Here is an 84144-nt window from a genome sequence, read left to right on the forward strand (position 1 = left end):
AATTGCGGGTGTCGGCCCCCATCCTTTCCAAAATCCGGCATGGGGCATTGCCCGTCAGCGCCGCCATACTCATACGCATGCACGAGGTGAGCGGGCTGAGTATTCATGAACTGCGGGCATGCATGGGCGATCATCGCGCCAATTTCGGCATGCTCGACGACGAGAACAGCCAGTAAGAGGTTTGCCGCCCGGCATTCCTGGCGTCCCCGACTCTTTGTCCATCCATGCGCCTCAACCCAAGGAAAATTTCCGTGAAAACCCTCAGTTCCCCTGTGCGTAGCGAATTTCATGCCCTGCGCGTGCTGACCTTGACGCCTGATTCGGACAAGGGGGGGACGCGATGGCTGGGCACGATGCTGGGCGCCATCGATATCGCGAATGTGAAAAGTATCAACTCCCTGCGCTTGATTCCCTCGCTCTTGCGCGAAGGGGAGGTCGACGTGATCGTCGCGGATGTCGAACACGGTGGCCTGATGGTGCCGACCTTGCTCCAGACGCTGGATGCGGCCAGTCCGCTGGCGCGTTTTCCGCATGTGCTGTGGGTAGGCCAGCCAACGCTGCTCAATTTACTGCATGGGCAAGCTGCGGCGACGCTGGAAAAGCCGGCGGTGCCCCGCATCGGCGGCCTGTCCGTGACGGCGTTATTGGCGCATGCCCGCCTGGCGCATCGCGCAGGCATCAATGTCGGCATGGTCTACGGTGGCGGCAATGCCGCGTTTGCCGAGGCCTTGCGCGCCTTGCTGCTGGTCCCGCCGATCAAGCGGCAGGTATCCTGTTGCGTGCCACCCGATGGCCCGACGGAAGCCGACGTGATCGAGGCGTTGACGACAGGCAAGAATCTGCGCGTGATGCTGCAGCCGCAGTACGATTTGCGTACCCGGCGCATCATCGGCGCCGAGGCGCTGCTGCGCTGGAATCATCCCGGCGTTGGCGAAGTGCCTCCATCGGTGCTGATTCCGATGGTTAATCGCCTTGGCCTGCACCTGCTGTTGTTCAGCTTTATCGAGACGCGCGTGATCGACGTCCTGCTGGTGCTCAAGAGCCGCCAGGTGACGTTGCCCATCGCGCTGAATGCCTCCGCCGAAACGGTGTGTACGCCGGGTCTCGCGCAGCGGCTGGCTGAAAAAATGCAGCGGGCGGGCGTGCCGCCGCAGTTGCTGAAAATTGAATTGACTGGCGATCTGCCGGTCGCCGATGAGCTGCTGCTGTCCGCCTCGCTCAATATGCTGCGGGCGAAAGGGTTTCCCGTCTCGCTCGATGATTTTGGGCAAGGCTCATCGACCCTGAATCTGCTGGCCAGGATGTCCTTTGACGAGGTCAAGATCGACGGGGCGTTTGTGCGCGACATGAAAACCAGCGCTTCCGCGCAGGCCGTGATCGCCGCGACGGTCAATCTGGCACGGCTGATGAATCTGAAAGTGGTGGCGGAAGGTATCGAGGAATCGTCTTGCATCGAGGCACTGTGCCAGCTTGGCTGTCCCACGGGTCAGGGCTATGCCTTGGCGCGCCCGATGGAACTGCGGGACTTCTTCGACAGTGTCAGCAATAAATAATACGTGCCTTCTGGCAATGCAATAAAGGTAATTTTATTGCGGCTTGTGTCTGAAGCAGGAGGAATCGAAGCTTTTTTGTTGCACAGGAGCACCTATGTTAATAAACTGCATTTCGTATGGCGGCCGTGGCGCAAATAGGAGTAATCTCATCAAAAGAAACTTTTTTCATACAGCGTCTGGTCCTTCTCCATGCCGATGAAACGCTTACGAATTGCCTTGCTCGACGATCATGCCGTGGTGCGGCATGGTCTCGTGGCCCGCCTCACGGCGGAACAGGATATTGACGTCGTGGGCGCCTACAGTACCAGCCGCGAGCTGATGGCGGGCCTGCTCCTGAAGCCGGCTGACGTACTTTTGCTCGACTATGCGCTGGGGCCGGACGAACTCGATGGCGTCTCCCTGATCCGCGCGCTGCGGGCCAAATTTCCCGATTGCCCCATCCTGGTGTTGTCCACGCATCATGAGCCGGCCACGGTGGCGCTGGCCTTGCGCGTCGGCGCCCGTGGATTCGTCGGCAAGGGCGAGGACATGGCGGAGCTGGTCAAGGCATTGCGCAAGGTGGTGTCGGGCGCCGTGTACCTGAGCGCCGAGATGTCTTACCGGGTGGCGGAGGCCACCACCACCTTTGATGCGCGAGAAGGCGATGACGGCGCGGATGCGCTGCTGCTGGGGGCGGCGCTGTCGGCGCGCGAGCTCGAGGTGATCCGTTGCTACCTGGCGGGCATGACGGTGACGGAAATCGCCGAGAAATTCAAGCGCAGCATCAAGACCATCAGCTCGCAAAAGACCACCGCCTTCCGCAAACTGGGTGTGACGTCGAACAATGAACTGTTCAAGATCCGGCATACCATAGGGGACGCATGAGGCGCTGGCGTGCCAGCATCGTTGCGTTCCTGCTGGCTGCCTGTTGCACGGCGCTGCAGGGGCAGGAAAGGGTCTATCCGCTCAGCGCCGCCGAGCAGGCCTGGGTGCGCGCGCATCCTGTGCTGAAACTGGGCTTGCTGCAGAACCGTGCACCTTTCGAATCCATCCAGCGCGGCGCGACCGGGGTTGGCATCGGCCCGGAATACATCAAGGTCATTGAGCGGCATAGCAACCTGACCTTTGACATCGTGACCGTGGCCGATACGGACAGCGGCCTTGCCTCGCTGCGCGACAGACGCGTTGACTGTCTTCCCGCGGTGCGCAGCATCGGCACGCCGCCGCAGGTGCCCGGCATCAGCTACAGCTTGCCGTACCTGTCGACGGCAGCCATCGCCGCCACGCGTGAACGGGATGAGTCCCGTACCGATGGCATTGCATTCGATGGCAAGACAGTGGCGCTGCCAGCCGCGGAAGCTGGCCTGTTCGGCCCGTTCCTGCGCCAGCGCTACGGCGGCATGCGCATCGTCGTCAGCCCCACCATGCGTCAGGCGCTGGCGCTGCTGTCGAAGGGCGGCGCCGACGTCGCCATCGGCAGCAAGGCGCAGTTATTGCCGGGTTTAATGCGCGAGGAAGGTGCCGGCCTGCATTTTACGGAACTTCCCGTAGCCATGACGTCCGACGTGCGCATGGCGCTGCGCGATAGCGACCCCTTGCTGGAATCGATCGTGAATAAATCGCTGGCCGCGATGACCCCGGCCCAGATCCGGCTGGTACGCCAGGATTGGCTGGGGGCACCAGACGACGATCACTCGGGCATGCTGTTCGCGGTGGACCACTTTGGCGAGCATGTGGGCATTGCCGCCGCCTTGCTGCTGATCCTGGCGGGCCTGGCGTATCAGGCCTACAGCGCACACCGGCGTGCCTTGCGCAATGAACGCAGGGCGGCCATGTTCCTGGCCGTGATGAGCCATGAAATCCGCTCGCCCATGAATGCTGTGCTGGCGTCGGTGGAATTGCTGCGTTCCACGCCCATCAATGCCGAGCAGCGTCACTTTGTCGACCTGGCCAGCAACGGCGGGAACATCCTGCTGCGTTTGCTTGACGACGTGCTCGACGTCTCCAAGCTGGAGGCGGGGCAACTCACGCTCAGCCTGGATGCCGTCGATGTCGTGGCCCTGGCCAGCGACGTGGCGGCCTTGCAGCAGTTGCGGGCGCGCGAGAAGGGCATTACGCTCGCGGTGGCGGTGCCCATGGCGGTGCCGCGGCTGATGCTGGATGAGGCCAGGCTGCTGCAGGTGCTGCACAACCTGGTCTCGAACGCCATCAAATTTACGGCAACAGGCGGCGTCGAGATTCAGATTGCCATGCTGGAAGACGGGCAGGGGCCGGCGCGGCTGGAAATTGCCGTCGCCGATACGGGTATCGGCATAGCCGCCGCTGTGCAAGCGACCCTCTTCCGGCCGTATGTGCAGGTGGAGGGCACCTATAAGCGCTCGGGTGGTACCGGCCTGGGCCTGGTCATTTGCCGCGAACTGGTGAATCTGATGCAGGGCACGATCACCATCGACAGCGAAATGGGCAGGGGAACGCGCATGGTGATTTCCCTGCCTGCGGAAATGGCATCCGGGGCCGCTCCGGCGGTCGATGTGGCCGCTGCCAGGCCTGCTCCGGTGGGCGGCATGGCGGCGCAGCGCCTGTCCATTCTGGTGGTCGAGGATGTGCCGGCCAACCAGGCCGTATTGCGGGCCCAGCTCGCCAGCCTCGGCTGCGATGCGGATATTGCCGAGAATGGCGCCCAGGCATTGGCCAGTTTCAGCCTGCGCGAATATGACCTGGTACTGATGGATTGCGATCTGCCTGATATCGACGGCTACCGCGTGACAGTTGAATGGCGGCGGCGCGAAGCGGACCTGGAACAGGCGCGCTGCCCGGTCATCGCAATTTCCGCATCGACGGGAACGGAGCATGCCGAACGCTGCTTTGAGGCTGGCATGGATGGCATATTGAGCAAGCCGATCCGATTGGCGAAACTGCAGGATATCGTCGAACTGTGGTGCGACGTGACCTTGGAACTGCGTGCGCCGCCGCTGGAGACGTTGACGGTATTTGATCTGCCGCAAGTGCGCGCCGCGTTCGCCAACGATATGGGCGAGTTGCTGCAGGCCATGGTCATGCAGGAAAGGGATGCCGCCCTGCGCGCCGCGCACCGCCTGCATGGCGCGGCCCTGGCCATGCAATGGACAGAGATGGCGCAGCCGGCAGGGAAACTGGAGAGCCTGTTGCGCGACGCCGCAGCGCTGACCGACGCGCGTTGCAGCCCGCTCCTGCAGGCCCTGGTGGCCGCCTGGCGCACCCGTGGCCAGCATTGATTTCAATCGAAAGGAGCATCATGTCGCGAGGTATCAACAAGAATAAGAAAGAGGCAATGGGGATGTTGGCGTTGATGTTGCCTACTACCTTGCTGTTCCTGCTGCTGTCCGGCATGGATCCGACGACGTTGCCGTTGGCATCCCGGCCCTTGCCACTCGGCCTGCCTGCGACGCTCGGCAATTTTCCGATAGCCGCCGCGATCCTTTACATCAGCATGGGGTTGACGGGGCTGGTGCTGGCACTGCTGCCGGCAACCCTGTCGCGCAAGAAAACCTTGCTGTCCGGATTCCTGCTGCTGGCGGCGGCGGCGTTAATGGGCCTGTTTTCCCGCTCGCCCTTTGAGTTATGCTGCTGGAGTTTGCTGGGCGGCATCGGATGCACCATGAATATATGTGCCTGGATCAGCATAGGGGTCGCGCATTTTCCGCGCCACTGCGCGATGGTGGTGGGGCTCATGAACTGCCTTGCCGTGGCCAGTCATATAGTCGCTACCAAACTCGTCGCCATTCGCCAGGCCTTCAACGAGCAGGGGAAACTGCCCCTGTTACCGGCCCTGGCCGGCGTGCTCATCCTGATCCTTCTGTATATCCTGATCTGGCATCTCTTTCAGCAAGTCAGCGCCGCCGGTGAGCGAGGCTTCATCCGTCCCGAGGCCAGAAGTCCTGTGGGGGCGGTCTGGTCCCGCGGCCCGCTGCTGCTGTTTTTGGCTGCCATCTGCCTGCCATTGAGTACGGGCAATTTTGATTACCTGTATAGCGCTTACCTGCGCGAGACACTGGGATTGCCCATCAGGACGGCACAAATGGCGATGGGCATTGCCGTGATTTCAACCTTGCTGTCGCCGCTGGGTGGCTGGCTGGGGGACCGCTATGGCGCCATGAAAACACTGTTGCTGACGCTTCCCGTCACGGCTGCTGTCGGCGGCCTGATATTTCTGGGATGGCGTATGCCCTTGAGTATCCTCATGTTGCTGGTGTTTCTGGTGGGCCTGGGCCTGAGCGCGGTGTTCTATGTCAACATCCTGGCGGCCCTGATCCAGTCGGTGTCACCCATGCAGAACATGCGGGCGGCGGGCTTGTTCTATGTCGCGTTCAACCTGGGCATTCCTTTCGCGGATGTGCTTTTCACCCATCTGAAAGAGATGGTCGGCTGGACGTCGCTGGTGTTATTGCAGCTGGTCTGCCCCTTGATACTGGCCACCATGCTGGTCTGGCTGGCGCAGAGATGCCTGACGCCTGGCGATCAGGCGGTGCTGCCAGGCTGACCGGCCAGCAGCCTTTCACCTCGCCTGCAAGCGCCGTCTTGCAGGCGCTCCCCACAGTTTTCATCCCCGCACTGCCTCCCCATTCGCTCCAGTCACGCCGCAATGCCAGCTTGCCATGCAGGCAGCCTGCCTCCTGCGCATGTCGTCGCCGAGGCGCATAAAAGCGCCGTTTGTCCGGCGGCGCGGATTTTTAAGACCATTCTCATATCGACAAGTATCGCTGCTCTGTACAGTACGAATCTGCATCAACAGCCGCGTTTCCACATTAATTGGTGCGCATCTACCTTTATCTTTCAGGAGTAGTCTCAATGAAATCCCAAGCCCGTATCTTCGCCGTTCTGCTGGCCGCCGCTGCAACCCAATCCGCTTTCGCTTCCGACGGCACGATCAATTTCACCGGCGAACTGGTTGACTCGACTTGTGTCGTCACCGTCAATGGACAGTTTGCTTCTTCGGCTGCCACCGTCGTCACCTTGCCGAAGGTTTCGGCCGCCGTGCTGAAAACGGTGAAGCAAACTGCAGGCCAGACCGGTTTCAATATCCAGTTGAGCGCGTGTACCGGCAGCTCGACGACGGCCGCCGCGTATTTTGAAGCGGGCCCGGGCGTCAATCCGCTGACCAACAACCTGTTCAGCAAAGGCGGCGCCAAGAATGTTGAACTGCAATTGATCGATGCCACTAACAACAAGGAGATCAAGGCTGGCGATTACAGCCAGGAAAAAACCACCAGCCACATCCAGAAAAATGCCGTTGGCTCCACGGTTTTGCCGTATGTCGTGCAATACATTGCCACTGGTGAAGCCACCGCCGGCACCGTGATCGGCACCGTGACGTATTCGATCAATTATCAGTAATCACACCACCACGCAAGCGTGTCACCGTCCGAAGGGCGGGGCGAGCTTGCGGCATTCATTGGGGAATCTGCGCATGTCTCGTCATTATTCACTGCAACGTCCGTTCTTGTTGAGCCTGGCCTTGCTGTTTTGTTCTTCGTCCATGGCCAGCGTGGTGATTACCGGCACGCGCCAGGTATATCCGGCCAAGCAGAAAGAGATTACCGTCAAGCTCATTAACGACGGCGGCCAGCCGGCGCTGGTGCAGGCGTGGCTCGACAGCGGCGATGTCGCCTCGACACCGGCGACCGCCAAAGCACCCTTCGTGCTGACGCCGCCGCTGGCGCGCATCGATCCGGGCAAAGGCCAGAGCCTGCGCCTGATGTTTACCGGCGCTGCCTTGCCATCGAATAAGGAATCCGTGTTCTGGCTGAACGTGCTGGAAATTCCGCCCAAGGTAAAGGAGTCCGGTGAGAATACCCTGCAGATGGCGTTCCGTTCGCGCATCAAGGTGTTTTATCGCCACGAGGGACTGGCCGGCTCTCCTGACGAGGCTATCGAACAGGTGCAATGGCGTGTTGTTTCCGCCGCTAATGGGCAAGGTTACGCCCTGGAAGCTTACAACCCATCCGCTTTCCACGTTTCCCTGGTGGCCCTGACCCTGGTGGCGGGCGCCGAGCGCAACGACAGCGAAGACGGGATGGTCGCGCCGGGCGAAAAAAAGCAGTTTTCCCTGCCAACCTTGAAGACCTTGCCGGCCGCCGGCGCGCAAGTGGAATTTAATGCGATCAATGATTACGGTACCCAGGTACCGACCCGGCGCGTCCTGTCGGCGCCGGCCGCACGGCTCGCGCCTTGAGGTACGGTATGAGCCATACCCGCTTTCAGATCCGCTATCGTCCGCAACGCAGCAATCGCCTGGCCGTCCATGCCCTTGCGCACACGGTGGTCAAGGCACTGGCAGTGGGTTCTTGCGTGCTGGCCATACCGCCCGCCCGCGCCGATGAAGTCGATTTCAATGGCGCGTTTTTGCCCGAAGGCTCACGCAGCCTGGATCTGGCCGTGTATCAAAAGGGCAATCCGGTGTTGCCTGGTACTTACCGTGCCGATATCGCCCTCAATGGCCAGTTGAAAAACCGCCAGGATATCCAGATTCACGCCAATGACGACGGCAGCAATCCCGTCGTGTGCGTGTCGCGCAAGCTGCTGGAATTGCTTGGCGTCGACATGGCGCGCCTGTCGCCGGAAGCGATAACCTTGCTGGACGCGGGCAACTGTGCCGAGCTGGGCAAGCTGATCGAGAATGCGACGGCCAGGTTCGTGCCCGAGAGTCAGCAGGTCGACATCAGCATTCCGCAGATTTCGCTGCGGCGCGATGCGCGCGGCTATGTCAGCCCGGAACTGTGGGACAGCGGCGTCACGTCTGGCATGCTGGGCTACAATTTCAACAGCAATCACAGCAGGAGCGGCGATGCCGCCTTCAATTCGGCCTACCTGGGCCTCGACGGTGGCTTCAATCTGGGCGCCTGGCGCCTGCGGCACAAAGGGGCGCTGAGCTGGCAGCAAGCGGGCGGCAGCCGCTATCAGGTGCTCGATACCTATGTGCGGCGCGATATTACCTCGCTGAAAAGCCAGCTGACCTTGGGCGATTCCAATACCAGCGGCGAGATTTTCGATACCCAGTCCTTCCGCGGGGTGCAGTTGGCCAGCGATGACCGCATGTTGCCGAACTCGCTGCGCGGCTACGCGCCTGTCGTGCGCGGCATCGCCCGCACCAGCGCCCGCGTGACGATACGCCAGGCGGGCAATATTTTGCTGGAAACGACGGTGGCGCCGGGCGCCTTCGTCATCGATGACCTGTACGCTACCGGTTATGGCGGCGACCTGAACGTGACCGTGTCCGAAGCCGATGGCAGCGAGCAGCGCTTCGTGGTGCCATATGCGGCCGTGACGCAGCTGCTGCGCCCGGGAACGGTGCGTTTCGGCGCGACGGCTGGCGTGACGCGCAACAATTACCTGAGCGAGCAGGCGCGTTTCCTGCAGGGCAGCGTGCAATACGGTTTGAGCAACAGCATGACGGGCTACGGCGGCGCGCAAGCCAGCGCGGACTACCTGGCGCTGCTGGGCGGCATGGCGTTTGCCACGCCGATCGGCGCCATGTCGGTCGATGTGAGCCATGCGCAGACGGACCTGGCCGCCAGCAAGGCCAAGGGCCAGAGCATGCGCCTGTCGTACAACAAGAATATCCTGAGCACCGGCAGTAATTTTTCGATGGCCGCCTACCGTTTTTCCACCAGGGGCTACCTGGATTTCGCCAACGCCATGCAGGTGCTCGACGCCGAGAAAAAGGGCTATGCCTCCAGCATGCTGGACCGTCCTCGCAACCGGCTGTCGCTGACGGCCGACCAGAGCCTGGGCGAGTGGGGCAACCTCAGCATCAGCGGCTATGCACAAAACTATTGGAACCGGACCGGGCAGGATTTGCAATACCAGCTCAGTTATAACAAGCGGGTGGGGCGCATCAGCTATGGCATCAGCGCCAACCGCGGCAGAATATCCTCCGGCGGCATGGAAAACCGCTTGCTGTTTTCCATGAGCATGCCGCTGGGCAGCAGCACCAGCGTGGACGTGCCGCAAATGGCGGCCCAGCTGTCGCGCAATGCCGATGGCCGCTACAGCCAGCTGGCCACCGTCAGCGGCACTGCCGGTGATGAACGCCAGTACGGCTATGGGGCTTCGGTCAGCCGCGACGGCGCCAGCGGCACCAGCAGCGGCACGCTGAATGGCCAGTACACGGGAGCGCGGGCGTTTGTCGGCGGTTCGCTGGGGCGCGGCAAGGACTATACCAGTGCTTCGTTGAATATGAGCGGCAGCGTGGTGGCCCATCCTGGCGGCGTGACCCTGTCGCCGCACCGCGGCGAAACCGTGGCCGTGGTGCATGCGCCTGGCGCCGCCGGCGCCAAGGTGGCCGGTTATCCCGGCCTCAGGCTCGATGCCAGCGGCAATGCGGTCGTGCCGTACTTGCGTCCGTATGAGTTGAATGAAGTGGCGATTGATCCCATGGGTTCGTCGATGGATGTGGAACTGCGCGAAACGAGCCAGCAGGTGGCGCCGCGCGACGGCGCCGTGGTGTTCCTCAAGTATGGCACCAGCACGGGCCGCGCGATCCTGTTCCATGTGCGCCTGGCCGGCGGCGGCGTGCTGCCGTTTGGCGCCACGGTCAAGGATGAGCAAGGCCAGGCCGTGGGCATGGTGGGCCAGGATGGCCAGCTGTACGCGCGCCTGCAGGAAAATAACCGGCAATTATCGATTTCCTGGGGCGGCAAGGCGCATGAGCGCTGCAGCATGCCTATCGCCGCCTCGCTGCTGCAGGGCGAGGGGGGCAAGCTGCGGCAAGCCGATGCCGTGTGCGTGCCGGAATTGATCAATGCCAAGGCGGTCCCCGGCGATGAACGCCGCGCCGAGCTGCTTGGCGGCACGCATACGCTCGAGATCTTCGTCAATGGCCAGCGCATGGAACGACGCGAGGTGGCGTTCCTGCCGGTGGCCGGAGAAAGCCGTCCCTCGCCTTGCATGAGCACCGTGGATTTGCAGGAGTATGGCGTGCAGCTGTCCAAAGAGCAGTTGCTGCTGCCATGCCAGCAGGTGCTGGCATCGATTCCCGGCGCCAGCTGGAGCCATGCAGCTGCGGTCCAGCGCCTCGACCTGCAAGTGCCGGCGGCATTGCTGGCGGCACGCGCGCCACGCCAGGGCGCGCAACTGGCCGCTGCAAGCATCATGCAGAAGAGAAAGCCATAAAGTCGCGCAATGGTGGCATCTTGCCGCCATGCCGGCAAGATGCCATGCAAAAAAAACGGCGTGCCAGTGATGGCGCGCCGTTTTTGCGTGATGAGCGGCCATGCCGCGCGTCAGCAATCAGTGCCGGGGACGCGAGAGTGCCCGTAGTTCGCCGATGCTCAGGCCCGATGCCTCGTGCATGCGTATCAGCATGTCCGTATCGACTGCGGTGCTGCCTTTTCTCAGCTTGCTGATCGCGAAGGGCGGAACGCCCAGCTCGCGCGCCAGGCAGGCGTCGTTGCGCAGTCCCATGTACGAGAGCAGGCGTTCGACCAGCGCCACGCCATCATGCGTGTGGACGGCTGTCGCGGCACCCATGGCATCGGTGGTCAAGGTCAGCGGTAATTGCTTCATGTCGGTCATGTCACATTGCCTTCATTGCCATTGCCACAGGCTTTGTCAGTTGATGCTGGATAAATTCTTCGCGCTCCATCGGGCGTGCCAGCGCATAGCCCTGGCCGACGCGGCAGCCGATGCCCAGCAACGCTGCCAGCACGGATTCGCTTTCGATGCCTTCGGCCACCAGTTTGAGGTTGAGCCTTTGTGCCAGTGAAACGAGGGTGGCGACGATCGCATGCGCATGGCTATTGGTTTCCATGTCGCGAATGAAGGCGCCGTCGATCTTGACTTCATCGAAAGGCATCTTGAACAGGACGTTGAAGGTGGCGGACCCGGCGCCGAAATCGTCGAGCGACAGGGGGAATCCCTTCGCCCGCAAGGTGTTGAGGCAGCCCGACAGGCGCAGTTCGTCGAGGACCGGCAAGTCTTCGGTGACTTCGACTTTCAGCAGCCGCGTCGGCAGGCAGGCATCCCACATCCTTGTGGTAAGCATATCTGCCATGCCGGGCGTGCACACGGTATCGATCGAGGCGTTGACGGCAACTGGCACGTCGGCACCTTGACGGCGCAAGTGCTGCAGCACTGCGATGACTTCCTTGACAACCAGGTCGAACAGCGGCAGATGCAGACCGAGCCGGTTGACCATGGGAATGAGTACCGTCGGCGGTACGCTGCCATGACGTGGATGGTGCCAGCGCAGCAGTGCTTCTGCGCTGACAACGCGCCGGCTGTGCAGGTCATACTGGGGCTGGTAGACGACACGCAGCCCTTCGCCCGAGTGCAGGGCATCGATGACGTCCGCGTCGCTGGGCACTTGCGCGGATTTTGTGCGTTCCTGCGGCCCATTGCCGGGCATGGCGAAGGGGAGCACCGGCAGGCGCTGCCTCACCGTGATGGATGGAAGGGCATATACGGCAGCGCTCATGGCGATTTTCCCGACAGTTTAAGATGGGGAAAGTATAGGAAGTTCATCATCCACGGAAAATCGGACTATTCTGAAAATCGGCGCAGCTTCAGAGACCGAAGGCGCAGCGCATGAAGTCGCCCCGCAGCGCGTTGATCCACATGGCCGTGCCGGTGAAACCCAGGTGGCACCAGACGTCGTCCTGCGGCCCGCTGCCTGCCGCCGGATGCCAGAACAGGCCGCGCGACGGGTTCAGGGCGCCGGTCCGCGCCCGCCACGCCTTGGCCGATGCCGCACACGGCCCAGGCCGCCCCAGGGAAAATGCGCCCCTGCACGCCGGCCTCTGCCAGCGCCGCCAGTTGCTCTGTACTGCTGCTTTGTTATCCGCATGATGACTGCCCTGTGCCAGCATGCTCCGTCACTTCCTCGCCCAGCCAGCGCGCTACCGACTGCGCCACCCATTCGCCTTCGTCCAGAGGCAAGTCGTGTCCGGCGTCGCCGTGGATCAGGCAATCGGCTTGCCAGGCGCGCGCCAGCCGCTGCGAGCAGCGGTGGTCGACCAGTTGGTCTTGTGCGCCGGCCATCACCAGCACGGGCATGGCGGGACGGCTGGCGGGAGCGCGGTAGCGGGCGGCCGACAGCAGCTGGCGCAGCGCGTTGCGCCGGCTGACGGGGTATTCCTGCTGGAAACTGAGCCAGCCGGCCAGCAGCGCGGGGTTGCCGCCCGCATGCCGACGGCTCGTCAGGCGCAAGATCAGCGCTTCCTGGCTGGCTGCGTCGCCGGCCAGCAGCTGGCGCAGCAGGGCGCCGTAGTTTTGCCAGCGCAGGCGCCGGTAAAACGGGCTGTATGGCCGCATGCTGGTGTTGATGAGTACGCAGCGGGCGATTTCCTGCGGGTAGCGGCTGGCCCATTCGACGGCCACCATGCCGCCCAGCGACAGGGCCAGCAGGCGGTAGGGCGGGGCGATGCCGCGCGCCAGCAAGTCCTGGCGGCAGCTTTCCACCATGGCGGCCACGCGGGTGGCGCTGTCCTGCGCGTGGCGCGTGCCATTGCCGGGCAGGTCGGGCGTGACGATGCGGGCGCCGGGCAGGGCGCGCGCCAGCGTGGCGGGAAAGGTGCCCCAGTGGCGCTGTTCGCGCATCAAGCCGCGCAATAAAATCCAGGTGGGCGGGTTCATGCTTCGTACCATTGCGCCAGGGCGCGCCGGCGCTGCGCCTTGCGCAGCAAGCCTTCCGGCATCCAGCGGCCGTGGCTGCTGGCGGCGCGCATGAGGAAATCGAACCACACCAGGTGCCGGCGCAGCACGCGCTGCAGGCGGTGCGCGGCCGTGGGATTGAAGATGCTGACCCGGTTGAACAGCTGGCGCGGATTTTTCTTGACCCACAGCCAGGAGCCCATTTCCAGGGTCAGCGGCAGGAACACGCGGCCCGTGTAGCTGGTGCCGTTCAAATACAGATAATCCCACAGGTCGCCATGCGTGCGGTATTGCCGGCTTTGCGGCTCGAACACGTAGTTGTGGTTGGGGTAGCTCTGGCTGAACAGCTCTTCCAGCGCGCCGATCTCGGCCAGGTGTGCTATCGGCACCTTGGTGTGGGCGTGGGGAAACCAGATGCGGTCGCGCAAGCCGAAGCCGGAATGGCAATCGAGGGCGATGCTGAACTGGCGCGACAGCAATTCGCGCTCGACGAGGTCGCACACGGCCCGGCTTTCCTGCTCCATCGCGCCATCCGCCGCGCCCCGGAACCAGGGCAGGCGGGCGCTGTAGCGCTGGCCGCCGAGCATGAACGGCACTTTTTCGCGCGCGCTCAAGGGCGCGTTGCGCATCAGGTCCACGCCGCGCGGATTGCAGCGCGTGGCTTGCCACATGCCGCCCGGATTGACCAGCGGCATGAAGACGAGGCGCATGCTTTCCAGCTGCTGGTGCAGGGTGGCATCCCAGCGCAGGCGGGCGACCAGGCTTTCCAGGAAAGACAGGATGACTTGCGTGCCGATGCGTTCGAGGCCGTGGATGCCGCCAAACAAGCCCAGCACGGGCACGTCGGGACTCGGATTGCCCAGGGCGATGCTGTACACGGGGAATTCGCGCCCATCCATGGCGATGCTGCAGGGCGCGGCCACTTCCAGGTGGCTGCCGCCCTCGTCGATGAGGCGCTTCAGCATGGCCAGTTCGGGCAGGTTCTTTTCGATCATCAGGCGTCTGAAAGGGAAAGTGACAGCCAGTGTAGCTGAAATCATTGCCGCGCCGGCTGTCCCGCATGGCGAAATTTATTGGTGACAGGCATGTCACGAAGCCGTCATGTTTGCTGTGTAGCCTGTTGCAGTTGACGCAAGGATTGTTAATGTTGAACACCCCCAGGCGTCCTGCTTTACTTCTCACACGATAGCGACACGATAGCGATATGACAGGCAGCCCGGCATCCGTCCATGTGCTTGCGCTGGCGGGATACCTGGTTTTGCTGGGTTTCCTGGCCGCGGTGGGGCCCGTGCGGGCGCAGCCGGCCGACGGCCCCGTGCTGCAGTTCGATATCGCCGCGCAAAACCTGGGCGACGCGCTCGACCTGTACAGCCGCCGCACGGGCATCGCCGTGCTGATGGACCAGCGCTACGCGCAGCGCCAGTCGGCCGCCGTGCGCGGCGCGCATGCGGCCGGTGCGGCCCTGCAGGTCTTGCTGGAGGGCACGGGCCTGCAATCGCGCCTGTCCGACGCGCAAGCCGTCATCGTGTATGCCCCGGCCGCGGCTTCAGCGCTGGCCGCAGCGGACTTGCCGCCGGCCGCCGTCGTGGCCGCCGCCGACATCCCGGGCGCCGCGCAGGGCGGCGGCGACCACCTGGCCTATGTCAGCCGCCTGCAGCACGTGCTGCTGGGTCTGCTGTGCCGCGCGGCGCAGACGCGTCCCGGCGGCTACCGGCTGGCGCTGCAGCTGTATCTGAACCGTGCCGGCGTGGTGGACCGCGTCCACCTGCTCGACAGCACGGGCTTGCGCGCGCGCGACACGGCGATTGCGCGCGTGGTGCTGGGCATGCGCGTGGGCGCCGCGCCGCTGCCCACGATGCCGCAGCCCGTTTCCATCCTGCTGCTGCCGCAAGGGCCGGGCAGCGAAGTCGATTGCGCCCCCGGCGCGCCGGGTAGAAACGCGCCATGAGCCTGCCCGACCTGCGCACCAGGCTCAAAGGCCACCTCAGTTCGCGCTACGCCGTGCTGCGCTGGCGCCTGGAAAGGGTCGTCGGCTGCAAGCACCATGCGGCCGATGCGCTGCAGGAAACCTGGCTGCGCCTCGAAGCGATGGTGGCGCCGGGCCCGGCCGCCGCGCCCGTCCACAATCCCGACGCCTACCTGCTGCGCATGGCGGCCAATATCGCCACCGATGCCTACCGCCGCGACCGCATCATCGTCACCGAGCGCGAACGCGACGAGCTGATGCACATGGCCGATGAACCCGGCGACGACATCAGCGACCCGGCGCGCATCGTCTCGGCGCGGCTCGACGTGCAGGCGCTCGACGTGGCGCTGGCGGGCCTGTCGCCGCGCCGCCGCGCCATCCTGACGGCGGCGCGCATCGACGGCATGCTGAATGCGGACATCGCCGAGCGCTTCGGCATTTCCGTGGCGATGGTGAAGAAAGAATTGCAGGCCGCCATGCAACACTGTAAAACGTGCATGGCCGACGCCGAGGCCGTCCAGCGCAGCGATGTGTCGGGCCGCCGTAAATATTGATGAATCTCATGACTGCTCCTGACCGCGATCCACGCGACACTTTCGATACCGCCGACGGCGATGCCGACATCGGCCAGCAAGCCGCCGCCTGGTGGGCGCGGCTGCGTTCCGACGATTTCACGCAAGCCGATGCCGACGCCTTGCGCGCCTGGTGCGCGCTCAGCCCCGCGCATGCGCGCGCCTGGCGCGAACTGGGGCAAGTGTGGCAGGCGCTGGCCCCCGCGTTGGACCGTGCCGCCGATGCCGCGCCGCAGCGGGCGAACGTGCTGGCGTTCCCGGCGCGCCCCGGGCGCCGGGCCTTCCTTGGCGGCGCGCTGGCGGCCGGCGTGGCCGTGCTGGCCCTGCGTCCGCCGCTGGGCGCCTGGCCGTCGCTGCAGGAATTGAATGCCGACTACCGCACGGGCACGGGCGAACAGCGGCAACTGGCCGTGTCGCGGCAGATGACGGTGCAGATGAATACGCAGACGCGCATCGATGTGCGGGCGCCCGAGTCCATCGAACTGCTGGGCGGCGAGGCGGAAATCCTCGCCAGCGGCGCGCGCCAGCCCGTCACGGTGCTGGCGGGAGCGGGGCGCCTGCTGGCGCAGTCGGCCCGCTTCAATGTGCGTCACACGGACGACGCCGTCTGCGTCACCTGCCTGGCGGGCGCCGTGGACGTCGTCTGGCAGCAGCGGCGCGTGACCCTGGACGCGGGGCAGCAACTGGCGTACGACGAGCGGGGCGTGCAGGCCGCTACGGCCGCAGCAAAGGGCGAGGCCAGCGCGTGGCGCACGGGCGCGCTGTCGTTCGTCGGCAAGCCGCTGGCCCACGTGGTCGATGAAATCAACCGCTACCGGCCCGGTCGCGTGCTGCTGCGCAATCCCGAACTGGGCCGCCGCCTCGTGCGCATGCGATTTTCCATCGGGCAAACTGATGGCGCGCTGGCGATGATACGCGACCTGTACGGCGCGCAAATGACCAGCTTGCCAGGCGGCATCGTCCTGCTCAGCTGATTCCGGGTTTTCCTTTGACGGGCTTATTTGAAAATATTTAATAATATTTTTCAGAAAACATTATCCCTTCCGTCATCGAGCTACGTCATGGAGGCATGGACGCCTGCGCTACCGCCAGGCTCCGTTCCCTACTCTCTAGCCAGGAAACCATTGCCATGACCAAGTTTCACACTGCCCAGCGCCCCGTCCCAAACGTCGACACGGGCGCGCAGCGTAGCTCCACGCTGGGCAGCCGCTTGCGGCTCACGCCGCTCGCTTACGCGCTGACCACCATGCTGATGGCGGGCGCCTTCACCACGCCGGCGCGCGCGCAGCAGGCGTTCAGCGGCGACTGGTTCGCGGCCAAGGGCGCGGCGCAGAATACGGCGGCCAGCTCGGGCCGCCTGCCGAATGGCCAGCCGCTGCCCCTGGGCAGCCGCCCGGAGGGCCAGCAACAGCAGGCGAACCAGCAGTTGCAGCGCTCGCTCAACAACCTGAACCTGGCCGCGCGCGCCATCGCCGCGCAGCAAGCGGCCCAGGCGCAGGCGCGCCAGGCCGTTGCCGGCGGCGCCAGCGTGCCGAACGGCCTGGCGCAGGGCGGCTTGCAGGTCGACACCAACAGCCTGACGGCCGGCTGGCTCAACGCCCAGGGTCCCGTGCAGACGGTGGCGAACGGCAAGACGGCCGTGGTGGTGCAGCAGACGGCGGACAAGGCCATTCTGAACTGGGAAACGTTTAATGTGGGTAAGGACACGACCCTGACGTTCCAGCAGCAAAAGGACTGGGCCGTGCTGAACCGCGTCAACGACCCGCAAGCGCGACCCAGCCAGATCCAGGGCCAGATCAAGGCCGATGGCACGCTGCTGCTGGTCAACCGCAACGGCATCGTGTTTAGCGGCACGAGCCAGGTCGACACGCGCAGCCTGGTGGCGGCCGCGGCCCGCATCGGCGATGCGCAATTCCAGAAAAACGGCATCTACAGCGCCGGCACGGCCGGCGCCACGACGTTTACGGACGCGGCCGGCAAGGTGCAGGTGCAGGCGGGCGCGCGCCTGGCCAGCAATGCACCCAAGGGCAGCACGGAGGGCGGCGGTTATGTGATGCTGCTGGGCAAGGAAGTCCACAACGGGGGCGAGATCAGCACGCCCAAGGGCCAGGCCCTGCTGGCCGCCGGCGACAGTTTTATCATCAAAAAAGGCGTGGGCACGGACGGCAATCCGCTGTCGACCACGCGCGGCAGCGAAGTCACGCCGCAGTTTGCGGCCGGCAGCACGGCAGGCAAGGTCGTCAACACGGGCCTGATCCAGGCGCGCGAAGGCGACGTCACGCTGGCCGGGCGCACGGTGCAGCAGGACGGCGTGCTGCTGGCGTCCACCACCACGGCCACGCGCGGCACGATACACCTCAATGCCCTGGGCAGCGACGCCGCCGTCAGCGTGGGCCGCGGCGCCACCACGGCCATCGTCATCGAGGATGACGGCAAGACGACGGCGCTCGACAGCCAGCGCGACGCCATGCGCGGCCCGGCCGTGACGGGCACGGAAAACATCGTTGCCGTGAACGACCGCCGCGACCAGTCGCGCATCGAGATCGGCAGCGCCGGCACGGTGGAGTTCATGGGCGACTCGCTGACCCTGGCCACGGGCGGCCAGATCGCCGTCAACGCCGCCAGCCGCAGCCTGCTGCGCGACGGCGCCCAGCTCGACGTTTCCGGCGCCGTCGGCGTGAAGGTGGCCATGGAAGCGAACAATGTCGAGATCAATGTGCAGGGCAACGAGCAGCGCGACGCGCCCGTCAACCGCGATGGCAAGGCCTTGCTCAACAGCAGTATCTGGGTCGACCGCCGCAAGCTGGTGTTTGTACCGAAGGGCACGAACGGCTACGACAGCGACCGCTGGTACACGGCCGGCGGCTTGCTGGAAGTGGCCGGCTACCTGGGCACGCAGGGCCATTCCGTCAGCGAATGGATGGCGCAGGGCGGCACGGTCAGCTTCGGCGGCAAGGATGTCGTCACGCAGCTTGGCTCCGCCATCAACCTGTCGGGCGGCACGCTGGACGTGCAGACGGGCGCGCTGCGCCAGACCTGGCTCAAGGGCGCGGACGGCAAGCTGTATGAAGCGGGCAGCGCGCCGGCCGACCTGGCGTATGCGGGCGTGTACAAGGGTTACGAGGAAGAGCACGCGCGCTGGGGCAAGGATGCCAGCGCGTTTTACGCCAGTCCCCTGATCGCCGCGCAAAAACGCCTGGAAAACGGCTACACGGTGGGCCGCGACGCGGGCAAGCTGGTGGTTGCGACGGGTTCTGCCGTACTGGAAGGGGGCATCGCGGGCGAGGTCTTCCAGGGCGAGCGCCAGACGCAGGCGCCGCAGGCCCTGCTCGACGGCTACCAGCAGTCGCAGTTCGCCGCCGCGCAGCGGGGGCAGCTGATCGTCGGCCAGTACCAGCCGATGTTCGACAAGCGCACGGGCGTGCTGCAGCATGCGCTGTCGGCCGTCATGGACGAGGTGCGCCTGACGCGCGTGCAGGACGGCATCGCCGCCGGCCTCGACGTGACAGGCGTGCTGGCGCCCGAGCGCCAGGGCAAGCTGCTGCTCGACACCAGCTTGCTCAATGAACAACATCTGGGCGCCATCCGCCTCGCCGCGAAAGGCGCGATCACGGTCGACAGCGCGCTGCAGGTGGCCGATGGCGGCAATATCACCCTGTATGGCAAGGACGTGGCGATCAACGCCAGCCTGCGCAGCCATGGCGGCAGCATCATGGCCGGCAATGTGCTGAACCAGGTCGGCGCGCTGGGCATGGTCGATACGGTCGTGAACCCGGGCGGGCTAGCGGGCCAGCTGGTGCTGGCCGACGGCGTCACGCTCGACACCAGCGGCCTGTTGAATAACGTGCTGCGCGACCCGCTGGCCGCCGCCGGTTTGCCATATATCAATGGCGGCAATGTCACGCTGCGGGCGAACGGCGACGTGCGCATCGGCAGCGGCAGCCTGATCGACGCCGGCTCGGGCGCGGCCATCCTGTCGCAGGCGAAACAGCAGGGCGGCAAGGGCGGCAACGTGACCCTGGCCAGCTATGGGGCCAAGGCCGACCTGGTGCTGGGCGAGGGCGCGCAGCTGCGCGGCCATGGCGTGACGGGCGGCGGCAAGCTCGAATTGCAGGCGAACAAGATCGTGATCGGCGAAATTGAAAAACCCGGGGCAGGCACTTTGCACCTGGGCGGCGACTTCTTCGACAAGGGCTTTTCCAGCTACAGCCTGCTCGGCAAGCAGGGCTTGACGGTGGCGGACGGCACGCAAGTCGACGTGCGCATGCCCGTGCTGCGCGTGGTGGACAATGAAAAACTGGCCTTGTGGACGCCGGAGCAGGTCACGGAAAATCCGCTCAAGGGCACCTTGACGCAGCGCAAGGGTGCCAGCCTGGCCCTGCAGGTGGGCGATATCCAGTCCGGCGCGGCCGACATGGCCAGCGCCGAGCTGCTGATAGGCAAGGGCGCCGTGGTGAGCGTCGATGCGGGCCAGTCCATCAAACTGGCCAGCGTGGGCCAGCTGACGGTGGAAGGCCGGCTGAACGCGTGGGGCGGCAAGATCAGCCTGGGCGGCGTGGGCGTCGACGTGAACGTGTCCGAAGCGGTGGAAGCGGCCGGGCATGGCCGCTCCCTGTGGATAGGCGAAAACGCCGTGCTCGACGTGGCGTCGCGCGCCGTCACGGCCACCGATGCGCAGGGCCGGCGCTACGGCAAGGTGACCGATGGCGGCAGCATCGTCATCGGCGGCGAGATCGACCATGCGCAGGGCAGTACGTCGGCCGCCAGCCTGTTCGTCGTCGTGCGCGATGGCGCCGTATTGGATGCTTCCGGTGCGCACGCCGTGCTGGACGTAAACGGCGCGGCCATCGACGTGGCCAGCGCGGGCGGCAGCATTGCGCTGGCGTCGAACAACGGCTTGTACCTCGATGGCCAGCTGCTGGCCCGGGCGGGCGGCGCGGGCGCGGCGGGCGGCAGCCTGTCCGTGGCCACGGGCACGCCCGTCTACCTGAAAACGCTGGCGACGGACAAGGTGCTGCAGGGGCGCCAGCTGGCCTTGACGCAGAGCAAGGTTGCCAGCGACCTGGCCGGCGGCGTGCATGCGCAGGACGCGGCACCGCTGCTGCAGTATGGCCATGGCCGCTACTCGGTGGAGCAAGTGGAGGCGGGCGGCTTCGGCAACCTGTCCCTGCTGGGCGCCGCCTCCTTCGATGGCGACGTGTCGCTGACGCTGCAGCAAAGCTTCCAGCTGTACGGTGCGCCCGTGCTGGCGCCAGGCAGCAAGCCCGGTGCGAAGGTCGGCATCGCGGCGCCGTACGTGCGCCTGGCCAGCGTCAAGCCGGCAGGGCGCGACTACTATGTCACGCCGGGCACGGCGGGCCAGTCGCCGGTGGCCGGCCAGGTCAGCATAGCTGGCCACCTGATCGACGTGCGCGGCATGGTCAATATCGTCGCCGACGACGTGCGCCTGACGAGCCGCGGCGACCTGCGCTTCCTGCTGTCGCCGCTGGGATGGGATGGCAACCAGGCGACGACGGTACTGTCCACGCCGGGCGACATGACCCTCAGCGCGGCCCAGCTGTATCCGGAAACGGGCGCCGGCGCCGCCGTGCGGGCCGGTTATGGCAGCATCAATGGCAAGATCGGCTACGATCCCGCCCATGCCCTGCACATCGCGCGCACCACCGACAGCGTGCCGGCCATGCCGTATTCCGCCTTCGGCTCGCTGGAACTGGAGGCCGCGCACATCGAGCAGGGCGGCGTGGTGCGCGCGCCGCTGGGGCGCCTGGCCATCGGCGCGGCACGCTATGACAATGACAAGAGCCTGACCGTTAATTTGTTGCCAGGGAGTATCACCTCCGTCAGCGGTGCCGGCCTGGTCATGCCGTATGGCGGTACCGTCGATGGCCAGAACTGGAACGTGGATGGCAAGTTGACCTCCCTCATGGGCGTGGGCGGCTTCAATGCGCAGGGCGCCCTGCGCCTCGGCGTGGAAATGGCCGGCGTGGCCGTGGACGTGCGGCCGGGCGCGCTGCTGGACCTGTCCGGCGGCGGCGAACTGACGGGCGCCGGTTTCATCGCCGGCCGCGGCGGCTCCACCGACGCGCGCTACCATCCGCTGGTACAGGTGGGCGCAAACGGCGGTTTTGTCCTGCCGGGACTGGCCACCAACCCCGTGTACGCCATCGTGCCGGGCGTGCAGGCGCCGCAATCGCCTTCGGGCGGCGACAAGGCGGCATCCGATGCGGCCGTGGGCCGGCAGGTGACGATAGGCAATGGCGTGCCGGGCTTGCCAGCCGGCACCTACACCCTGATGCCATCGACCTATGCCTTGCTGCCGGGTGCCTTCCGCGTGGAACTGAACGGCCTGGCAGGCCAGGGCAGCGCCGGCACGCTGGCGCAGCAGCTGCGCAACGGTTCCTGGGCGGCGCCTGGCACACTGTCGATCGCCGGCACGGACATCCGCGCGCCGCTGGCCAGCCAGCTGATACTCACGCCGGCCAAGGTCTTGCGCACGTACTCGCAGTACAACGAAACAGGCTATGCCGCGTTTGCCCTGGCCGATGCGCAAACGCGTGGCATTCCCCGCGCGCAGCTGCCATCCGACGCCAAGACGCTCAAGCTGACCCTGGCGCAAGGCGGCGGCCTGGACACGTTCCAGTTCAATGGCACGGGCAAGTTCGCCGCAGCCGAGGGCGGCTATGGCGGCAGCGTGGTGCTGATGCCGAACATTAACTCCGCTGGCGTGATTGAAATCCTCGCCGACGGTGCGCCGGCCACCAGCGGCGCCGGGCAGGTCAGCGTGCGCGCGTCAAGCCTGAACAATATCGGCGCGGCCCGCATCGTGGTGGGCAATTCATCGACGGTGGAGTATGGCCAGGGCGGCAATTACGTGAATTTCGGCGTCAACTCGGCGCGCGCCATCTACCTGCGCGCGGGAGCCGTCCTGTCGGCGCCCGAGGTATTCCTGGTGGCCCAGGATCCTGGCAATTATGAATTGGGCGATGGCTTGATCGATATCGCCGCCGGCGCCGGCATCAACACTGTGGGGCGCGGCAAGGCCGCGTATGACGCCAACGACGGCTTCATCTACAAGAGCCGCCCGGATGTGCACGTGCTGGCCGCCTCGAACGGTTTGCTCAATGTGGCGCCGGTTGGCGGCGCGACGCGCGGCGGCATCCGCATCGGCGTATGCGACGACGCTTGCGCGGGCACAGGTACGGGCACAGCGGGCCTGTACTCGGAAGGCACCTTGCTGCTGTCGACCACCGGCAGCTTCCAGCTGGACGACACGGCGCGCTATGGTACGCGCAACCTGAGCCTGGCCGTGGGCGCCATCAATATTGGCTCGAACGAGGCGCTGGCGGCGGCCCAGGCCAGCGGCACGCGTTCCACCGGCCTGGCGATGAACCAGGGCTTGCTGGACCGCCTGCTGCGCGGCGATACCAGCACGGGCGCGCCGGCCCTGCAGGCGCTCATGCTGAGCGCGGCCGACAGCGTCAATTTCTATGGCGACGTGGTGCTCGATACCTATGACAAGGGCACGGGGAAATCGACCTTGGAGCGCCTGGTGCTGACCACGCCCGCCATGTATGGACAGGGCGGCGCCGATGCCGTGGCGACCATCCGCACGGCTAACCTGATCTGGGGTGGCGCCCTGTCGCCGGCCGGCAATGTGATTACGCGCGGCGCCGGCACGGGCAGCGGCACCCTGAACCTGGAAGCGGAGCGTATCGATTTCGGCTTCGGCCCCTTCACGCAGCCGGCCGGCGTCGCCTCGTTCGACCGCCTGGCGCTGGGCTTTGGCAACGTCAACCTGAAAGCGTCGGGCCAGGTGACGGCCAATCACAAGGGCAGCCTGTCCGTCTACCAGGCGCAGGGCGCCTATGAAACGGGCAAGGGCTACCAGTACAGCGGCGGCAACCTGAATATCAGCACGCCGCTGCTGACGGGCGACGCAGGTTCCGCGCACAGCTACACGGCGGGCGGCGCGCTGACGGTGGCGGCGCCGGCGGGCGCGGCGCCAGCGGCCCCCGTCAGGAATAACGCGGCGCTGGGCGCGCAGCTGGCGCTGAACGGCGACAGCGTCACCGTCGCAACGGCCGTGGTGTTGCCTAGCGGCAAGCTGACCATTAGCGCCCAGCACGACATCAGCGTGGCCGACGGCGCGCGCATCGACATGGCGGGCCGCAAGTCCACCTTCTTCGACGTGGACAAATACAGCTGGGGCGGCGACGTGACCCTGGACAGCCGCGCCGGCGATATCCGCGCAGCCAGCGGCGCCGTGATCGACCTGTCGGCCGAGAACAACCGCGCCGGCAGCCTGAAAGCCGTGGCCCTCGATGGCGCGGCCGGCATGGTGGACTTGCAAGGCAGGATACTGGGCGGCGCCAGCGGCAGCTACGACGCGGGCGGCACCGTCGTGCCATACAAGAAGGGCAGCGTGGACGTGCGCGCGCAGACGCTGGGCGCGGGCGGCACGCTGGACAGCCAGTTCGCGTCGCTGAACACGCGCCTGACGGAAGGCGGCGTGACGGGCGGGCGCAGCTTCCAGCTGAAACAGGGCGACTTGACCATCGTCAATGAACTCAAGGCGGGCGAGGTGCAGGTGTCCGTCGACAATGGCCGCCTGACGGTGGCCGGCGTGATCGACGCCAGCGGCGAGCGCGTGGGCAGCATCCGCCTGGCCGGCAAGCATGGATTAACCTTGGCCGGCAACGCCGTGCTCGACGCGCATGGCACGCTGTTGCGCGTCGACAGCTATGGCAAGATCATCGACAGCCCGAACCGGGCCACGGTGGAATTGAACGCGGGCGAGGGCACATTGGACCTGGCGGGCGGCGCGCAGATCGACGTGCGCCACGGCACGGCGGCCGTGGCCGGCAAGGGCAAGGGCGAACACGACGGCGCCGCGCGCGGCACCGTGGAATTGAGCGCGCCGCGCCTGGGCAGCGGCGGCGCCCATACGGATCTTGATGCGGCCACCTTCGGCGACATCGCCATTGCGGCCGGCGGCGGTTTGACGATACGCGGCGCGAAATCGATCGCCGTCAACGCCATGCAGCGCTATGACGACGCGGCGTACGCCACGGACCCGTCGGCCAGCGGCCGCCCCTACCAGGTGATCGACCAGGCATATCTTGACAGCAAGCACGCGGACAGCACGGCCTTCATCGACGCGGCGCTGGCCAACACGAACTTGCGCAATATCAAACTGGCGGGCTTGACCACGGCCGCGTATGCCGATGCGCTGCACTTGCGTCCCGGCGTCGATATCGTCAGCAAGACGCCGGACGGCGACCTGGTGGTGCGGGGCGACCTGGATCTCTCAAACATGCGCTACGCCAGCCTGAACCCGCGCTTTCACGCAACAAATGTGCGCGGTTCGGGCGAGGTGGGCAGCCTGCTGCTGCGCGCCGGCGGCGATTTGAGCATCTACGGCAGCATCAATGACGGCTTCGCGCCGCCACCGGCCACCAAGGACGACGGCGGCTGGGTCTTGCTGCCGGGGCGCGACATCAATGGCAGCGACGTCATCGTGCCGGGCAAGGGCGTGACCGTGGCCGACGGCACCTTGTTCCCGGGCGGGATCGCGCTCAATTACGACGTGCCCCTCAAGGGCTTCAATCTGCTCGCCGACACGCGCCTGCCCGTGGCCGCGACGCTGGACCAGGCCGTCACCTTGCCGGCAGGCACGGTGCTGGCGGCCGCCGTGCGCGACGGCGCCGGCAATATCGTCCACGCGGCCGGCAGCCTGCTGGCCACGGCGCAGACCTTGACAGCCGGCATGCGCCTCGACGCGGGCAGCGTGCTGGCGCAAGCGGTCAAGGTGCGCGCCATGACCTGGCCCAAGGGCGTGCCACTGCCTGGCGTGGCGGGCGAACGCTCGGTGTTCGCGCTCAATGGCCAGCTGGCGCTGGCCGTGGGGGCGCTGATCCCGTCCGGCACCGACGTCAAGCTGATGGCCGGCGTGGAATCGATCGCGCTGCGTCCGGACGTGGCGGGCAGCCAGGGCAAGCTGTGGGCCATCGCGCCCATGCTGGCGGAAGGCTCGCAAGCATGGGGCATGCGCCTGGTGGCCGGCGCCGACCTGGAGGCGGCCGACACGCGCGGCGTGCAGGCGCACCCAAGCCACGGCACCCTGCGCCTGGCCGACAGCCATTACGGCATGTATGGCATCCTGATCCCGCCGAAAGGCGTGCAGTACTGGAGCAAGGAAGCGGGAGAGCAGGGCATCGAAGGCGTCGTGGCGGGCGAGCCGATCTCCGAGGAATTCCTCAATCAGAACGGCACCACGATTGCGCAGTTCTGTGCCGACACCCCCGGCTGGTGCGATCTGAGGGTGGCCTACGTGTGGACCAAGGCCGGCGCGGAAGAGTTTGCGGATGACAACGTGAAGGCGGGCGACCTGCTTGACCCCGTGGCGCTCAAGTGGCCGACCATTTGCGAGGACAATCCCACCTGGTGCGGCCTGCCCAACGCCACGTTCGACTACAAGGCGTCGAGCCTGCGCCACAGCGTGCTGCGCACGGGCACGGGCGACCTGGACCTGGTCAGCGGCGGCGACTTGCGCGTGGACAGCCTGTACGGCGTGTACACGGCCGGCATGTCGTCCACGGCGACGTCGGCAGGCGACCCGTTCAACCAGGCACGGGCGCGCAATGCCGACGGCAAGGTATTGAACAATCCGGACGGTGCGCACGAACATCTGGTCGACGGCGGCGCCGACAGCATTTACCGCGCATGGTATCCGGACCAGGGCGGCAATCTGCTGCTGCAGGTGGCCGGTGACTTGAGCGGCTCGCTGATCGACGCGGCTACCGCCAGCAACCTGCGTCCCGTGAGCAAGGATGGCATGGCTGACTCGGTGGCAGTGGGCAACTGGCTGTGGCGCCAGGGCAGCGGTGGCGTGGCCACAGGCGGCGCGCCCCAGCCGACGGCGTGGTGGATCAATTTCGGCAGCTACGTGGCCCGCGATACCCTGGCCGATACGGTGCTGGGCTTTACAGGCTTCGGCACCCTGGGCGGCGGCAATCTGCGCGCCGACGTGGCAGGCGATGCGGGCGTGCTGGCGCCGCTGACGGGCAGCTCTTATAGTGAAAACATCAACCGACGCTCGCAGGGCTTGCTGCTGGCTGTCGGCGGCACGGGCCGCGTGCAGGCCGACGGCAGCCTGCTGCTGACGGGCGGCGGCGACCTGGACCTGCGCGTGGGCGGCGCCCTCAACCCCGCCAGCAAGCCCGGTGGCGGCCACCTGAATGGCGCGCTGGTCGACTTGCGTGGCCACGTGGAAACGTTGGCCACGCAGTTGGGCAGCGTGGCGCTGGAATACGGTACGCGCAATACGGATCACGTGCCGCTGGAAACGCGCGCCTTTGACGCCTTCCGTGCCACGCGCGCCTCGCCCCGGGGCGGCATGACCCTGGTGCCGGGCGATGCCACGTTCAACGTGGCGACGCTGGGCGACCAGGTGCTGCAGGACGTTGCCGACCCCGGCCGCGTGACCGCGTTCAATGCCACGCCGTTTACCGGCGCGGCGGGCGAGCAGGGCTTTGGCTACAGCTGGTTCAGCCTGTGGACGCCGCGCACGGCGCTCGACCTGTTCTCCGCCGGCGGCAACATGACGCCGTTGACGGCGCCGGTCGGCACGGCCACCGACCTGGCCATCGTCTATCCCTCCATCGTGCGGGCGGCTGCCGCGAATGGCAGCCTGTACTACGGCAAGACCATCGCGGATTGGGGTAGCGCGTCCGTGTATGCGGATCCTTTGGTGCTGGCGCCGTCTTCCAACGCCCAGTTGCAATGGCTGGCCAGTGATTCCATCTATGCGGGCGGCTATGCCATCAGCCAGTCCGGCGCTGCCGCCGACAGCATCGCGACGCCGTTCAAGCCTGGCTTCACGGGCTGGGATATCAAGTCTTACGTGACCAGTCCCCTGGCTAGCAATGTCTCAAGCACGGGGACGCCGGCAACGAAATGGAACTTCCCGCTGTTTGCCTTCGGCCCCAATTCCTCGGCCGGCTCCGCCAACAGCGGCACGCAAGCGGCCCGTATCTATGCCGTCACGGGCGACCTGGTGGGCGTGAATAGCGGCCGCATCCTCGCCTTTTCCGACGCCAAGCATGCGGGCATTACCTGGTACGAGGGCGGGCAGCCCGTGTGGATGAAGGCGGGCCGCGATATCGTCGGCAGCGGCACGGCGCAGCTGGAAGCCATCAATGGCCAGGCCAGCGGCAGCGAGATGCGTTTCGCCAATATCAGTAACCTGGTCGTGCACAATAATGCGTATGACGTGTCGCTGGTGTCGGCCGGGCGCGATATCCTGAACAGCTCCTTCAACGTGGCCGGCCCCGGCACGCTCGATATCAGCGCCGGACGCAACATATTGATGCAGGACAAGGGCAGCGTCGTCAGCCTCGGTCCTGTCGTCGCCGGAGATAAACGCCCGGGCGCCAGCATCGCCATGCAGGCGGGCGTGGGCGCCGCCGGTCTCGACTACCTGCGCTTCGTCAAGCCGTATCTGGACCCGGCCAACGTGGCGCAGGCGGGCGTGCCGCTGGCCGACCAGGCCGGCAAGGTGGTGAAGTCGTATGCGACCGAATTGACGACCTGGCTGAATGAACGCTACGGCTTCAAGGGCACGGCCGCCGAGGCGCAGGCCTTTTATCTGGCCTTGCCCGAGCCGCAGCAGCGCGTGTTTGCCCGCGACGTGTATTTCGCGGAACTGAAGGCGGGCGGGCGCGAGTTCAACGATGTGGACAGCGCCCGCTACGGCAGCTTCCTGCGCAGCCGCAACGCCATCGCGGCCCTGGCGCCGGCCGCCGACGCGAATGGCAAGGCGATTGCCTATGCGGGCGACATCGTCATGTACCGCGGGCTGTACGCGGTGCGCAATGATGGCGAGCAGCGCTGGGACTATTTCCCCCGCAGCGGCTACGTGCACACGAACTTTGGCGGCGACATCCAGCTGTTGACGCCGGGCGGCAAACAGGTGTTCGGCATCGAAGGCGAGGCACCGCCGTCGACCTCGGGCATCATCACCAAGGGCGGCGGCAATATCGAGCTGTTCTCGCACGGCAGCATCCTGCTGGGCCAGAGCCGCGTCATGACGACGTTTGGCGGCGATATCCTCGGCTGGTCGTCGCAAGGCGATATCAACGCGGGCCGCGGCTCGAAGTCGACCATCGTCTATACGCCGCCCAAGCGCGTGTATGACAACTGGGGCAATGTGACCCTGTCGTCCGACGTGCCGAGCACGGGCGCCGGCATCGCCACCCTGGCGCCGATCGCCGAAGTGCCGGCCGGCGACGTCGATTTGCTGGCGCCGCTGGGCACCATCGACGCGGGCGAGGCGGGCATCCGCGTCTCGGGCAACGTCAACCTGGCCGCGCTGACGGTGATGAACGCGGCGAACATCCAGGTCAAGGGCGAAGCGAAGGGCATGCCGGCGGTGGCGTCCGTCAACGTGGCCGCCATGACGAACGCCAGCGCGGCCGCCACGCAGGCCACGGCCGCCGCCCAGGACGTGGTGCAGCGCGAGCGCGCCGCCACCCGTTCGGCGCAGCCATCCGTGTTCACGGTGCGCGTGCTGGGCTTTGGCAGCGACGCCCCGCCCGACAGCGCGCAAGCGGCGCCGCAGGAGGGCGCGCGCACCGAGGCGGCCGACTACAACCCGCGCAGCGCCGTGCGCGTGCTGGGCCTGGGCCCGCTGCCGGAATCGGCCACGCGCCAGCTGACGGCGCAGGAACGCAGCAGGTTGTCGCCATGATGGCCGGCATGGCGAATGTGGCCGATGCCTTGCCCTTGCGCATGCCGGGCGCTGCCGGCATGGCCTGGTGCCGGCCCGCCATCCGGCCCCGCCGGCAGGCGGCCAACGATATGGCGCCCCTGCCGGCGCCGGGGCAGGGCGCCCGGCTGCAGGCTGTGCTGGAAAGCAATTACCGGAGCTTGCACCGGCGCCTGGCGCGCCACCTCGGTTGCGCCGAACTGGCCAGCGACAGCCTGCACGACGCCTGGCTGCGCCTGGGCGCGCTGGCGGCCGGGGATGGCGCGGCGCTGGCGCACAGCCCCGTCGCCTATGTGTTCCGCGTGGCCTGCAATGCGGCCATGGACAGCCTGCGCCGCAACCGCGCCTGGCTGTATGCGGACGAGGGCGATGGAGATGGCGCCGCCGGCCTCGTCGATTTCCTGGCCGATACGGCGGCCGGGCCGGAGCGCCTGGCCGAGCTGCAGGCCGACGTGCGCCGCCTGGCGCAAGCCGTCGAGCTGCTGCCGCGGCGCCACCGGCAAGTGCTCGAAGCGCTGCGCGTGGATGAGCTGACCCGGCAGGAAGTGGCCGAGCGGCACGACATGTCCTTGCGCAATGTCGATACGGCCTTGCGCCAGGCGCTCGACCACTGCGCCCGCCACACGGGGTATGCGGCGCAGGGGGGCGTCGGCACGACCCGGCGCGGTTTGAGGCTGAACGTTCGTTCGCGTACAGACGCGTAGGAATCCGGCCGCCAGACTGCTGCTTCGGGCTTGCATGCGCCCACCCAGCCAGTCCACAGCCAGGAGGAAGCGCGACATGACAGAGATTAATCCTATCAATGCCGGCAGGCGCGGCGTGCTGATCGCCGGCGCGCTGTCGGCCACGGCCGCGGCGGTGCCCGGCGTGGCGGGAGCGGCGCAAGCGGTCAACACGGCCAGTGTTTCTCCGCCGCCGGTGTTGATGAAAGTCAATCTGGACATCAACGGCCGGCGCCACAGCCTGGAACTCGACACGCGCACCACCTTGCTCGACGCCTTGCGCGAACATTTGCACCTGACGGGGACCAAGAAAGGCTGCGACCACGGCCAGTGCGGCGCCTGCACCGTCATGCTCGACGGCCAGCGCATCAATGCCTGCCTCACTCTTGCCGTGATGCATGACGGCGCCAGGGTCACCACCATCGAGGGGCTGGGCACGCCGGAGAAACTGCATCCGATGCAGACCGCCTTCATCGCGCATGACGGTTATCAATGCGGCTATTGCACGCCGGGGCAGATCTGCTCGGCCGTCGCCGCGCTGGGCGAGATCCGCCAGGGCATCCCCAGCCACGCCAGCGCGGACTTGAATGCGGCCCCCTCGGTGACACCGGAAGAATTGCGCGAACGCATGAGCGGCAATCTGTGCCGCTGCGGCGCGTATTCCAACATCATCGACGCCATCACCGAGGTGGCGGGGAGGCCGGCATGAGAGTCTTCAGCTACCAGAAGGCCGCCACGCCGGCCGAAGCGGCGGCCGCCGCCTTGCACACGCCGGGCGCCCGCTTCATCGCGGGCGGCACGAATCTGCTCGACCTGATGAAACTGGAGATCGAAACGCCCACGCATTTGATCGACGTCAATGGCCTCGCGCTGGATAAAGTGGAAACGACGAAGGACGGCGGCTTGCGCATCGGCGCCCTCGTGCGCAATACGGCCCTGGCGGCGCACGCCACCGTGCGCCGCGATTATGCCGTGCTGTCGCGCGCCTTGCTGGCGGGGGCTTCCGCGCAACTGCGCAACAAGGCGACGACGGCCGGCAACTTGCTGCAGCGCACGCGCTGCCCGTATTTTTATGACACGAACCAGGCCTGCAACAAGCGCGTGCCGGGCAGCGGCTGCTCGGCCATCGGCGGCTACAGCCGGCCGCTGGCGATTTTGGGCGGCAGCGAGGCGTGCATCGCCACGCACCCGAGCGACATGGCCGTGGCCATGCGCGTGCTCGACGCCGGCATCGACACGGTGCGGGCTGACGGCAGCACGCGTAGCATCCCCATCGCCGACTTTTACCGCTTGCCGGGCAACACGCCGCAGCTGGAAACGGCGCTGCAGCCGGGCGAATTGATCACCAGCGTGACCTTGCCCCGGCCTATCGGCGGCACGCATGTCTACCGCAAGGTGCGCGACCGCGCCTCGTATGCGTTCGCGCTGGTGTCCGTGGCGGCCATCATCTTGCCCAACGGCACGGGCCGGCTGGCCTTGGGCGGCGTCGCGCCGCAGCCGTGGAGAGTGCTTGCCGCCGAGCAATCGATGCCGGATGGCGCCGCCGCCGTCAGCGAACGCCTGCTGGCCGGCGCCAGGCCGACGGCCGACAATGCCTACAAGGTGATTCTGGCGCAGCGCACGATTGCCGCCGTGATGGCTGAAGCACCAGCGAAGAAAGGCTAGGGCCATGAAATTCACGACACCTGCGACCACCAATCCCATCGACCAGCTGAAAGTCGTGGGCCGTCCCACGGACCGCATCGACGGCCCCCTGAAAACCACGGGCACGGCGCCGTACGCGTATGAACAGAACAAGGCCGCGCCGCACGCCGCCTACGGTTACGTCGTCGGCGCGCCCATCGCCAGGGGGCGCATCGCGTCCATCGACACGGGCGCGGCGCGCCGGGCGCCCGGCGTGCTGGCCGTGGTGACGGCGGAATCGGCCGGGAAATTAACAAAAGGCAAGATGAACACGGCGAAGCTGCTCGGTGGCCCGGACATCGAGCATTATCACCAGGCCATCGCGCTGGTGGTGGCGGACACCTTCGAGCAAGCCCGTTCGGCCGCGCAGTTGCTCGATGTCAAGTATATCGCGCAGCCGGGCGCCTTCGACCTGGCCAAGGCCAAAGGCAGCGCTGCCAAGCCGAAGGACGGCAAGCCCGACAGCAAGACGGGCAATTTCGCCGGCGCCTTTGCTGCTGCCCCCGTGCGCCTGGACGCGACCTACACGACGCCTGACCAGTCGCACGCCATGATGGAGCCGCACGCTTCGATTGCCGCGTGGGAGGGCGATAAATTGACGGTCTGGACGGCGAACCAGATGGTGGACTGGGGCCGGGGCGACCTGGCCCGCACCCTGGGGCTGCCGAAAGACAAGGTGCGCATCGTCTCGCCCTACATCGGCGGCGGTTTCGGCGGCAAGCTGTTCGTGCGCGCGGAAGCCTTGCTGGCGGCGCTGGGCGCGCGGGCGGCGCAGCGCCCCGTCAAGGTGGCCCTAACGCGGCCGTTGATGTTCAACAACACGACGCACCGGCCCGCCACCATCCAGCGCCTGCGCCTGGGCGCCACGCGCGACGGCAAGATCACGGCCATCGGCCATGAATCGTGGTCGGGCGACTTGAAAGGGGGCCAGCCGGAAACGGCCGTGATGCAGACGCGCCTGCTGTACGCGGGCGCCAACCGCATGACGGCCATGCGCCTGGCCGTGCTCGACTTGCCGGAAGGCAATGCCATGCGCGCGCCGGGCGAGGCGCCGGGGCTGATGGCGCTGGAAATCGCCATGGACGAACTGGCGGAGAAATTGAACATGGACCCCATCGTCTTGCGCATCCTGAACGACACGAAAGTGGACCCGGAAAAGCCGGGCCGGCCGTTTTCCCAGCGCCGCCTGATCGATTGCCTGCGCACGGGCGCCGTGGAATTCGGCTGGAAGGAGCGGCACAGCCGGCCCGGCGCGCGGCGCGACGGCCGCTGGCTGGTGGGCATGGGCGTGGCGGCCGCCTTCCGCAACAACCTCGTCATGCAGTCCGCCGCCAGGGTGCGCCTCGACGGCAACGGCATCGTCACCGTGGAGACCGACATGACGGACATCGGCACGGGCAGCTATACCATCATTGCGCAGACGGCGGCGGAAATGCTGGGCGTGACCTTGAACCGTGTCGTCGTGCGCCTGGGCGACTCGGATTTTCCCGTCTCGGCCGGTTCGGGCGGGCAGTGGGGCGGCAACAGCGCCACGGCCGGCGTCTACGCGGCTTGCGTGCGCCTGCGCCAGGCCATCGCGGCGAAGCTGGGCTTTGACGAAAATCAAGCGCGCTTTTCCGATGGGCAAGTGAGTGAGGGCGAGCGCAGCGTGCCGCTCGTTGCCGCCGCCTACCATGGCGACGTCGTCGCGGAAGACCGCATGGAATATGGCGATCTCGATAAAAAATTCCAGCAATCGACGTTCGGCGCGCATTTCGTCGAGGTGGGCGTGGACGGCGACACGGGCGAAGTGCGCGTGCGGCGCATGCTGGCCGTGTGCGCGGCCGGCCGCATTCTGAACCCGAAAGCGGCGCGCAGCCAGGTGATCGGCGCCATGACCATGGGCGTGGGCGCGGCCCTGATGGAGGAACTGGCGGTCGACCGCCGCCGCGGCTTTTTCGTCAACCACGACCTGGCCGGCTACGAAGTGCCCGTGCACGCCGATATCCCGCACCAGGACGTCATCTTCCTGGACGAAACGGATCCCATGTCCTCGCCCATGAAGGCCAAGGGCGTGGGCGAGCTGGGCATCTGCGGCGTGGCGGCGGCCATCGCCAATGCCGTCTACAACGCCACCGGGGTGAGGGTGCGCGACTATCCCGTGACCCTGGACAAGCTGCTGCGGGGGCTGCCCGTGATGGCTTAGCACCCCGGCGCCGGCGGGCGCGTGACAAAGCGTGTATTTTTGGTAATTTCCAGGTGCTATGCTCGGAACGCATGTTGCGGGGCGAGTTCCCGGCCCGCAAGGTCATGCCGCCAGGAGAATGCATGAACAGCTCGTCAATGCCGCCGCGGATACTGATAGTCGATGACGAGCTGGCGCACGTGCGCGCGCTGTGCGACACCCTGCGCGGCCAGGCCTACGACACGACGGGGCTCGCTTCGGGCGAGGCCGCGCTGTCGCTGCTGGCCGTCGAATCGTTCGACCTGCTGCTGGTCGACCTGATGATGCCGGGCATGAACGGCATCGCCGTGGTGGAGGCGGCGCGCCGGATCGACCCGGACCTGGCCTGCATCATCATGACGGGCGAAGGCACGATCGCCTCGGCCGTGCAGGCGATGCAGGCGGGCGCGCTCGATTATGTCGTCAAGCCGTTCAAGGTCTCGGGCATCCTGCTGATACTGGCGCGGGCGCTGGAGACGCGCCGCCTGCGCATCGCCAATGCGCGCCTGGAAACGCTGCTGCGCCAGCACACGGCCGAACTTAACGCCATGAACCAGGATCTGCAGCTGGCGCGCGAGGTGGCCGAGCGGGCGAACCAGGAAAAGACCAATTTCCTGGCCAGCATGAGCCACGAGCTGCGCACGCCGCTCAACGCCATCCTGGGCTTTTCGCAGATGCTGATGTCCGATTCCATCCCCTCGACGGTGCAGGAAAAGAAAACCTTTGCCTCGCACATCTTCGGCGCGGGCCGGCACTTGTTGACCCTGATCAACGATATCCTCGACATCGCCAAAATCGAGTCGGGCAATCTGTCGCTGTCGATGGAGTCCGTGGGCCTGGCGGGCATCTACCACGAATGCTGGCAAATGATGGAACCGCTGGCGCGCAAGCGCGGCATCACCCTGACGTTCGTCGAGGCGGGCAGCATGCACGTGCTGGCCGACCGCACGCGGCTCAAGCAGGTGCTGCTCAACCTGCTGTCGAACGCCGTCAAGTACAACCGCGAACAGGGCGAGATCCACGTCGATTGCCAGCCCGCCGATGCGCACCAGCTGCGCCTGTCCGTGCGCGACACGGGCGGCGGGCTGAGCGCCGCGCAGCTGGAGGCGCTGTTCCAGCCCTTCAACCGCCTGGGACGCGATGCGCGCGACGAGGAGGGCACGGGCCTGGGGCTGGTGGTCAGCAAGCGCCTGGCCGAAGCCATGCAGGCGACCCTGGGCGTGGCCAGCACGCCCGGGCGCGGCAGCACCTTCTGGCTCGATATCGCCAGTTGCCCGGCGCGCCAGGCGCTGCCGGAAAGTGCGCGCCTGCCCGTGTTCCCCCGTCCGGCCGAAGCGCTGCCGTTGCCGGAACGCAAGACAGTGTTGTACGTGGAAGACAATCCCCTGAATGTGACCCTGGTGGCGGGCCTGATCCATTTTCGCCCCGACCTCGACCTGCTGTCGGCCGGCGACGGGCAGGCGGGCCTGGAGCTGGCGCGCCGCCACGTGCCGCAGCTGATCCTGATGGATAGCGACCTGCCCGACATCAGCGGCACGCAAGTGATGCAGCTGCTGCGCGCCGATGCCCGCACGGCGCATATCCCCGTCATCGCCCTGACGGCCGTGGCCGGGCCGGGCGATGTCCGCCAGGGGCTGGCCGCCGGCTTTTACCGCTATCTGACCAAGCCGATCGACGTGACGGCGTTTTCCGAGGCCATCAACAGCGCGCTGGAATCGGCCACGGCGCAGCGCAGCGCATGAACGCCCCGGCGCGCCGGGCGGTCTGGCTGGCGGGCATCGCGCTGTTGCTGGCGCTGGCCGCCGCGGCGCTCTGGCGGCTCGTTGCCCGTCCCGCGCCGCCCGGCCCCGTGGAAGTGCTGCGCCTGGCCGTGAATGGGGAGTACGTGGGCAGCTGCCCCGTGCTGGCCGCGCGCGGGCAGGGCTATTTCGCGCGCGAGGGCATCGACGCGCTGCTGCAGCCGTATTCGTCGGGCAAGGCGTCGCTGGAAGCCGTGCTGCAGGGCAAGGCCGACCTGGGCACGGTGTCCGACATTCCCGTGGTGCTGGCCAGCCTGCAGAACCAGTCCGTCGTCATCATCGCCAGCATCTTCGAGGCCGAGCGCGACCACGGTATCGTGGGGCGCCTGGACCGCGGCGTGTCCACGCCCGCCAGCCTGAAGGGCAAACGCATCGGCGTGACCCTGGGCACCTCCGGCCAGTTCACGCTCGATGCTTTTTTGAACCGCCAGAAGCTGCTGCCCGGGGAAGTTACCTTGCAGAACTACGCGCCGGAGCAGCTGGCCGGGGCGCTGGCGCGGGGCGAGGTCGACGCGGCGGCCGGCTGGGAACCGTTCTTGACGGCGATGACGCAGGCCATCGCGGGCAAGGCGGCCCTCTTCTATGGAGAGGACGTGTATGCGGGCCTGTTCAACGTGGCCGGCACGGGCGCCTATGTGCGCAGCCACCCGGCCACGATGCGCAAGGTGCTGCGCGCGCTGATCGCCGGCGCGCGCTTTTGCCAGGATGAGCCCGATGCCGCGCGCAGCCTGTTTTCCAGGGCCTCGGCCGGCGAGGCGGCGCGCCTGCAGGCGGCCTGGCGTGGTTATCAGTTTGATATCGTGCTCGACCAGCGCTTGCTGCTGGCGCTGGAAGACGAGGCGCGCTGGGCCATCAAGAACCGCCTGGCCGGCAGCGGCGAGATGCCGAACTTCCTCGACGCCGTCTACCTGGACGGCCTGGAAGCCGTGGCGCCATCGGCCGTGACGGTCATTCATTGAGAAGGCCACCGTGAAAATCGTGACGCGCTTCAAGCTGGCCCAACTGTTTTGCGTGGCGCTCGTGGCCATCATCGTCGCCGTGCTGTTTTCCACCACCATGGCGATGCAGCGCGAGCTGGCGAAGAACAAGGCGGCAGCCGATATCCTGCAAGCCGTCACTTCGCTGCGCTATCTGTCGATCGAGTATGCGCTGCACCATGGCGCGCGCACGCGGGCCCAGTGGCAGCTGCGCAGCGAGTCGCTGGCCACGGGGCTGCTGGCTACGCCCGCCTTCAGCACCGGCGAGGAGCGCGCGCTGCTGCGCGAATTGCAGGGCGACCTGGCCGGCGTGGGCGCTTTGTTCCAGCTGTTTGTGGCGAATCACCGCGAGCTGGGGCAGGACCCGCAGCGGCGCGAGGTGCTGGGCGAGCTGGAATCGCGCCTGTCCGGCCAGATCATGGGCAAGGTGCAGGGCATGATCGCCGACGCGATGCGCTTGTCCGAATTGAGCCGGCAAGGGGTGCTGGCGGCGCAGCAGCGGGCGAATGTGGCCGTGATGCTGTTTGGCGGCGTGATCATCGCGCTGGTGGCCGGTTTGATCTACTTCACCATGACCAGCGTCACGGGACCGCTGGAGAAGCTGCGCCAGGGCACCCTGATCGTCGGCGCCGGCAAGCTCGATTTTGCACTCGGCGTGCACACAAAGAATGAAATCGGCGACCTGGCGCGCGCCTTCGACGGCATGACGGACAAGCTGCGGCGCACCACCGTCTCGCGCGACGAGCTGGCGCAGACGAATGCCGCCCTGGAAACGCAGATCGCCGAGCGCCAGCTGGCCGAGCGCAAGGTGCATGAACAGCTCGAGCGCCTGAACCTGCTGCAGCAGATCACGCGCTCGATCGGCGAACGGCAGGACTTGCGCAGCATCTTCCAGGTGGTGGTGCGCAGCCTGGAAGAGCAGCTGCCCATCGATTTCAGCTGCATCTGCCTGTACCGGCCGTCCGAACACGCGCTGCAGGTGACGTGCGTGGGCGTGCGCAGCGAGGCGCTGGCGCTGTCGTTCATGATGGGCGAGCAGGCGCACATTCCCATCGACGAAAATGGCCTGTCGAGCTGCGTGCGCGGCAAGCTCGTGTATGAAGCGGACATCGGCGAAGTGGCATTTCCGTTTCCGCAGCGGCTGGCGCAAGGGGGGCTGCGCGCCCTCGTCATGGCGCCGCTGCTGGCCGAAAACACGGTCTTCGGCATCCTCATCGTGGCGCGCCGCGCCGCGCACAGCTTTACCAGCGGCGAATGCGAATTCCTCAGCCAGCTGAGCGAGCACGTGGCGCTGGCCGCCAACCAGGCGCAGCTCTACGGCGCGCTGCAGCGCGCGTATGACGACTTGCGCCAGACGCAGCAGTCGGTGATGCAGCAGGAACGCCTGCGCGCGCTGGGGCAGATGGCCAGCGGCATCGCGCACGATATCAATAATGCCATTTCGCCCGTGGCCCTGTACACGGAATCGCTGCTGGAGACGGAAACCAATCTCAGTCCGCAGGGCCGGCATTGCCTGGAAGTGATCGAGCGCGCCATCGACGACGTGGCCGCCACGGTGGCGCGCATGCGCGAATTCTACCGCCAGCGCGAACCGCAGCTGGCGCTGTCGCCCATCGACGCCAACCTGGTGGTGCAGCAGGTGCTGGACCTGACGCGGGCGCGCTGGAGCGACATGCCGCAGCAGCGCGGCATCGTCATCGCCCTGCGCACGGAGCTGGAGGACGGCTTGCCCATGCTGCCCGGCAGCGTGGGTGAAATCCGCGAGGCGCTGACGAACCTGGTCTTCAACGCCGTCGACGCCATGCCGGAAGGCGGCACCCTGAGCGTGCGCACCAGCTGCGCCGGTGCAGCGGGCGAGGCGGCGCGGCAGGTGCGCATCGAGGTGGGCGACACGGGCGTCGGCATGGACGAGAATACGCGCCGCCGCTGCCTGGAGCCGTTTTTCACCACCAAGGGCGAGCGCGGCACGGGCCTGGGCCTGGCCATGGTGTACGGCATGATGGAGCGCCATGGCGCCAGCATCGACATCGTCACGGCGCCGGGGCAGGGCACGGCGGTGCGCCTGGCGTTTCCCGCCTGCGCGGTGGACGCGGCTGAGCAAGCGCCCGACGCGGCCCACGCCGTGCCGCCGCGCCTGCGCATCCTGGTGGTGGACGACGACCCGATGGTGCTCAAGTCCCTGCGCGACATCCTGGAAATCGATGGCCACGAGGTGGTGTCCGCCGACGGCGGCCAGGCCGGTATCGACTGCTTCCGCGCCGCATGCGAGCGGCACGAATACTTCGCCGTGGTCATCACGGACCTGGGCATGCCCCACGTGGACGGGCGCAAGGTGGCCAGCGCAGTGCGCCAGTGCTCGCCCGCCACGCCCATCATCATGCTCACGGGCTGGGGCCAGCGCCTGGCGGCCGACAGCGATTATCCCGAACACGTCAACTGCGTGCTGGGCAAACCGCCCCGGCTGAAAGAACTGCGGCGCGCCCTCAATACCGTCATCTCGACCACGTAGCCGCCTGCGGCCTCCATCATCGCTCGAAGACCAGCCACCTGCGTACGATGGGTGGCGTTGCCAGCGGTTGACAAGCATCGCAAAATTGCGCGACATCTTCCAGTGCCTGTCATATAATGAGAATCATTATCATTTATGTTGCCGGGTCCGCTCTTGTCTGCCTTTTCTTGCCCCTCGAATGACGCCACCCTGGCCGCCAGCCTGTTTACGGGCCACCAGGGCTGGCTGCTGCAGCGCTTGCTGTTGCGCTTGCGTAACCGGGCGGAAGCAGAGGATGTGGTGTCGGAAACCTTTGTGCGCGTGCTGCATGCGGGAAGATTGTCCGCCATCCGCGAGCCGCGCGCCTACCTGACGACGGTAGCGAAAAGCATCTTGCTGCAGCAGTGGCGGCGGCGCGATATCGAGCAGGCGTACCTGGAAACCCTGGCGCTGCTGCCCGATGCCGTCCAGCCGTCGCCGGAGGAACGCGCCGTGCTGCTCGAAGCGCTGGAACGGCTGTCGCGCGCGCTCGATACCCTGTCCGCCAAGGCGCGCAGCGCTTTTCTGATGAGCCAGCTCGACGGCCTCACGTATGCGCAGATCGCCGCCCGCCTGGGCGTGTCGGCCAGCATGGTGCGCCAGTACATGGCGCAGGGCTTGCGCTGCTGCCTGGCGGCGCAGGCGGCATGAGCATGTCCCCCGCGGTACAGGATGCCGCCATCGGCTGGCTGGTCGAACTCAGTTCGGGCGAGGCGGACGAAGGACAGCACCAGGCCTTCGCCCGCTGGCTGGCCGCCGATGCGCGCCATGCGGCCGCGTGGCAGATGCTGGGGCAGGCCGTCGAGCACAGCATCGGGCCGCTGCAGGCGGCGGGCGGGGCGGCGGCCGTCGGCCACACCCTGGCGCGCGCCGCCCGGCACGATGACCAGCGGCGCCAATGGCTGCAGGGCGTGCTGTGCCTGGCGGGCGCGGCGTTCGGTGGCGCCTGGCTGCTGCGCGGCAGCCCGTTCTTGCCGGACTGGAGCGCGGACCTGCATACGGCCACGGCCAGGCGGGGCCGCTACACGCTGGCCGACGGCAGCGTGCTGACCCTGGACGCCCGCTCTTCGGCCGATACGGATGTCACGCATGAACACCGGCAGGTCGTCTTGCGCCAGGGCCAGTTGCTGGCGCGCGTGGCGCCTGCTGCCAATGCGCCATTCGTGCTGCGCAGCGCGCACGGCACGGTGACGGCGCTGGGCGGCGAGCTGATGCTGCGGCGCGAAGCGCGCGGCACCGTGGCGCTGGCCGTGCAGGGTGATCTCGACGTGCGTCCGGCCGGCAAAGGCCTGGCGCGCGTGCTGCGCCAGGGCCAGGCGGCGCGCTTCGACGCGGATCGCTTGATGCTGCTGCCAGGCATGGCGGCAGGGCAGGCGACGGCGTGGGAGCAGGGCATGCTGGTGGCTGTCGATGAGCGGCTGGACGACGTGGTGGCCGCCTTGCGCCCGTACCGCCACGGCTACATCGACGTCACGGCGCAGGCGGCGGCGCTGCGCGTGTCCGGCAATTATTCGCTCGACGACAGCGGCGCCACCCTGCTGGCGCTGGCCGAAACCCTGCCCGTGACCTTGCGCCAGGGGCCTGGCGGCTGGTGGACGGGGCTCGACCTGAAGACAAGCTGACATTTTTTTGCGCCGGCACTGTCACTTTTGGCGCGCCGCGACTCATACCTGGTGTAGCCCCACTTTTCCTTCACCATCAAGATAGAGTCCCAGCATGCCACCATTGTTGATGCGCCAGATTCCCCTGGCCGTAATGTTACTTTCCTTCACCGTTCCTGCCGCCCTGGCGCAGACGCCATCGGTGCAAGCCGCGCCGGCCGCCACCCGCTTCGACGTGCCGGCCCAGCCGCTCAATGCCAGCCTGATCGCCATTGCCAGCCGTGGCGGCGTGCGCATTTCCATCGATGCGGAACTGGCGCGCGGCGTCAGCGCCGCCCCCGTGCAGGGCGATTTCACGGCGGAACAGGCGCTGCGCCGCGCCTTGCAGGGCACGCCGCTGGCCCTGCTGAAGACGGATAGCGGCGTGTATACCGTGCAAGGCGCTGTGCAAAGCGCCGCGCCAGCCGCGCCGCAGGCCGCCGTCCGGCTTGAAGCGACCATGCCGGAAGTGGTCGTCACCACCAATTACCTGGGCCAGGTGACGGAGGACACGGGTTCCTACACGACGGGCGCCGTCAGCACGGCGAACCGCCTGGTGCTGTCGCCGCGCGAGACGCCGCACGCGGTCAGCGTGGTGACGCGCCAGCAGATGGACGATTTCGGCCTGGTGCAGCTGAGCGAGGTGCTCAATCACACGCCGGGCGTGTACGTGCAGCACATCGACAGCGAGCGCACGATTTATTATGCGCGCGGCTTTTCGCTCGACAATTTCAGCTATGACGGCTTGCCGTGGACGCGCGACGCCTCGCTGAACCTGGGCGAATCGCTGGCCAATATGGACCTGTACGACCGGGTCGAGGTGCTGAAGGGCGCGAATGCGCTGATGAGCGGGGCCGGCACGCCGGGCGCCACCGTCAACCTGATCCGCAAGAAACCCACGCGCGAATTGCGCGCGCTGGCCGACCTGTCGGCCGGATCGTGGAGCAATTACCGTGCCATGGCGGACGTGGGCGGTCCCCTGAACGCCAGCGGCAGCGTGCGCGCGCGCGCCGTGGCTTCGTACCAGGACAAGCACTCCTTCGTCGACCGCTACCAGCGCCGTTCAGAACTCGCGTATGGCACCGTGGAAGCGGACCTGTCGCCGCGCACCCTGCTGACCGTGGGCGCCGACTACCAGCACACGGTGCCGCGCAATAGCGACTGGGGCGGCGCGCCCCTGTTCGACGCGGAAGGCAAGCGCTTCACCATGCCCCGTTCGTTCAACGGCGCGCCCACCTGGAGCACGCAGCAGACGGAAGCCAAATCCGTCTTCGCCTCGCTCGAACACAGTTTCGACAACGGCTGGATGGCCAATCTGCGCCTGATCCACCAGGCCAATGCCCTGTACGCGCCCGTCGCCTACCTCGACAGCTTCCCGAAGGCGGACGGCAGCGGCACGGCCATCACGGCGCGCCAGTACAACAGCGACGCCACCAGCAATGGCCTGGACGTGTACGCGAAGGGCCCGTTCACCTTGCTGGGCCGCACGCATGAACTGGTGGTGGGCGCGAACGCCTACCGCAAGCAGTCGGACGACGTCTTCAGCCCGTATTCCTTCATCAAGGTCGACAATATCTATACCTACCGGGGCGAGGTGCCGGAGCCAACGTGGGTGCTGGACACGGCGCGCGAAGTCATCCGCCAGAAGGCCGTGTACGCGACGGGCCGCTTCTCGCTGCCGCAGGGCGTGCACGTGATTCTGGGCGGTCGCCTGTCGTCCTACGTCAACCCCACGGCCGACATCGACGAGTCGTCCATCTTCACGCCGTATGCGGGCCTGACCTGGGACTTCGCGCCGAATTTGACGGCGTTTGCCAGCTATAGCGACATCTTCAGTCCGCAAAACAGCCGCGATGTCGACAACAAGACCCTGGACCCCGTGCTGGGCAAGAATATCGAGGCGGGCGTAAAGGGCGTGTTCCTCAACGGCCGCCTGAACGCCAGCGCGGCCGCTTTCGAGGTGCGCCAGGACAACTTCGCCGAGTCCGTCGATGCCGTGAACAAGGTGACGGGCATGGATGCCTACCGCGCCATCGATGGCGTGCGTTCGCGCGGCGTGGAACTGGAAGTGGCGGGCCAGCTGATGCCGGGCTGGCAGCTGCAGGCCGGCTACACGCACAAGGTGGCGCGCGACGCGGGCGGCAAGGTCAATACCCTGGCGCCCGAAGACCAGCTCAGCCTGTACAGCACCTGGCAGCCGATGCCGCGCCTGACGGTGGGGGGCGGCGCGCGCTGGCAATCGCACACCTGGCAAAACACGCGGGCCGTGCGCGGCGGCATGACCACCGTGCACCAGGGCTCGTATGCCGTGTTCGATGCCATGGCACGCTACCAGCTATCCGGCCGCCTGGCCCTGTCGTTCAACCTCAACAACCTGACCGACCGCGCTTACTATGGTATCAGCACGGGCCGCAGAGTCAGTTACGGCGACCCGCGCAATGCGATGCTGAGCCTGAATTACCGCTATTGATAACAGTTGCCGTCGGGATGCGGCAGGGGAATGGGGCAGGGCTGCAGGGGCGTTGCATCGTCTATCCATGCGCTAAACAGTGGCGTGCTGCTATTTTTAGTGAGGCGTGAATTATTTTGCAAACTGGAGGTCTGATTTTTAGATCTCTATACGCCTGTGCAACGTCCTTTGTGCGGTGTCGTGGTCAATTATGTCAACGGGGGGAGGGGTATGTCATCCGGAAATCAATCCTCCCCGTCGACAGAAGCGCCAACGCCAGTTGAGGTGCCACAGAGAAACGATGCCAATGCCGCACGCTTGGAGAATGTCAATCACCTGGCATCATTGGCCTACAAGATAGCCCTTGCCCTCGGTGCTATCGTCGTCTTTTCATATTTGTTTTCAATTCAGTTTTTCCCTTCCGCCTTGGCGCCAGGGGAGGTGATTTTGTTTGTATTTATTGCGTTGGCCTTCAGTTTCATATATGGAATACTCTGGATTTATGGAACTTTTTCTGCTTTATGGTTGCTGCCGCTTGTCAGCTACATAAGAGGTAAATGCCGGTTCAGGCGTAGGGAATTATCGCCTTTTCCTCCATGGCGATGTATCCAGGAAATAGCTGCCCTTCCGACTTCTCGCTGGTGGCCCTGTTTTCGTTGGATTCCAAGAAAAATACGTCAGTTTCGCAAGGGAGCGACGAGAAATAGCAGGACTCCACTCAATAAGCTGCCAAGTCCGCTGCGTGGCGTCTTTCCAGTATCATTTTCCCTTGTCGTGTTCATCGTGATGTTGAGTCTTGTTCTCGTCAAAGGCCTGATGGTTTTTACCTTGTTATTAATTGGCTGCTTCTTGGCTGGATTTTTCACCTTGCTGATGCTGATTGCGGTAACGTCAAGCGAGCAGCCAGATGCGGTTACTCCTCAATCCAGACGTTCCATCGTTTGGTGGCAATATGCTTTTTTCTTCTTCTTGCCCCTTGCCATCGTACTTCTTTACGCTGGCCCCACCAGATTGTCGCAGATGGCTTTCAATGCCATGGGTATTCGCAGCCCGAATGTCAGTATCGAGGTAGCTGAGGCGGAATTGGGCGCGATTGAACGCGCCAGCGAATTGATCGGCAGGCCCATTCTGGATTGTCGCCGCACTGCAGAGGGGCGATTGCTATTGCACGGTGCGGATGTATTGTGGACAGGCATAGGCACTACCTCTCTTGTGAGCTTCAGCCTGCGAGGGCCGGATCGATCGACGATCTTCGGCACGGAACATGTGGTGCGAAGAGAAACTTCCCTCCGTTTTGAATCGGCGTCATTGCGTGTCATTACCAGCCGTCCGGCGATCGATATGTGTTTCGACCTGACGCATGAGCTGGGATTGGCATCGCGTGGTGACGAGTTGAATGCGGATATGCTGGAGCGGCTGCACGACGCCGTCCTGACAGTGCGCGGCGCCGGTGTTCCGCGCAGTATTTTGGTGCTGGTGCAAGGTGTTGGCAAGGATGTGATCCTTCCCAAGGATAAAGATGGCAATAAGTTTCTGCAGCAGGCGCAGTTACGCGCCCGGGTGATTGCGAATGCAATCCGGAAGATAATGCCTGACGACAATATCAAGATCGTGTCGGAAGGACGATTGAATGCAGAAGCTGAGCATGTTCCGCTCCTGGCGGGGCCATGTATAGCTGATATTCGCATGCATTCATCTGATTGGAAACGCTGCGATATGCCGATTTTTAACGTTGAGTTGCACGTGAAATACGCGACCGCGCACGTGGACGGGCTCCGATAGGCACGAATCGTGTTGCTACCAGTGCCCGCCCTGCGCGCACGCCAACGACGGACTGCTACATCAGAACCGGTACGTCAACGTCCCTCGCACACTGCGCGGCGCGCCATACGTGCCTTGCGCATAGGTGTTGATGTTGATGTACTTCTTGTCGAGCAGGTTTTCCACGTTCAGCTGGGCCGTCAGCTGGCGCGACAGCTGGTACGTGGCCATCAGGCTGACCGTGCTGTAGGCTTCTTGCGTCACTCTTTCCTTGCCGTTCGGGCCCGCGTCGTCGAAGTAGAACTTGCTTTGCCAGTTGACGCCGCCGCCCACGGTGAGGTCGGGTCGTACCTTCCAGGTGGTGAACAGGCGCGCCGTCGAGCGGGGCGACAGGGTGTTGATGTCCTGCTGCTCGCGGTCCTTGGCGCGGAAGTGGCTGGCGCTGGCCGTCACGTTCCAGCCCGGCGCCAGGCGGCCCGACAATTCCCCCTCGATGCCACGGCTGGTGGCGCCGCGCGCCGCGTAATACGCCTGCGTGGTGGTGCCGGGGATCCGGTGCGCACCGTCCGGCTGGGCCAGCTTGTCCTGCTTGATCTCGAAGAGGCCGATGGAGCCGTTGGCCTGGCCGCCAGCCCATTCTCCCTTCATGCCCACTTCCATGCTTTGTCCCGTCAGCGGGTCCAGCCAGGCGCCTGCGCGGTCCTGGTTTTCCTGCGGGCGGAAGATGTCCGTGTAGCTGGCATACGCGGAATACGTGTCGTTCAGGTCCACCACCAGGCCCGCATACGGCACGAACTTGCTCTTGGCGAAGGCAAAGCGGGCGCTGCCGTCAAAGCCGATGCGGTCCTTGTCCCAGCGGCTCAGGCGTCCGCCGACGATCAGTTTGGTGTTCTCGGCCAGGTTCAGGCGCGCCGCGCCGTAGGCGCCATATTGCTTCGTCGTGTATTTTTCCGACAATACGGGCTCGCCCCAGGCCGGCTGCGGGTAGCTGCCGTCCCAGGCGAGGAAATTGCCGATCGGTTCGGGATCGAGCGCTTCCTTGACGCTGAATTGCGCGTGCTGCACCGTGTAATTGGCGCCGACGATGACTTCATGTTCGCGTCCGCCCAGGGTAAATGGCCCCGACAGCTTCAGGTCGGCGCTGCTCTGGTCGCGCGAGCCGATGTAGCGGTTCGGGTAGCCCAGCATGCCCAGGCCCGTGATGCGGTCGGGCCGCTCGGCCAGGAAGAGCAGCGGCGTGTCTTCCGTGTGCTTGCTGTACATGGCTTGCGCCTGCGCCTTCCAGCCCTGGCCCAGCGCGTGTTCCAAGGTGGCGTGCACGTTGGTCTGCTCGGTGGCCCAGGCGGCCCAGCGGGGCGCCGTGGTGACGGAACGGTCGAAATCGGTGCGCGAACCGTCGCTGTACCACAGGGGGAAGCCGCCCCAGTTGCTGCCTTTCGGGTCGTTCTTCTGGTAGCTGGCGCCCACCATGACGACGCTGCCGGGCGCCAGGTCCGCCTCGGCGGTGGCGTAGACGAGCTGGCGCTGGTTCGAATAGCCATTGGTAAACGACTTGCGGTCCTGCCAGGCGCCGGCGATCCTGCCGCGCACGGAGCCGTCCGCGTTCAGCGGCGCGGCCAGGTCGACGGTGCCACGGTAGTCGCTCCAGGAACCGGCCGCCAGCGACCATTGCCCTTCGAACTGCCTGGCGCTGGCCCGCTTGCGCACCAGGTTGATCGAGGCGGACGGGTAGCCGGCGCCCGTCAGCAAGCCCGTGGCGCCCCGCGTCACTTCCACGCGGTCGTAGATCAGCGAATCCATTTCCGATTCGCCGCCCGAATACTGGACCTTATACGTGGTGGGCACGCCGTCGTACTGGAAATTGTCGACGTCGAAGCCGCGCGCGGAAAAGGTGCTGCGCTCCGTGTCGAACTGGTTGACGGCGATGCCGGGTGTATTGCGCAGCACGTCGCGCACCGTCAGCAAGTCCTGGTCATCCATGCGCTGGCGCGTGATGACGCTGACCGATTGCGGCGTCTCGCGCAGGGACAGCACCAGTCCGGTGGCGCTGGCCGTGGCCGGCGTCGTGTACGAATTTGTCCCTTCCGTGCTGGTGCTGCGCTCGGCCGTGGCGCGCACGGCGATGCCGGGCAGGGTGGTTGCCTCGGCGGCGGACGGCAGCCTGCGCACGGCGTAGTGGCCGCCGCCCTGGTCGACGGCAATCAGGCCGCTGCCATCGAGCAGGCGGGCAAAGCCGTCGGCCACCTGGTAATTGCCGCTCAAGCCCCGGCTGTGCAAGCCCGCGTACAGGCTGGCGGCGCCGGAAATGCTGACGCCCGCCTCGGCCGCAAACGCGGACAGGGCCGTGCCCAGCGGGCCGGCTGCCACCTGGTAGTGGCGCGCGGGCGCATCTTGCCGCTGCGCCTGCGCGAGCGGCGCCAGGGCCAGGCTGCCCAGCAGGGCGAGAGTGATGCTGGTGTTGCGATAGTGCTTCATTGCTTGTTTCCCTTCGTTCATGTGTTGGTCCTGTGTGGATTGACGGGGCACATGCGCGAAAGGGACATTTTTTTAAGAATATTTATGCGGGGCCGACGGAAATCCACCAGCGGCTGTGGCGCTGCACGCGGATGGGCAGCGATGCTTGTAATAGTGATAATAGTTGATCCGTATCATGCAATTGGTACACGCCCGACACGCGCAGCCGCGCCACGGCAGGGTCGCAGCGCACCACGCCGTGGCGGTAGCGGCTCAGTTGCGCCAGCACGTCGGCCAGCGGCGTGTCGTCCGCGTACAGCAATCCCTTGGTCCACGCGGACGCATGCGGCGCCAGCGGCCGCGGCGCGCTGGCGGCGTCCGCGTCGAAACTGGCTTGCCAGCCCGCCTGCAGAAGGACGGGGCTGCCCTCGGCGGGCCGCACTTCGACGGCGCCCTGCGAGACGGCCACGTAGGTGCGCGCGCCCAGCAGGCTGTCTTCCTGGCGTACCGTGAAGCGCGTGCCGAGGGCGCGGATGCTGCCGTTGCTGGTGCGTACGACGAACGGCCGCCCGAGGGCATCGGGGCTGGTTGCCACGTGAATCTCTCCGGCGCGCAAGTGCACCAGGCGCAGGGATGCGCTGAAGGCGATGTCGGCGGCACTGGCCGTGTTCAGGCTCAGGGCGCTGCCGTCGGCCAGGGGCACATGGCGGATTTCGCCCGTCGCCGTGCGCAGTTCGGCCGTCCACGCCTGCCATGGCGCCAGCTTCAGCATGGCCCAGCCGCCTGGCCCGGCGGCGATCAGCAGGGCCAGGGTTTTCAGGGCGGCGCGGCGCGGCGCACCGGCCGGGCGGTCGAGCACTGGCATGGCCAGCGGCGGGGGCAGCATGCCGAAGGTGCGGCAGACCTGCTCGGCGCGCCGCCAGGCCGTTTCATGGTCGGGGTGGGCGGCGCGCCAGCGGGCCAGGGCCTGCTGCGCGGCGGCGTCCAGTTCGCCGCCCTGCAGGCGCATCATCCAGTGCGCCGCTTCGCGCGCGGCGCGCGCATCGATGGCCGTGCTCATGCCAGCAGCAGGATGCACTGTTCGAACGCCTGCACCATGTAGCGCTTGACGGTGCGCTCGCTGATGTTCAGGCGCGCGGCGATGTCCGCATACGCCAGGCCTTCCAGCTGCGACAGCAAAAAGGCCGTGCGCACCTTCGCGCCCAGGCCGTCGAGCATGGCGTCGATCTGGTGCAGGGTTTCCAGGATCAGCAAACGCTCTTCGGCCGATGGCGCGGCGGGCGCGGGCAGCTGCGCCAGGGTGGCCAGCCAGGCTTGCTCCAGCGACTGGCGGCGGTAATGGTCGATCAGCAGGCGGCGCGCCACGGTGGTCAGGTAGGCGCGCGGCTCGCGCAGGGTGACGGCGCGCTCCGATGGCGTGGCCAGCAGCTTGACGAAGGTATCCTGCGCCAGGTCGGCCGCGTGATCGGTGCAGGACAATTTGCCGCGCAGCCAGCGCAGCAGCCAGGGATGGTGCTCGCCGTACAGCTGGCTCAATGAAGACGGGCCTTGAGGATCGGCGGCAGGGGATACGGCATACGTCACGGCACACTCCAGTTGGCGCGGAAGTCCCGTGCCGCTGGCGCATGCAGGCCCTTCTTAAATGCGAATGGTTCTCATTTTACATTGACGTGCCTGAAAGTCAATGCGGCAGCGCCATTGACATGGCCAGCATGGCATTTCCGCTATACTGGCCCCCCAATATTGCCGCCATTCGCCGAAAATCACCATGGACCTGAGTACCCACGCCGCCGTCGTCAATTGCGAAGCATATCGCGACGGCAGGAAGATCGCCCATTTCGACATCGACAAGGTGGGCGACTTCCTCGGCGACCCCGATTGTTTCGTCTGGATCGGCCTGGCCAGCCCCGACGTCACGGCCATGCACGCGCTGCAAGCGGCCTTCGGCCTGCACGAACTGGCCGTCGAGGATGCGCAGGGCGCGCACGAGCGGCCCAAGCTGGAAGAATACGGCGACACGCTGTTCATGGTGATGCATACGGCCACCCTGGACGGCGATGCCATCGTCTACGGCGAAACCCACGTCTTTCTCGGCCCCCGTTTCATCATCACGGTGCGCCACGGCGCCTCGGCCGGCTATGCGAAGTTGCGCGAACGCAAGGAAAGCGTGCCCGAGAAACTGGCCAGCGGCCCCGGTTACGTGCTGTATTCCATCATCGACTTCATCGTCGACCAGTACCAGCCCTGCATCGACCATTTGCAGGCGAAGTTTCAGCACTATGAACTGCAGCTGTTCAAGCCCAGTCTGAGCGAGGACAAGCTGCAGGATTTCTACCAGCTCAAGACGGAGCTGCTGAAACTCGATGCCGCCGTCAACCCGCTGCACGACATTTGCACCCAGCTGATCCGTTTCCATGGCGATATCGTGCCCAAGGAAAACCGCATCTATTACCGTGACATCCTCGACCACGTCAAACGCGTCACGCACACGGCGGGGCAGATGCGCGAACTGGTCAATTCGGCCATGCAGGTGGCGCTGGGGCAGATTTCGATCCGCCAGAACGAAGTGGTCAAGCGCCTGGCCGCCTGGGCCGCCATCCTGGCCGTGCCCACCATGGTCTTCAGCCTGTACGGCATGAATTTCGAATTCATGCCGGAACTGAAGTGGCGCGGCAGCTATCCGGCCGTGATCGTCGTCATCATCGCCGGCTGCTACTGGCTGCACCGGCGTTTGAAGCGCGAAGGCTGGCTGTAGCGGCTGGCTGCCGCCATGCAAACATTGGAGAGTTTTGCCGTGCAATTAGCTGCTACGATGAAACTGTCTCAGTGAATGCGCATGATGGCAGGTGACTGAACCTCCTTGGCGTGGATGGCGTGTCCGGCCGGCGCTGTACCCCACAGCCGCCGGCGGGCGTACATTGCCTGTCCGGCGCCACAAGGCTCCTGTAACCCGGGAGCCTTCTTTTTGCCTATTTCACCAGCACCGCCGCAGCCGCCTCGAGGATCAGCGCCGCCACCTCCACGGGACGCGAGGCCAGTGAGGCGTGGCTGGCGTTGAGCGTGATGACTTTGCGCGCTTGCAGGCGCGCGGCCATGCGCTCCTGGTTGACGGGGGAAATCATGCGGTCGGCGCTGGAAACCTGGTACCAGCTGGGTTTATGCTTCCAGGCCGGGTCGCTGACGGTATCGCCGAAGGTGCTGGCCAGCGGCGCCTTCTGGATCACGCCCAGCACGGCGCCTTCTTCCGCGTCGAGGTCCTGGCAAAAGCTGTCATGGTATTGCTCGGGCTTGACCCACAGATAGCCGTCGCTGTCGCCTTCCAGGCTGGCCGCGCCCAGCGGCGGATGTTCCTGCGTGATGCTGCCCGGGCTTTCGCCCGCGTCGGGAGCGAAGGCGGCGATGTACACGAGGCCCGCCACATTCGGCGCATTGCCGGCCACGCTGATGACGGCGCCGCCATAGGAGTGTCCTACCAACAACACCGGGCCGTTCACCTGCGCCACCATCTTGCGCGTGCGCTCGGCATCGTCGGCCAGCGAGGTCAAGGGCAGTTCGACGGCGCGGATGGCCGTGTGGCCCTGCCGGCGCAATTCGACGATGACGCGGCTCCAGTGGGCGGCGCCGCCCCAGAAACCGTGGACGAGGACGATGGTGGCTTGCTGGCTCATGCGGATACTCCTTGATGTAGGGGAAACGGCAAAGACCGCGCAGCTGCAGAAGAGTAAGCGCGCGGCGGACGGCTGCGCAACCATTGTAGACCTTCCGGCGCCGCCGCCAGCGCCGCTTTATTTTTCCCGGCGCATGGCTGCGCTAGTGCGACACCAGCACCGGCAAGGTCGTCTCCTGCAGCACCGTGCGCGTGACGCCGCCCAGCAGCGCTTCGCGCAGGCGCATGTGGCCGTAGCAGCCCATCACGACCAGGTCGCAGCGCCGCTGCGTCGCCATGGCCTGCAGGGCCGCGCCCACGTCCTGGCCCGGCGGCGTGTCATGTTGCAGCACCTCGACGTTGACGCCGTGCCGCGCCAGGTACAGGGCCAGGTCGGCGCCCGGCTGCTCGCCGTGCGCGGCCGGCTGGGCGTGCGAATTGACGACGGCCAGGGTGACTTGCCGCGCGCGCTGCAGCAGCGGCAGCGCATCGGTGATGGCGCGCAGCGCTTCGGCGCTGCCGTTCCAGGCCAGCAGCGGATGCTGGCCCGTCTGCGGCGGGACAGCGGCGGGCGCATGCGGCACCATCAGCACGGGGCGGCCGCAATGGAGCATCAGGTATTCGGCCGTGCCGGCGATGACGCGCGAGGGCGTGTCCTGCGCGTCCGTCTGGCCCACGATCAGCAAGTCGCAATAGCGCGCCTGCAGCAGCAGCGCGCCTTGCGCGTCGTCGTCGACGAAGCGCGTTTCATAGGTGCCCAGGCCTTCCTCGCGGGCGATGCGCTCGAAGTCGTGCAGTGCGTCGCTGGCCTGGGTGCGCAGCGCCTGCATTTGCGCCGGCGCAAACTGCAGCGCGTTGACGCCGCCGCCATACGCGTAGCGCGAAATGCCGCTCATGGCCGAACCGATCAGGTGGGCGCCTTCGGCGATGGCCAGGCGCACGGCCAGGCGGATGCGCTGGGCGCAGTGGCGGGAATTGTCTACGTGGACCAGCAGGGTAGTGTAGGGCATGGCGTTTTCCTCGGTTGTCGGTTGTCGGTTCTCAGGTCTGCAGCACGTAGCTGCCCGGCGCGTCGCCCAGGGCAGCCCCCATGGCCGGCGGCGCCGCCTGCGCGCCCGCGCGTTCTGCCAGCCAGGCTTGCCAGGCCGGCCACCACGAGCCCTCATGGTGCGGCACGTCGCGCTGCCAGCTGTCCGCGTCGATGTAGGGCGCGTCGTGGCGGTGCGTGGCCAGCTGGTAGCTGCGGCGCGGCTGGCCCGGCGGCGAGACCACGCCCGCGTTGTGGCCGCCCGAGGTGAGCAGGAAGGTGACGTCCGTGTCGGTCAGCAGCTGCAGCTTGTACACGGAGCGCCACGGCGCCACGTGATCCGTCAGGGTGCCGACGGCGAAGATGGGCGCGTCGATGTCGGGCAGGGCGATGTGGCGGCCCGCCGTGCGGTAGCGCCCTTCGGCCAGGTCGTTGTGCAGGAACAGGCGGCGCAGGTATTCCGAGTGCATGCGGCAGGGCATGCGCGTGGCGTCCGCATTCCAGGCCATCAGGTCGCTGTCCTGCTCGTCGAGTCCCAGCAGGTAGTGGCGCAGCCGGCGCGACCAGATCAGGTCGTTCGAACGCAGCAGCTGGAAGGCGCCCGCCATCTGCTTCGTATCGAGGTAGCCCTGCTTCCACATGGCCGCTTCCAGGAAGCTGACCTGGCTGTCGTCGATGAACAGCGACAGTTCGCCCGGTTCCTTGAAATCGACCTGCGAGGCGAGCATGGTGAGGCTGGCCAGACGCGTGTCGCCGTCGCGCGCCATCGTGGCGGCGGCGATCGCCAGCAGGGTGCCGCCCAGGCAGTAGCCGGCCGCGTGCACCTGCGGCGCGCCCGTGAGGCGGGCAACGGCGTCGAGCGCGTCCATCACGCCCAGCTGGCGGTAGTCTTCCAGCGACAGCTCGCGGTCTTCCTCGGTGGGGTTTTTCCAGGAAATCATGAACACCGTGTGGCCTTGCTGCACCAGGTAGCGCACCAGCGAATTGTGCGGCGACAGGTCGAGAATATAGAACTTCATGATCCAGGCGGGCACGAACAGCAGCGGCGTGGCATGCACCGTGGCGGTCGCGGGAGCGTACTGGATCAATTCGATCAAGTCGTTGCGGTAGACCACCTTGCCCGGCGTGGCGGCCACGTTGACGCCCACCTGATAGGTGCGCTGGTCTGGCGCATGCACGCCCATGGCGGCGCGCTGCCAGTCCTCGGCCGCGTGGGCCATGCCGCGCGCCAGGTTGGCGCCGCCGCTTTCCAGGGTTGCCTGCTGCACCACGGGATTGGTCAGCAGGAAGTTCGACGGCGCCAGCATGTCGAGCCACTGGCGCACGGTAAACGTGACCACATCTTCGTGGTGCGGCGCCACGCCGCGCACGCCCGTGGTGGCACGGTGCCACCACTGCTGCTGCAGCAAGAAGCCCTGGTAGACCAGGTTGTAGGGCCAGCGCTGCCAGGCCGCGTCCTCGAAGCGGCGGTCCTGCGGCAGCGGCGCGATGCATGGCGGCCCGAAGGGCGCACCCGGCAGCGCAGCTTGCATGGCGTACTGTTGCCAGCGGCCGATCTTTTTCCACGCTTCCTGCAGCAGCGCTTGCTGTTTCGATGGCGCCAGCGCCAGGTGGCTGAGCCAGTCGGCATAGGCGTTGCCCAGCGCGGCTGGCGAAATACCGCCCGTAAACTTGCCCAGCCAGGCGTTCAGCAGCAGATCCAGGGTGGCGCCCTCGGGCGCGTTTTCCGGATAGTCGGGCACCGGCACGCCTTGCCAGGCGCTGCCCAGGCGCTCATGTTCCACGTTGTGCTCCGCCTTGCTCGGCTCCGTCTTGCTCATCCAGGACTCCTGTCATTTTTTTACAGGATAGCAAGAGCTTGTTCAAAAAATTATGATCTACATCAAGTTTGGCCGGATGCGTGCAGCAGGCAGCCTGCCGCCGGGATGGCCGCGCCGGTGTCCTGCACAAACAGCCGCACTTGCTCCTCCAGCGCATCGAGCCGCGCCAGCAGCGCCGCCTGCGGGGCATTTGCCGCTTCGCGCTCGATGGCGGCGGCGATGGCGACGGCGGGAGCCGCATGGAAGTTGGCCAGCAAGCCGGCCAGGGTATGGGCTTGCCGGCTTGCGGCGGGCCGCTCCCCTGCCTGCAGGGCCGCGCGCATGGCCGCCAGCTGTCCCGGCAAGCCGGCCAGGAACGATGCGCCGATGATGCCGAGCACGTCGGCGTCGGCGTCGGCCAGTGCGGCGGCGTAGTCGAAGCGCGGCGCGCCGTTCCTTGCCGGCACGCTCATGGCCGGCGCCAGGGCCGGTGGTTGCTTGCTTATTCGCAATACATGCTGTTCGATCAGGCTCTGGAAGGCGGCCGTGCGGAACGGCTTGGACAGGTAGTCGTCCATGCCGGCGGCGATGCAGCGTTCGCGGTCGCCTTCGAAGGCGCTGGCCGTCATGGCGATGATGACGCTCTTCGGCATGCCTTGCGCTTCGCGCGCGCGTATCTGCGCGGTGGCGTCGAAACCGCCCATTTCCGGCATCTGCAGGTCCATCAGGATCAGGTCGAAATGGGCCGCCGCCTGGCATTCGAGGGCGATGCGGCCGTTTGCCGCATGCGTGACCCGGTGCCCCGCATTCGACAGCAGCACGGTGGCCAGTTCGCGGTTCATGGCGTTGTCCTCGACCAGCAGGATGTCCAGGCCGGGCGTGTCTGCGCGCACGCACTGGGGCGCTGCGGCGGGGGCGGCACCGGGCATGCCGCGGCACCTGCCCAGCACGCCCGCGGTGATGGCCAGCAGTTCTTCGGGGCTGGCAGGCTTGAGCAGGTAGCCGTCGATGCCCAGTTCGCGGCAGCGCGCCGCGTCGCCCAGGCTGCCGCTGGACGACAGCATGACGATGGGCACCTGGCTCCAGTGGGACAGGGCGGCCAGGGCCGCTGCCGTGTCGAAGCCATTCATGCCGGGCATGGCGCAGTCCATGATGATGCAGTCCGCGGGCAAGCTGGTGCGGCAGCCGTCGAGCGCTGCCTCGCCCGATTCGCAGGCGGTGACGCTGGCGCCGCAATGCTCGAAGATCCTGCGCAGGATGGTCAGGTTGCTGGGGTTGTCGTCGACCAGCAGGATGCTGCGTCCCGCCAGCGAAGCGCCGGGCGGCGGCAGCAAGGGCTGCTGCTCGCCGACGGGCAGGGCCAGGTCGACGGTGAAGCAGCTGCCCTTGCCCAGTTCGCTCGACAGGCTGATACTGCCTTTCATCATCGTCACCAGGCGGCGCGTGATCGACAGGCCCAGTCCCGTGCCGCCGAAGCGCCGCGTGGTCGACCCGTCTTCCTGCTGGAAGGCGTCGAAGACGGCCTCCTGCATGTCGGCGGCAATGCCGATGCCGGTGTCGCGCACGTCCAGCTGCAGCCGGGCCATGCCGTTGCCGCCGGCGCGCAGCCGGGCGCTGACGACCACCTCGCCGCGCTGCGTGAACTTGATGGCGTTGCCCGCCAGGTTGGTCAGCACCTGGCGCAGGCGGCCCGGGTCGCCCAGCAAGGTTTGCGGCAGCGCCGGATCGATGTCGAGCACCAGTTCCAGCCCGCTGGCCTGCGCCCGCATGGCGTGGGCGCGCATGGTTTCCTGCATCAGCTGGCGCAGGTCGAAGGGGATGCTTTCCAGCGTCAGCATGCCCGCCTCGATCTTCGAGAAATCGAGGATGTCGTTGATGATGCACAGCAGGGCGTCGGCCGAGGCCTTGACGATTTCCAGGTACTTGCGCTGGTGGCCATCGAGCTCGGAATCGAGCACCAGGTCCGTCATGCCCAGGATGCCATTCATCGGCGTGCGGATTTCATGGCTCATGTTGGCCAGGAATTCGCTCTTCGAGCGGCTGGCCGACTCGGCCGCTTCCTTGGCCAGCAACAGGGCCCGTTCGGCCGCCTTTTGGCTGGAAATGTCGACCAGGGTGCCCACCAGGCCGTGCAGGCTGCCGTCGGACTTCAGCAGGGTTGCCTTGCTGAACAGCACGTCGACCTGCCGCGTGCCGGCGGTCAGCCGGTCTTCATACGTCTGGTTGCCCTTGTCGAGCATCAGGCGCAGGTCCTGCCGCGCCACCAGCTGCGCTTCCTGCGGCGGCAGGATGTCGGCCGCCGTCATGCCCAGGATATCCGCTTGCGCGAGCTGGAAGAAGGCGCAGAAGGCGCGGTTGGCGCGCAGGTAGCGGCCCTGCACGTCCTTCAGGTACAAGGGGATAGGGATGGTTTCGATCAGTGCGTCGACGAAATTGAGGTTGTGCCGCAGCTCGCGCGCCGCCAGGCGCCGCTCGGTGATGTCGGTGAGGCTGCCGGTGATGCCGGCCAGGCGCCCCAGGCCGTCGCGTTCGGCGCGTGCGCACACGTCGATCCAGCGCACGTTGCCATCGCTGGTGACGTAGCGCGCTTCATGGCGCATGCTGTCCACCTGGCCGTCCAGCAGCTGGGCCAGGCCGGCGGCGGCGCGCTCGCGGTCGCGCACATCGACGAATTGCAGGATACGCTTGCCCAGGCTGTCGGCGATGGAAAAACCGGTGATGGTGTGCCAGGCGGGGTTCAGGAAGGTCCAGGCGCCGTTCAAGTCGGTGCGGAAGACCACTTCATTGAGGCTGTTGACGACGTTGCGGTATTCGCGCTCGCTTTTCGCGATGGTCTCGGCCATGCGCTTGCTCTCGCTGATTTCCGTGCGGATGGCGATGTACTGGTATGGCTTGCCGGCCGCATCGAGGAAGGGCACGATGGTGGCGTCCACCCAGTATTGGCCGCCATCCTTGGCATGGTTGCAGATTTCGCCATGCCAGACCTGGCCGGCGGTAATGGTCTGCCACATCTGCGCAAAGAAGGCGTCCGCATGCGTGTGCGAGTTGATCAGGCGGTGCGTCTGGCCGACCAGCTCTTCGCGCGCGAAGCCGCTGATGGCGCAGAACTTGTCGTTGACGTAAATGATGGCGCCGCTCGTGTCGGTGATGCTGACAATGGCGTGCTGGTCCATCGCAAAGCGCTGGTTCTGCAATTCGATGCGGCGCAGTTCCTGCTGCGCCACCAGTTCGGCCAGCAGCACCGACAGGCCTTCGATATCGCTTTCCTGCGGCAGGCGCAGGCCGGAATCGTCGTTGTCGAGCAGGCGCACGGCCGCCACGCGCAGCGACTGGATCACGCGGTTGCGGCTGGCCAGTTCCGTGCGCAGCAGGTCGTTGGTCATGCTCAGTTCCGTCGAACTCAGTTCCAGGCTGCGCGAACGCAAGTCCAGGTCGCGTTCGGACTGGTCGTAGGCGCTGTCGATGCGCAGCAGCAGGGCCGGCAGGCCAGCCAGGAAAGCGGCCAGTTCGGGCGGCGTGCCGGCTTGCGCGCTCAGTGTCTGCGCCTGTTCCAGCAAGGCGGCGCAGGCGCTTTCCGAGTCGATATTGCAGACGCGGTTCAATTGGCGGGCGAGGGTGCGGTTCATGCTTCGCTCAGGACGGTGACGGTCATCGTCTGGTTATGCAGCTGGCAAGTGCCATGCGGCTGGGCGATGCCGATTTCGCCGTTGGAATAAAAACCGGCGATGCAGGCCGCGCCGCCCAGCAGGTCGGCCACGGCTTCGACCTCTTCCTCGACCCGGTCGCCCATGACCAGCTTGCGCCCCACGCAGCTGACCAGCAGGGCCAGCTGGTCGCCCGCCGCGTCGGCGTGGGCCTGGACGCCGCGCGCGGCCGTTTCTGCCCCGTCGATCAGCCTGTTGGTGCTCGAATGCATCAGTTTCAGGTAGCCGTCGGCGAGGATGTCGCCGGCCAGGGTCAGCGAACCCTGTTCCTCGTCGACGGCGAGGATGGTGCGGAAGACATTGCTTTTTTCGTGCGCGGCCGTCAGCATTTCAAAGGGGAACAGCAGCCCCGAGCCGGGCAGGTCGCGCGCATAGTCGCCCAGGTACAGCTTGTAGATGTCGAGCGCGCGCGCGCCGTCCAGGCCATACAGCACATTGTCGACGCAGCGCGTCACCTTGCGCGCCGGACCGAACGCTTCCCAGCCCGCATGGCTGCCGTAGCCGAGACGGATGCGCTCGCCGTACAGGCCGACGGCGACGATGGTGTTGTCGGCCGCGCCGCGCGGACCCAGGGTCCAGGTCTGGCGGAAGGCGCCGCCGTCGGCCGCCAGCCCGCCGGACACCGTCACGCCCGGCGGCAGGTTGGCCTGCAAGCCGGCGATGAGGGCGCTGCCATTGATGGCCACGCCCGTGCCCAGCATGAAAACGGCCGCCAGACCGTCCTGCGGCAGCGCCTGCGCCAGGCGCTCGCCCGTGTCGTGCGAATCGGCCATGTCGCAGATGATGGCGTCGGCGATGGCCACCGTCGTGTGCTCGAAGCCGATGGCGGTGATGACGCAGCTGTCGTCGTAGACGCGCTTGCCAGCGATCTCCCCGGCCGTGGAACAGCCGGCGATGACGGCACCGGGCATCTGGCGGCGCAGCGCCGCCGTCAGCTCGGGAGTGGCAAAGTAGGCGCAGGCGCCAAAGGCCAGCACCAGCTGCGGTTGCATGGCGGCCAGGGGGGCCAGGGCGGCATCGAGGTCGGCATGGTTTTTCAGGATCAGTTGTTGCACGCGCATGGCAGGTTCCTCGCTTACAGTGGGTGGGCGTGGTGATGGATGGGGTCGGGCAGGCTGTCGCGGATGGCGAGCACGTCGTCCCAGGCGCCCAGGAAGGCGTCGATGCAGCGCGGGCAGAAATGGCTGCCCTTGTTCTCTTGCAGGAACTGGCGCGCCTGGGCCAAAGGCCAGGCGGGCTTGTACGGGCGCTCCGAGCTCAGTGCGTCGAAGACGTCGGCCACGGCCACGATGCGCGCCGACAGCGGTATCTGGTCGCCCGCCAGGCCGCGCGGATAGCCGCTGCCGTCGTATTTCTCGTGGTGGCCGCAGGCGATTTCCTCGGCCAGGCGGATCAGCGGCGAATCGCTGCCGGCGAGGATCTGGCCGCCGATTTCCGCATGCTGGCGCATGATGGCCATTTCCTCGGGATCCAGCCGCCCCGGCTTGAGCAGGATATGGTCGGGCGTGGCCAGCTTGCCCACGTCGTGCATGGGCGCCGCCTTGAGCAGCAGGTCCTGCCATTGCGCGTCGAGACCCAGTTCCCTGGCGATCAGCGCCGAGTAGCGGGCCATGCGCATGATGTGGCCGCCCGTTTCGGGATCGCGGAATTCGGCCGCCCGCGCCAGGCGCGCGACCAGTTCCATCTCCCTGGCGGTGACGTTGGCGATGGCCTCGGCCACTTCGTGTTCGAGCAGCTTGGCGCGGTCGGCCAGCATGGTTTGCGCCGTGCGCAGGGCCAGCAGGTTGCGTACGCGCAAACTGAACTCGATGGTGTCGATGGGTTTGGTGAGAAACTCCGTCACGCCCAGCGAAAAGGCTTGCTTGCGCACGGCGCGGTCGTTCTCGGTGGTCACCATGATGATGGCGATGTTGGCCATGCCCGGCATCTTGCGGAAAATGCTGAGGAATTCATTGCCGGACAGGCTGGGCATCCGGTAATCGAGCAAGACCAGGTCCGGCACGTTCGATTCGCACCAGTACAGCGCGTCGATGGGATCGTTCATGCAGACCGGTTCGGCGGCGCTGGCCTTGCGCGCCAGGGTCGCCAGCAGGCTCAGATTGGTATCGTTGTCATCGACGATCAGGATGCTCATGGTGTCTCCGGCGGGGCGGGGCGGGTTCGGGTGGTGGCGGGGCTGGTGGCTGGCTCAGGCCGCCAGTTTTCCGCCGGCGTGCATGCCCATGCCCGACAGCAGGCTATCCATGTCGAGCACGATCAGCATGCGCTCGTCCAGGGCGCCGATGGCCGTCACGTGGCCGGCCATGGCCGAGCCGTGCAGCTGCGGCGGCGGCTTGATCTGCGCCGGCGCCAGCGGCACCACGTCGGCCACGCGGTCGACCACGATGCCGGTGGCGCCATGCGCGAAGATCAGGATGATCACCACGGTCGAGGCGTCGTAAGCGGGTTCGGCCTGGCCCAGCGCGATGCGCAGGTCGACCAGCGGCACGATGCTGCCGCGCAGGTGGATGAAGCCCTTGAGGAAGGCGGGTGCGTTGGCGATGCGGGTGACGGCGCCGTAGCCGCGGATTTCCTGCACCAGGCCGATGTCGATCGCATATTCCTCCTTGCCGAGTCCGAAGACCAGCAATTCCCGGGCGTCCGCTTGCGCCAGCTGGCTCGCTGCTGCGGCATGTGTCGTGATGGTTTCCATGTGCTTGCTCCTGTCAGGTGCTGCGGGGTGAATGAAACGGCGGAAATGGCCGGGTACTCAGGCTTGCTCGATGCGGTTGCGGCCATTGTTCTTGGCCTGGTACAGCGCGGCGTCGGCTTGCATGAAGCCCGCCTTCCAGTCGCCGTTGTCGGGCAGCGGTGCCAGGCCGATGCTGATGGTCACCGGAATGGACAGCTTGCCGAACTCGAAACGCGTCTCTTCCACGGCGCGGCGGATGCGTTCGGCCACCTGGCAGGCCATGCTCATGTTCGTATGCGGGAACAGGAAACCGAATTCCTCGCCGCCCACGCGGGCGACGACGTCCGAGGCCCGCGCCTGGAACTGGAACACGGCGGCGATGGCTTGCAGGACGGCATCGCCGGCGGCATGGCCATGCTGGTCGTTGACGTGTTTGAAGAAGTCGATGTCGGCGATGCCGATGGCCAGTGGGCTGTGGGCGCGCCTGGCCCGCGCGGCGGCACGCACGGCTTCGACCTCGAAGGCGCGGCGGTTGGACAGATGGGTCAGCGGGTCGCTCAGGGCGATGCGCTGCAGCTGCTGCCAGCGGGCCGCATTCTGCTGTTCGAGCGCGCGCTCGCGGCGCTGGTCGATGAAAAAGGCGCCCATGTAGTTCTCGTCGCCGAGCTTGCCCAGGTCCATGGCCTTGAGCACGATGGACAGCATGGAGCCGTCGTGGTGGCGAATGGCGAAATGGCGTTTGTGCCCGAGTACCCTGGACTTCTTTTCGCCGGCCAGATAGGCGCCGATCTGCGCGCCATGCTGTTCGCGCACGGCGTCCGGCAGCAGCGCCTCGATTTGCTGGCCCGCCAGGCTGCCCTGCGCATAGCCGCTCAGCGCATACATGGCGTCGTTCGCATACTGGATGCGTGAAGCGGCGTCGATGATGACGGCGGCGTCTTCGGCGGCGTCGAGCAAGCGCAAGGCCAGGACTTTGTTCATGCGTATCTCCCCTACATAGGTGCGGATTTCCCGAGTGGCGAAAGTGACGATGTCGTCGCATCGTTTTTGTTTTCCCATGTCAATCATCATACCTCAAATAAAATAGAATGCAATGAATTTCATGATTTTAATGATTTGTGTTTGCCGCGCAACTGCGGCCTGCTGCTCGATTTTGCCTTGGAGAGCTGGTTTTTCACTGTAGCGACGCGACAATCTATCCATTTTCATGATTTAAAAAATGACAAATTCGTTTAAATTTTTTATTTAAATGTTGTAATTGGTTAAATCATGGAGCAAAATGAATTTGATCTAAATCAAAAAGAGGGCAAATAGAGGCAAGTTGTTGGCAAGGCGCCTCTCGCCACTTGTCAGGATCTGTGCAGGAAAGAGCAGTGTTGTTCAGGCCAGGGCGCGAGCCCGCTTCTTTTCGGGTGGCGCCGCCATTCGCTTGTGTAGGATAGGGAGACAGAAATGCGTACAAATATGCCGGTAACGAACAGGGAATATGTGCTTCATGATGGTCAGACGGTGGTATCGAAGACTGACCTGAAGGGCAACATCACCTATGTCAACCAGGATTTCATCGATATCAGCGGCTTTTCGGCCGAGGAGCTGATCGGCGCGCCGCAAAACATCGTGCGCCATCCGGATATGCCGGCCGAGGCCTTCGCCGACTTCTGGCGCACCATCAAGAGCGGCAAGGCGTGGACGGGCATGGTCAAGAACCGCTGCAAGAATGGCGATTACTACTGGGTGGAAGCGAATGCCGCGCCGATGCTGGAAAATGGCCAGATGGTGGGCTACACCTCGATCCGCGTGAAACCCAGCCGGGAACAGGTGGCCGCCGCCGAGCAGGCATACCAGGCCATCAAGCAAGGCGGCACGACGCTGGAAGTGCGCGAAGGCGTGGCCATGCACCGCTCGGTCCTGCGGCGCCTGAACCCGCTGGCGCAGCTGACGCTGCGCGCCCGGATGTCCCTCGTGTTCGGCTCGCTGGCGCTGCTGTTCGCTGCCGCGCCGGCCATCTCCTATGTGGCGTCGGGACACGCCGGCATGCCGATGCTGTTCAGCACTCTCTGCGGCGTGGTGTCGTGCGCGGCCGGCGGCTACACCTTGCAGCGCGCGGCCGTGGTGCCGCTGGAGCGCATGCGTGGCGATATCGAGCGCATGAGCGCGGGCGACCTGTCGGGCAGCATCAGTGCCAGCGGCAACGACGAATTGACGGCGGTGGCGCAGGCGCTGCGCGTCCTGCAGACGAACGTCAAGCTGCTGGTCGGGCAAATCAAGGAATCGACGGGCGTAGTGGGCCGCGGCGCGGAGGAAATCGCCGCAGGCAATGCGAACCTGTCGCGGCGCACGGAGTCGCAGGCCAGCGCGCTGGAAGAGACGGCGTCGTCCATGGAAGAACTGACCGGCACGGTCAGGCAGAATGCCGACAATGCGCGCGAGGCGAACCGCCTCGTCAGCACCGCCTCCGAGACCGCGCACAAGGGCGAGCAAGCCATGTCGCAGGTGATTGCCACCATGGGCTCGATCCAGGACAGCTCGCGCAAGATCGTCGACATCATCGGCGTGATCGACGGCATCGCCTTCCAGACGAATATCCTGGCGCTGAATGCGGCCGTCGAGGCGGCGCGGGCGGGGGAACAGGGGCGCGGCTTTGCCGTGGTGGCGTCCGAGGTGCGCAGCCTGGCGCACCGCTCGGCACAGGCGGCCAAGGAAATCAAGGTGCTGATCGGCGATTCGGTGGACAAGGTGGGGGCGGGCAGCCGGCTGGTGCAGGACGCCGGCAAGACGATGGGCGATATCGAGCAGTCGGTGCGCCAGGTGGCCGGCTACATGGCGGACATTACGGCGGCCAGCCAGGAGCAGAGCGAGGGTATCGAACAAATCAACCAGGCCATCACGCAGATGGATGACGTGACGCAGCAAAATGCGGCCCTGGTCGAGCAGGCCGCCGCCGCCGCGGCCGGCATGCAGCAGCAGGCCGTGCAACTGGCGACGCTGGTCGATTCCTTCCAGCTGGTGCGCAGCGTGGCGGCCGGCGTGGCGGCCCGGCCGGCAGCCAGGGCTGCCGCGCCGCGCAAGCAGTTATCAGTGACGAGCCTGCTAAAACCGCAGCTGGCGTGATGCCGCGGCAGGCGCTGGCGCTGGAAAAGCGCGCTTACACCGCCTGGCTGACGGAGTAAATCAGCAAGCCGGCCAGGCCGCCCACGATGGTGCCGTTGATGCGGATGAATTGCAGGTCGCGCCCGATGGCCAGTTCGATGCGCTCGCTCATTTCATCCTTGCTCCACGAGTCCAGGCGGGCGGCGATGAAGGCGCCCACTTCGCCCCGGTAGCGCCGTACCAGCGACCCGCTGCCGGCGACGATGGCGTCGTTCAGCCATGCCCGCGCCGCCTTGTCCGCGCCCAGCACCTGGCCCGTGTTGCGCGCCAGGCTGGCAAGCGCTTGCGCCAGCACGGGGGCGTCGGCGTGCAGGTCGGCCAGCACGCGCGCGCGAATGGCGTCCCACAGCTCGCCCAGCATCGCTTGCACCGTGTCGCTGGCGATCAGCTGCAGCTGGTAGCGGCGCACCGTTTCCTGCCACTGCGGGTCGGCCTTCAGGTGCAAGGCGCTGTCGGCGATCCAGCCGGCGATGCGCTGGCGCAGCGGGTGGGCCGGGTCGATGCGCACGGTCAGGGCAAACTTTTGCAGCGAGGCGATCATGCGCGGCTCATACGCCTTTACGGCCTTCTTGACCAGCGCGTTTTCGATCTGGAAGGCGCCCAGCACGAAGTCGCCGATGGCCGTGTGGTGCGTCTCGTCGTCCAGGTAGGCGGCACTGCGGTCGAGCAGGAAGTCCAGCAGTTCCTGCGGCTTGCCATCGGCGATCAGCGCATCGATGCAATCGGCCGCCACGTCCGATACATTCAGCTGGCCCAGGTAGCCGCTGGCCTGTTCGCGCAGCAGGCGCCCCAGCTGCTCATGGTCGGCCATCGCCAGCAGCTGTTTCGCCACGCCGGCACCGGTCATGCCCAGCTGCCGCGCGTGAACGGGGTCGCCGAGCCAGGCGCCCAGGCGGGCGGCGGGATCGGCTTGCGCGATGCGCTCGGCGATGCCTTGTTCGGTAATGAAATGGTTTTCCACGAAGGCGCCCAGGCTGCGGCCGATGTCCGCCTTGCTGTTCGGGATGATGGCCGTATGCCACAGGGGGATGCCCAGCGGGTGGCGGAACAGGGCCACGACGGCGAACCAGTCGGCGATCGCGCCCACCATCGCCGCTTCGGCAAACGCTTCCACATAGCCCCAGGCGGGGTGGCCGCCCCGTTGCGAGCGGGCCACGGCGAAGACCAGCGCGGCCAGCAGCAGCAAGCCGGCGGCCAGCCACTGCATATTGCGCAGGCGTGCGCGCTTGAGCTGGTCCGTGCTCTGGTCCAGCTGTGCGATGAGGTCGGGGGATGGTTGCATGGATGGCGGCCTGCAGGGTTGCGAGACCGCCATCTTAACTGCGGCAGCGACAGGATGTGTCGCTGCACGGGACTTTTTACTGCTTCGGGTGCAGCAGCGAACGGCGGCGCGCGTAGCCGAAGTAGATGGCCAGACCGATCACCAGCCAGATGGTAAAGGCCATCCAGGTGACCCAGCTGAGGAAGCTCATCAGGCCCACGCACAGGATCACGGCCAGCGCCGGCACGAGCGGTACGCCGGGGCAGCGGAAGGCGCGCGGCAGGTCCGGGCGCTTCTTGCGCAGCACCACCACGGCAATCGACACCATGGTGAAGGCGGCCAGGGTGCCGATGTTGATCAGTTCAGCGAGGATGTTGAGCGGGATCACGGCGGCGATCAGGCCGAAGACGATGCCGACCAGCCAGGTGGCGAAGAACGGCGTGTGGAAGCGCGGGTGCACGGTCGACAGGCGCTTGGGCAGCAAGCCGTCGCGCGACATGGCGAAGATGATGCGCGTCTGGCCGAAGGCCATCACGAGGATCACGGTGGTCATGCCGAGGATGGCGCCCAGGTCGACGAAGCCGGCGATCCAGTTTTCGCCCGCATACTGCAGGGCCAGCGAGACGGGATGGTCGACGCCGAGGAATTTCTGGTACGGCACGATGCCCGTCATGATGGCCGACACCACCACGTACAGCACGGCGCACACGGCCAGCGAGCCGATGATGCCGATCGGCAGGTCGCGCGACGGCTTCTTGACCTCCTCGGCGGCCGAGGTGACGGCGTCAAAGCCGATGAAGGCGAAGAAGACGAGGGCGGCGGCGCTCAGCATGCCGTGGTAGCCGAACGGCATGTAGGGCTGCCAGTTGGCCGGCTGCACGTGGCGCGCGCCGAAGATGATAAACAGCAGCACCACGCCCACCTTGATGGCCACCATGATGTTGTTCAGGCGCGCCGATTCGCGCACGCCCCAGCCCAGCATGGCCGTCAGCAGCAGCATGATGACGAGGGCCGGCAGGTTGATGAAGGTCGTCACGCCTGGCAGCGCGCCCGGTGCGGCGGTGAGCGCGACGGGCAGGGCGATGCCGAAGCCCGACAGCAGCGACTGGAAATAGCCGGACCAGCCGACGGAGACGGCGGCCGCGGCCAGCCCGTACTCGAGCAGCAAGTCCCAGCCTATCATCCAGGCGGCCAGCTCGCCCAATGTCGCATAGCTGTAGGTGTAGATGGAGCCGGCCACCGGCACGGTGGAGGCGAATTCCGCGTAGCACAGGGCGGCGAAGCAGCAGGCGACGGCCGCCACGACAAACGACAGCGACAGGGCGGGGCCGGCCGTCAGCGCGCCCGTGCCGGTGAGCACGAAAATGCCCGTGCCGACGATGGCGCCGATGCCCATGAGTACAAGGTCGAACGGTCCCAGCACCTTGGCCAGGCCTCCCGGCTTCTTGCTGTGGGCAATCATGTCATCCAAATTCTTGGTTCTAAATAAGCTCACTGTGTCTCCTGGTGGTTTTTGTCATGGCGCCATTGCCGCCTCGTGAGTAGCACGACGCAGCCAGATTCTAGCCCACGCGCCCGTAATTCCAGAAGGAAAACCGTACATTGCCGTGCGCGCCCGCCCTGTCAACTTGCGAAACAGGCAAAAAAACAGCCCCGGATGTGGGCCGGGGCTGGAAAGGAGACTGCTACAAATGGTTACTTTGGCTTACCTGGAAAAGTGCGCTTCGATCTCTTCCAGCGTCTTGCCCTTGGTTTCGGGGAGCAAAAACGCAGCCGCCAGGAAATACAGCACGGTGCAGCCGGCGCCGAAGAAGAACAGTGTCGAATAGCCATGCAAGCCGACGGTGGGCAGGAAGATGGCGGCGATCACAGTCGAGACGAACTGGTTCACCAGCAGGGCGATGCTCATGCCGTTCGAGCGGATGCGGGTCGGCATCAGCTCGGACAGGGCCAGCCACACGCACACGCCCGGTCCCACGGCAAAGCTGGAAACGAACACGCAGATGGCGATCGCCACCAGCCAGCCGTGCGTGGACGAGGGCACGGGGCCCAGGCTGGCCTTTTCGATGCGCAGCGGCGCTTCGCGCCCGGCGGCCGGGTCGGCGAAGGGGTTCAGGTGCAGCTTGCGGAAGAACACGCCGATCACGCTGTCGGCCTGCACGGCGTCTTCGCGGGCGATTGACACCTGGCGCAGCACGGGATCGTCGCTGCGCAGGCTTTTTACGTTGGTGAAGGGGCCGTAGGCGTAGGCGATGGTCAGCTGCTGCGGCGTGCCGTCGGCGGCCGCGCCCAGCGCCGTCAAGGTGGCCGCATCGAGGCGCACGGCCAGGCCGTCGTTTTGGACTTGGGCGGCGATGGCGGGGCGCACGTCGGCCAGGTGCGCTTCGGCGCCGCGGAACAGCAGGCCGGCCGCCAGCAGCGAGACGACGATGCCGCCCGTGCCCAGCATCAGCAGGAATTTGCGGCCCTTGCGGTCGACCAGCAGCACGGCCACCACTGTCATCACGGCGTTCAGTACTTTTAAAAGTACGTCCGCCATGTTGGCCGAGGCGCCCGACAGGCCCGCCTGGTTCAAAATATTGACGACGTAGGCGAGGATGGAATTGATGCCCGTCGCCTGCGTGCAGGCGAGGATCAGGCAAGCGAGCAGGAAGGGCAGCACGTAGCGGCGGCTCAGCAGCGGGTCTTTCGCCTTGCCGCTGGCCTTGGCCGCGTTTTCCGGCGTGTCTTGCATCTCGCGCAACTCGATGTCGGCGGCGGCGGGCAGGCGCGTGCGCAGCAGCGACTGGCGCGCCTGCTCGATGCGGCCCCGTTGCGCCAGCCAGCGTGGCGACTCGGCCAGCAGCAGGGCGCCGATGGTAAACACGAGGCCCGGCGTCAGGCAAACCCAGAAGATGCTGCGCCAGGCGTGGTCCTTGGCCGTGAAGATGGCGGCGATGCGGCCCGCTTCCGGCAACGCTTGCGCCGCCTGCGTGGCCGTTTCCACCGTCTGCGCTTGCAGCAGGCCGATCAGGGCGGCGGCCACCAGGCCGATGGTCAGCAGCAGCTGGAACAGGGCGGCCCCCCGTCCGCGCTGCTGCGCGGGCAGGCATTCGGCCAGGTACAGGGGCACGACGACGCCGATCAAGCCGCCGCTGATGCCTTGCAGCAGGCGGCCCAGCAGCAGCGGCGTGTAGCCGTCGGCCAGGGCAATCAATGGAATGCTGGCGCTGAACAGGGCGCCGGCCAGGAACATCACCCAGCGCCGGCCCAGGATGTCGGCCAGGGCGCCGGCGAACAGCGACGACAGGACTGAACCCAGCAGCACGGCGGCGACGATAAAGCTCAGCTGCTGGGCCGTCAGTTTCCAGGCCACCGAGGCCGTCGACTCCAGGTAGGGCAGGGCGCCGGCGATGATGCCGATGTCTATGCCGTACAGCAATCCCCCCATGCCGGCAATAAATAGCAGGTAGCGCATGGCCCACACGGGGGCCTTGTGTGACGTGTCGTGCATGGTAACTCCGGGACGGGGTTGAGGTGGGGGGCTGGGTCTAGGGACTGAATCTAGCGGGTGGAAAGATCGATGGCCGCGCCTTCGACGAAGACGGACACTGGCTGTAATTGGGGATCGAGGACGACGATATCGGCCCAGGCGCCCGGTGCCAAACGGCCCCGTTCGGATTCGCCCAGGTAATCGGCCGGGTACAGCGACAAACGGTTCGAGGCGTCCGCCAGGTCCAGGCCCAGCTCGACGAAATTGCGCAGGGCCTGGTCCATGGTCAGCACGCTGCCGGCCAGCGATCCCGTGGCCAGACGCACGCAGCCCAGGCATTTGTAGACGCGCTGCGTGCCCAGTCCGTATTCGCCATCGGGCATGCCGGTGGCCGAGGTGGCGTCCGTCACGCCGTACAGGCGCGGGATGGCGCGCAGGGCCGCGCGCAGGGCGCCCTTGGCCACGTGCTGCAGGTCGGGGATGATTTCCGCGTATTCGGCGTGCGCCAGCGCCGCGCCCACCATGCCGGGATCGTAATGCGTCATGCCCGTCATGCCGTTGTACAGGTGGGTAAAGCCGGAGACGCCGGCCTGCAGCGCCGCCACGCCTTCGTCATACGTGCCGGCGCTGTGGCCGATCTGCACGCGGATGCCCATCGCCGCCAGTTGCGGGATCAGTTCCAGGTGGCCGGGGATTTCCGGCGCCATGGTGAGCACCTTGATGGGGGCGAGGGCGTGGAAGCGCTGCACCAGCGCCAGGCTCGCTTGCACCACGTCGGGAGGCTGCGCGCCCAGGCGGTGCAAGTTCAAAAACGGGCCTTCAAGGTGCACGCCCAGCATGCGCGCGCCGTTGGCGGGGCGCTCGGCGATGACGCCGGCCAGGCCTTGCAGGGCGCGCACGATCGACGGTTCCTTGGCCGTCAGGGTGGTGCCCAGCAGGGCCGTGGTGCCGTGGCGGGCGTGCACTTGCGCCACGGTGGCGCCCGCGTCACCGCCCTCCATGATGTCGACGCCGGCCGCGCCGTGCACGTGCAGGTCGATAAAACCGGGCAGGATGGTCAGCGCGCTGTCGGCGGCAGGGTCTTCTTGTATCTGGACGATGCGCTGGTCAAAAGTGATGGTGCCCGTGATCCAGCCAGATGGGGTAAGGATTCTGCCGCTCAGCATGTGTTATTCCGCTATAAAAAGTTCGATGCCCAGCTTGTGCAGCCCTTCGCGGTATTCCTGGCTGATGCTGGCATCGGTGATGACGGTATCGACGCGGTCCAGCTGCACGATGCGGTGCAGGCTGACGCGGCCGAACTTGGAGGCGTCCGTGAGGACGATGATTTTCTTGGCCCGTTCCACCATCTTGTGGTTCAGGCTTGCTTCCGCTTCGTGGTGGGTGGTGACGCCGAACTGCAGGTCGAAGCCATCCACGCCCAGAAACAGCTTGTCGAAGCTGTACGCCTGCAGACAGGTTTCGGCCTGGCTGCCCTGGATCGACAGCGACTGTTTGCGCAGCAGGCCGCCCGTGAGGATCAGGTCCACGCCGGGCGCGTCGGCCAGCTCCCACGCGATGTTCAGGCCATTCGTGGCCACCGTTACGCCCGTCGCATCGCGCAGATGGCGCGCCAGGGAGATGGTGGTGGTGCCCGAGTCGATGATGATGTTGTCGCCCGGTTCCACCAGCCGCGCCGCATACGCGCCGATGCGCTCCTTCTGCTCGTGGTTGATGGCGTCCTTCTGGCGTATCGTGTGCTCGGGCGGCGGCGTGCGCGTCAGGGTTGCGCCGCCGTGGCTGCGCGTGGCCATGCCTTGCGCTTCCAGCGCATTCAAGTCGCTGCGGATGGTGACCGCGGACACGCCGAGCTTTTCCACCAGATCGGTCACTTGCACCGAGCCCTGCTGGGCAAGCATTTGGAGGATGGATTCACGGCGTTGGCTGGTATTTCGCATGGTGGCGGGCTCAGTAAAAAATGAAAATACCGAGCTTAACAGATTGCCGCTTCGGCAATGACGGCCACCGCCGCATTGCGGTTGCAGGCGCGCGCATATTGCGCCAGCAAGCTGCCGATCTTGTGCTCGATCAAGGCTGGCGCCTGCGCTGCCAAGCTGCCCTGCACCACGGCCAGGTACTGTTCCGGCAAATGCTGGCTCAGCAGGGGCAGCGGAATCGCCACGGCGTCCAGGTTGGCCAGCAGCTTGCCGACGGCGGCCGCCACTTCCGGCTCGCCCCAGTAATAGCGGCAACGGTCGCTCAAGCCGTAGCGGCGCATCAGGCGCTGCTCTTCCGGCGTGCCCAGGTAATGCTTGATCCAGTTCTTCGGCTTGGCCACCATGACGTCGTCGAGCACCTGCATCAGCTGCGAGGTGGCGTGCGCCGGCAGCAGTTCTTCCTCGATCTGGCACAGGGCGAACAGCGCCTCGCGCAGGGCAAAGGTGGCGGCCGGGCCCACTTTCAGGATGGCGAAATGGTCGCGCACCATGGCGTGCAGGGCGGACTCACGCTGGTAGTCGGTGGAATGGGCTTCAAACACGAGGCCAGGCTGCTCGGCGACAAAGGCCGACAGCTCGGCGGCGGCATCCGCATCGTAGTGCTGGATGCTGCTCTGGTCGAAATCGACGCCCGGCTGCACCACCATGGCGATGACGCGGCGCCATGCGTCGTGCAGGCCGTTGTCGAGGAAGGCGCGGCAATGCACGTCGAGGGTGCGGCGCGCGGCCTGCGGGCTGGTGACTGCGCCGGCCTGCGCCAAGGACGCTTCGCCGCCGGGAATCGGCACTTCCGTGCCGATCACGTAGACGGGCGGCGCGAAGCCGGCGGCGGCCGCCGCCGCTTCGGCGACGATGCACAGGCGCGCCGAACGGGCGGCCACGGTTTCATCGTCGAGCTGCAGGGGGTCGTCGGCACAGCGCATGCTGCAATCGAGGTGGATTTTATGGAAGCCGGCCGACGCATACGCGGCGATCAGCGTTTCGGCGTGGTCCATGGCGGTGGCCGCATCGAGGTGCTGCCAGGCGTTCGGACCCAGGTGGTCGCCGCCCAGCACCAGGCGGCTGGCGGGGAAACCCTGTTCGCGGGCCAGCGCCAGCATGGTGTCGCGGAAAACGTTTGGTGTCATGCCCGTGTAGCCGCCGAACTGGTCGACCTGGTTCGACGTCGCCTCGACCAGCAGCACGGTGTCGTATTCGCTGGCCACGCGCATGGCGGCGCGCAGCACGCTCGGATGGCTGCAGCAGACGGCGTACAAGCCCACGCGCTCGCCGCGGCGGTGCGCCTTGATCACTTGCTGGATGGGCGACAGGGTAAAAGTCGGGTTTTCCGCTTGCTTCATCATGTTGACGCCTTTATATGTTGTCGTATCAAAAGGGCCGCGCCACGCGCGCCGCCGGCGTCGCCAAAGCGGGGCGGCAGGATGGGCGGCACGTGCACGCCGGGGAATAAATGGCGCTTGACGGCCGCCGGCAGCTTGTCGTACAGGTGCGGCAGCTTGGACAGGCCGCCACCGAGCACGATGACGTGCGGGTCGTAGGCCAGCACCAGGCCGGCCAGCGCGTGACCCAGCACGTCGAGGTGCACGGCCACCGTGCGCTGCGCCACGGCGTCGCCCATGTTGGCGCGTGCCACAATGGCCAGCGTGGCCAGCGGTTCTGTGCCTTCGCCGCCGAAATGCGCATATAACTTGCTCATGGCGGGGCCGGAAACGTAGCGCTCCAGGCAGCCCGTCTTGCCGCAGGGGCAGGCGTAGTCGGTCAAGCCATGCTGCGCCAGCAGGGTGGCGGGCAGGCTCCAGTGACCCCATTCGCCGGCCACGCCGTTCAAGCCGCGCAGCAGCTGGCCGCCCACGCAATAGCCGCCGCCCGCGCCCGTGCCGAGGATGGCGCCGAACATGCTGGCGGCATGGTCGGCCGCGCCGCCTTGCGCTTCCGACAGGGCGAAGCACTGGCAATCGTTGCCGATGGCGACAGGGCGTTGCAAGGCTTGCTGCAGGGTTTGCGCCACCAGGCGGCCGTTCAGGGCCGGCACGTTGGAACTGAGCTGGCGGCCGCTGGCGCTGTCGATCACGCCGGGCAAGCCGATGCCGACGGGCGCCGTCGTACCCAGGGCGGCGTCGCCGCGCGCCACCAGGCCGACGATCGCTTGCACGAAGGCGGCAAAATCGTCGCCCGGCGTGGCTACGCGCTCGCGGAACACCTCGGCCAGCGCGCCGTCGCGGTCGGCAAAGGCGACCAGCTCCATCTTGCTGCCGCCGATGTCGATGCCGTGGTAGCCGGCCGTGTGATTAGAATTGGTCATGGCCATAGATGGTGACGCCCTGCACGACACGGTTGACGATGCCGCCGGTGAATGGATTGTCGGGGCGCAGTTGCAGCAGCGCGGACTGGTGCAGCGCATATTGTTGCGCCATCAGCAGCCACAGCGGGGCCAGCCAGGCGTCGGGCCAGGCCGGAGCGTCGGCTGACAGGTCGCCGCCGATGCCTACCGTCAGGCACGCCTGCGCCACGCTGTCGCGCTGCAGTTCTTTCAATAGATCGTCTTCATACTGGCGCGCCAAGGGTTTGCTGCTGCGCAGCAGGATCACCAGGGACTCCGTGGTGACGGCCGATTTCGGGCCGTGGCGGAAGCCCAGCGCGGTATTCGCCATCGCCATCACGCGGCCGCCCGTCAATTCCAGGATTTTCAATGCCGCTTCCTTGGCCAGCGCTTCCAGCGGACCGCTGCCCAGGTAGACGACGCGCTGCACGGGTGTTGATCCCAGCTCTGCCACGGGAGCCGACCAGTCGCGCAAGGCTTGTTCGCCCAGCTGCGCCAGGCTCTCCAGGCGCGCCACGTCGACGTCCTTGCCCAGGACCGACAGGGCCGCCAGCAGCATGCTGCTAAAGCTGCTGGTCATGGCGAAGCCGCGGTCGCAGCTGCCTTCCGGCATCAGCAGGTTAAAGGTACTGCTGTCGTTGGCGCCCTGGCGCGCCAGCTTGCCGTCCGCGTTGCAGGTAATATTTAAAAAGCGCGCGCCGGGCACGACCTGGCGCAGCAGTTCCACGGCCGCCAGGCTTTCCGGGCTGTCGCCGCTGCGGGCAAACGAGACGAGCAGGGTGGGCGTATCCGCTTCCAGGTACAGCTCGTGGTGCGTCAGCAGGGTGGTGGTGGCGATGGCGCGGATCTGCGCGGGCCAGGCGGCATTCAGGGTGTCTGCGACGATTTCGCCCACATACGCCGAGCTGCCGGCGCCCGTCAGGATGACGCGCTGCGTGGGATTGGACAGCGCGTCGCCCAGGAAGGCGGCCAGGCTGGCTTGCTCGTTGCGCAAAATGCCGGCCAGCGCGCGCCAGATGGCCGGCTGGTGGGCGATTTCCTCGGCCGTGTGCAGGCCGCCGATGTCGCGCCAGGTTTGAATGTCACGCTGAAGAAGGGTAGTCATGGAGTGTCAGTAAAGTGTTTGTTGGAGAAAGCATAAATACTAAATTTCGAAAAGTCAAATACGAAAGTAAAACGAAAGTAAATTGTTTTGCAGCTTGCGAAATAATGTCGTCGTATTGGTGTTTTTCTGGGCCGCAATCATGTTGCGGTGCGGCATGAAACCCAGTCGTGCTGCCGCCTGTCGCTGAAATGCGACGATAACGAAAGTATGTTTTGTGACATTTTGGTGAAACGTAAGAAAAATGCGCCAATTCTGTGTATTTTATTAATAAATCGCCGCTTTAACTTTCTTTTTGTTGACGATATTTATTTTTCTTCTTAAAGTAATTTCATTGAATCACTTCTGAAAGCCAGCAGATGAAACCTCTCCCGCTTCCCCGCCGCGCCCTTGCCGCCTGCGTCCTCGCCGCTCTTGCCACCCTGGCTGTCCCTGGCCTGCAGGCCGCGCCCATCGGCAACCTGACAAGCCTGAGTGCCGTGCATGCGGCCGACGTGGCCAAGGGCGAGGCGCTGGGCTGGGATCTGCGCAGCGACACGGGCATGCAGCTGCGTATCAGCCTGCCGCAGGCGGACGTGCTGCGCATCCAGGCGGGCGGCAAGGGGGGCTTGACGGGGCCCGGCGACAAGGCCGCGCCCATCGTCGTGGGCCAGCCCGCCGCGCAGGTGGCGTATCAGATCGATGAACAGCCCGACCATATCGTGATCAGCACCGAAGCCCTGAGCCTGCGCCTCGACCGCAAGCCCTTGCGCTTTACCTTGTACCGCAAGGGCGACGCAGTGCCGCTGTGGCGCGAAGTGCAGCCGCTGTCGCTCGACGACAAGCAGGGCGTGCAAGTGCTGTCGAGCCTGCCGGGCGAGCGCTATTTCGGCGGCGGCCAGCAGAATGGGCGCTTCGAATTCAAGGGCAAGCAGGTGCCCGTGTCGTATTCGGGCGGCTGGGAAGAGGGCGACCGCCCGAATCCCGCGCCATTTTTGATGAGTTCACGGGGCTGGGGCGTGCTGCGCAATACCTGGTCTGACGGCAATTACGATTTGCGCGATAGCCAGCAGATCTCGCTGCAGCACGCGGAAGGGCGCTTCGATGCGTATTTCTTCGTCGGCAAGGACTTGCGCGACGTCGTCGCCCGCTACACGGACTTGACGGGCCGCGCGCGCATGCTGCCCCGCTGGGCGCTCGAATACGGCGACGCCGACTGCTACAACGATGGCGACAACGTGAAAAAGCCCGGTTCCGTGCCGAAGGGCTGGACGGACGGCCCCACCGGCAAGACGCCGGACGTGGTGGAAAGCGTCGCGCGCCAGTACCGCGAACACGACATGCCGGGCGGCTGGATTTTGCCCAACGATGGCTACGGCTGCGGCTACACGAACTTGCCGGAAACGGTGAAGGGCCTGGCCGGCTATGGCTTCCGCACGGGCCTGTGGACGGAAAACGGCGTCGACAAGATCGCCTGGGAAGTGGGCCAGGCGGGCAGCCGCGTGCAAAAACTGGACGTGGCATGGACGGGCAAGGGCTACCAGTTCGCCATGGATGCGAACAAGTCGGCCTACGACGGCATCCTGAACAACTCCGACAGCCGCCCGTTTTTGTGGACGGTGATGGGCTGGGCCGGCATCCAGCGCTACGCCGTGGCGTGGACGGGCGACCAGAGCGCCAGCTGGGATTACATCCGCTGGCACATTCCGACCCTGATCGGCTCGGGCCTGTCCGGCCAGGCGTATGCGTCCGGCGACGTGGATGCCATCTTCGGCGGCAGCCCGGAAACCTATCTGCGCGACTTGCAGTGGAAAAGCTTTACGCCCGTGCTGATGGGCATGTCCGGCTGGGCCGCGGCCGAGCGCAAGCACCCGTGGTGGTTCGATGAACCGTACCGCGACATCAACCGCCGCTATCTGAAACTCAAGATGCGCCTCACGCCGTATATGTATACCCTCGTGCGCGAAGCGGAACAATCTGGCGCGCCGCTGGTGCGCGGCCTGATGTGGGATTACCCGCAAGACCCGGCCGCCTACACGGAAGCGTATAAATATCAATTCCTGCTGGGCCGCGACGTGCTGGTGGCGCCCGTCTACCGCAGCCAGGCCGTCAGCGGCGGCTGGCGCAAGGGCATCCACCTGCCGCAGGGCACGTGGTACGACTACTGGGATGGCCGCCAGGCCACGGCCGGCGCGAAAGGGCGCGACCTCGATATGCAGGTGACCTTGGACAAGCTGCCCGTGTTCGTGCGTGCCGGCGCCATCCTGCCCATGTATCCGGAAATGCTGTACGACGGCCAGAAACCGAAGGATCAGCTGACCCTCGATATCTACCCGCACGGCGATTCCGAATACACCCTGTATGAAGACGACGGCAACACGCGCCAGTACCAGGGCGGCGCCTTCAGCCAGCAAGTCATCCGCATGCGCCAGGCGGGCGCCGACGTGCAGGTTGACATCGGCGCCGTCGATGGCAAGTACCAGGGCCAGGAAGCGCGCCGCGGCTATGCGCTGCGCATGCTGGCGGGCCAGCGCCCGGCAGCCGTCAGGGCGGGCGAACGCCTGCTCGCGGTGTCCGCCGATCGTGCCGCCTACGACAAGGCGGTCGAAGGCTGGTATTTCGACGCGGCAGACAGGCAAGGCACCTTGCACGTGAAAGTGGCGGCGCAGGATATCCGCCAGTCCCTGGCCTTGCAGGTGGCCGGTGCGCAGGCCGTGGCGAGAAGCGATGCCGATTTCCCCGCCGCTCCCGTGCCGGGCCGCGCCTTGCCGGCCGACGCCATGCAGGTGGTGGCGCGTCCGGCGGAAGAAAGCGGCTATCCGCTGGAAAACGCCTTCGACGGCAAGCCCGAGACGTGGTTCCGCACCGTGCGCAGCCCGTCCGTGAAAAGCGGTCCGCACGAATGGGTGATCGGCTTTACGGAACGGCGCCTGGTGGACGGCATCGAACTGGCGCCGCGCAACGACCAGCACTGGAAGCATGGCCAGGTGCGGGATTACGAAATCTACATCGGCGACAACAACGGCGAATGGGGCGCGGCGCTTGCGCGCGGCACCCTCAAATTGCAAGAGGGTACGCAGACGATCAATTTCCCCGCCACGGCGGGGCGCTTGCTGCGCTTCCGTGTCATGAGCACGCAAAATCCGGAAGGCGATGGCGCGGCGTCCACCGACCCGATGGTGACGGCGGCGCAAACGGGCCCGGTGGCGCGCGCGTTCGACGCGGCGCTGGCCACCGACGTGGCGCCCGTCACCTTGTCCGCCTTCCGCGTGCTCGAGCACCGCGTGGCCGAAGGAGAAGAGGTGCAGCGCTACCTGTCGGACCTGGCGCTGCCGAAGAACATCGCGAAAGACCGGCCGGCCGACAAGGCGGCCGAGATGCGCATGAACGGGCTGTGGTTCCGCAAGGGCCTCGGCGTGGGGCCTGCCAGCCGCATCGACTTGCAGCTGGCGGGTAACTGGAATCTGCTGCGCGCCGACCTGGGCGTGGACGATAGCTGCCGCAGCGCCGGCGGCTTGCAATTCCAGGTCTGGAGCGGTGAGCGGCTGCTGTATGACAGCGGCCTGGTCACGGCTCCCGGGGTGGTCAAACCCGAGATTGACGTGCGCGGCCTGAGCCACCTCAGTTTGCGCACCCTGGGCGCGCGCGGCGCCCACCCGGCCCAGGTCTGCGGCAACTGGGCCAACGCCGTACTGACCGGCACGGAAGGCGCGACAGTCAAGCCGCGCTAACCGCAATCACTTCATTTCACCAAATCGAGCCCCTCTTTGGACCGGGGAGGGGCTCTTGCAGCCTTACGAAAACAAATCACTTATAAAAGGGAGTCGGGAATGCACTTGAAAAAACTGATGGCCGCCATGGTGGCGGTAGGATTGTGCTCAACTGCGCTGGCATCAACGGCGCTGGCGGCGGAGGAGGAAAAACTGGCGCGCGTCGAAGTGACGGGCTCCAGCCTGAAGCGCATCAACGCGGAAACGGCGTCGCCCGTGCAGGTGATCAATGCCAAGCAGATCGAAAACATGGGCGCGCTCACCTTGCTGCAAGTGCTGGATAACTTGCCTGCGGCCCGTCCGGCGCAGCAGGACTTCCGCTCGATGTTCACGGGGTCCGACGGCGGCTCGCAGGCGAACTTGCGCGGCATGGGCGCGCAGGGCACGCTGGTACTGCTCAATGGCCGCCGCCTGTCGTTCTACGGCGCGCCGGCCGGCTTCCAGACCATGTTCGTCAATATCGACGCCATTCCCGCCGCCGCCATCGAGCGCATGGAAATCCTGACGGATGGCGCGTCGGCCGTGTATGGCTCCGATGCAGTGGCCGGCGTCATCAACGTGATCACCAAAAAATCGTATCAAGGCCTGGAAGCGCGCGCCAACGGCGAGTTTTCGCCTAGCGTGAAAGCCTATGGCGAGCGCCAGGCCAGCGTGCTGTATGGCCTGGGCGACCTGGCCAGCGACGGCTACAACATCTACGGTTCCGTCAACGTCTACCAGCGCGACCGCATCGCGCTGGCCGATACGTGGCAGAAGCGTCCTTCGTATTTTTATGCGAACAATCCCAATTTCATCCCGAACATGCGCGTGGGCGTGGGCAGTGAGCCGGGCGTGATGAATCCGGGGACCTTCTTTGTCTTCGACAAGGCCAACAACAATGCGCGCACCCAGCGCGCCGCGCCCGGCTGCAACACCAGCATCACCGAAGCGTCGGGCACGCGCTGCGTGTGGAATGCGCTGCCCAACCAGCTCGACACGGGCCCCACCTCGGAGCGCGCCACTGCCTACCTGAGCGGCCGGCTGAAACTGGGCGGCGACATGGAAGCGTTCGCGGAAGGCGCCTTCACCCACATCAAGATGCGCGGCGAGAATGGCCCGTCCAGCTTCAACAGCGGCAGCACGAACAACTGGTTCGCGCGCAACACGGGCAATACCCTGAATACCTTCGCCACGCCTTTCCTGAGCCCGAACAACGTCTACCTGAAGGGCAAGCTCGATGCCGATATGCTGGCCAAGATGGGCGGCGCGGCCGGCTTGAACTATCTGCTGCAGGATGCCACGGGCCACTTCGGCCAGAAGAACGTGGATGAAAACTACCGCGCGCTCGTCGGACTGCGCGGCAGCATCGGCGGCGGCTGGGATTTTGAAACGGCGCTCAGCGTGGCGGGCAGCCATTCGACCCTGTTCCAGACGGCGAACATCAACATCAATGGCTTCAAGCAGGCGTTCGGCCCGTTCACCAAGGACCCCGTCAGCGGGCGCACGTATATCTCGGACAATCCCGCCTACAAGTTCGGCGAAATCAGCGAGGCCAATGCGGCGCTGGTGCGCGCCGCCTATCCGACCTTCGCCATCGAATCCTGGACCAAATTGATGACGTGGGACGCGAAGCTGGAAGGCACGCTGTTCAAGCTGGGCGAGCGCGAAGTGCGCGCCGCCGTGGGCACTAACGTCATGCGCGAGAGTTTTCTTACTCCCGGCAACGCGGATGCGGCCAATGGCTTGATCACGCAGCAGGGCGGCTCGTGGTTCGACGGCAAGCGCACCATCGCCGCCGTGTTTGGCGAGGTGGTGGTGCCGCTCAGCGACACCCTGGAAGTCAATGCGGCCGCGCGCCTGGACAAATACCCGCATTTTTCCGCCAACCTGGCGCCCAAGCTGGGCGTGATCTGGCGCGCGCGGCCCGACCTGATGCTGCGCGGGACGTATTCGGAAGGCTTCCGGGCGCCCAACCTGGCTGAATCGGGCTCGGGCGGCGTCTTTGCGCAGGTGGGCGGCATCCGCGACACGGTGCGCTGCGATGAAACGAATGCCATGGCGCGCGCGCTGATGAAATCGAAGGTGGCGACGGATGCGGACCTGGGCAAGAGCCTGCTCAATTCGAACTGCTCGACGACGGTGGGCGGCCTGACGCCGCCGAACCAGAACCTGCGTCCGGAAAAGGCCAAGATTTCCACCGTGGGCCTGGTGCTGCAGCCGGCCAAGGACGTGAGCATCTCCATCGATTACTGGTTCATCAACCGCCGCGACGAAATCGTGCGCCAGGACTTCAACGAGCTGTTTACGGAACTGGTGGACAAGTATGGCCCGACCCTGGCCGGCACATCGAGCGCCATCCGCAACGACCTGACGGACACGGACCGGGGCAATATGGCGGCGGTGGCGGCCATGTGCGCCAATCCCGCCAACGCGGGCGTATGCGCGGGCGGCGTACCCGGTTACTCGGTGGGCAACCTGGGCGGCTTGATCAACTCGTATTCGAACCGCGGCCGCACCCTGATGGACGGCGTCGACATCGACGCGCGCACGCGCTTTGCGCTTGGCGACTGGGGCAAGCTGAGTACCGGCATCGCCGCCACCATCCGCAAGCGCGACACCCACGACAGCGAAGACGGCAGCGATATCAAGGGCAATACCGTCGGCTACTACGATTCGCCGCGCTACCGCGCCACGGTCAATGCCGACTGGAGCTACCGCAACTTCGTCAGCAGCGTCTTCATCAACTATTCGGGCAAGACGCGCTGGGCCTATGGCCCCTGGGACAAGGACAACACGCCGGAAAACTGCACCGCCGCCTCGGTGGCGCTGCCGGCCGGCCAGTGCAAGGGCGCGCCGTCGTACACGACGGTCAACCTGGCCTTCAGCTGGAAGCCGATCAAGAACCTGGACGTGGGCCTGAACGTGAAAAATGCGTTCAACAAGCAGCCGTACTACGACCCGAACGGCTGGGAAGGCTACAACCATAGCCAGGACCTGTTCGGACGCCAGTTTGCGCTCTCGGCCAGCTACAAGTTCTTTTAAGGCGTGACGCCGCCCCGGCCTGCCTGCGGGCCGGGGTATTGCCATGAAAAGAAAAATACAATATTCCGAAATGCGCAATACGAAAGATAAACGTAAGTGAAAGGCGATTGGCCTGTCGTCTTTCGCGTTTTTCTCTCCCCATTACTGCGCGAATTATGCGCTTCCGACGGCCTCCTTGGGTGCGCGTGTATCTGTCACGCCACGATAACGAAAGTTATCTGCGGCGCTGCTCATTAAATCGAAAGATAAATGGCATTTATTTGCTCGCTTTAGAGACAAATTTGCGTTATGGCTTTCTTTTTATTGACGATACTTATTTTTCTTTTTAAAGTATTCCCAAGAAAACGAAAATCAGCCGAAACGGACTGATTTCCCGGAAGGAACGGCTGCCTGGCTCTCCCTTCCGACGCTCACCATAAAAATTGCATCCCCCCGACTTCGCCCTGGAGCGGGGAGGGCGCGTATAACCCTCGATATAGACGGAGAGACACATGCATACCACCCGACTCAAATTGCGCGACATCAGCCGCGCCGCCGCGATCGTGATCGCCCTGGCGGCCGGCGTGCCAGGCCAGGCCTGGGCACAGTCGAACGCCACCAGTACCATTTTCGGCGAAGTGAGCGCGCCCGCCGGCGCCACTGTGGTGCTGGAAAACCTGGCGACGGGCGTGCAGCGTACGCTGACGCCGGATACGTCGGGCCGCTATGTGGCCAACTCCATGCCGCCGGGCCGCTATGCGGTGCGTGTGCTGCGTGCCGGTTCGGTGGAAGCGTCGCAGGAAGTCGAAGCCCTGATCGGCGCGGGCGCGGAAGCGAACTTCGGCCCGGCCAGCGCGGCAGGCACTGTGGGCCAGGAGCAGACCGTCGTGGTGAAGGCGTCGCGCAATCCGATCGACGTATCGAACACGAACAATGGCGTGATCTTCACGGCCAAGGAATTGAAAGCGCTGCCAGTCGGCAACGATGTCGCCTCCATCGTGCAGCTGACGCCGGGCGTGGCGCGCGGCACCAACAGCGTGTACGGCAATGCACCGTCGATCGGCGGCTCGGGCCAGTCCGAAAATGCGTTCTACGTCAACGGCTTCCCCATCACTAACCTCCTGACCCAGGTGGGCGCCTCGGAGCTGCCGTTCGGCGCGATCTCCAACCTGCAGGTGCTGTCGGGCGGCTACGGTTCGGAATTCGGCCGCTCCACGGGCGGCGTGATCAATATCACCACCAAGAGCGGCGGCAACAAGGTCGAATTCGGCGGCAAGGTCTCCATCATCCCCCGCTCGCTGAAGGGCACGACGGAAAACCGGTATTACCCGAACACGGGCGCTAATCCGGAGACGGATGGCACCTTGAAGTACTGGAACCGCGATAACGGCAGCACCAGCAAGGTCGTCGGCTTGTACGGCAGCGGACCGCTGATCAAGAACAAGCTGTTCGCCTTTGTGGCGCTGGAACAGACGCGCACGGACGGCGGCGCCGTCGCCGGTGCGCGCGACGACCTGGTGGACAAGGTGCTGCCGAACGGCTGGCGCGAGAGCAAGAGCAAGGTTGACCGCATGATGGCCAAGCTGGACTACAACCTGACGGACGACCATCACTTTGAATATACCAAGCTGTATGACCGCACGACGACGGACAGCCAGAGCTATGGTTTCGACTATGCCACCTTGAAACGCAATAACGTGCCTGGCGGCGGGAGCGAGACCACCATCAACTGCTGCGGCTCGTCGGCCGCGCCGGGCGCGAATGTCGACATCTTCAAGTACACGGGCTACCTGACGGACAACCTGACGGTGACGGCGATGATGGGGCAGTCGCGCACTTCGCACCGCCGTACCCCGGAAGGCTACAATCCGCTGCTGGCGCAAACGTCGTCGAATGAATCGACCCAGGTGCCTGGCCTGACGTACACCAATCCGCAAACGGTGACCGGTACTCTGGTCGACCCGTCGTCGGAAGACCGCCAGAAGGCCAAGCGCCTGGACCTGGAATACAAGCTGGGCAAGCATTCGCTGCGCGGCGGCATCGACCGCATCGACGTGGAATCGAAAGTGGGCCTGAGCCTGGCCGGCGGCTACCGCTGGAAATACCAGAAGGTCAAAGATGCGACGCTCCTGATCAACGGCGCCTTTGAAACGCCGGCCCAGGGCAACGGCTACGGCAAGGATGGCTATTACGTCAGCAAGGAATTGAACGCCAACCTGGCGCGTCCGACCAGCGTGCAATCGGCGCAGTACATCCAGGATCACTACCAGGTCACGGAACGCGTGCTGCTGGACCTGGGCCTGCGCCGCGAACAGTTCACCAACTACAGCACCGATGGCGTGGCCTTCATTTCGCAGCGCAACATGATCGCCCCGCGCGTGGGCGCCACCTGGGATTACCTGGGCGACGGCACCCTGAAATTCTTCGCCAACGGCGGCCGTTACCACTTGCCGGTGCCATCGAATTTGTCGAGCAACATGGCCAGCCCCTTCCTGGCCACCAGCGAGATGTTCACCTATACGGGCGTCGATCCCGTCACGGGCGCGCCGACGGGCCTGCACGCCATCAGCAAGCCGTATTCGGCCAACAACGCGTATGGCCAGAGCCGCGATGCGCGCGAAGTGACGGCCGTCGGCCTGAAGCCGCTGTCGCAGGATGAATTCTCGCTGGGCTTCGAACGCGCCCTGAGCAAGAAACTGGTGGTGGGCGCCAGCTTCCTGTACCGCAAGCTGAACGACACCAACGACGATGTCTGCGACGAGCGTCCGCTGCAGGCCTGGGCCACGCGCAACGGCGTCGACACGGGCAAGTGGAGCGGCTTCCAGTGCGCCATCATCAACCCGGGCCGCGACAACAGCCTGATGGTGGACTTTGACGATGGCAAGGGCCTGCGCCGCGTGGATATTTCGGCGGCGGAGTGGGGCAACCCGCTGCCATCGCGCACTTACCGCGCCTTGAACATGTTCATCGAGCACCCGTACACGAATGGCTGGTACGGCAAGCTGACCTACACCTTGTCCGGCCTGAAGGGCAATATGGAAGGCCAGACGGACAGCATCGGCGGCGGCGACGTGGGCCTGACGGTGAGCGACGACCACAAGGAATTGATGTACAACGCGTATGGCTACCTGCCGGGCGACCACCGCCACGCCTTCAAGGCCTACGGTTTCATGCAGGTCATCCCGGATGTGATGGTCGGCGCCAACTTGTCGCTGACCTCGGGCGCACCGCGCAACTGCATCGGCGCGCTGCCGGATGAACTGAAGTTCGAGAACAACTACGGCGATTCCTACTTCTATTGCAATGGCAAGCCGGCGCCGCGCGGCAGCCAGGGCCGCTTGCCGTGGCAAGCGCAGCTCGACATGAATGTGGCCTATACTCCCAGCGCCGTCAAGGGCCTGAGCCTGAAAGTGGACGTCTTCAATGTGTTCAACAGCCAGACCGTGACCCGCTATACCGAAACGCGCGAAGACCATGGCGCCATCTCCCGCAATTACCTGCAGGTCGATGGACGCATGGCACCGCGTTCGGTCCGCTTCACGGCGGAATACACCTATTAAACTGCAGCCGGGCCGCCGTGCGGCGGGCC

The 84144-nt window shown here is 65.9% G+C and carries 52 protein-coding genes (1 of these 52 only partly in view); 28 read left to right on the forward strand and 24 right to left on the reverse strand.

Translation table 11 applies throughout. From position 1 onward, the window contains the following. From AC07X6_RS02120 to AC07X6_RS02155, 8 genes are all read left to right on the forward strand, one after another. On the forward strand, nucleotides 1-176 hold the 3' portion of the coding sequence (locus AC07X6_RS02120) for a hypothetical protein (protein ID WP_494789931.1). It extends 151 nt beyond the left edge of the window; the window shows 176 of its 327 coding nt (coding positions 152-327); its start codon lies beyond the left edge, outside the window; the stop codon is at nucleotides 174-176. Between the two features lie 75 nt (nucleotides 177-251). Beyond that, complete coding sequence (locus tag AC07X6_RS02125) at nucleotides 252-1553, forward strand: EAL domain-containing protein (RefSeq protein ID WP_494789932.1); 1302 nt, start codon at nucleotides 252-254, stop codon at nucleotides 1551-1553. A 189-nt stretch (nucleotides 1554-1742) separates the two neighbouring features. Further along, nucleotides 1743-2417 (forward strand): response regulator, encoded by a 675-nt coding sequence (locus AC07X6_RS02130; RefSeq protein ID WP_494789933.1) that lies wholly within the window; start codon nucleotides 1743-1745, stop codon nucleotides 2415-2417. After that, entirely contained in the window at nucleotides 2414-4786 is a 2373-nt protein-coding gene (locus AC07X6_RS02135; RefSeq protein ID WP_494789934.1) for an ATP-binding protein, read from the forward strand. The genes AC07X6_RS02130 and AC07X6_RS02135 overlap by 4 nt, the downstream gene beginning before the upstream one ends. 20 nt (nucleotides 4787-4806) lie before the next feature. Continuing rightward, nucleotides 4807-6051 (forward strand): MFS transporter, encoded by a 1245-nt coding sequence (locus AC07X6_RS02140; protein ID WP_494789935.1) that lies wholly within the window; start codon nucleotides 4807-4809, stop codon nucleotides 6049-6051. Nucleotides 6052-6323: 272 nt separating this feature from the next. Then, complete coding sequence (locus AC07X6_RS02145; RefSeq protein WP_489627627.1) at nucleotides 6324-6905, forward strand: fimbrial protein; 582 nt, start codon at nucleotides 6324-6326, stop codon at nucleotides 6903-6905. A gap of 73 nt (nucleotides 6906-6978) precedes the next feature. Next, entirely contained in the window at nucleotides 6979-7743 is a 765-nt protein-coding gene (locus AC07X6_RS02150) for a fimbrial biogenesis chaperone (protein ID WP_494789936.1), read from the forward strand. 8 nt (nucleotides 7744-7751) lie between these two features. Beyond that, nucleotides 7752-10682, forward strand: a complete 2931-nt coding sequence (locus AC07X6_RS02155; RefSeq protein ID WP_494789937.1) for a fimbria/pilus outer membrane usher protein — start codon at nucleotides 7752-7754, stop codon at nucleotides 10680-10682. Nucleotides 10683-10799: 117 nt separating this feature from the next. Here the strand turns inward: AC07X6_RS02155 and AC07X6_RS02160 are convergent, their stop codons facing one another. From AC07X6_RS02160 to AC07X6_RS02180, 5 genes are all read right to left on the reverse strand, one after another. Then, nucleotides 10800-11084: a helix-turn-helix domain-containing protein gene (locus tag AC07X6_RS02160; protein ID WP_494789938.1), complete on the reverse strand. Its 285-nt coding sequence runs from the start codon at nucleotides 11082-11084 to the stop codon at nucleotides 10800-10802. A gap of 1 nt (nucleotide 11085) precedes the next feature. Continuing rightward, nucleotides 11086-11985, reverse strand: a complete 900-nt coding sequence (locus AC07X6_RS02165; protein ID WP_494789939.1) for an EAL domain-containing protein — start codon at nucleotides 11983-11985, stop codon at nucleotides 11086-11088. Between the two features lie 88 nt (nucleotides 11986-12073). After that, the gene (locus AC07X6_RS02170) at nucleotides 12074-12376 is read right to left on the reverse strand and encodes a hypothetical protein (protein ID WP_494790084.1); all 303 of its coding nucleotides are present in this window, start codon (nucleotides 12374-12376) and stop codon (nucleotides 12074-12076) included. Next, entirely contained in the window at nucleotides 12345-13142 is a 798-nt protein-coding gene (locus AC07X6_RS02175; RefSeq protein WP_494789940.1) for an alpha/beta fold hydrolase, read from the reverse strand. The genes AC07X6_RS02170 and AC07X6_RS02175 overlap by 32 nt, the downstream gene beginning before the upstream one ends. Then, a complete protein-coding gene (locus tag AC07X6_RS02180; protein ID WP_494789941.1) occupies nucleotides 13139-14155 on the reverse strand; it encodes a M14 family zinc carboxypeptidase in 1017 nt (338 codons plus the stop codon). The genes AC07X6_RS02175 and AC07X6_RS02180 overlap by 4 nt, the downstream gene beginning before the upstream one ends. 209 nt (nucleotides 14156-14364) lie before the next feature. On the opposite strand from AC07X6_RS02180, the gene AC07X6_RS02185 reads away from it, so the two are divergent. The 15 genes from AC07X6_RS02185 (at nucleotide 14365) to AC07X6_RS02255 (ending at nucleotide 45245) form a co-directional block, all read left to right on the forward strand. Beyond that, nucleotides 14365-15108, forward strand: coding sequence for a hypothetical protein (locus AC07X6_RS02185; protein WP_494789942.1), 744 nt, complete (start codon nucleotides 14365-14367; stop codon nucleotides 15106-15108). Then, nucleotides 15105-15680, forward strand: coding sequence for an RNA polymerase sigma factor (locus AC07X6_RS02190; RefSeq protein ID WP_494789943.1), 576 nt, complete (start codon nucleotides 15105-15107; stop codon nucleotides 15678-15680). Before AC07X6_RS02185 ends, AC07X6_RS02190 begins: the two co-directional genes overlap by 4 nt. Nucleotides 15681-15688: 8 nt before the next feature. Then, nucleotides 15689-16672 carry a FecR family protein gene (locus tag AC07X6_RS02195; RefSeq protein WP_494789944.1) on the forward strand — a complete coding sequence of 328 codons (984 nt, stop codon included), beginning with the start codon at nucleotides 15689-15691 and terminating at the stop codon, nucleotides 16670-16672. A 155-nt stretch (nucleotides 16673-16827) separates the two neighbouring features. Beyond that, a complete protein-coding gene (locus tag AC07X6_RS02200; protein WP_494789945.1) occupies nucleotides 16828-29445 on the forward strand; it encodes a filamentous hemagglutinin family protein in 12618 nt (4205 codons plus the stop codon). After that, complete coding sequence (locus AC07X6_RS02205; RefSeq protein WP_494789946.1) at nucleotides 29442-30167, forward strand: sigma-70 family RNA polymerase sigma factor; 726 nt, start codon at nucleotides 29442-29444, stop codon at nucleotides 30165-30167. Before AC07X6_RS02200 ends, AC07X6_RS02205 begins: the two co-directional genes overlap by 4 nt. A 76-nt stretch (nucleotides 30168-30243) precedes the next feature. Continuing rightward, the gene (paoA, locus tag AC07X6_RS02210) at nucleotides 30244-30894 is read left to right on the forward strand and encodes an aldehyde dehydrogenase iron-sulfur subunit PaoA (RefSeq protein ID WP_230538279.1); all 651 of its coding nucleotides are present in this window, start codon (nucleotides 30244-30246) and stop codon (nucleotides 30892-30894) included. After that, nucleotides 30891-31850, forward strand: a complete 960-nt coding sequence (locus AC07X6_RS02215; RefSeq protein ID WP_494789947.1) for an FAD binding domain-containing protein — start codon at nucleotides 30891-30893, stop codon at nucleotides 31848-31850. Before paoA ends, AC07X6_RS02215 begins: the two co-directional genes overlap by 4 nt. A 4-nt stretch (nucleotides 31851-31854) precedes the next feature. Continuing rightward, a complete protein-coding gene (gene paoC / locus AC07X6_RS02220; protein ID WP_494789948.1) occupies nucleotides 31855-34053 on the forward strand; it encodes an aldehyde oxidoreductase molybdenum-binding subunit PaoC in 2199 nt (732 codons plus the stop codon). Nucleotides 34054-34175: 122 nt separating this feature from the next. Then, the gene (locus AC07X6_RS02225) at nucleotides 34176-35813 is read left to right on the forward strand and encodes a response regulator (protein ID WP_494789949.1); all 1638 of its coding nucleotides are present in this window, start codon (nucleotides 34176-34178) and stop codon (nucleotides 35811-35813) included. Next, nucleotides 35810-36829 (forward strand): ABC transporter substrate-binding protein, encoded by a 1020-nt coding sequence (locus AC07X6_RS02230; protein WP_494789950.1) that lies wholly within the window; start codon nucleotides 35810-35812, stop codon nucleotides 36827-36829. The genes AC07X6_RS02225 and AC07X6_RS02230 overlap by 4 nt, the downstream gene beginning before the upstream one ends. 10 nt (nucleotides 36830-36839) lie before the next feature. Further along, nucleotides 36840-39356, forward strand: coding sequence for an ATP-binding protein (locus tag AC07X6_RS02235; RefSeq protein WP_494789951.1), 2517 nt, complete (start codon nucleotides 36840-36842; stop codon nucleotides 39354-39356). Between the two features lie 153 nt (nucleotides 39357-39509). Continuing rightward, entirely contained in the window at nucleotides 39510-40025 is a 516-nt protein-coding gene (locus AC07X6_RS02240; protein WP_230538273.1) for a sigma-70 family RNA polymerase sigma factor, read from the forward strand. After that, nucleotides 40022-40996: a FecR family protein gene (locus AC07X6_RS02245; protein ID WP_494789952.1), complete on the forward strand. Its 975-nt coding sequence runs from the start codon at nucleotides 40022-40024 to the stop codon at nucleotides 40994-40996. The genes AC07X6_RS02240 and AC07X6_RS02245 overlap by 4 nt, the downstream gene beginning before the upstream one ends. 94 nt (nucleotides 40997-41090) lie before the next feature. Next, nucleotides 41091-43484 (forward strand): TonB-dependent siderophore receptor, encoded by a 2394-nt coding sequence (locus AC07X6_RS02250; protein ID WP_494789953.1) that lies wholly within the window; start codon nucleotides 41091-41093, stop codon nucleotides 43482-43484. Between the two features lie 210 nt (nucleotides 43485-43694). After that, nucleotides 43695-45245: a hypothetical protein gene (locus AC07X6_RS02255; protein ID WP_494789954.1), complete on the forward strand. Its 1551-nt coding sequence runs from the start codon at nucleotides 43695-43697 to the stop codon at nucleotides 45243-45245. Between the two features lie 60 nt (nucleotides 45246-45305). Here AC07X6_RS02255 and AC07X6_RS02260 read toward each other — a convergent pair whose 3' ends face one another. The 3 genes from AC07X6_RS02260 to AC07X6_RS02270 all read right to left on the reverse strand — a co-directional run bounded on the left by AC07X6_RS02260 (nucleotide 45306) and on the right by AC07X6_RS02270 (nucleotide 49262). Continuing rightward, complete coding sequence (locus AC07X6_RS02260) at nucleotides 45306-47720, reverse strand: TonB-dependent siderophore receptor (RefSeq protein WP_494789955.1); 2415 nt, start codon at nucleotides 47718-47720, stop codon at nucleotides 45306-45308. Nucleotides 47721-47781: 61 nt separating this feature from the next. Continuing rightward, nucleotides 47782-48756: a FecR domain-containing protein gene (locus AC07X6_RS02265; protein WP_494789956.1), complete on the reverse strand. Its 975-nt coding sequence runs from the start codon at nucleotides 48754-48756 to the stop codon at nucleotides 47782-47784. Next, on the reverse strand, nucleotides 48735-49262 hold the full coding sequence (locus AC07X6_RS02270; protein ID WP_230538268.1) for a sigma-70 family RNA polymerase sigma factor: 528 nt from the start codon (nucleotides 49260-49262) through the stop codon (nucleotides 48735-48737). The genes AC07X6_RS02265 and AC07X6_RS02270 overlap by 22 nt, the downstream gene beginning before the upstream one ends. Before the next feature lie 184 nt (nucleotides 49263-49446). Here AC07X6_RS02270 and AC07X6_RS02275 point away from each other — a divergent pair, with 184 nt between their 5' ends. After that, nucleotides 49447-50433 carry a magnesium and cobalt transport protein CorA gene (locus AC07X6_RS02275; RefSeq protein ID WP_230538267.1) on the forward strand — a complete coding sequence of 329 codons (987 nt, stop codon included), beginning with the start codon at nucleotides 49447-49449 and terminating at the stop codon, nucleotides 50431-50433. A gap of 214 nt (nucleotides 50434-50647) precedes the next feature. Here the strand turns inward: AC07X6_RS02275 and AC07X6_RS02280 are convergent, their stop codons facing one another. The 8 genes from AC07X6_RS02280 to AC07X6_RS02315 all read right to left on the reverse strand — a co-directional run bounded on the left by AC07X6_RS02280 (nucleotide 50648) and on the right by AC07X6_RS02315 (nucleotide 61506). Continuing rightward, on the reverse strand, nucleotides 50648-51346 hold the full coding sequence (locus tag AC07X6_RS02280; RefSeq protein ID WP_494789957.1) for an alpha/beta hydrolase: 699 nt from the start codon (nucleotides 51344-51346) through the stop codon (nucleotides 50648-50650). Nucleotides 51347-51488: 142 nt separating this feature from the next. Then, nucleotides 51489-52334, reverse strand: coding sequence for a universal stress protein (locus AC07X6_RS02285; protein WP_494789958.1), 846 nt, complete (start codon nucleotides 52332-52334; stop codon nucleotides 51489-51491). A 31-nt stretch (nucleotides 52335-52365) separates the two neighbouring features. Next, entirely contained in the window at nucleotides 52366-54171 is a 1806-nt protein-coding gene (locus AC07X6_RS02290) for a PHA/PHB synthase family protein (RefSeq protein WP_494789959.1), read from the reverse strand. Nucleotides 54172-54233: 62 nt separating this feature from the next. Then, on the reverse strand, nucleotides 54234-57776 hold the full coding sequence (locus tag AC07X6_RS02295; protein ID WP_494789960.1) for a response regulator: 3543 nt from the start codon (nucleotides 57774-57776) through the stop codon (nucleotides 54234-54236). Further along, entirely contained in the window at nucleotides 57773-58915 is a 1143-nt protein-coding gene (locus AC07X6_RS02300; protein ID WP_230538258.1) for an FIST signal transduction protein, read from the reverse strand. The genes AC07X6_RS02295 and AC07X6_RS02300 overlap by 4 nt, the downstream gene beginning before the upstream one ends. 14 nt (nucleotides 58916-58929) lie before the next feature. Continuing rightward, complete coding sequence (locus tag AC07X6_RS02305) at nucleotides 58930-59988, reverse strand: HD domain-containing phosphohydrolase (protein ID WP_230538257.1); 1059 nt, start codon at nucleotides 59986-59988, stop codon at nucleotides 58930-58932. A 54-nt stretch (nucleotides 59989-60042) separates the two neighbouring features. Then, on the reverse strand, nucleotides 60043-60546 hold the full coding sequence (locus AC07X6_RS02310) for a chemotaxis protein CheW (RefSeq protein WP_474290962.1): 504 nt from the start codon (nucleotides 60544-60546) through the stop codon (nucleotides 60043-60045). Between the two features lie 57 nt (nucleotides 60547-60603). Further along, a complete protein-coding gene (locus tag AC07X6_RS02315; protein ID WP_494789961.1) occupies nucleotides 60604-61506 on the reverse strand; it encodes a GGDEF domain-containing protein in 903 nt (300 codons plus the stop codon). Nucleotides 61507-62034: 528 nt separating this feature from the next. Here AC07X6_RS02315 and AC07X6_RS02320 point away from each other — a divergent pair. After that, nucleotides 62035-63636, forward strand: a complete 1602-nt coding sequence (locus tag AC07X6_RS02320; RefSeq protein ID WP_494789962.1) for a methyl-accepting chemotaxis protein — start codon at nucleotides 62035-62037, stop codon at nucleotides 63634-63636. 34 nt (nucleotides 63637-63670) lie between these two features. On the opposite strand, the gene AC07X6_RS02325 is transcribed toward AC07X6_RS02320, so the two are convergent. The 8 genes from AC07X6_RS02325 to AC07X6_RS02360 all read right to left on the reverse strand — a co-directional run bounded on the left by AC07X6_RS02325 (nucleotide 63671) and on the right by AC07X6_RS02360 (nucleotide 73809). Continuing rightward, complete coding sequence (locus tag AC07X6_RS02325) at nucleotides 63671-64957, reverse strand: DUF445 domain-containing protein (RefSeq protein ID WP_494789963.1); 1287 nt, start codon at nucleotides 64955-64957, stop codon at nucleotides 63671-63673. 76 nt (nucleotides 64958-65033) lie between these two features. Next, nucleotides 65034-66431: a branched-chain amino acid transporter BcaP gene (bcaP, locus tag AC07X6_RS02330; protein ID WP_494789964.1), complete on the reverse strand. Its 1398-nt coding sequence runs from the start codon at nucleotides 66429-66431 to the stop codon at nucleotides 65034-65036. 210 nt (nucleotides 66432-66641) lie between these two features. After that, nucleotides 66642-68429, reverse strand: a complete 1788-nt coding sequence (locus AC07X6_RS02335; protein ID WP_494789965.1) for an MFS transporter — start codon at nucleotides 68427-68429, stop codon at nucleotides 66642-66644. Nucleotides 68430-68479: 50 nt separating this feature from the next. Then, complete coding sequence (locus tag AC07X6_RS02340) at nucleotides 68480-69574, reverse strand: N-acetylglucosamine-6-phosphate deacetylase (protein ID WP_494789966.1); 1095 nt, start codon at nucleotides 69572-69574, stop codon at nucleotides 68480-68482. Nucleotides 69575-69577: 3 nt separating this feature from the next. Beyond that, nucleotides 69578-70345, reverse strand: coding sequence for a DeoR family transcriptional regulator (locus tag AC07X6_RS02345; protein WP_070223655.1), 768 nt, complete (start codon nucleotides 70343-70345; stop codon nucleotides 69578-69580). A 35-nt stretch (nucleotides 70346-70380) separates the two neighbouring features. Beyond that, nucleotides 70381-71724: a D-tagatose-bisphosphate aldolase, class II, non-catalytic subunit gene (locus tag AC07X6_RS02350; protein ID WP_494790080.1), complete on the reverse strand. Its 1344-nt coding sequence runs from the start codon at nucleotides 71722-71724 to the stop codon at nucleotides 70381-70383. Next, on the reverse strand, nucleotides 71724-72686 hold the full coding sequence (locus tag AC07X6_RS02355) for an ROK family protein (protein WP_494789967.1): 963 nt from the start codon (nucleotides 72684-72686) through the stop codon (nucleotides 71724-71726). The genes AC07X6_RS02350 and AC07X6_RS02355 overlap by 1 nt, the downstream gene beginning before the upstream one ends. Then, nucleotides 72673-73809 (reverse strand): SIS domain-containing protein, encoded by a 1137-nt coding sequence (locus AC07X6_RS02360; RefSeq protein WP_494789968.1) that lies wholly within the window; start codon nucleotides 73807-73809, stop codon nucleotides 72673-72675. Before AC07X6_RS02360 ends, AC07X6_RS02355 begins: the two co-directional genes overlap by 14 nt. 356 nt (nucleotides 73810-74165) lie before the next feature. Here AC07X6_RS02360 and AC07X6_RS02365 point away from each other — a divergent pair, with 356 nt between their 5' ends. The 3 genes from AC07X6_RS02365 to AC07X6_RS02375 all read left to right on the forward strand — a co-directional run bounded on the left by AC07X6_RS02365 (nucleotide 74166) and on the right by AC07X6_RS02375 (nucleotide 84115). Further along, nucleotides 74166-77516: a TIM-barrel domain-containing protein gene (locus tag AC07X6_RS02365; RefSeq protein WP_494789969.1), complete on the forward strand. Its 3351-nt coding sequence runs from the start codon at nucleotides 74166-74168 to the stop codon at nucleotides 77514-77516. 99 nt (nucleotides 77517-77615) lie between these two features. Beyond that, nucleotides 77616-80576, forward strand: coding sequence for a TonB-dependent receptor plug domain-containing protein (locus tag AC07X6_RS02370; protein ID WP_494789970.1), 2961 nt, complete (start codon nucleotides 77616-77618; stop codon nucleotides 80574-80576). Nucleotides 80577-81067: 491 nt separating this feature from the next. Continuing rightward, on the forward strand, nucleotides 81068-84115 hold the full coding sequence (locus AC07X6_RS02375) for a TonB-dependent receptor (protein ID WP_494789971.1): 3048 nt from the start codon (nucleotides 81068-81070) through the stop codon (nucleotides 84113-84115). Nucleotides 84116-84144 lie beyond the last annotated feature (29 nt).

It is taken from the genome of Janthinobacterium sp. GW460-12-1-14-LB5, from assembly GCF_059423585.1.

Bases quoted from the DNA above. Each gene is read 5' to 3' on its own strand.
- AC07X6_RS02130 (WP_494789933.1), top strand. From the start codon at position 1,743: ATGCCGATGAAACGCTTACGAATTGCCTTGCTCGACGATCATGCCGTG.
- AC07X6_RS02135 (WP_494789934.1), top strand. From the start codon at position 2,414: ATGAGGCGCTGGCGTGCCAGCATCGTTGCGTTCCTGCTGGCTGCCTGT.
- AC07X6_RS02140 (WP_494789935.1), top strand. From the start codon at position 4,807: ATGTCGCGAGGTATCAACAAGAATAAGAAAGAGGCAATGGGGATGTTG.
- AC07X6_RS02150 (WP_494789936.1), top strand. From the start codon at position 6,979: ATGTCTCGTCATTATTCACTGCAACGTCCGTTCTTGTTGAGCCTGGCC.
- AC07X6_RS02155 (WP_494789937.1), top strand. From the start codon at position 7,752: ATGAGCCATACCCGCTTTCAGATCCGCTATCGTCCGCAACGCAGCAAT.
- AC07X6_RS02160 (WP_494789938.1), bottom strand. From the start codon at position 11,084: ATGACCGACATGAAGCAATTACCGCTGACCTTGACCACCGATGCCATG.
- AC07X6_RS02165 (WP_494789939.1), bottom strand. From the start codon at position 11,985: ATGAGCGCTGCCGTATATGCCCTTCCATCCATCACGGTGAGGCAGCGC.
- AC07X6_RS02170 (WP_494790084.1), bottom strand. From the start codon at position 12,376: ATGCTGGCACAGGGCAGTCATCATGCGGATAACAAAGCAGCAGTACAG.
- AC07X6_RS02175 (WP_494789940.1), bottom strand. From the start codon at position 13,142: ATGAACCCGCCCACCTGGATTTTATTGCGCGGCTTGATGCGCGAACAG.
- AC07X6_RS02180 (WP_494789941.1), bottom strand. From the start codon at position 14,155: ATGATCGAAAAGAACCTGCCCGAACTGGCCATGCTGAAGCGCCTCATC.
- AC07X6_RS02185 (WP_494789942.1), top strand. From the start codon at position 14,365: ATGACAGGCAGCCCGGCATCCGTCCATGTGCTTGCGCTGGCGGGATAC.
- AC07X6_RS02190 (WP_494789943.1), top strand. From the start codon at position 15,105: ATGAGCCTGCCCGACCTGCGCACCAGGCTCAAAGGCCACCTCAGTTCG.
- AC07X6_RS02195 (WP_494789944.1), top strand. From the start codon at position 15,689: ATGACTGCTCCTGACCGCGATCCACGCGACACTTTCGATACCGCCGAC.
- AC07X6_RS02200 (WP_494789945.1), top strand. From the start codon at position 16,828: ATGACCAAGTTTCACACTGCCCAGCGCCCCGTCCCAAACGTCGACACG.
- AC07X6_RS02205 (WP_494789946.1), top strand. From the start codon at position 29,442: ATGATGGCCGGCATGGCGAATGTGGCCGATGCCTTGCCCTTGCGCATG.
- paoA (WP_230538279.1), top strand. From the start codon at position 30,244: ATGACAGAGATTAATCCTATCAATGCCGGCAGGCGCGGCGTGCTGATC.
- AC07X6_RS02215 (WP_494789947.1), top strand. From the start codon at position 30,891: ATGAGAGTCTTCAGCTACCAGAAGGCCGCCACGCCGGCCGAAGCGGCG.
- paoC (WP_494789948.1), top strand. From the start codon at position 31,855: ATGAAATTCACGACACCTGCGACCACCAATCCCATCGACCAGCTGAAA.
- AC07X6_RS02225 (WP_494789949.1), top strand. From the start codon at position 34,176: ATGAACAGCTCGTCAATGCCGCCGCGGATACTGATAGTCGATGACGAG.
- AC07X6_RS02230 (WP_494789950.1), top strand. From the start codon at position 35,810: ATGAACGCCCCGGCGCGCCGGGCGGTCTGGCTGGCGGGCATCGCGCTG.
- AC07X6_RS02245 (WP_494789952.1), top strand. From the start codon at position 40,022: ATGAGCATGTCCCCCGCGGTACAGGATGCCGCCATCGGCTGGCTGGTC.
- AC07X6_RS02250 (WP_494789953.1), top strand. From the start codon at position 41,091: ATGCCACCATTGTTGATGCGCCAGATTCCCCTGGCCGTAATGTTACTT.
- AC07X6_RS02255 (WP_494789954.1), top strand. From the start codon at position 43,695: ATGTCATCCGGAAATCAATCCTCCCCGTCGACAGAAGCGCCAACGCCA.
- AC07X6_RS02260 (WP_494789955.1), bottom strand. From the start codon at position 47,720: ATGAACGAAGGGAAACAAGCAATGAAGCACTATCGCAACACCAGCATC.
- AC07X6_RS02275 (WP_230538267.1), top strand. From the start codon at position 49,447: ATGGACCTGAGTACCCACGCCGCCGTCGTCAATTGCGAAGCATATCGC.
- AC07X6_RS02280 (WP_494789957.1), bottom strand. From the start codon at position 51,346: ATGAGCCAGCAAGCCACCATCGTCCTCGTCCACGGTTTCTGGGGCGGC.
- AC07X6_RS02285 (WP_494789958.1), bottom strand. From the start codon at position 52,334: ATGCCCTACACTACCCTGCTGGTCCACGTAGACAATTCCCGCCACTGC.
- AC07X6_RS02290 (WP_494789959.1), bottom strand. From the start codon at position 54,171: ATGAGCAAGACGGAGCCGAGCAAGGCGGAGCACAACGTGGAACATGAG.
- AC07X6_RS02295 (WP_494789960.1), bottom strand. From the start codon at position 57,776: ATGAACCGCACCCTCGCCCGCCAATTGAACCGCGTCTGCAATATCGAC.
- AC07X6_RS02300 (WP_230538258.1), bottom strand. From the start codon at position 58,915: ATGCGCGTGCAACAACTGATCCTGAAAAACCATGCCGACCTCGATGCC.
- AC07X6_RS02305 (WP_230538257.1), bottom strand. From the start codon at position 59,988: ATGAGCATCCTGATCGTCGATGACAACGATACCAATCTGAGCCTGCTG.
- AC07X6_RS02310 (WP_474290962.1), bottom strand. From the start codon at position 60,546: ATGGAAACCATCACGACACATGCCGCAGCAGCGAGCCAGCTGGCGCAA.
- AC07X6_RS02315 (WP_494789961.1), bottom strand. From the start codon at position 61,506: ATGAACAAAGTCCTGGCCTTGCGCTTGCTCGACGCCGCCGAAGACGCC.
- AC07X6_RS02325 (WP_494789963.1), bottom strand. From the start codon at position 64,957: ATGCAACCATCCCCCGACCTCATCGCACAGCTGGACCAGAGCACGGAC.
- AC07X6_RS02335 (WP_494789965.1), bottom strand. From the start codon at position 68,429: ATGCACGACACGTCACACAAGGCCCCCGTGTGGGCCATGCGCTACCTG.
- AC07X6_RS02340 (WP_494789966.1), bottom strand. From the start codon at position 69,574: ATGCTGAGCGGCAGAATCCTTACCCCATCTGGCTGGATCACGGGCACC.
- AC07X6_RS02345 (WP_070223655.1), bottom strand. From the start codon at position 70,345: ATGCGAAATACCAGCCAACGCCGTGAATCCATCCTCCAAATGCTTGCC.
- AC07X6_RS02350 (WP_494790080.1), bottom strand. From the start codon at position 71,724: ATGAAGCAAGCGGAAAACCCGACTTTTACCCTGTCGCCCATCCAGCAA.
- AC07X6_RS02355 (WP_494789967.1), bottom strand. From the start codon at position 72,686: ATGACCAATTCTAATCACACGGCCGGCTACCACGGCATCGACATCGGC.
- AC07X6_RS02360 (WP_494789968.1), bottom strand. From the start codon at position 73,809: ATGACTACCCTTCTTCAGCGTGACATTCAAACCTGGCGCGACATCGGC.
- AC07X6_RS02365 (WP_494789969.1), top strand. From the start codon at position 74,166: ATGAAACCTCTCCCGCTTCCCCGCCGCGCCCTTGCCGCCTGCGTCCTC.
- AC07X6_RS02370 (WP_494789970.1), top strand. From the start codon at position 77,616: ATGCACTTGAAAAAACTGATGGCCGCCATGGTGGCGGTAGGATTGTGC.
- AC07X6_RS02375 (WP_494789971.1), top strand. From the start codon at position 81,068: ATGCATACCACCCGACTCAAATTGCGCGACATCAGCCGCGCCGCCGCG.